The organism is Paenirhodobacter sp., from assembly GCF_047600745.1.
GTDB lineage: Bacteria > Pseudomonadota > Alphaproteobacteria > Rhodobacterales > Rhodobacteraceae > Rhodobacter.
Window position 1 is genome coordinate 228098 of the sequence record NZ_JASGKI010000003.1, and the last position, 115343, is coordinate 343440.

The following is a 115343-nucleotide window of genomic DNA, read 5'->3' on the forward strand; positions in this document are numbered from 1 at the left end:
TCGAAGCGGATCACCGGCAGATCGGCCATCGGCAGCAGGTTCCCGTCGTCGTCCAGTTCGGGCGTGCGGAAGAAGATCACCCCGTTCAGCAGTTCCCCCGCGCCTTCCCAGGGCGCCCGCTGGCCATCGCCATCCAGATCGAACCACAGATCCGAAAGGGCCAGCGTCACGGCGAAATCCGGCCCCTCGGCCAGGCCGGGAAGCGCCGCCTGCACCCGGGTCATCGCGGCCAGCGTGGCCTCGGTCTGTTCGGCCAGCGCGGCGGGCGGGAAGGGCTTCGCGCTGGTCTGGGAAAGATCGGCCACCATTCCGAACATCATGCCCCATTCCGCGCCGACCTGATTGACGATCCGCCAGCGATAGGCCCCCTCGACCGCCGACAGGAATTCGAGCCCGGCTGTGGCGAAGCGCTCCTCGGGGGTCGGCGCCGGCAGCGCCCGCAGCCGGGTCAGGACCGGCGTGATCCCCCGCGCCCCAATCTCCTGCGACAGGGTGAGATCCTGCGCGGACAGCGGCGCGGCGGCCAGAAGGGAGGTCAGCAGCAGGGCAGGGAAACGCATCGGAATACCGTCTTTCATCACAATCGCGCCGATACTACCGGCGGCGGGCGGGAATGCGAAGGCGGTTTTCGTTGGGGGTCCGATACGGTCGGGCCGGTTGCGCCGATCGCGCGATCCGCTTAATCAGGGGGTGTCCGGTGCCCTGCGGGGGTAATCGGGAACACGGTGCGATGCCGTGACGTGCCCAACGCTGTAAGGTGGACCGGGCGGCAAGGCCACTGGCTCCGGCTGGGAAGGCGCCGCTCCGGGGTGAAGCCAAGTCAGAAGACCGGCCGGACGACATGGGCCCCCTCGCGCGGACGGCGGCGGGGCCGCTGTCAGTGAGGGGACATCATGCCACCCGGATTGAAACCGGCCGGAGCCTTTTCCGCCGAAGAACGTGCCGCCGTTTACCGCGCCATTCACGAACGCCGCGATGTGCGCGGGCAGTTCCTGCCCGATCCGGTGGAGGATGCCGTGCTGGAGCGCATCCTCGCCGCCGCCCATGCCGCGCCTTCGGTGGGCCTGTCGCAGCCGTGGAAATTCATCGTCATCCGCGCCCCGGAGATCCGCGCCGAGATCCGCGCGGCTTTCGAGCGCGCCAATGACGAGGCCCGGCAGATGTTCGAGGGCGAACGGCGCGCGCTGTATTCCGCATTGAAACTCCAGGGGATTTCCGAGGCGCCGCTGAACATCTGCGTCACCTGCACGCGCGGCGGCGGGGTCGTTCTGGGCCGGACGCATGACATGGACACGGATCTGTATTCGGCCGCCTGCGCGGTGCAGAACCTGTGGCTGGCGGCGCGCAGCGAGGGGATCGGCGTCGGCTGGGTCAGCATCTTTCATCAGGCGGATCTGCGGCGGATCCTGCGCATCCCGGATCATGTCGTGCCGGTCGCCTATCTGTGCCTGGGCCATGTGCGGGAGCTGTTCGACGGCCCGGAACTGGAGGCGCGGGGCTGGGGGCGCCGCGCGCCGCTGACAGAGATGGTGTTCCGCGATCAGTGGCCCCCTGAGACCGATGGCTGAGCGGATTCAGGGGGAGGGCAGCCAGATCCGGAAACAGGTGCCCTGACCGATGTCGCTCGTGACCGTCAGCGTGCCGCCCTGCCGGGTCACGAGGTTGAGGCAGATCGGCAGGCCGAGCCCGGTTCCGCCCTCGGTGCCGCGGGTGGTGAAGAAGGCGTCGAACACATGGGGCAGGGTTTCGGCGTCGATCCCCGGCCCGGTGTCGCGCAGCGTGATCAGAACACCCGCCTGCCCGGTGTCCGATGTCTGCTCCGTGGCGGTCAGGCGGATCTCTCCGCCCCCGGGCATGGCCTGCACGGCATTCGCGATCAGGTTGATCAGAACCTGCTGAAATTCATGCAGATTCATCCGGATGCGGGTTTGCGCCGACAGATCCTCGACCAAACGCACATCGCTCCGGGCCAGCATCTGCTGCACCAGGGGCCGCAGCCCGGCGATGGCGTCGGTGACATCGGCGCCGGTGCTTTCGGTGAATTCCTCGGGCCGGGCGAATTGCAGAAGCTGCGTCACCAGACGGCTGATCCGGACGATCTGCTCGTCGATCAGGCGCAGTTCGGTTTCGGCTTCGGGCGCGCGTTCGGCCAGCACCATCCGCACCACTTCCAGATTGCCGGAGATCACGGCAAGGGGGTTGTTGATCTCATGCGCGACGCCGGCGGTGACCTCGCCGATGGTGGCGAGCTTCTCCGACAGGATCAATTGCCGGCTGGTGACCTCCAGCACCTGATTGGCGCGGGTCAGATCGGCGGTGCGGGCCTCCACCCGGGCATTCAGGTCGGCATTCAGGGCGCGCAATTCGCGTTCGCGGGTGTCGAGCCGCGCCAGCAGCCGGTCGAGGTGATCCGAAAGATGGGCGAGTTCGCGCGCCCCGCTGACGGGGCCGGTGCGGGCGCTCATGTCGCCACCCTCGACCCGGCGGATGGTGGCGCCCATCGCCTCCACCGGGCGGAAGATGCCGCGCACCGCCGCGAGCGCGAAGGGGATGAAAATCCCGCCGAGCAGCACGAAGGCCCCGCCGATCATCAGGAAGGTCACCCGCCGCGCCGCCGTATAGGGCGCCTGTGGGATCCCGGCGTAAAGCATGCCGATCCGGTTGCCGGTGCTGTCGGTCAGTGCCTCATAGGCCGAGATATACCAGCCGTTCACCACGAAGGCGGTGTCGTGCCAGGGGCGGCCTTCGCCCAGAACCTGCGCCGTCACCTCCGCCGAGGCACGGGTGCCGGTGGCGCGGGCCGCACCGTCCGGGCGCAGCGTGGTGGCGATCCGGATGTCATCCAGAAACAGCGTGATGATGCCCTGATCCGCCCCGGACGGATAGACCAGATCGCTGATCCGGTCGATGAAATCGTTGTTTCCGTTCAACAGGATGCCGCCCGCCAGCAGCCCCCCGGTTTCCGCCACCGGCACCGAGGCGACCACCACCAGCCCCCGGCCCGACCTAGCCAGACCGGGCGAGAGCCGGGCGAGGGTTTCCGGGGCCAGGACCGCCAGCCCGCCTTGCCCGGGGGGCGGGGCGCCGGGGATCGGCGTCGGGGTCAGGATCAGGAAATCGAACCCGGCGTCGCGCTGTGCCTGCGCCAGCAGCCGGGGCCTGTCGGTGGCATCGCGGAACGCGGCGGAGGCGGCGATGGCTTCGACCCGCCGCAGGGTGGTGCCCGTCATCTGCTCCAGCGAGAAGCCGCCCGATGGCAAGGTCGCTCGCCACCCGCGCGGCAAGGATGCCATCCGTGCGGATCAGCCAGCGCTGCATCGTGATCCCCAGAAGGATCGGCGTCAGCACGAGGATCGGCAAGAGCGCGATGATCAGCAACCGCCCCCGGACCGAGCGCCAGAACCGGAACTCAGCCATGGTCCGGGAACCGGCCAAGGATCAGCGTGCGCTCGATCAGGTTGCGCAATTCGCGCACATTCCCGGGCCAGGGCTGCGCCATCAGGGCGGCGGCGATGTCGGGCGTGATCGCCACCGGCGGCATCCCCAGCCGCTGCGACAGCACCGCCATGAAATGCCGTGCAAGTTCAATCACATCCTCCCCGCAGGCCGCGAGCGGCTGCATCCGCAGGTGGAGAACGTTGATCCGGTGCCAGAGGTCTTCGCGCAGCCGCCCGCTGGCCACCAGCGCCGCCGGATCGGCATTCGTCGCCGAGATCAGCCGCACATCCACCGGCAGTTCGCGTTCAGCCCCGATCGGCCGGATCCGTCGGTCGTCGAGCACGCGCAGCAACCGGGTCTGGATCGACAGCGGCAGTTCGGAGATTTCATCCAGGAACAGCGTGCCGCCCTGCGCATGCAGGAACAGCCCCCGGCGTGCGTCCTCGACCGCGCCGAACAGATCGGCCTCGGCGTTTTCCTCGGACAGGGCGGCGCTGTTGATCGCCACGAAGGCGTTGTCGCGGCGCTCCGACAGGGCATGGATCATCCGCGCGGCAACTTCCTTGCCGCTGCCCGAGGGGCCGGTCAGCAGCACCGAGGAGGAGAGCGGCGCCACCCGGGCGATCACCTCGCGGATTTCCCGAAGCGCGGTGGAGGAGCCGATCAGCCCTTCGGGTTCCGCGCTGCGGCGCAGTTCGTGTTTCAGGATCTGGTTTTCGCTTTGCAGCCGGGCCTGCTCGGCGACGCGCGCCACCGCGCTCAGCAACTGGTTCGAGCGGAAGGGCTTCAGGATCAGGTCGGCGACCCCCGCCTGCATCGCTTCGATGGCGATTTCCAGATCGGCGAAGGCGGAGATCAGGATCACCGGCGGCACGATCCCCCGCGCGCGCTGCGCCACAAGCCAGTCGAGCCCGCGCTGCTGGCCGAGGATATTGTCCAGCACGATCACGTCGAACGGCGCCACCGCGAGCCATTCCGTCGCCTCCGCCACGCTGGCGGCGAGTTCGATCCGGCGGCACTGCGGACCAAGGATGCGGGCCATGAAATTGCGCATCCCCGGTTCGTCATCAACCAGCAGCACCGAAACCCGGCCGATGCCGGCGCCGAATGGGGCTTTGCCTGTCACGTCGGATCCTCCTGCGCCTGTCTGGCATTGCCTTGCGCCGGGGACAAGGCGGCCAGCGCGTCTTCAAACCCGCGCACCATCGGGGTTTGCGGGCTGCGGGGGATCACCATGCCGCCGAGGGTATGGGGCGCGCCGCCGTCGGCGAGGGGGATCAGCCGGATGTCGTCGGTGTCGGAGAGCAGCGCGGCGAAGCTGTCGGGCACGAGGCTGCACCAGGCGCCGCTGCGCAGATGCGCCAGCACCGCATCGAGCCCCGAACACAGGATCGCGGCCTGCACCTTCACGGGCATGTCGGCGATCTGGCACAGGGGCTGCGTCATCGCATCGGCCATGGTCAGCGGCCCGCCCTCGGCAAAGGGATGGTCCGCGCGGCAGGCAAACCGCAGATGGGTGCGCCATAGCGGAGTCATCCCCTTGCCCTGGCCGGGCAGCCAGCCGATCCCGCCGTCGAGCGAGAAATCCTGTAGCCCCGCCTGAATCTCCGCCGCCGTCAGCAGGGTGATCTGCGTCCGGGTCAGCGGGTTGCGGCGCTCGAACCCGGCGCAGAATTCCGGCATCAGGGGCATCGCCGCCGCCGAAACCCCCAGCCGCAGCACCCCGGTGAGCCCGCCGACGCGCCGCCCGTTCAGATCGCTCTTCAGGTTGCGATAATCCGACAGGATCTGACGGCCCCAGACCAGCGCCTTTTCGCCCTCGGCGGTCAGCCCCTGAAACCGCTGGCCGCGCAGGATCAGCGGCGTGCCGAGGTCTTCCTCCAGCTTGCGGATCGCCAGCGACAACGCGGGCTGGCTGACACCGCACAGGTCGGCGGCGCGTCCGAAATGGCCCTCTTCGGCGAGAGTGACGAAGAATTCGAGGTGGCGGATCAGCATGGGCATGGTCCTCGCACGGTGCCGGGCCATGGACAAGGTGCGTTTCGTTATGTATATGTGGATATATCGAAGACGGATGCCTTCACGATGTCACGATATGCTGTGCATATTGCATAGTAAGCAACGCATATCATGAAAATATATGCGTTTCGCATCAGGCTCTTGCCAAGTCCATGAAAACGAAACAGTTCTTTCTGCGGCGAAATGCTGCACCCCGTCGTGCAGATGCGTCCTGCGCCCCGTGCCTTCCGTCTTGCTTTTCATCCGGTCGGGCCGCTACTGCTCCGGTTCAGCATTCGGTGTGCAATGGCACACAGCCAATCAGCAAGGGCAGGAGCGGTTGCCATGTATGGTACCAAACTCAACCTCGGACGACGCGGTTTTCTGAAAATCCTCGGGGCGGGCGCGGTGGCGCTGTCGGCGCAGGCCGTGGGGCTTTCGACGGCAGAGGCGCAGGTCTCGGCGGCGGTGCGTCCGTTCAAACTGCTCCGTGCGAAGGAGACGCGCAACAACTGTACCTATTGCTCGGTCGGATGCGGCATCCTGATGTATTCGCTGGGGGATGGGGCGCGGAACGCCAAGCCCCGGATTTTCCACATCGAGGGCGACCCGGATCATCCGGTCAGCCGCGGTTCGCTTTGCCCCAAGGGGGCGGGGCTGCTGGACATGATCCATTCGCACAACCGGCTGACGCATCCGGAATACCGCGCGCCGGGATCGAAGGAATGGGTGAAGATTTCGTGGGATGAGGCAACAAAGCGCATTGCCCGCCTGCTGAAAGACGACCGCGACGCGAATTTCATCGCCCGCGATGAACAGGGGCGGTTGGTGAACCGCTGGCTATCCTCGGGGATGCTGGCGTCTTCGGCGGCGTCGAATGAAACCGGGGTGCTGGATTACAAATTTGCCCGGGCGCTCGGGATGCTGGGAATCGACTGTCAGGCGCGGCTGTGCCATGCGCCGACGGTTTCGGCGCTGGCCCCGTCTTTTGGCCGTGGCGCGATGACGAACCATTGGGTCGACATCAAGAACGCCAATGTCGTCATGATCATGGGCGGCAATCCGGCGGAGGCGCATCCGGTCGGTTTCAAATGGGTGATCGAGGCGAAGATCCACAACAAGGCCAAGGTGATCGTGGTGGATCCGCGTTTCAACCGGACGGCAAGCGTGGCGGATATTTTTTCGCCGATCCGCGCCGGTTCGGATGCCGCCTTTCTGATGGGGGTGGTGCGTTATCTGCTGGATACGAACCAGATCCAGCATGATTATGTACGCGATTACACCAATGCCGCGCTGATCGTGCGCGAGGATTTCAATTTCGACGCCGGGGTGTTTTCCGGTTTCAACGCGGAAACCAACAGCTACGATAAAAGCTCCTGGACCTACGAGCGCGATGTCGATGGTCTTGCGCTGCGCGACGAAACGATGACGCATCCGCGTTCGGTGCTTCAGTTGCTGAAGAAGCATGTCGATCGCTATACACCGGAGATGGTCGAGGAAATCACCGGCGTCAAAAAGGCCGATTTTCTGCGAATTGCGGAAGTGATCGGGTCGTGTTCGGCACGAAACAAGACGCTGACCTGGCTTTATGCGCTTGGCTGGACGCACCATACCGGCGGTGCGCAGATCATTCGTGGCGCGGCGATGATTCAGCTGTTGCTGGGGAATATCGGGATGGCCGGGGGTGGCGTGAATGCGCTGCGCGGTCACTCGAATATCCAGGGCTATACCGACCTCGGCCTGCTGTCCCTGCGCGTTCCGGGCTACATGAACCTACCCTCGGACAAGCAGCAGACGCTGGCGCAATATCTTGCGGAAACCACGCCGAAGGATGTTCTGCCCGGGCAGGTCAATTATTGGAAGAATACGCCAAAGTTCTTCATTTCCTATCTGAAGAACCAATATGGCAAGCACGCGACGAAGGAGAATGACTTCGCCTTTGATCTTCTGCCGAAATGGGATCGCAGCTATGACATGCTGGCCTATTTCGACATGATGTATGACGGCAAGGTGAACGGCTATATCGCGCAGGGGTTCAACCCGCTGGCCGCGATGCCGGACAAGAACAAGACGTCGAAGGCACTGTCGAAGTTGAAGTTCCTGGTGATCATTGATCCGCTTGTGACTGAGACTTCGAATTTCTGGCGCAATGAGGGCCGGTTCAATGATGTCCCCACCGAGGAGATCATGACCGAGGTCTTCCGTCTGCCCTCGAACTGTTTCGCCGAGGAAGATGGAGCGATCGTCAATTCGGGTCGCTGGCTGCAATGGCACTTTGCCGGGCAGCAACCTCCGGGTGAGGCGCGACATGATCCGGCGATCCTGGGTGGGATCATGATGGAATTGCGCCGGCTTTACGAGGCCGAGGGTGGCGCATGTCCTGAACAGGTTCTGCATATGACCTGGGATCACGAAACCTATCACGACCCCTATTTCCCGCATCCCGAGGAAATGGCGAAAGAGGCGAACGGCTACGCACTAGAGGACGTATTCGACGAGAACGGCGTTCAGATCCTGCGCAAGGGTCAGCTTCTCGACAGTTTCGCGCAATTACGCGACGATGGCACCACGCAGAGCTTCTGCTGGGTTTTTTCCGGATCCTGGACGGAAAAGGGTAACCAGATGGCCAATCGGGACAATACCGATACTGGCCTTGGAAATACGCCGGGCTGGGCATGGGCTTGGCCCGCCAACCGGCGGCTACTCTATAACCGAGCGTCGATGGACATTGACGGAAACCCTTGGGATCCAGATCGTCAGATCCTGCACTGGAATGGTGAGAAATGGGTGGGGTCCGATATTCCGGATTTCCCCGCGACGATCCCACCCGGTGCTCCCGCCGCGCCGTTCATCATGTTGCCTGAGGGAGTGGGGCGGCTCTTCTCGGAAAAGGGTATGAATGACGGCCCGTTCCCGGAGCATTACGAGCCGGTGGAAAGCCCAATTGCGAAGAACCCGCTGCATGAAACGGTAACCCATAATCCAACAGCGCGCATTTTCCAGAATGACCGCGAACGTATGGGGAATCGGACACATTATCCTTATGTAGCGACGACTTACTCGGTGACGGAACTGTTTCGCCACTGGACCAAGCATAGCCGTCTGAATGCCCAGTTGCAGCCAGAGCAGTTCATTGAAATCGGTGAGAAACTCGCGGGCGACAAGGGTATCCGCCATGGCGACACGGTGAAGGTTTCCACGAAGCGTGGATATATTACCGCGAAGGCAGTGGTGACGAAACGAATGCGCACGTTGGTTGTGGCCGGTCAGGAAGTCGATCAGATCGGAATTCCCTGTCACTGGGGTTTCGAAGGGGAAACGAAGAAGGGGTATCTTGCCAATACACTTTCACCGGGTGTGGGGGACGCAAATTCGCAAACGCCTGAATTCAAAGCATTTCTTGTGAATGTCGAAAAGGTGGAAGGAGAACTGGCATGAATTCGCAAAATATCCTGCGCCGTTCGGCCACTTCCGGTCTGACCCCTGCTCCTGATGTGCGAAATCATCAGATGGAAGTTGCCAAGCTGATTGATGTGTCTATCTGCATTGGATGCAAGGCCTGTCAGGTTGCCTGCAATGAATGGAACGATCTGCGTGGCCCGGTAGAAGAAAACGTTGGGGTATACGATAATCCATCGGATCTGCATCCGGACAGTTGGACGGTGATGCGCTTTACCGAACACATCGACGAGAATGACAAGTTCGAATGGTTGATCCGCAAGGATGGTTGCATGCATTGCGAGGATCCAGGATGTCTGAAAGCGTGTCCGGTTCCCGGTGCCATCGTGCAATATGCCAATGGCGTGGTGGATTTCCAAAGCGATCTTTGCGTCGGTTGTGGTTATTGCGTCGCGGGCTGTCCTTTCAATGTTCCCAGGATTTCAAAGAAAGATAACAAGGCCTATAAATGCACGCTCTGTTCCGACCGGCTTGCGGTTGGTCAAGCGCCTGCCTGCGCGAAAACTTGTCCGACGGGTGCGATTGCCTTTGGATCCAAGGAGGAGATGAAGGATCTCGCCGCGACCCGTGTGGCGGAACTGAACGAACGCGGCTATGAAAATGCCGGTCTTTATGATCCTGAAGGTGTGGGCGGCACCCATGTGATGTATGTCCTGCAACATGCGGATGATCCGGAGCGTTATGCGGGTCTGCCGAAGGATCCGAAGATTTCGGGTATCGTCGAAGGCTGGAAGGATGTGCTTAAACCTGTCGCTGCGGTGGCGGGGACCGTAGCCGTGGGCGCGATGGCCGCGCATTTTATCGGCGTTGGTCCGAATAACACCGATGACAGCGATCATCCGGAAGACGGTACCGGAAACCGGGAAAATGTCAAAACATTCCCGCGTCACGCGGCAGAGTAAGGGGTGGGATATGTCCAGAAAAAATGATCAAATCCTGCGCACGAAATTTCCTGAACGGTTGTGTCATTGGACGATCGTGCTGTCTTTCTTTCTCGCGGCGACCTCCGGTTTGTCGTGGTTTTTCCCGACATTTTCGTGGTTGTCGTCGTTTCTTGGCACACCACAGATGGCGCGGATTCTGCATCCCTTCCTCGGCATCGCGGTATTCACCGGCCTGTGCTACATGTTCGTGCGATTCGTGAAATATAATCTGCCCGCAAAAACCGACGCGATCTGGTTTCGTAATGTGAGTAAGGTAATTCTGGCGGATCATAGCCAGAAGCTGCGGATCGGGAAATACAATGCCGGACAAAAGGTTCTGTTCTGGCTGATAATGACTTCCATCGTCCTGTTGCTGATCTCGGGCCTCATTATGTGGCGAGCCTATTTCGCGGAATATTTCCCGATCTGGGTCCTGCGTTGGGCAATTCTGGCACATTCGGCGGCAGGAATTGGCCTGATTCTGCTGATCATGGGGCATATCTACTTGGCAATCTGGGTGCGGGGCTCGATCACCGGAATGGTGACCGGATATGTATCCAAAGCCTGGGTGCGTCAGCACCATGACCGCTGGTCCGAAGAACTCAATGCCAAGGCCGCACATGGGAGAAAACGGTGAGCCTTCATCCGATCCCCGAAGCGCGCCATTTCGATCCGATTCTGCGCCCAGAATTGCGGTCGCTTTATACCGTTCGCGAAGCCCGGCTGCGCCAGTTGGCTGTAGGGCACGACCTGTCGGCTTTCTTATCGCTCGCGGCAGATATTACCGCCGCACAGCGGGCAGCACTTGCGCCTGTATCTGTGCAGGGACTCCCGGCCGAGATTGTTGCCTCCGGGGCATGGTGCGCGGGTCTGGATACCATGCTCCAGCATCTCGATCCGATCGCTGCCATTTCTCCGTATCTCGATCGTCTCGTGCAAATGAATCGGGAAAACCGGATCCGATCCGGGACGGCGCTCATTGAGGGTCGGTTCGATGCGGTGGATCCGGCCCTTGCGCCATTTCTTTGGGCCGCGGTTTCTTTGGCGGTGGCGCAATCGGTTCGGGGCACCGATTTTCCGCCGAAAAGCGATGAGGAAACCGCTTGGTGCCCCATTTGCGGTGGCCATCCTGTCGCGAGTTACATTCATTCTGGTGACCGCCAGGGGCTGCGCTATCTGCATTGCGCGCTTTGCGAATGCGAATGGCATATGGTGCGGGCAAAATGTTCCTGCTGCGGTGAATCCGGCCAATTGGATTACCTCAGTTTCGACACCGCCGAAGCCGTGGTCCGCGCCGAAGCCTGCAATGACTGTGGTGGCTATCTCAAGGTGATCAGTGCCGAGCGTGATCCGGAGGCGGAGGTGGTGGCGGATGATCTGGCGACCTTGCTTCTGGACGATGCCGCCGTGGCGGAAGGTTTCGGTCGTACAGGGTTCAATCCCTTCGCTTTGCCGGGGTAAACGCGAAACTGTCTATCTTTGCCCATGATGCCCAAAACCTATGTTCAACGATAAGAAGGCCGTTGGGTCGACGGGGAATAGTCGCAGTCCGACACAAAAACAGTCGTATGCCCGAGGTTTGGCGCGGCATTTCTGCCCGCGCTTAGCATTATGGCGATAAATGCCGCGACCCGATGAGATAGACCGGTGGCCGTGAAGCGAGCCGCCGGATACCCCGAACCGGCAATGGGGCATGATCATGAAACATAGTATCATAAGAGACCGGAAGTTCTCAGGGCTTTCCGCATGTCCAGTATCGGCAAGCGCTATCCGGGCACCGAAGTCCCTTTGGCATGGAGCAGCGACCGGATGGCGGTTACGTTCCGGTGGGAGAAATGTGGGAGACATATCCGCCAAGAATAGATTCAAGGCGTGGACCAAAGCCGATCTTCTCGCGATCACGATCAAGGGGCAGGTTGCCGCCATCACGGAAGTGGGCGGAGACCGAAGGCGTGAACTGTTTTGCGCAGGCCGCGACCGGGAATACCCTACTATGAGCGCGGTGAATCGTAAACGTTGGCCCGGTTCGCGTCGTGAGCGTCTTTAGGGTCCAGCCCCATTGAGTTTCACAGCCAGAACAAGACGGTTGCGGCTAGCATGATCGCAGAGAAGAAGGTTTCCGGGCAGCGGTCGTATCGGGTTGCGACACGGCGCCAGTCCTTCAGACGGCCGAACATGATCTCGATGCGATTGCGCCGTTTGTAGCGCCTCTTGTCGTATTTCACCGCCTTCTTGCGAGACTTCCGTCCCGGGATGCAGACCTTTATCCCCTTGTCTTTCAACGCCTCTCTGAACCAATCGGCGTCATAGCCCCTGTCGGCCAGCAGCCAACCCGCTTTCGGCAGGGTAACCAACAGCGCCGCCGCGCCGGTGTAATCGCTGACCTGGCCGGCCGACATGAAGAACCCGATCGGGCGCCCCTTGGCATCGGCGACGGCGTGCAGCTTGGTGTTCATGTCGCCTTTGGTGCGCCCGATCTGGCGCCCGCGCCCCCCTTTTTCACGCACAGGCTCGACGCCGTGCGATGTGCCTTGAGATAGGTCGCGTCGATCATGATCGTCTTGTGTTCGGCACTCTCGGCGGCCAAGCCGACCATGATCCGGGCGAAGACCCCGTTGTCGCTCCAGCGCTTCCAACGGTTGTAGAGCCTTTCGGGAGCTTACGCGGCCCCACTGGGGCCACGGTTTCCCTCAAGTCGCCGGGCCGTATTCCTTCGGCGCGTCACACCACCGCAAGCCATTGCGATTGAAGAAGATTCTCCCGCTCAGCATACGCTGGTCATCCACGCGCGGCTTGCCATGGCTCTTGGGAAAGAAGGGCCGTAGCCGCTTCATCTGCGCCTCGCTCAGCCAGAAAAGATTGCTCATCGATCAGCTCTCCTTGCGGAGCCTGAATCACCCCAAAGGCCTGAAATCAATGGGTCTGGAGCCTACAGGCTCAATCTGGACCGCAACCGCAACATTTCCCGGCGATCAAACTCTGATATGAAATCCTGCTTGTGCGTCCAGGATACCCCCTGCCTTATGACCTTCGCTGGCGCTCCGCCAACCGCGCAGGCCGGCGGAACGTCTTTGGATACCACGGCGCCGGTTGCGACAATGGAGCCCTCGCCGATCGTGACGTTCTTTGAAACCGTCGCGCTGCGGCCAAGCCAGACCCGCTTTTGCAGGGTAATGTGATGCGATCCGCTGTTGATGATTTCCATCGAACTGAGATCGACAATGCCGTGGCTGTCCGTCCCTTGCAGCAATATGCCGTCCGACCACAAACCGCAGGCGCCGATCTTTACCGTCGTGTCATTCGCCGCGATGCGGGCGCCGCCAATAAATACCGCCTCTCCAATGGCGATCCTTCCATTCTTTCTGGACATGCGCGCATATAGGTTCATTCGGCGATTTGAAAATGAAGCGCTGCTGTGGCCTTCGCCCAGAACCGACCAGACAAGTTTGGTGCCCGTGGCCGGAACCTTGAAGAAGATAAAGCAACAGCCGCTTATATCGCCCTTCACATCAAAGGTGATCATCGACTTCAGCTTCAGATGGCCACCAGCGGGAAAGATCACCCTGCAATTGGAAATCGAGAATTTTCCAGCGTTGACGACCTTGAATTTGGAGATATCCAATTCCCGGAACACCCCGTCCGGAGGACGGGTCCCGTCCATCAGAAGATGGTCCAGATCGCCTTGATTGATCCATGGGGTGAATTCATGGATGACCTCGTGAAATGTCCTGTCAATATATTTGGTGTTTGATGTTTGGTGTTTGGTCTCGCCCATTCCAGTGCACTCCGGGATTGTTGAAAGTGACCGAAGCTTCTCTGAAATTCCATACCACGTCAAGGCGCCCCTGTCTGTGGGGGCCAAGATTTTCAACGGCAGCCACTTCGGAAACTGTGGGTGGCGCAGTCGGGCCCATCCTTTCAGACCAGGCGAAGCGCTGTGGCGCCGGCCAGAACGGCAATTGTCACCCCGAACATCAGTTCGAACACCGCCAGGACCGGTCGCAGGGATCGGCCCTCGGGCAGGGCGAGAAACACGCCCCGGCGCATCAGGGCCGCGATCAGACCGGCCGAGACGGTAACCGCCGTCGTGCCCAGCCCCATGACGAAGGCCCCCAGGATGCCGAGAAGATCAAGGTCGAGCCGCGCAGTCAGGATCAGCAGGAAAAGCGCGCTGGTGCAGGGCCTTAGCGCGACCCCAAGGATCAGCGCTGCCGATGTGCGCCAATCCGCCGTCACCGCAGCAGGATCGGGCGCGTGGCTGTGACCGCAGCCGCAATCATGCCCGTGCTCGTGGGCATGATCGTGGCCGTGCGCCCGGCCCCCCGCCAGTCGCCGCGCGCCCCGCCAGGCCAGCATCAGCCCGAGGGCCGCGATCAGCACAAGGGACAGCGGTTCGATCACGCCAGCCAGCCCCTCGACACGCTCCCGCGCGCCATCGAACAGCCAGACGACGGCATAGACCAGCAGCACCGCGACCGCAGCCTGCGCGAGGCTCGACAGCGCGGCGAGGGCGCTCAGCCGACGCAGCGAGGCAGGTGAGGCGGCGGCATAGGCCGCGATCACCGCCTTGCCATGCCCGGGGCCAAGCGCGTGCACAAAGCCATGGGTAAAGCACAGTGCAAGGAAGCCGGTGACCGCGCCCGGCTGTCCAGCCCGCAGCGCGCGCAATGCGCCGGCCAATGCGTTCTGCGCCTCGCGTTGAAAGGCGATCACATCTCGCGCGAGCCAGTCTTGCATGCCCAGTGCAAAAGCCCCGGCCACTACCAGAGATACGATCAGCGCTGCGCGTCGCATTTCAACACAACCTGATCGGCAAAGGCGCCACCAACTTCGGGATATTTGCCTTGCTCCATCATCTCTTCCTCGGTCAATTGTCCCAACAGCTGGTCATAGAGCTTTTGCGCCGCACCGGTGTCGGCCTTGACGATGGACACCCGGCATCCGTCCCGGCCCCGGACCTCGGGAATGCCGGAAAGCTCGTAGTAGGCGTAATAGCTGGGATCGTAGGCCTGTAATATCACCGGGGTCTGATCGAGGGGAATTCGCTCGGGAAGGGCACGCAGATAGGTCAGAACCAGCTGCCCTTTCAGGTAATCTGCCTTCATGTCCAGCGGTCTACGCAGTTCGACGGAACTTCCGTCCCGGCTGAGATAAAGATCCCCGCCATAGCCTTCGGGCCATTGGCTGAACTTTGCGGCCAGGCGTTGCTTCTCCTCACCGGTCAATTCGCCATTGCCGTCGCTATCCATTCTCAGGTCTTCGATAATCAGCATCGACGTCAGGTCATCCCATACCCATACCACGTCGATCTCCCCAAGCCGTCCCTCGCCATCCGCGCGAAAGGTCAGCTGGGTGTCGATGAATTCATGCGGATGCGCCGCGGCCTGACAGGGGCACAGGCAGCACAACGCGAGAACGAAATGGAGAGGCGGGACGCGCAACATGGGGGCGAATTACTCCGCGCGCCCTGCCATAGCCAGCCCTGCGTGTGTTTGTGGCCGGATCCTCCCTGATTTTCGCTGTGCTGCTCCCTCCGCCCGGATGCGGGGGGATGCTCATCAGGCCGAAAGCTCGCGCCGCACGATATCGGCCCCCGCGCTCAACGCCGCCAGCTTCCCCTGTGCCACGGTGTGGGACAAGGGCGCCATGCCGCCCCTAGCAGGCTGCTGAAATAGTCGGGTGAGCGGAACGGTTTCCGCTGCGCTTGGGGGGCGGAAACCGTTCCGCTCACCCGACTATTTCAGCAGCCTGCTAGACGTGCCCGAAGGCGGACAACCGTCCGAAGGACAACAGCGCATCTACGCGACCTTCAATACCTATGCTGAACAATCGCCGCCTGGGCGCGGTCTGCATATCATCGCCAAAGGCAGGGTTGCCGACGGCGGCGTGCGGAACAGCACGTTGGGCGTGGAAGTCTATTCGCCGGGCCGGTTCTTCACGTTCACCGGCAATGTCGTGCGCGACGAAGCGATAGCCTATTGCCAGCCGCTTGTTGATATTCTTATCGAACAACTGCGACCGAACCGGAGCATCGCTGTAACCGAAATCGCTGATCCGTGCCCATCGCCACAGATTACCGACGAAACCTTGTGCGAACGTATCTGCCAGAGCGATGCGAACCGCGCATATTACGAAGGCCGCGTGGCGGATTGGTCCAGCGCATACTTCGCGCTGATCTGCGCAGCGTGCCTGTTTTCCAGCGATGAAGCGCAGGTGCGCCGCGTGGTGATGGCAAGCCCGCTGGTGCAGGACGCCCCGCCCAAAGGTCGGGAAACGCGGGCACAGAAGGCCGAACGCCTGTAGGCACGGGAATACGCCAGCGCAGCCCGCAGGGGCGCACAGGAACGGCAGGAGAGCGCCGACATGCAGAATGGCGTCAGCATCGACCTTTCGGGCCAGCTTGCCCGTGCCACGGCCCCGGCAATAGGCCAGGGCGATAGGCCGGGACAGTCCCTGCTACGTTCAGCCCGTGACCTTCAACGTCGGCACTTCCCCGCAATCCGTTGGGCCGTGCCGAATATTTTGCCCGAAGGTTTGACCATCTTTGCGGGCGCGCCCAAGATCGGGAAAAGTTGGTTTACCCTCGACGTTGCCCGCGCCAAAGCCGACGGTGATTGCGTAATTGGGCAGCAATGCGAGCGCGGTGACGTGCTGCTTCTGGCCCTTGAAGACAACGAACGTCGGTTGCACGACCGCTTTCGCCGGATCACGGGCGGCGACTTTCCCGATAACCTCGACTATGCTACCGAATGGCCGCGCCTTGACGAAGGCGGAGTAGACTACGTGGCGAACTGGATTGAAGGCGCGGCGAACCCTTCGCTTGTCATCATCGGCACGCTTGCCATGGTGAAGCCGATCCCCACAGGGCGTAACAAATCGGCATATGACCACGACGTGAGCGCATTGAAGCCGTTGCATCGCCTTGCCAGCGAAAAGCGCGTGGCAATCGTCGTGGTGACGCACACGCGAAAGGCGCAGGCCGACGAACCCGTAGAGCGCGTAAGTTCGACGCTTGGCCTAACCGGCGTCGCGGATACGATCATGCTTTTAGGGCGCGGTCCCCGCGAAGCAACCGGCATTCTCTATGCTCGTGGCCGGGACATTGCCGAATTTGAACTTGCGGTGAAGTTTGAAGATCATCGCTGGCAGGTCGAAGGCGACCCGAAGCTAGCCTTCGCAGGTGACACGCAGAAAATCCTAATCGACGCCATGACCAAGGGTGCAACAACGCCGAAGAAAATGGGGGAAGCGACCGGCCTTTCCGGCGAAAACGTGCGCCAAACCCTGCAACGCATGGTAAAGCAACAGCGCGTTTTCCGGCAAGGCTACGGGAAGTATGTCTTGCCCGCATGGACCGATACCCCGGCTTTCCTCCTAGATACCCCCCATCACACTAGTAACAGTCACAATGGGTAGCCCTGTCTAGATACCCCCCGTCACAGTAGTAACAGATAGATTGACTGTGGCGGCTGTGACTATGATCCCTTATAGGAAATCGCCTGCGGCTCCGCCCCTGTGGGCATATCATCGCAATGTAACGAGAAAAGGAACGTAGACATGGCAACTTTTATGGTATTCGATGAAATCGACCCGCAAGGATTTACGAAAGGCAAGTTCGTAATCAGTTCGGATGCTATCATCAGTATGAAAGAAGTTATCTTACCGAATGGTGCGGAGGCCGCGCGAATAACGACGACTGAAATTGATGTAGCGGAAGGCGACGGAAACGCCGCGTCGTATTCACGACATTACTTGGTATCCCCAAAAGTGCCTGATTTTCTTGCGCAGTTTCCGGCGGCTGACACCGGACAATCGGAAGTTGATATGCTCAAGCGGGCGCTTGAGTTGCGGGGTGCATTCAAGGGCGCACGCCAGACGCGCAGAGTAGGCGGCTAGCTCCCCCTGTGGGTATGGCAGAGGCACTATCTGCCATGTTACATTGAGTTTACGTCGTATTTTTGTAGATAACCAACCCTACTAACTTTCTATACATATTGACCGCGAAGTGTAATCCGAAGAGGGACCGATGTAGAAAGTTAGTTCCAGCCTTTTCCTTCGTTTTCATGTTGCCGAAATCGCCGTTGACCATGTGAATTAGAAGGGCCTGAGCTAGCCGTAACGGAATTCACGGTGCAGCTTCAATCCATGTCAGACCCTTGCAGCGAAAGCGAAATCGCGGATAGCCCCCGCCCCCTGCAAGTGCGGGTGAAGTTGAATACCGTGCAAGACGTGCAGCGCGAATTGTCGAAGTTGTATCGTCTCGCAAGGGCAAAGAAGCTGGACGTATCGAAGCATCAAAGCTGTCGAATATTCTAGTCACAATCGCCCGGATTATGGAAACTTCCGATCTTGAGCGCAGGCTTGATGCGTTGGAAGGCAAGCAATGATCCGCTTTCTTAAAAGCCGACTGGCGAAGTTAGAGGCTTTACGGAGAAATTGAATACAGCGCCGAACCGTCGCAGAATACTGCGCTGTTACAGGCCGCAACATCAGCGAGCTGCCCATAGGACCGCATATGCTTATGCCGAAGTGGTGTAGCGTTAACGAACTTGAGCGCGCTCTACACAAGCAACAGGCCGCATTGATCGCATCGGCCCGCAACTCTATCAAAAAGGGAACAGAACAATGACTATCAGCAACGTCACGCCGGGCGCGGGTCAGCGCATCGGAAGCTTGCTTGGCAACAATCAATTCCTTGTCGCGGGTATGGACGACGTTCGTAGCGTGCTTACGTCGCGCGTTCAGCTTTCGATCAAGCTTGGCGCAAGCAATAAGTCGATTGCTGATCGTGTCAACATGACGATTACGGCGCTGAACGACTATTCCAAGCATGCATACAGCCTCGCAGGCAATCTCACAATCACGCAGCACGCCAAGCACGTCGAAGCGAAGGCCGTCGCCGTGAAGGCCGCGAAGGTTGTAGATGATCTTTACAGCTATGCGGAGGCAAAGGCCAAGGAAGGCGGCGAGAAACCGAAGTCGTCACCGGGGGGCGACGCTTTCCAGTAGCGATACCGCCGTTGCCACGGTCGCAGCCGACGGCCTGATTACCGGCGTTTCCGCAGGAATGGCCACCATTACGGCCGCCTACAGCGGGCGTTCCGCAACCTTCGCGGTTCAGGTCGCCTAACCAATAGCCGTCCCGTTTGTTTCCCCTTCCGGGACGGTTAGCTCGGCGCGTTTGTCGGATGGCGCGCCGGGCAGACCCTGCGCCAAGCCGCATATTGACCCTCTGGCCGATAGGGGCCTGATCGGCCTGCCCGTGTGGGCATGGGCTGCTGACGACCGGGAAGGGCTTTTGGCACGGTTGCCAGTTCGATAGAGGATCGACGTCCCCGGTTGCGGGAACTTCCGGGGGGCGTTGATAGGGGGCGGCTGGCGTGTTCGGGGCGTCAGCCGCCTTTTTTATTCTTCAACCTCATATTTGTCTGCGCGAAGGATAATCGCTTCTATCACGTCATTGCGTCGAATCTTCGCATTAATCTGGAGCCTTACTGGTGCCTTGCTCCATTCAGCTTCTTGAATAATCTTTCTGTCATTTAGCGATGACATAACTTCTTGGACATTCGCTTGGAAAGTTTCGCCATCACCAACAGATTCCAGATGGACCTTAAATCCATCTGGCACAGTAGTATCAACCTTTAATATCTTGTAAACGCCATCGCGCCTCTCTTCTTCGGATGCCACGCGACTGGACTTCGTTAAACTATCTGCGGCGGCGGTTGGCAATGATATGCCGTTAACTTCGGCGTCGACATGCGCTGTATGCTTTATCAGATCCATGCGCGCGTCATCGGCTTCTTCTTTCAAATCGGAAAGAATTGGCTCTTTCTTCATGGCTTTCTCAAGAAGTTTCGTCTTTTCAGCGTCACCTGCGACCGCAACCTGAATTGTCTCAAGCGCCTTTATCATCGACTTTGAACTAGTTTCCGCAAGGCGTTCCTCCTTCCGGTTTTCGATCCAACTACGCCAGACAGATTGGCCTGCCCAAATGAGGGCAAGCGCAATAGTAACAATTGCTATTGTCTTGGCGTCCATCTTGTCGACTGCCCCGATAAGGACTTCCTTAATAATGTCCGTAAGTGCGGCTTCTTGATCCGAACTTCCACTTTGGACAGTTACAACGAGTTCCAGCTTCTCGCGTTCCGCTTCGGTCAATCTTCTGGCGTCGGCTTCGCCGTGTTCGACTAAGGCGTAGGACCGATAGATCGCGCGTTGGGTTTCTACCCAACCCTGCATCATGTAGGCGCTCAGCGCGGAATCGTAGCGCTTTCCCGGTATGTAAACGCTGGCTTTGACCCATTCGCCAAACTCGATTTTGTCGCTGTCGTCAACGACGATGCTGCCATCCATCAAGCCTTTGAGGGTTGCCCACGCTTCTTCTTCGGTCTCAATAGTGATCGTCATTTATCGCCGCTGTGCTGATAACATTTCCGCTACCGAAGCAGCTTTCGTCGCCAGCATCAAGGATTTGTGCAACTTGCAGCAGATCGCTTGCCATGGGTAGTCCGGGGGTAGCTTCGCGCAGCCGAAGTGCTTGCCGTCGCAGCTGCACCGAAGGCCAGTATCATGTTTTCGTGAGCGGTCGCGGCCTGCGCCGGGCCGGAAGCACCCCCTTCCGACTGTCGATTTTGTAGCAGTATGAGGTTAGTAGATTTCAGAGGATTGAAAATTATCCAATGAAATGTCAAATGAGCATAACAGTGCAATTTTCGGGCTGCAGTAAAACGAATCGCCTGTAACCTGCTGTACATAATTGCTTATTATCGGACTCTCGCGGGTCGGAAGCATATCCATGCACGCCGGAAGCATATCCGTGCAAATCCAGAAGCGCCACGTCGCGCATGAAAAAGGCCCGCAAAAGCGGGCCTGGAAAGCTTTGGATATCGGAGGTTTTGTGATGATCGCGGAGGGCCGGGATCAGGTCGCCGTTCAGGGCTGATGGTGTGAATCCCCGGCCAGTCGGGAAGGCAACCTATGCCACAGCCTTCGCCACAATATCGGGATGCTGACCAATAACACGGACATAAGCCACCGCGAAATCCGGGGCTGTCGCCCGAGCCTGTTCCCAGTCCCGCAGGGTGCCGACCGGAACGCGGAAGCGGCGGGCGAACTCGGTTTGCGACAAGCCCAGATCGGTGCGCGTCTTACGGATCAACCGGGCACGTTGGCCGCGCTCCATACCTTCAATGGACACATCCCGGTCCTCGGGCTCCGCCGGATCAGCAGGCAGAATGATATGCTCTTTCTTCACCTTGGTTGCTCCTTCTCACCGAAATGAAGCGGGGCAGATCGTCCCGCCATACGAACACGCCGGTAAACAGCTTCTCGCCCACAAGACCCACCACCTTGAAGCGATCCTCCTCATCCTCGGCACGGATGGTGGGAAGGATCAGGTGGTTGTCGTCCTCGAAGATCCGATCGCCGAAGGCCAGAGACAGCTTGTGCTTCTGTTGATTGGCGGCGTCTTTCGCGGGGTCGAACCTGTCTTTCATGGAATGAGTATACGGAAAGTCAGTAGAGTCTGTAAAGTGGAAAATACGGGAAGCCCGTATGATTGCGGTCACCAGAACTGTCCTTGCGGCCCTTTTGTGAGAGCGGGACCAGGCAGGCCCCTCTCGTTGCCCCAAAATGACAGAGTGCCACGAAGGCGAAGAACCATCGCCGATCAATCGATGGAGGTGAACCGTCCTGCTGGCGCGGCTGGTCATTTGGACACTCATTGCCGTCCTGCCAGTCCTTGGTTTTCCCAAAGATCGAACATCTTCTCCCCCTTGAACAACGGTTCGAAATTCTCGATCGAAAAGGGCGAATATCCCGGCGCGAGGCCGGTGCGCGCGGCAAACGCCCGGCAGAAATGCTCCGGTCGCAAGGTCGTCGTGGCGGAGCCCGTTGCCGCGACACAGGCGTCGATCAGCAACTCGATGGCCAGCCCCCAGCGGTTGGCACAGGCGCAGGTCAGGCGGCGAAAGAAGTCGAGCGAGCTCAGGTTCGAGAAGTCTACGCCGGCCTTGTCGGCGTAAGCGAAGCACAGGCTGTTCAACTCCTGCTGATCCTCGGACCGTTGCAGGCGAATTTCGTGGAACTGGACCGGGCGCAGCAGATAGGCCAGTTGCTCTTCGCTGGCGATGTGTCCGACCAGTTCATCGACCCCCGAAAGCACCAGCATCAGCGGCCAATCCGGGCCTTTCAGCAGCGATTTGAAGCTGTCGAGGATCATCGCCCGACCATCGGCGCTTTTCTTGGGGAAGATGTGCTGGCATTCGTCATAGTGAATGCCGTGCACGCCCTGCGCCCGTGCCTGAAACCCCACCATGTCCCAGATTTCCCGCTGGGTCATTTTGCCTCGCGTCGGCATGTGAAGCCCCTCCCGCAGGGTATGAACGCCAAGGTCTTTCCAGGTCATCGTGCCCGCCAGCATGACGCTGACAATTTTGGCAGGTCTGCCATCTGGCATCACGGTGCCGCCGTCGTTCAGCTTCGAAAGAAGATGCTCGATTTCCGCCGATTTCCCGGTCCGCGACGGGCCGGTCACCAGCAGGCCGCGTGCCTCAAACCGCCGACCGAGCGAAGCCTTGGACCAATAATCCGTCAGCATCCATTCAAACCCCTCGCGCAGCTTCTCTGCGCGGGGGAAGGCGTAATGGGCACCGCGCAGATCGGCGAAGGCCCGGGCAGTTGTGGTGTTCACGAAGGTCATTTCAGTTTGCCCTTCGTATCAGGGCGTCCGAACGGCACGGGCTGTCCTTCAGCTTCTTCAGTTTGCCCCTCGATCGCAGGTGACAGCCCTCCACCAATGTCCCAGGCCTCCGGCAACTCGCCGAGCTTCCCGATCATACCGGGCGCCACTGTCCCCGGCATATGTTCGGGGCGATGCGCATGCATACCGGTCGTTAGCCGATCGGCCTTCGCCTGAGCCTCCGAAAGGGTCATATAGCTGCACGGGATGTCGCGCTCGATCGCAACCCGCCGGAGCATTTCGAAACGTTCGTTGCGGATGCGCGCCAAGCGCAGATCAAAGTCCTTGGTATCCAGAGGGTCTTCAGCGCGAACCGCTTCTACGTGGGACAAATACTCTGCGAGCGTCATGTCCCGCATCGCGGACCAACTGAGATCAGCCATAATCTGATCTGGGCAGCCGCGGACCAGGATCGTCACCTCGTTGATACGGTCAGGATCGAGGTACACCGCGACCTTACGGCACTCGCTATCACGATGACGTTGCAACTCGGGGGAGTTGAACGGCAGCCCCAACACTTTGACGCCCTCATCGGTGATGGTCGCCTCGAAGCGCCACCCGAGATGAAGCCTCCGGTCCTGAGGCGAAATAGGCGGCACGGCCCAGCCTTCTTTTGCGAGGCGTTCTGCTACCTTGATGGGGCGTTGACCGAAAAAATCCGTACCATAGTGTCGTTCGGATGGGTATTCGTCGATCAAGTATTTGGTGATCATCGCATAGAGTTCTTCACGCACAAATGCGGCCGATTTCATCGCATCATATCCTTTGAGCGCACCGGCGCGATTGCCGGTAAAGCCATGAATCAAATTGTACAACCGGGCTTCCAGTCCGCCGAACATGCGCTCTATATAGGGTTTGTCTCCCGAATGATACGCGCGGACATCGACGACCTGAGAAGCCAGGCCCAGCAACGCTGTTTTAACTGCGCTATTGCGCAGCCCTGAGCCGTTGTCATTCCGGATGCAGGCAATCCCAATAGGTGGCATAGGATCGAGCTCGCACTCATAAATTATTTTTTCGCGATCCTTACTGCGGGTGGCCATCCGGAGAGCTTCAAGTGTTGCATCGCCACCCGGAGCATCCGTCAGCACCCAGCCCACAGGCATCCGCGTTGCGACATCCAGCGCGAGCACGAGCCAGAGTCTGGTTTTGACGTATTCGCTGAGTTCTTCGAGTGCGGCCTTTTCCTCGCTGCTAAGGCGCTGCCACATTCCAACCCGGCGAACGATTGCAATGAGCGAAATTTTGCATTCGTCAATTTCCACCAGATCACCAACCATCAGGGCTTGGGTGTCAGTGCGGCCTCGTGTGCAATTGTTGGTCGTCGCTCTCTCGCCATCCCTTGCAATTGTCAGAACCGCCACACCCAGAGATTTTATATGAGTGGAAACAGTTCTGGCCGAAACCGGTCTCAGCTTTTCAAGCCGGTTGGCCGCGCGCCGGACATTTTCCAGCTCAACCAGATCTTTGTGTCGACGATGTACTGAGGCCACATTTGGACATTTCAGGTCGAGGGCCACATCTTCGATTGACTGATCGAATAAGTTCTCGCACACGACGATGGACTCTGGGGCTTCTATTTCCGCGTAGCCACGTCTGATCTGCCAGAGCCATTTCATCATAACCAGATTTAACAAACCGCTCCCAGTATTCAAATAGTGTTCGTCCTTTTGGCATGGATGCAATGAGACGAATTGAGCCGCCACGCGGGGCAACGCTGATCGGTCGCGCAGCATAATGCTGACGTGCGACTTCCTGAACCTCTTTGCGAATTTCATGGGTATCGAGATAGCTTGCGCGAATGCGTTGCCCTCGTGCGGCAAGAGCCTCCACGCCGAAAACAAGAGCTTTTCGGAAGTCGATTTCATCGTTTCGTTCCCGCGAAAGCTGATCCCGATGGACGAGATTTCCTCGCCGCATGCGGGCCAAAGCGGCGTTGCACCGACCATATGCGGCCGATTGCGACGCTCCCGGGTGTTTGGCCCTGAGCAAATATTCCTGATATGTCCATATCTCCTGAAACCCGGTCTCCAGCTCTTCGGCCCGAACCATCGCATCAGCAGAAGGATGGAGAATATATGCTCGCCCATTTTGCACCAGTTTGGTGCCAGGCGCGATCATGGGGCGAAATTCGAAAGTCATGCTTCTGCCCTCCAAATCCGGGAGTGCTGACAAATGACAGCATCCATATCAGCCTGTAGAGCGCTCTTCGCGATCAGGCGCAGGCAGGCCTTGAAAACCCGCCCAGGCTGAAGATCAGCGCTGCCGAACAGATCACTGATACGCCATAGATTTTGGATATTTTCGGCGACCTTTGCTACCGCATCGTCGGCTTCCGGATCAGGCTCGAAAGCAACGACCTGATGCATGCGGCGGAGGTTGTCCCGCCGCGCGCGGTTATAGGCGTCGGCGTCGACAACTGCAAACTTGTGAGCTTCATGCACCGGTGCGGCCCGCCAGATGGCCCTGATTTCTTCCGCGACGCTCGGCTTCGCCAGGCTTGAGGCGTTGCGGACAAAAACGAGGCATCGAAGCCCAGACCGGTACGTAAAACGCAGGTCAATCGTATGCCAGCGGGGACCACCGCTGGGCCCGACATAAGAAAAAGTCAGAGGTTGAAATTCGACATCATAGATGTGGGGGTTGATCAACGCCTCGTGTGCCACCGCTAATTCTGCAAGGCTTTCAGCCAAGCCGACTTTTGGTTGCCAATTGTTCTTAGCCGTTTTGTATTTCATCGCCACCTTTTGGCTGATACTACTGGCGGTCAGCGGATTGCGCGTTCCGGTCCATGGCAAAACCCCTTGGATTGGTCCCAACTCGACCTTGCCTGCTGATTTTAGCTTGGGCTGACCATAGGCCCATTCGTCATGATCAATGATATATTGACTATGCATATTTCATACCACTGCAATTCGGCAGAACCGATTTCTTGTCAGATTTCGATAAGGCGTTCAGTTCGAGAACAGGCCGTGAAGCCGCGCTTCATCGACGAACAAGAGCCGTGCCAAACGCTCGCCACCTGGAAGGTAGGCGATGCGCTCTATGTCGGTGCGCTGGAAGATTTTCTGGCTGTCGCCGATCAATGGCAGCGGATAAATATTGTTCTCTTCGATGTAGCGCTGTGTCTCTTCGAAGTTTGCCTTCCTGGTTCCAGAAAGTGCACGAAGAACGATGTATTCATTCGCAAAAACTTCAATGTCTGCGTGTCGGAAAAGACGAACCGCGCGGTTTGCAAGGCGATGATCCATCATGATTCCGGTCAGGAATTCGCCCTCGGCAAGAGCATGAATAGTGCCCGGCTTAACGCCCATCAGCCTGGCGGCTGTTGCCGCCGTGACAAACTCGGGAGGAAACTCAGACAGTAGCAGGTTTAGGGTGGTTAAATTTACATAAAAGTCCGGTAATCTGAACGGCGCATCAAGCGGTGAGGTAAGGCGGAATTCACCGGAGAGGGCGCGTGCGAGTAATGCTGCAATCGTGCAGTGGCACCGCGCCGCTGCTTTTCGCAGCGGCACATGATCCGAGCCTTGCGTGATACCGCAATCCGCAGCATCGCGAAGGCGATGTACGAAACGAATCACTTCGTCCTCGTGAAAGACAGGCATGCCATCGTCATTGGGCGGGAAGTGCAAATTTATCACCCCATCTCCGCAGAGACGTTCCATCGTGTATCGATCCGCGCCGATTGTACTGCGCGTAACCGCGAAAGAGTTGAGTTTTTTAACCTCGGCGACGGCGGCGTCCATAGTTTCACGCGGGATAAGCGTGGCGCGATCGCTGATCGTATTATCGGATGTCTTTCCCTCAATTGCCCCAACCATACAGAGTTGTCGGTTCAGAAGGGAAATTGGGACATCTGATTCTTTTGCCGCAATTCCGATCGTTAATACTCGCGAGCAGTGGGACAATTCACCCAGAATGGAAGTGCCGTCGGGAATATGAAAATTGTCAAGGATGAATTCGCGCACCAGGTGGCGCAGTTCGTCGAAAGCTTCATCTTTACGTCGCTCGCGAAGACAGGTCAGGAGCGGCGTGTAAAGCTTACCGTAATCCGCCTGATCGGTACCCGCCATCTCCTGAATTTCTTTAAGGCATGCTATAATTCTGACCGGTCCCTCTCGAAATATCTGGAAGCCAACAGCCCCCGCCTCGATCAACTCTTGCACTGAGAGGTCCTGGGGGCGGCTATTGGGTCCAAATCGCAGAAGTACACCCAACGCCTCGCAAAACAGCGCAACTACGTGGAACTCGAAGTGGTCAATCCAACCCGGGCACCGGGCATTCATGATCCGATCGAACAGATAGTTTTCGAGCCCGCGTGAGCTTTCAGGAATGGATATAGGCTGCGATGGTGCCCATGATCTCAGGTGCGGGATGATATCGTGTGCTTCTCTTGTCGTACAATTGAGCCGATTTTGCTCAAGTACGACACCGTGTCGATGACAACTGCGAATGGCTGCAACCTGCCATATCCCACGTTGATAGATCCCGGCATCGCCATGGACGCTCCTATCCTCTTGCAAGCAGAGTGGACAAATCTGACCGCCCATGCGGCGGAATGCCGAAAACTTGATCCGCTCACGGCCGAGGACAAACCAGCCCGGCTTATACAGGCGGGGCGTGTGAAATCGGAGGAGGTCAGGATCAGCGCCCGTGAGCCGAGCGACCTGGCCAATTTCGTCTTTTCGCCCATTGGCGAGATCGCGGAACGATATCTGCTGATCGGTGCATGCGTCCTGGAGTCGCTCATAGCCGTTTGCCCGCGCCGCTCGGCCCAGCAGTGAAGCAGCGGTTTCGCCGTGGCCCGGCTGAATTTGGACGGGCAAAGAGCCCCTTGAGAGCGGAACAGGACTTCCTGCCCGACCGCGTGGGCAGGTGAGAGTTGGATCGATCATTGTTTAGCTGGCAATCCGAGCGCGTGTGGCAGCAAAGTCACCACAACGCACCCGACTGCATCTCCTTCATCAGGTTGAACTGTTCCGCCCGACGGCGGCCTGCCATCGGATGGTTGACTTTCGTGATGATTTCTGGGATGAAGGTCAGGTCGGGAGTTTCGCGGCTACTGACAGACCTTCGATTGAAGGATGAGGCCTTTTTGCGTTGGCGCGCGGAAGGCCTTTTTCTTATCGTTTCATGAAGTTTTCCTTTCTGTTACATACCGTTCGGGGAAAAGTTCCTGTGGCGTCGTGCCCAGGACGTCGGCGATGGCCTTTTGCACCGTCGCAGAGCGTCGGCGCCCGAATGAACAAGCGCTGATACTTGTGTGAGTCACCCCAAGGGCCCGCGCCAAATCCGCAAATGACGATCCCGCGATTCGCAGACGCATTTTTATAAGCTCATGTCGTTCACGATTTTGGTACACGGGGGCCTGCGGAGCTGTGAGGGTCAGTATGAACCTTTGGCCCAAAGTGATTCGTCGCGCAAGAGGATGATTCGTTTTTTTCGCCCGTGCGGGTTGCTCTTCGCCATAAATTACTAAAATAACTCAACGAATTAGCTGAGCAAAGCTCTGCAATATAGCTGAGTAAAGCGTACGGAGCGGATGACGAAACTACTGTCTCTGAAGGGTTTTTGTCCTGACGCCTCAGAGCGGGTAGCGGCGCAGCCTTCAAACTTTCACCGGGCAGGAGAAGGCTTCTGGCGCCAAGATCGGGATTTCACTTTTTTGTGAATACTCGCCTTGCTTCCGAAAATTTGCGGAGGTGGCGATATGTTCACCCTAATATTCCGCATACGTTCCAGCCCTCAGGCTCAATTCCGCGTGACGACAGATGGATATGGTGATGATGAAATGTCTAAGTGAAGAGGCCGAGAGCGCGATATATGCGATGCGTTTTGTAGATCCATGCATTTCTATGGAGGGTGATGCGCAGCGCCGGGGCCACGCCGACACCCCCGTTTGCTTTCTGCTGCGCAAACTTAAAGACGCTGAAAAGCGAATTTCTGCGACAATAGCTGCCGCAGAAATCCATCGAGCCAGATCGCGGGGAGGTAGACATGGGCGACCACATTCGATGACTCCGGAGCGGGCAGCCGTTGCAACCAGGATGCTCAAGGCCGGACAAGCCGGGCAGATCGTCTGGAAGACGCTCGCCGCGATGCAGGGGCCCCCGATCGGGCGCTCGGCCTATTATCTCTGGTTGAAATACCATCACCCAAATCTGGAGCGTAAATAAAAATTGGATATCTCATGCTGTCGCGGCCCGAAGTGCTCGCTTTCAGTGAACACGACTGCGGGGTCGGCCCTTGGTGTCTCGCGGTTAAGCATCGCGAACCATGACACCCGCTAGATACAGTGCGATGGGATAACGGTTCAGCCAAGCGATCGCTGACGGTGATAATATGGACAACGGACAATCCCCGACAGAATGCCGCGAGAGAGGCAACGGACTCGGTCAGCCCACAAAGCGATCATGGAATTCAAGTGCAAGACGTCCTGGAACCATGCCCGATGTCAACGAAACAGCATGGGGTTGCGCATAAAGGGTTCGTCACAGATTACGACTGCGAACCCGGAAGGACAAAACTTCCCAGATATTTTCTATGAATATTGCGCGGCACGTTTTTGGCGTCCCCAACCCCCACGCGGCCGGGTTCACAGAGACGTTCTCTCTGGTATTTTTCCGGCTGTTCTCCGTTTGTAATCACAAACTCCCACGAATCGGATATATCTTTCGCTCCATGCCTGTGGCGAGATTCGTCATTTGAATTCAATGTTTCAGGCGCAATCCCATAAAATCTTTGAACTTCAAGCAACGTCAGGGTGCCATTCAATGCCTTTTGTTCCAATTCTTGCGCGTGTAGTTGGAACATGAGCATCGAAGCCAATACCGCCCTCCACCCGTCCGATGATACCGCCTCCAGCCCGCGCGATGATGTTGTGAATACACCAGGTTTCACCAGTGCCAATCTGCTCACAAGCTGGTTCATATCCCGCAGAGTAAGCACGTGGACTTGTGCCGCCATCTCCAGATGGCATTTGAGTAGCCGGATGGCGTCGTTGCTAATTTCCATACTTTCAGCCACGCTCTCGAAATAGGATATAGCCAGTGGCTCGGCGTATTCGTCGTTCGTCCGATCCGGAAGACGCAAGGAAACCGAGATAAATTTGCGCAGATACCGCTCGGCGTCTATTCCGAACCCATATCGCGCTCGAACGCTGTGTCCGAGGGCTTCCAAACTCACGCCGAGCACGAAATGAACATTAGGCACTGAGAAGAAATGCTTGATGACCTCTAGAAGCGCCAGCGCGTAATCAGGTCTGCATCGGTCGAGTTCATCCACAACAACAACCAAGGGAACCGGATCATCATCGGCTTCGGCTTCTGTCATTGTCAACTCTATCAGGGCAGCACGAAGTTGCTGCATGGCGGCACGCTTGCCATCCTCGCGCTTCCAGAACGATTCCGCGGCAGCTTCGAACTCCTTGCTGGTGGCTTCGGCGGCAGCGCCCGCAATCGACCCGGCAAGTTCTGAAATCGCACTGATGGCGACCGCCCGCCCGATGCGGGCGAACGGCGCGGCTGCCATCTTGAACTTATTCCAAACCTTGCTCTCTTCCCTTTTTGGGAGTCGATCACCGATGACGCCGGTCAGGGCGATCAGCGGGTCGTCCATGAAGTCGTGGGCGAAGGCATCGAAATAGACTGTGGTCGCGCGGCCATCGTTCTCCAGTCTGTGCGCGCCCACCCAACGTTTCAAAAACCATGTCTTGCCAGAGCCCCATCCACCGTCGAGAGTAATGACGAGCGGATCCTCGATCCTTTCGACCAGATCGGAAAGAGACTTGCTCGTTTCGCGCCGATTGTAAGGATCGTCGTCGCCAAACCCGACCTCATACAGCGTGATTTCGGGATCGGGCGGATAGAGCTTCATATGGATTTCCATGGTCTTTCTGGTTCGGGCGGCAGTATGACCAGCACGTCAAGTAACGCAAGACCTACTGTTCCGAGTCTGACGCTTGTTACCTGTTTCCGCGGATATCATCGAGTGCCTTGAGGGCGCGGCGTTCGCGGCTGAGGATATCCTCGGCCGATTTGGTCCAGATGAAGGGCTTGGGCTTTGCATTGTGAAGGATCAGATAGTCGTAGATCGCCTGTTCGAGATCATCGACTCTGGAATAGCTTCCCCTGCGGATGCGGCATGTCGTGATCTCGGCGAAGAAGCGTTCGACCATGTTCTTCCATGAGGCGCTGGTGTGCGTGAAGTGCAGCCTGAAACGCGGATGTTTTTCGAGCCAGGCCACGACCTCGGGCGTCTTGTGGGTAGCGTAACTGTCGGGCACGAGGTGGATGTCGCGCGGCTTGCGGACCGCGCGGTCGATCCGGCGCAGGAAGGCGATAAACTCCCTGGCCCGGTGCCGGGGCATGCCATCGCCGATCACCATGCCCGATTTCACGTCGAGCGCGGCGAACAGGGTGGTCGTGATCATGGGTCATGGTGGCCGCGCGGCCCTCCTTGAGCGGCAGCACCGGCTGGATCCGGTCGAGTGCCTGGATCTGCGACTTTTCATCGACGCAGAGCACAACCGCCCGCGCTCGGGCGGGTCGAGGTAGAGACCGACGATCTCGGTCACCTTCTCCTCGAACAGCGGATCGTTCGAGACCTTGAAGCTGCGCGTAAGGTGCGGCTTGAGCCCCGCTTCAGCCCAGATACGGCCGGTCCCTGATGGCGAAATGCCCACCGCCTCGGCCATCAGCGCCCGGCTCCACTGCGTGGCATTGGGCGGAGCTTCCCGCACCGTCTTCGTGATCACCTTGAGGCGGATCCCGCGTGGCAGCGGCGGCACCCGCGAAGGCCGGGTCTTGTCCCGCCGCAGTCCGGCCACGCCTTCGTCGAGGTACCGTTCTTGCCAGCGCCAGACCGTGGGCTTGGAGGTCTGCGCGCGCCGCATGATCTCACTGGTCCCGCAGCAATCCGCCGTTGCCAGCCACACGATCTTTCGCGCAGTATTGCGGTCCGAGATCAGTGCTTCCAGCCGTGCGCGATCGGAAGGGCAAAGATAAAGGCAGATTTCATCACGTCCATCATGGCGATGGCAGCTTCGTGCTTCGCCGTATAATCTCGGAATTGGGGCCGCGTCACCTTCTTCCTAAACTTCAAGTGCCCGGCCACGCTGGCGTCGTGAAGCTGGAAGACGCTTCGCCAGATCCGCCCCGATCATTGTATCCTTCATTGGCCGTTCTCGCCTTTGCGTGGCGTTGAACACCACGACTTTGGCACATCGCGATGCCGTCTGGGGAGGGCGGCAACCGTCCCATCTTCTGCTGCTCGACGAAAAGGCGCAAACGACCAGCGGCCGCCGCATGATTGGCTGAAAGCTCAGTGGCAGGTCAAACGGCCCCTTCTGCCCGCGCCAGGGGACTTGGAGTCGCTACAATCGCGGGCTCTCTCCTGTTGCGCTCGCCGCCCCAAACTGGTCAATGTGGTGGAAAATATCGGGAATACCACATTGAACCAGCAAGCCTTGTCCGCCTTCCTCTGGTCGGTCGCCGATCTTCTTCGCGGCGACTACAAGCAGTCGGATTACGGCAAAGTGATCCTGCCCTTCACGGTGCTGCGTCGCATCGACTGTGTGCTGGCGCCGACGAAGGAGGCCGTGCTGGCCGAACGCGCCCTGCGCAAATCCCAGAACATGCCGCCCGCGCCCTTCCTGCGCAAGAAATCGGGCGTTTCCTTCTACAACGACAGCCCGCTCGACCTGAAGAAACTGGTGGGCGATCAGGACAATATCGCCCTCAACCTGCGCGGCTACATCCTCGGCTTCTCGCCTGAGGTGCGTGACATCTTCGAGCATTTCGAGTTCGACACCCAGATCGACCGGCTCGCCCGCGCGGGCCTGCTCTACCAGGTAGTCGAGAAATTCGCGGGCATCGACCTGCACCCCGATCAGGTCAGCAACCACCAGATGGGCCTTGTGTTCGAGGAACTGATCCGCCGCTTCTCGGAACTATCGAACGAGACCGCCGGCGAGCATTTCACCCCGCGCGAGGTCATCCGCCTGATGGTCAACCTGATCTTCACCGAGGATGACGACGCCCTGACCAAACCCGGCATCGTCCGCACCATCTACGACCCGACGGCGGGCACCGGCGGCATGTTGTCGGTGGCCGAGGAATACCTGACCGACCTGAACCCCTCGGCCTCGGTCTCGCTCTTCGGGCAGGAACTGAACCCGGAATCCTACGCCATCTGCAAGGCGGACATGCTGATCAAGGGCCAGGATGTCGGCAATATCCACTTCGGCAACACCCTGTCCGATGACGGCCACCCCGACCAGAAATTCGACTACATGCTGTCGAACCCGCCCTTCGGCGTCGAATGGAAGAAGGTCGAGAAGACCGTGCGGGCCGAGCATGAGCGCCGGGGCCATTACGGCCGCTTCGGGCCGGGCCTGCCGCGCGTCTCGGATGGGTCGCTGCTGTTCCTCATGCACCTGCTGTCCAAGATGCGCCCCGCGCAGCAGGGCGGCGCGCGCTTCGGGATCGTGCTGAACGGCTCGCCCTTGTTCACAGGCGGCGCGGGTTCGGGCGAAAGCGAAATCCGCCGCTACGTTCTGGAATCCGATCTGGTCGAGGCCATCGTCGCCCTGCCCACCGACATGTTCTACAACACCGGCATCGCCACCTATGTCTGGATCCTGTCGAACCGCAAGCCGGCGGCGCGCAAGGGCAAGGTGCAGCTGATCGACGGCTCGGGCTTCTGGCGGAAGATGCGCAAGTCGCTGGGATCGAAGCGCAAGGAACTGGGCGAGGAGGACATCGCCACCATCACCCGGCTGTTCGGCAGTTTTGCCGAGGCCGAGATCGCCCGGATCAGCGACGCAGAGGGCAAGGAGATCGGGCGGGAAATCGTTCTGGCGGGAGAAGCGCCGCCCGCCGCGCCTGCGGGCGGCAAGGTCAGGCTTGCGCCGCTGTCGCGCATCCTGCCGAACGAAAGCTTCGGGTTCCGCCAGATCACCGTCGAACGCCCGCTGCGGGATGAGGACGGGGCCATCACCCTTGGCCAGCGCGGCAAGGCGAAGGGCAAGCCGCAGCCCGACTCGCGCCTGCGCGATACCGAGACCGTGCCGCTGTCCGAGGATATCCACGCCTATTTCGCGCGCGAGGTGCTGCCCCATGCGCCCGACGCCTGGATCGACGAGGACAAGACGAAGATCGGCTATGAGATCCCCTTCAACCGGCATTTCTACGTCTTCGAGCCGCCCCGCCCGCTGGCCGAGATCGACGCCGACCTTGCGCAGGTGACGGCGCGGATTCAGGAAATGCTGAAGGGGCTGACGGCATGAAGCCCTATCCGGCGTATAAAGACAGCGGGGTTGAGTGGCTGGGGAAGGTGCCGGAGGGGTGGGAGGTCAAGCGCCTTCGGCACATAGTGCGATTGCAAACCGAAAAAGCGACGACAACACAGAACCCCATCGCACTTGAGAACATAGAGGGTTGGTCAGGGCGGATCGTTGAAACCGATACGGAGTTTGAGGGTAACGGCGTTGCATTCGACGTAGGCGATATTCTGTTCGGCAAGTTGCGCCCCTACCTCGCAAAGGTGGCCGTGGCAGAGGCCGGCGGTGAAGCCGTAGGCGATTTCCATGTTCTCCGGCCCTCTGGTGATGTGCTTTCCCGGTTCCTGCAACTCGAATTGCTCACACCCTCGGTGATTTCCACCATAGACAGCTCGACCTATGGATCAAAGATGCCCCGCGTTAGCTGGGAGTTCATGGCCGACCTGCGGTTTCCTCTCCCCCCACTCCCCGAACAACAGGCCATTGCCGCTTTCCTCGACCGGGAGACGGCGAAGATCGACGGGTTGATCGAGGAGCAGCGCCGCCTAATCGCGCTTCTGGCCGAGAAGCGTCAGACCACCATCAGCCACGCCGTCACCCGCGGCCTGAACCCCGATGCAAGCCTCAAACCCTCGGGCGTGGAGTGGTTGGGGGATATTCCCGAGGGGTGGGAGGTTCAGAAGTTAAAGTATCTAGGTGAAGCGATTACTGGATTGACCTATTCACCGGATGATGTCGATGATGCGGGGCTTCTTGTCTTGCGGTCTTCCAACGTTCAAGGTGGTCGGATCTGCTTGGAAGACAACGTGTATGTTGCCTCAGTTGTTCCAGAAAGGCTTTTGGCGCGGCAGGGGGATATCCTAATCTGCTCCAGAAACGGCAGTCGCGCTCTGATCGGGAAAAATGCAGTCATAGAGGGCGAGGCGGTTAATAAAACTTGGGGAGCGTTTATGACGATGTTTCGCGGGGATATGAATGATTTCCTGTATTTTGTCATGAATTCAGCAATATTTCAATACCAGAGCGCCTCATTTTTAACGTCAACGATCAATCAGCTTACCATCGGGAACCTCAACTCCATGGAGGTTCCAGTTCCGGCGCGAGAAGAACAGCGCGAAATTATTGATTATCTGCAAAAGGTAACCGCCCAACTCGACACCCTCACCGAAACCGCTGCCAGTGCCATCACCTTGCTGCAAGAACGCCGCTCCGCCCTGATTTCCGCCGCCGTCACCGGCAAGATCGACGTCCGGGGCCTCGCCCCCGCGAAAGCCGCCTGAAAGGATCCGCCATGGCCACGCATAGGGAAATCGGCTTCGAGGATGTGATCTGCGACCATCTTGCCGCGCATGGCTGGCTTCATGCCCCCGGCGACGCTGCCGGATATGACCGTGCCCGCGCGCTGTTCCCCGCCGATCTGGTGGCCTGGCTCGACGAAACCCAGCCCGATGCCTGGGCCGAGGCAAAGGCCCGGCATGGCGAGGCGGCGATCTTTGACCGCCTGCGCAAGCAGTTGAACACCCGCGGCACGCTCGACGTGCTGCGTCGGGGAATCGACCTGGTGGGCCTGCGCGCGCCGCTGACCCTGACCCAGTTCCGCCCCGCCATGGGCATGAACCCCGAGATCACCGCGCGCTATCAGGTCAACCGCCTGCGCGTCATCCGCCAGTTGCGCTATTCCGAGGCGAATGGGAACTGCCTCGATCTGGTGCTGTTCCTGAACGGCCTGCCCGTCGCGACGGTGGAGCTGAAGACCGATTTCACCCAGAGCGTTCAGGATGCCGTCGATCAATACCGCTTCGACCGCAACCCGCAGGAAAAGGGCAAGAAACCCGAGCCGCTGCTGTCCTTCCCCGGCGGCGCATTGGTGCATTTCGCGGTGTCCGACCGCGAGGTGATGATGACCACGCGGCTGGCCGGAGCGGACACACGCTTTCTGCCCTTCAACAAGGGCGACCATGGTGCTGCGGGCAATCCGGTCAATCCGAACGGCCACCGCACCGCCTATCTGTGGGAAGAAATCTGGGCGCGGGAAAGCTGGCTGGAGATTTTGGGCCGCTATATGGTCGGGGTGCGGGATGCGAAAAAGCACCTGACCGGCATGATTTTCCCGCGCTTCCACCAGCTGGACGCCACCCGCCGGTTGCGCGCGGCGGTGCTGGAGGAAGGGCCGGGCGGGAAATACCTGATCCAGCATTCGGCGGGGTCGGGCAAGACCAACTCCATCGCCTGGACGGCACATCTGCTGGCCGATCTGCATGACGCGCGGGACGAGAAGATTTTTTCGTCGGTCGTGGTGGTGTCGGATCGCAACGTGATTGACACCCAGTTGCAGGAGGCGATCTTTGCCTTCGAGCGCACGACCGGCGTTGTGGCGACGATAACGGGCGAGGCGGGGGCGAAGAGCGGACAACTGGCCGAGGCGCTGGCGGGTGGCAAGAAGATCGTCGTCTGCACCATCCAGACCTTTCCCTTTGCGCTGAAGGCGGTGCAGGATCTGGCGGCGACCAGCGGCAAGCGTTTCGCGGTGATCGCCGACGAGGCCCATTCCAGCCAGACCGGCGAGGCGGCCTCGAAGCTGAAGCAGGTGCTGTCGGCCGAGGAACTGGCCGAGATGCAGGACGGCGGTGAGATCAGCGCCGAGGACGTACTGGCCGCGAACATGGCGGCGAAGGCGGGATCGTCGGGGATCAGCTTCATCGCCTTTACCGCGACGCCCAAGGCCAAGACGCTGGAACTGTTCGGTCGTCGCCCCGACCCCGCCGCGCCCGCCGGACCGGGGAACCTGCCCGAACCGTTCCATGTCTATTCGATGCGGCAGGCCATCGAGGAGGGGTTTATCCTCGACGTGCTGAAGAACTACACGCCCTATGCGCTGGCCTTTCGGCTGGCGAATGGTGGCGAGGAGATGGACGACCGCGAGGTCGAGCGCGGCGCGGCGCAGAAGGCGCTGATGCAATGGGTGAAGCTGCATCCTTGGAACATCGCCCAGAAGGTCGCCATCGTGGTCGAGCATTACCGCGCCATGGTGATGCCGCTGCTGGACGGTCAGGCCAAGGCGATGGTGGTGGTCGAAAGCCGCAGGGAGGCGGTGCGCTGGCAGATCGCCATGCAGAAATACATCGCGGAAAAGGGCTATGGGCTGGGCACGCTGGTGGCTTTCTCGGGCGAGGTGGTCGACCCCGACAGCGGCCCCGATCCCTTCACCGAGACGTCGAAGGTGCTGAACCCCGGCCTGCGCGGCGACATTCGCGAGACATTCAAGGGGCCGGAGTTCCACGTGTTGATCGTGGCGAACAAGTTCCAGACCGGCTTCGACCAGCCGCTTTTGTGCGGCATGTATGTTGATCGGCGGCTGGCGGGCATCCAGGCGGTGCAGACGCTGTCGCGGCTGAACCGGGCGTATTCTGCGGGCGGGATCACCAAGGATACGACCTATATCCTCGATTTCGCCAACAGCGCCGAGGACATCCTGACTGCCTTCCGCACCTATTACGAGACGGCGGAACTGGAGGCGGTGACCGACCCGGATCAGGTGCTGGACCTGCGGGCAAAGCTGGATGCGCTTGGCTATTACGACGATTACGAGGTGGATCGCGTGGTCCGTGCTGAACTCAACCCCAAGGCCAGCCACGCCAGCCTCTCCGCCGCCATCGAGCCTGTGGCCGACCGGCTGCTGAAATCCTTCCGCACCGCGAAGGAGGCCGGGATCGCCGCCCGCGCCGCTGGCGACGACCGGGCGGCGTTGGTTGCCAAGCAGACCCAGGACGCGCTGACCCTGTTCAAGGCCAATATGGGGGCCTTCCTGCGGCTCTACAGTTTCCTGTCGCAGATCTTCGACTATGGCTCGACCGCCATCGAGGCGCGCAGCATCTTCTACCGCCGCCTGATCCCACTTCTGGATTTTGGCCGCGAGCGGGAGGGCGTGGACCTCAGCAAGGTGGAACTGACGCACCACAAGCTGACCGCCAAGGACAAGACGAACCTGACCCTGGGCAGCGCGGCTGAGAAGCTGAAGCCGATGACCGAGACCGGCTCTGGCGAGGTGCAGGACAAGGAAAAGGCGCTGCTGTCCGAGATCCTGTCGAAGATGAACGACCTGTTCACCGGGGTGACGGACAATGACCAGCTTTCCTATGCCATGGCGATCAAGGGCAAGCTGTTGGAGAACGAAACCCTCTCCCAGCAGGCCGGTAGCAACCAGAAGGAGCAGTTCGACAACTCGCCGGTACTGAAGACCGCGCTTCTGGACGCGATCATCGGCGCTCTCGACGCCCATTCGGCCATGAGTCGCCAGGCACTGGAGTCACAGGCGATCCAGGACGGGCTGAAAGCCGCGCTGATGGGGCCGGGGCGGCTGTATGAGGCGCTGAGGGAGCGGGTGGCGTGATAATAGGAGAGAAGAGGCCAGACCTCCTTTGTTGTCAGTCGGGGGGTAAGAAGAGAGGCCGCAGCCAGCCGCCTCGATCCCGCTTGGTAAGCTCAGAAGGCGGTTGGGTGGTGTTCTTCGGCGTCCACTGCATCGGGTCAGCCTTGAATTGAACGGAAATAGAGGCCATAGAGGCGTCCAGTTATAAACTCCATCAGTTGGAGCAAGGAACAATCATGTTCAAGCATCCCTCAGACCTACACTGTTTCGGATTTCATCGAATGGAATACCAAAAAGCAACTGGTTTTGTCTCCTGAGTTTCAAAGAGGCTCAGTCTGGAGTCCTTCAGCGAAAGTCTTTCTCATAGACACCATCTTGAATGACCTACCTATGCCTCAGATCTACTTCCGCACCAAACTAAACTCACAGGCGCAAACGACGGTGCGGGAAGTCGTTGAGGTCACGTCCGTCAAGGTGGTGTAAATTCCCGGATGGCCTGAGGGCATGATCAGGCGGCTTTCGTTGTGATGCTGAGAATGGGGTCGATCTCCTCCTTGTCGATCTGGGCGAAGGCCTCGACCATCATGTAGCGGCTTGCGGTCTGCCATTCGTCGTTCTGCTCGAACAGCACTGCGCCGATCAGACGCATGATGGAGGCCTCGTTAGGGAAGATGCCGACGACATCGGCGCGGCGCTTCACCTCCTTGTTCAGGCGCTCGATCGGGTTGGTCGAATGCAGCTTGGTGCGGTGCTGTCGCGGAAAGGACATGTATGCCAGGACGTCGTGCTCGCTGGCGTCCATGAGGTCTGCCAGCTTGGGCCTGCGCGGGCGCAACTGCTCTGAGACCTTCCGCCAAGTCTCACCGGCATGGGTGCGGTCGGGTTGGTCGAAAGCCTGGCGGATCGCCGCGGCGATGACGGTGTGCTGGCCGCGCGAGACATGGGCCAGAGCGTTGCGCATCCAGTGAACGCGGCACCGCTGCCACGTGGCCTCGAAGACCCGGGCAATGGCGGCCTTGAGGCCGGTATGGGCGTCGCTGATGACCAGCCGCACGCCTCCGATCCCGCGGGCCTTGAGCGACCGCAGGAACTCGGTCCAGAAGGTCTCGGCTTCGGACGGACCAATGCCCAGACCGATGATTTCCCTCCTGCCTTCGGTGTTGGCAGCGACGGCGATTATGGCCGCCACGGGCACGATGCGCCCACCCTGGCGCACCTTCAGATAGGTGGCATCCAGCCAGAGATAGGGCCAGTCGCCGGTCAGCGGGCGGTTGAGGAACTCGCCGACCCGCTCGTCGATATCCTTGCACAGCTTCGACACCGTGCTCTTGGAGATGCCCGACAGCCCCATGGCCTGCACCAGCTCGTCCACGCGGCGGGTCGAGACGCCACCGATCCAGGCTTCTTGAATGACGGCGACAAGCGCCTGCTCGGAGGTTTTGCGCGCCTCCAGGAAGCCGGGAAAGTAACTGCCCTGCCTGAGCTTCGGCACCCGCAGGTTCAAGGTGCCCAAACGGGTATCGAGAGCGCGCTCTCGATACCCGTTGCGCCAGGTCGTGCGCTCGCCGTTGCGCTCATGCCGGCCGGCGCCGATCAGGCCATCGACATCGCTCTCCATGATCAGTTGAAGGACGGCCTCGGCAATGCCGCGCAGGAAGTCGCCCTGATCGTGCTTGGCCAGAAGCTCGGACAGGTCCATGTTGGATTTGGTCATCGGGGTCTCCGTAAGGTTCGTGGTTGAAGCGTCGAAACTCCACCTCGACCATACACCTCGATGGCCACCCGGGATGACACCGGCGACGGCGCTGAAATTACACCACGTCCTCGGACGCTAACGTCGTTGACGGACAGCAGCGACTGCGTGCAATCCTTGAGTTTGCGTCGAGCAGTCTCAAGCTCACCTCAAAGTCGCCAAACTTTAAAGGCAATACATATCGTGATTTATCTGTCGAAGACCAAGAGAGATTCCTATCATATCGCATCCCGGTCGTTCAGCTAGTGAATGCTTCCGATGCCGAAGTTCTTGAGGTGTTCGCTCGTTTAAATTCCTACAGCGTAAAGGTCACACCCGCCGAGCTAAGGCACGCAGAGTTTTCTGAGCCGGTGAAATGGGCCATATACGAAGCGGCAAGAGAATGGTCGGTTCTCTGGAGTGAATTAAAGGTAGTCTCGACGCGCGACACTGTTCGGCTAAAGCACACCACACTGATTGCCGAAATGTTCATTGCATTGGACCGAGGTCTTGGCGATGGGGGAGAGACTCAGATCACACGCTATTATAAGGCAAAGAAGTCCGAAGGAGATGAATATTTTTTGACGCTGCGCGATCACTTGGATAGGACGATTTCTCAAATAATCGAACATACAAAGGATGACTTTTCCGAAACGACATTCTTCGATGCGCCGAATTTTCTGATACTGTTTTCTGCTGTGGCATTTCTGAACGGATACTTGCCAAATTCTAAGGTCACCGAAGGCGTCAACCAGTTCTCCGGGCGCGGGGTGGATTGGGATAGAGCTGCAGTTAATCTCGCAACCTTGGCGCAGGCGCTCGATGACGATTCCGAGGAACAAGGGCAGCATTCTCAATTTGTAGCAGCAACAAAGAGCACCACACACCGTATTTCTTCGCGGAAAGTCCGATTTGAGGCCGTTGTGAGGGCGATTTCACGTGATGTTGCTGGCGCGTAGGATACCCCGCTTCAATGCCCATCTGGATCATCTTGCCGACATCATATCGATGATCGACGCACCGATACCCAGAACTTCGGAACGCGTATTTTCGGCGGAAAAGGCGCTTATTCAGATACAAATTGAGTGGGAGAACTTTATTCGGGGTCTCATATTGGATAGCGCGACTGGAAATTTCGAAAATAGTTCAGGACCGATCACTTCAAGAAAATATCCCCGCTTGCGTTCCAGGGAGGCAGCTGCACATAAGTTGATTGAGACCTATCCCCGCCGGAAGTCTGAACCGGATTGGTATTTGCCGGATGAGGCTATTAACGCTGCTATTCGCCTTGATGTTTCGAATCAACATCAGATAGCGGCAGAGCTTGGGGTAACGCCTTGGCCTATTGGGGATCTCCGGCGTATGCGGAATTTTATCGCACACAAATCCAAAAAGTCTGCTCTTGAAATCCGAAAAACGGGCATTGCCCTCAGTTCCACCAGAATTGACGTGCTTGATGTCGCGTTTCAATACAGTTCCGGAGGTATAAAAAGATATGTTGACTGGATCAATTTTGCAAAAGGTTCCGCAGCGCGCCTGGTGGCATGAAGTTATAATAATGCATCGAAGTGGCGCTGGAAAAGCAAGCCTCCGCCGAGGGCCGTTGCTCTGAGCCCAGACCTTGGACCGCCGCGATCTGGAGTTTTGCGGCTCTGATCACGGGGGGCGGGCTGGTTGCGCCACCGGGAATATGCAGGTCGATCGGCACGTTGTAACCGATCGCGCTGTGAGCGCCGGATCTCGTTGTAGTCTCTGCGCCAAGCCTCCAACTTTTCGCGGGCGTCCGCAAGATCCATGAACCAGTGGGCGTTCAGGCATTCCGCCCGCAGCTTGCTGTTGAACGCCTCGATGAAGCAGTTGTCGGTGGGTTTCCCTGGTCGGGAGAAGTCCAATAGCGCAAGCGTGGAGCGTCGCCCGTTCAGGTTCTGTAATTCCATGGCATGAGGGCGCCGAGATGGGCGCTCGGCCATTGGTTTGCGATGCGGCTCAGGGTCTGGCTGAGCCAGGCGGTCGGATCGACGCTGTTCATCCGGCGGGTTTGCAGGAGGGGGGCGATGGTGGCCCATGTGCGGCAACCGCCATCTGACCCGGCGAACAGGCTGCTCTTCCGTGTGATCGTCTGGGGTCTGATGGCGCGCTCGACGATGTTGGAGTCCAACTCGACCAGACCATTGGTAAGGAACCGCTCGAAGATTTCGCGGCGGGAGATGGCATAGCGCATGGCCTCGGCCAGCTTCGATTTACCGGAGATGCGCGGCAAGGTCTGCTGCCAGAGCGTGAAGAGGCCGGTGACGATGGGGGCGGAGACGGACTGGCGCGCGGCGGCACGGGCCTCTCAGCATCGCCCAGATCTGACGCGCCATGCGGTTGGCCAGCGCGATGGCGATGAGTTTCAGCGGTTTTTCCCCAGCATGCACCCCAGCCAGTCCTCGCCCGGATCAGTCCGTTTGCGGGTGGAAATCACCCCCATGGCGCCAAGGCAGAGCAGCCGCCGAATGTAGCTTGCCCATCTTCGAGATCGCCCCCAGCCGCTCCTTGCCACCACTGGAATGCGGCTTCGGCGTCAGACCAAGCCAGACCGACAGGTCGCGGGCCGAGCGGAAGGCCGACATGTCCGGCAGCATGGCAGCAAGGACACTGGCCGTGATCGGGCCGAGGCCCGGCATCGTTTGCAGCCGCCGAGCGGTCTCATCCGCCTCGGCGGCACGGCGCAGGTCGGTGGTGATGGCGTCGATGCGCACCTTCGTGTCGGCGAATTGCCCGACCAGCAGATCGAGCGGCATGCGCGCCTCGGGCGGCAGATCCGCCGCCTCCGCCTCGGCGACGAGGCGGTTCATGTTGTGGATGCCCTTCGGCACCACGATGCCGAATTCCCCGAGATGGGCGCGGATCGCATTCGCAAGCTGGGTCAGTTGCCGGACGAGGAAATCCCGTGCCCGGTGGCTCATCAGTACCGCCTGCTGGACCTCACTCTTGATCGGCACGAAGCGCATCGTCGGTTGCAAGACGGCCGTGCAGATCGCCTCCGCGTCGTTCGTCGGCTTACGCGGCTGCACCGCAGCCACGGTCCTCCTCACCATCGGTCTTTTCTCGCTTGACGAAGGGTTTGACGTATGACGGCGGGATCAGCCGCACCTCATGGCCGAACTTCGTCAGCTCTCGCGCCCAGTAATGCGCTCCGGCACAGGCTTCCATGCCGATCAGGCAGGGGGCGAGACGCGAGAAGAACAGCAGCATCTGCGCCCGCCGGACCTGTCGCCTGATGGCGACCCTTCCGGCGGCATCAACGGCATGCACTTGGAACACGTTCTTGGCCAGATCGAGCCCGACCGTGGTAATCTCCTTCATGGATGGCTCCCTTCATGGGTTCGTGTGACAGCACCCAATGTGGCACAGTGCCATGCCGGGAGCGGGAGCAAGCCACAACAGCAAGGGCGCCGCGATGGCTCACCCACCAGACGATCCAGATCCTGCCCGCATGCTCGGTGCGGAACACATAGAGCGCCCAGCTGAACGGATCGCTGCCGCTGTCGCGCACCAGGGCGAGAAGGGAGTCCATCCCCTTCCGGAAGTCGATCGGCTGGCTCACAAGGAAGACCTTCGCCCGACGGGATCACGGCCCGAACGCACCGTCCGACGGATCTGGGTCAGGGCCGCTTCCCTGATCTCCGAACCCACCCGGATCGGGGCATAGCCAATCACCAGGTCAATCCGGCCAAGGTCCACGCCCTTCGTTTGAGCGAGGGGGCTGAGATGCCAACGGAAGGACTGTCGATGCGCTGGTTACGCGACGTGATTGAGATTGAAGCACGCCCAAGCCCGATGTTACTTTCGCGAGAACGTCGTTCTGTGCATCAAAAACATGTTGACAGGTGCTTTGCAAGCTTATGCTTCCGATTTGCACTGTTATGCTTCGCTTACAAATCAACGGAAAATGGTGGAGCTGAGGGGAATCGAACCCCTGACCTCATCATTGCGAACGATGCGCTCTCCCAACTGAGCTACAGCCCCGCTCCACTGAGGCTGCTTTTGGCCCATGATGTGGTCGGTGTCAATAGACCGGCGGAGACTTTTGTTGATCAGTGCTCATGCGAGTGGCCGCGACTCCTGTTGCACTCATACGGAGCGGAGGTCTTGCCGCAGCAGGGCCAGGGAGCGGAGGATGCCAAGCACCGCGGGGAACCTGTGGCGAGACGAACCGCGGGCATCAGATTGGGGCATGGTGGGCTTGCCCGCCCCAGAGGTGAGTCGTTCGGCCATCGCCGGTTTGCCCGCCAAATGCCGTTCAGGTTGGGCCGGGCGCGCGGCGGATCATGCGGCCTATCCCCCGAATCTCTGGCGTGGAGGATGGAGGTGGCAACCGGATCAGGGGAAATACGGCCCCCCCCGGACACAGGGGCATGTGCCTTACGCCTGCGGGGGGATCCCGTTATCACTGCGTTGCGCGCCGGGGCCTGTCCGCCGGTCGGGAATCATCGCGGAGCGTCCGGACGTCATGGGGCGCCGATCGCGATCCGAGGGCGACCGCATGGTGGACTTGTCCCACGGCCACCGTGCCGAACCGGCCACATGCCCGGGCCGAACGCCGGCTCAGAGCAATGACAGGCCGTTCTGCCGCCGGGCGCGGGCGATCTCGTCCATCAGCAGGAACTGTTCCTCCCAGTCGATATCCATCGACTCGGCTTCTTCCATCTCGAAGAAATAGGGCTTGTGGCCGATCCGGTCGCGGGTTTCGCGCATCAGCGCGAAAGGCATCGCGTAGATCGCATGGTTGATTTCATAGACCGGGGTAATATCCTGGCTGCGAGGCCAGCGTTCGACGGTGTTGTCGTAGTTGAAGGGCTTGCCGTCGCGCCACAGGAATTTCTGTAGCCTGGTTGCGCTGATCAGGCTGTCATAGCCCTCCGCACGGATCCGGTGATAGGCGTCCAGCGCGCGCTGATAGACGGCGGCGGTGGCGAAGGGATGGGTGACATGGGTCCAGAAAATATCGCCGTCCTCGCTCAGATGGGCGATGTAATCGGCGATGAAGGCGCCCATCGAGGTCGCCGAATTGCCCCATTCCTCGGGCCGGGGCAGGGGGGTGACGCGGGCGTCCTCTTCGGCGGCGAAACGCGCGGCATAGTCGAGCACCAGCGGATCGTTCGACGAGACGATGATCCGGTCCAGCCCGGTGACCTTCTGCATCTGCCGCAGTTTCAGTTCCAGCAGGCCGTTCTCATAGCCCGCGAAGGGGCGGGTGTTCTTGTGCTTCACGCGCTCGCTGCCCGCGCGGCAGGGGATGAACCCGATCATCTTCGTCATGCTGTCCCTTTCCGTCAGCCGGTCTTGCGGCGGTATTTGTGATGTTCCGAAGGCGCGATGGTCTTTTCCTCGGCGCCGACGAGGATTTCCGCCTCGCGGATCTTGCCGACATAATCGCGGAAGGAGGAGGTCGTCAGATCCAGCGCCACCGCATCGAAATGCGCCCAGTCGGTATTGCCCAGCTTGACGTGCTTTTCCACCATCCGCGCGCCCGCCGCCACCGCCATCGCGGAGCCGAACCAGCCGGGATCGTGGCTGGAATAGGCCGGGATGATGCGCGGATCGGCCTTCGACAGCCGGTCGTAATGCCGCACGACGCCGATGTTGCAATCGGCGGGCGGGGTCGGATAGGCCGAATTCGCCTGCATCAGATAAAGCTGCGGCGCCTGGGCAAAGGTCTCCAGCACCCATTTTTCATAGCGGTGATCGGTCATGCCGGTGGACAGAACCACACCCCGGTCACAGGTCTGCGCGACATGGGCGAGGTAATCGGTATGTTCCGAAATCGTCGAGGGCAGTTTCACCAGCGGCGGGTCGAACTGCATCACGAAGCGGTAGGAGGGTTCGTCCAGCAACGAGGCGAACTCTCCTGCATGCCGATGACGATTTCCCGGGTCTGGCTGTCGCCCGCCGCGAACTGGCGCCCGGGGAGGTGGGCATAGCCGAGGCCGGGGCGGAAATCGAAGCCGACCATATAGACCTTCTACGCCCGCCCGCGTTACCGCGCGACCTGAAGCGCGGACATGAACAGGATGTCCTCGATCAAGAATTCGCCCGACAGCGCAGCCCCGGCAGTTCGCGCCGCAGCAGCGCCGAGATTTCGTGTTCCAGAAACAGGTCGGCGGCGGTGACGGGGCTGCCGTCCGGTTTCCAGGTGATGTCGTAGCGCATCGCCTGCATCTGCGGCAGGGAGTCCAGAATGAGGGTCTGGACGCGGCGGAGGAGGGGCGAAACTGAGGTCACGGGCGGTTCCTGTTATGCTGGCGCACCATAGGAACCGCCCGCGCGGGATGCAAGCGCCGGCTCACCCCCGCAGGGCGGCGGCGGGCGGCTGGCGATAGGCGTGCCAGGCGGGCAGCACGGCCATCCCCGCCGCCACGGCCAGCACGATCAGCAGGCCGTTCAGGTCGGATCCGGCGAAGGCGACCGGCAGCGGAAAGCCGCGTTCCGCGCTGAACAGCCGCGACATTCCCTGTGCGGCGACGAACCCGACCGCGTAGCCGAGGAAGATGCCGATGCAGATCAACGCGAAGAGTTCGGTCCAGACGATGCCGAACACCGCCCCGCGCGGGGCGCCAAGGGCCCGAAGCGCCCCGATCTGCCGCCGCCGCTGGCCGACATGGATCACCGTCACCAAAAGCAGCGCCGCCGCCACCAGAGCCTGCGCCCCGGCGGCGATCGCCCCCAGAACCCGCTTCGCATCGCCAAGCGCCGCATACAGCGCGGTCAGCACTTCGCCCGGAAACACCGCCAGCGTGCCGTTCTGGCGGTAGTCCTGCCGCAGTTTGTAGGCATCGGCGATGGTCTTCGGCTTGACGAGGATCGCCGGAAGGCCGGGAAGGTCGCGCCCGGTCCAATCCTCGGCCAGAGGCGCATCGGGGTCGATTGCGCCGTGATGGTGGTCGTCATGCCCTTCATGGTCATGCTCATGACCGGTCTCAAGCCCATGCACATGCCAGACCGCCTGAATCGGCACCAGAATCGCGCGGTCCCAGGGCGTTCCGGTGGGCTGCATCCGGCCGGTGACGCGGTAGCCGGTGCCCTCATGCACCTCGCCGCCTTCCGATAGCTTGCCGTGCTCGGGGGTGATCATGTCGCCCGGGCGCAGGTCGATGGCGGCGCCCACGACGGCCTCGCCCTCGGCGGCGAAGATCCGTCCCTCGGTGAAGCCCGGCGAAAGGGCGGCGATCAGTGCTGTGGTGGTGCCGACGATCGGATCACCATGGTGAAAGTCGCCAAAGCCGATGGGCGCGGCCCAGGCCACGCGTGGATCCACCGAGAGCCGTTGCAGCACCTCGCCCGGCATCAGGGGTAGCGGCGCCGCCTGAAGAAAGACCGACGACAGCACCAACTGCGTTTCGCTCCCCGGCGCGCCCACGATCAGATCGAACTGATCCGAGGCCCGCGCGCTTCCCAGCCGCAGGGCGCGTTCCTGCAACGTTACCGCCACGCCAAGCGCCACCGCCAGCGCAACCAGCAGCACCACCACGACCGAGCCCGCCCAGAGGCGGCGCAGGTCCGACAGGACGAAGCGGATCATGTCGTGCTTCTCCTGAGTATCCGCGACGATCACGCCGCCTTCGAGGGAAATCCGCCGCGACAGCCGCCCGGTCAGGCGCGCATCATGCGACACCACGATCAGCGTCGCGCCCGTTTGTCCGGCCAGATCGCACAGCAGCGCGCCGATCGCCGCGCCGTTGAGCGGGTCGAGGCTGGCCGTCGGCTCATCGGCGACGATCACCCCGGGGTTGCGCAGGAGCGCACGGGCCACGGCCACGCGCTGCATCTCGCCGCGCGACATGGTTTCGACCGGCTGATCCGGCCGCATGAGGCCCACCTGCACCAGCAGCGCCCCGGCACGCGCGACCAGCGCCGCATCCGCCACCCGCGACAGCCGCGCGGGCAGCAGCACGTTTTCATGCGCCGACAGGCCGGGGAACAGGTGAAAATCCTGCATCACCAGCCCGACATTGGCGCCGCGCCAGCGATCCCGCCCGCCTTCGCTGAGGGTCGTGAGGTCGGTCTCCCCCCACAGCACGCGGCCCCGCGTGGGGCGCCCCAGCCCGGTGATAATGTTGACAAAGGTCGATTTTCCCGAACCCGACGGTCCGGTGACCGCCACATGCTCGCCCGCCGTGATGCGCAGCGCCTCTACCCGCAGCACGGGCGCGGCGAGGCCGGGGAAGGTGACGTCGATGTCTTGCAAATCCAGTGACGGCATCATGCAATCCTATACACCGCTTCGCGCAGGCGCAGCTGGCTGACGAAACCGGTTTCGGGGTCGGTCCAGGAACCACGCTCCAGCCGCCCCGTCACCTCGATCGTCTGGTTCGGCTGCACGAAGGTCTGCCGCCGGTCGAGGTAGACCACGACGATCGTGTCCGGCCAGTCGGAATCGCTCGAACAGAACGGGCAGAGCGCCATCGGGATTTTGGTCAGCACGAAGAACTGCGCCTCCGCCTTCAACGGCGGCGCCATGAAGCCCCGGATCTGCACCTGCTGCCCGGTCAGGAGCTTCACCTTCTCCGAGAATTGCAGCCCAAGCGCGCTGTAGGAGGCATAGAGTTCATCAAAGGTGATCTGCGGCACCTCGGCCCGCGCCGGGCGCGCAAGGGCCAGCATCGGCAGGGCGAGGCAGGTTCGGCGGGTGATCATCGGCATCTCCAGAGAGGAGGGGGGCCCGAAGGCCCCACGCTCATTTCGCCGCGCCAAGCGCGAAGGTTTCGGCCAGCACGCGATAGACGTCCGACTGCTCCATATAGCCCTTGAAGCCCTCGGCGCCGGGGCCGGTCGCCTGAAGCACCACGTCATCGACCGCATGAACCGCGGTGTCATTGTCCTTCGGCAGGTTGCCGATGCGCAGGGTCGCGCCGGGAACGTTATAGGCTTCGTTCGCGACATATTCGCCCGTTTCGGTCTTCACCGCCGGTTCAAACGGACCGTCCAGCTTCGGCCCCCAGGTTTCGTAATAATCCGGGAAGTTGCTGGCAAAGATCGCAAGGTGGCGGCTCACATCCACGCGGTCCGGGTATCCGTCGCCATCGGCATCGGTATAGTTCGGGAAGCCCGCCTCGTCATAGACGCCAACCTTGTCGCGGCCGGTGCCGGGACGGTCCTCGTCGATCGTGCCGATCAGCGAAATGCCATGGGTATGGTCGCCGGTCACCACGATCATCGTGTCCGGGTTCTTCGCGGCAAAGTCCCGCGCCACGGCCACCGCATGGTCGAACTCGATGGTTTCGAGCACGGCACGCTCCCAATCCATCGGATGGGACATCTTGTCGACCGATGCCGCCTCGACCATCAGGAAGAAGCCCTCGGGGTTCTTTGAAAGCTGATCCAGCGCCGCCTGCGTCATGTCCACCAGCCCGGGCTGATCGGGGAACTTCTCCGCCGTGCCCTTCTTCAGCTGGTTGCGGTCGAGCCAGGTGTCCATGTTGCCGGTGTGGAACAGGCCCAGCACCTTGCCCGAATTGCTGCCCGCCGTGGCGGCCAGTTCGGCCTTCGTCGTGGCGATGCTATAGCCCGCATCGCGGAACAGCTGGATATAATCCTTGTCGTCCTTGCGCTTCGAGCCGGGAATGTCGGACTTCAGGAAATAGGCCGAACCGCCGCCCAGCACGACATCGGGCTGCACGTCGTAGAACATGCCGACGATCTCGGCCTTGTCGGCGCGCTTGCGGGTATGCGCGACCAGCGCCGCCGGGGTGGCGTCTTCGAGTTCGGCGGTCGAGACGATGCCGATCGACTTCTTCCCGGTGCGGCGCAGCGCCTCGGCGATGGTTTCCACCTTCGGATCGTCAAGGCTCGCGGGCGTGCGGTCGGCATAGACGCCAAGCGCGTTCACCCGGCTTTTGTGCCCGGTCATATAGGCCGACATCGTGTTGGCCGAGTTGGTCGCGATCGAATGCGTCGAGGAGGTGCCGATGAAGGCCATATGGTCGAGGTCATCCATCGCCAGCCGGCCGTTCGCCTTGCCGTCCGCCATGCCCTTCGACATGATCCGCGCCGAGGTCCGGTGCGCGACCGAAAGCCCGTCGCCCAGCAGGAAGATGATGTTCTTCGCCTTCGGCGCCTCCGGCGTGCCGTAGACGGTCCAGGTGACGGTCTTCTCCGCGCCGCCCGCCGTCACGGTCACGGTATAGTCGCCGGGCGTGGCCAGCGCCAGATCGCGCAGGATCAGCGCCGACCCCAACACCTTGTCATCCTTGTCCTTTTCCTCGGCGACATACGCGGCGGGCTTGCCGAAGACCTCGGCGTAGGGCTTGCCGTTCACGGTGACGGCGATCTCGGATTCGGGGTGAACCTTGTCGAGCTCGACCTTGAAGTCGAAGGGCGCGTTCACAAGGATCGTCGCCCGGTCGAGCGGCATGATCATATGTGCCTGAGCGGTGCCGGTGAGGAGGGTGGTGGCCGCGAGTGCGGCGATCAGGGTGCGCATGGTGTCCTCTGTGCAGACGAAAGCGTTATACAGTTGCGTCAATTAACCACGTCAGATGACGGTTGCGTGACGCCGGGCGACTTTTCCGCCTGCGCGTTCGGGGGCCGGGCCGTCACCTTCCTGTCGCAAATCCGTGGTTGTGTCCGCGCTGAAATCGACCGGGGGCGGGCGCGCGCCTGCCCGATGCCGCGGCAAATGGTTGACAGCCGGGGATTTCGGTCGAAATCATGGGCCATTGCCGGTCCGCAAGGACGGGATGCGCCTTGCGGCTGTCGGGAGCGGCCGCGAAACCGGGGCGCGTCCCCATCTTGCCCCGAAGGGAGGAAGACAGATGAAACACACGTTCCTGTGGCTGGCGGCGCTGGCCGCGCTGCCTGCATCTGCGCAGGCCAAGACCGAGATTTCATGGTGGCATGCGATGGCCGGCGCGAATGGCGAGGTGGTCACCAAGATCGCCGCCGATTTCAACGCCAGCCAGTCCGACTATGAACTGAAGCCGGTGTTCAAGGGCACCTATCCCGAAACGCTGAACGCGGGCATCGCCGCCTTCCGCGCGGGGCAGGCGCCGGACATCATCCAGGTCTTCGACGTCGGCACCGGCGTGATGATGGGGGCGCGGGGCGCGATCAAGCCGGTGGCGGAGGTTCTGGAGGAGGCTGGCCATACCTTCGACAAGAGCCAGTACCTGCCGGGCATCGTCGGCTATTATTCGACGCCCGAGGGGCAGATGCTGTCCTTCCCCTACAATTCCTCCTCGCCGATCCTTTACTACAACAAGGACATCTTCGCGAAGGCGGGCCTGTCCGACGACACGCCGCTGAAAACCTGGGCCGATGTCTGGGCCGCCGCGCGCAAGATCAAGGCATCGGGGGCGGCAAGCTGCGGATATACCTCGACCTGGCTGACCTGGATCCATACCGAGAACTTCGCCGCCTGGAACGACACGCCCTGGGCCAGCAACGAAAACGGCCTTGGCGGCACGCCGGAGCTGAAGATCGACGGGTCGCTGTTCGTCAAGCATTTCGGCGAACTGGCGGAGCTGGCGAAGGAGGGGGTGTTCGTCTACGGCGGGCGGACCTCGGAGGCGAAGCAGAATTTCACCTCGGGCGAATGCGGCATCCTGACCGAAAGTTCGGGCGGGCTGGGCGACATCATCAAGTCGGGGATCAACTACGGCATCGGCCAGCTTCCCTATGACGAAACCGCCCCGGGCGCGCCGCAGAACACCACGCCGGGCGGCGCCTCGCTGTGGGTGATGGGGGGCAAGTCGGCCGAGACCTACAAGGGTGTCGCCGCCTTCTTCCAATATCTGTCGCAGACCGATGTGCAGCAGTATCTGCATGAAAAGTCGGGCTATCTACCGGTGACGATGGCTGCTTATGAGGCGACGAAGGCCTCGGACTTCTATGAGCAGAACCCCGGTCGCGAAACACCGCTGCTGCAAATGTCGGGCAAGGCGCCGACGGCCAATTCCAAGGGGGTGCGTGCGCCGAACCTGCCGCAGTTGCGCGACATCCAGAACGAGGAATACGAAAAGATGCTTGCCGGTCAGCAAAGCGCGGAACAGGCGCTGAAGAATGCGGTCGAGCGGGGCAATGCCGCGATCCGCGAGGCCTCCGGCGGCTGAGGGCGGCCACTTTGACAGGGTGACATGACATGAGGCGGACCGTCTTTCCGCACCGGATCCTGCCATGGCTGCTGCTGGCGCCGCAGCTTGCGATCACGGTGATCTTCTTCTACTGGCCCGCGGCGCAGGCGTTCCGGCAATCGGTCCTGCGCGAGGATCCGTTCGGCCTGACGACGACCTTCGTCGGCTTCGCCAATTTCCGCAGGGTTCTGTCGGATCCGAACTATGTGAACGCCTTGCAGGTGACGGTGGTGTTTTCCTGCCTGGTGGCGTTCGGGGCGCTGGCGATCGCGCTGTTCCTGGCGGTGCAGACGGAAAAGATCGTGCGGGGCAGGGGGATCTACCGCACGCTGATGATCTGGCCCTATGCGGTCGCCCCGGCCATCGCCGGGATGCTGTGGCTGTTCATGTTCAACCCGAATTTCGGCACGCTCTCGGTGCCGCTGAAGGCGATGGGGATCGACTGGAACCCGCTGCTCGATGGCCAACAGGCGATGGCGCTGGTCGTGGCGGCGGCGACGTGGAAGCAGATCAGCTACAATTTCCTGTTCTTCGTCGCGGGGTTGCAGGCGATTCCGCGCTCGCTGCTCGAAGCGGCGGCGATCGACGGGGCCTCCCGGCGGCGGGCGTTCTGGACCATCGTCTTCCCGCTGCTGACGCCGACGACCTTCTTTCTGCTGGTGGTGAACACGGTCTATGCGCTGTTCGACACCTTCGGCATCATCCATGCGGTCACCGGCGGCGGCCCCGGCAAGGCGACGGAAACGCTGGTGTACAAGGTCTACAACGACGGCTTCGTGAACCTGATCGTCGGGTCTTCGGCCGCGCAGTCGGTAATCCTGATGGTGATCGTCGTCGCGCTGACGGCGGTGCAGTTCCGGTTCATCGAACGGAGGGTGCATTATGGCTGACCCGACGGCGCCGCGCCCCGCTGACCGGATGCTGGCGCATTTCTGGATGGTTCTGGGCGTGATCGTGGTGGCCTTCCCGGTCTATTACGTCTTCATCGCCTCCACCCACACGACACAGACGATCCTGCGCCCGCCGCTGCCCCTGCTGCCGGGCGGCGCGGCGGGTGCGAATTATTCCGAAGCCTTCGCGGGCGGGGTCAGCCGGATCGGCGGGGTCAGCCTGTGGCGGCTTCTGGGCAATACGACGCTGGTCGCAATGGGCATCGCGCTCGGCAAGATCGCGATCTCGATGGCCTCGGCCTATGCGATCGTGTTCTTCCGCTTTCCGTTCCGGATGACCTGCTTCTGGCTGATCTTCATCACGCTGATGCTGCCGGTCGAGGTGCGGATCCAGCCGACCTACAAGGTGATGGTGGATCTCGGCCTGATCGACACCTATGCGGGGCTGATCCTGCCGCTGATCGCCTCGGCGACCGCGACGCTGCTGTTCCGGCAGTTCTTCATGACCATTCCGGACGAACTGCTTGAGGCCGCGCGGGTGGATGGCGCGGGTCCGTGGCGGTTCTTCCGCGATATTCTGTGGCCGCTGTCGCTGACCAATGTGGCGGCGATCTTCGTGATCCAGTTCATCTATGGCTGGACCCAATACCTGTGGCCGCTGCTGGTCACGAATTCCAATGACATGAACACCATCGTCATCGCGCTGAAGAAGATGATCTCCTTTGCCGATGCAGATACGCCCTGGAACCTGGTGATGGTGACCTCGGTCCTGGCCATCCTGCCGCCGATCCTGGTGGTCGTGCTGATGCAGCGCTGGTTCGTCAAGGGCCTCGTCGAGACGGAGAAGTGAATGGCCGAGATCAGGCTCAAGGATGTGCGCAAGGCTTACGCCGGAAACGAGGTGATCCACGGCATCAGCATGGATATTGCCGATGGCGAATTCGTGGTGATCGTCGGGCCTTCGGGCTGCGGGAAATCCACCCTGCTGCGGATGGTGGCGGGGCTGGAAGAGATCACCGCCGGAACGATCGAAATCGGCGGGCGGGTGGTCAATGCGCTGGAACCCCGCGCGCGCGACATCGCGATGGTGTTCCAGAACTACGCGCTTTATCCCCATATGAACGTGCGCGAGAACATGGCCTATGGGCTGAAGATCGCGCGTCTGCCTGCGGCGGAGATCGCGGCGCGGGTGGCGAAGGCCGCGAAGATGCTGGAGCTGGAACCCTATCTGGACCGCAAGCCCCGCGCGCTGTCGGGTGGGCAGCGGCAGCGGGTGGCGATGGGGCGCGCGCTGGTGCGCCAGCCCGCGGCGCTGCTGCTGGACGAACCGCTGTCCAATCTGGATGCCAAGCTGCGGGTGCAGATGCGGCTTCAGATCAAGGAGATGCACCTGAGCACCGGGCAGACCTCGCTTTACGTCACCCATGATCAGGTCGAGGCGATGACGCTCGCCGACCGGCTGATCGTGATGAACAAGGGCGTGGCCGAGCAGATCGCGACGCCGCTAGAGGTTTACGAACGCCCGGCCAGCGAATTCGTCGCCGGGTTCATCGGTTCTCCGGCGATGAACATCTTTCCGGTGCGCTGCGGCGGGGGGCAGGCGGAACTGCCGGGCGGGCACCGGGTGCCGCTCGCGCTGCCCGACGGGCCGCTGCACCTGGGGATCCGCCCCGAGGATCTGCATCCCGCTGCGGCGGGGATCCCGGTGTCGTTGCGCTCGGTCGAGCGGCTTGGCGCGGATGCCTTCGGTTACGGGACGATCGCGGGCAGCGACGTGCCGATGACGCTGCGCCTGCCCGGGGCGACGGACCTGGCGCGGGGCGATCTGGTCACGGTCGCGCCGGATCCGTCGCGCGTGCATCTGTTCGATCCGGCGACGGGGCGCAGGCTGTAACCCACCGGCGGCAGATATGACAAAAGGCAGCCCTCAGGGCTGCCTTCTGAACATGCGCTGTTCGGCGCCGTTATTCCGCGGCGAATTTCGTCGCGAATTCGCCGCACCAGTCGTTCGACTGGACAACCGGCCAATAGCCACGGCTGTCGGCATCCTTTTGGGTGACAGGCGGATTGGCGCGGCACAGGCCGGCATCGGAAAGCTGGCTGGCAGAGTTCCCGGCATGGTTTTCATAGAACGCGCAGGCGCTGCAATTATGGGCCATGATGATCTCCTGGCTTGCTGGTGTGGATCGCTCGCTGGCTTTCGGCTGGCTCGCTGTCTGTTGAGGGGGATATAGGAGCCCCGCCACACCGCGTCAAGTTTTTTCTTGTAAAATCATATAGTTGAGTGATTTCATCGGCCACTTTCACCTGAGAATTTCGGTAAGGTTCCGCGCGGCATCCCGGTTGTGGCACAGGGATTTGCGGTGACTGGAGGGAGCATCGAAACTGACTCTGCTCCAACGCGCAGATCAGCCCTTGCACGGCGGCACAGGGCCCGGATGACGCCAGCCCAGCCCTTGAACACGTATTTGGGGCAGCGGGAGACGATCACCCGGAACTTCGCCGGGATCACATCCAGCCGCTCGGAGACGTCTTCCCCGATCAGCACCTTCTGCTTGCCCGCGTACTCCGGCAAGTCCTCGGGCTCGATCACCACCTCGACCCGTTCGAGACGCGGCGGGAAGCCCTTGCGCGGCCGGGGCGGTCGCTTCTCATCCGAGGACCGGCCCTTGCCGATCTGCCCCCCTCAGGGCGGCGGTCTCGATCTCCTCGAAGACGAAAGCCTGCTGTGCCTCATCGTCCGCGCTCGGCTCGCCGGCGTCAAGCTTCTCCGAGCGGCGACCGGTCGAAGGCCTTCAGGATCTGCATCAGTCGCTTGATCCGCTCGTCGGCATCCGAGCCGCAGGCTTTCAAAGCCGCATTCTCGTCCTCCAGGGCCGCCGTCTTCTGCGCCATCGCGCGGACCATGGACTTCAGAAGGTCCTTGTCATCGGGAAGGGAGAGATCGTCGGCGCTCATGGCATTAAGGATAGTATATTCCGGCGAGGCATTCCGCAGGATATCGGCGTTCAAGGGGTAGATGATTTACTTTGCCGCAGCCGGGTTATCCAGCAAATACAGGGGCTTTTACTGCTACGGGACGAACCCTCTTCCAATCCAGACCATCCAGCAGCGCCATGAGCTGGGCATGGTTGAGCTGCACCCGGACATGCCCGATCCGCGGCCAGCAGAACGACGATTTCTCGAGCCGCTTGGCAAAGAGACACACACCGCTCTTGCGCCATGGCCGCTTGAACCATGTATGGATGGCCCCTTGGCAAGAGTTTTGTTTGATCCGGCATCTGGTCGGTCGCGGCCATGTATACGGCGTCCAGGATGCAGCGAGTTTACAGCTGCGCGCCTTGATGAAGTTAGCCGGCGGTCGGGTCCCGATCAATGGCACGCGCTCTGAGGCGCTCTGGTCCGAACTGGGTGTCCCGTTCCGCTGTATCACCGTCCCTGTGCCATCACCTCACACTGCGCCTCACCATCTCTGGGCCTACCGGTCAAGGATCGGCTCGGCTGATCTCGTCAATCTTGGGCTGGGGCGGCCCGGTAGCTGCTCCCACCGGCAATCAGTGCCCAGATCGTTCGCGCCATTCGGTTGAACGCCTCAGTTGGCGTGCACATTGCAAGCGCCTGATAAAAGACGGCGGTTGTTGTAGAAGCTGACCCAATCACCAATTGCCCGTGTTGCATGCTGGATGCTGTCAAAGTGTTGACGATCCGGCCCGCCCGGCGCTGGCGCGGGAAAATCCAGTCGCTTGTAAGTGAAGTGACCGTCGCGGGTAAGGTCAAGGCGGTCCAGCCTCATTTCCTATCTTCCACGGGGGCGAGACGGGCAAGGACTGTATCGCTGCCTTGTCGCAGCAGATTGCCTCAGACGGCTGCAAAACCCATATCGTCGTCGCCCAGCAGGTCGCGCAACTCGGACGGCAGATCCCGCGCCATGTCGGTGACGGCATTCGACAGGGCCAGATCTTGGCGCAGGATACGCAACAGTTCGTATGGAAGATTGCCCGCGCCATAGGCATCCACGCCGGACGGCGGCAGGTCGCATTTTCCAGCCGATCGATCCACAGCCCAGCCATGCCCGAGGGCGCGGGCTACGGCTTCGTCGGCCCCGAAATCAACGACACCGCCTATTTCGGCCCCGGCGTCGGCATTGGCGTGCGCAAGGAGGACACCGCATTGCAAGGTGAGGTCAACAAGGCGCTGGAAGGCATGTTCGCGGATGGCACCTTCAAGACCATCAACCTGAAATACTGGACGTTCCCGGTCCTGCCCGGCGCCTGGTCCGAATGACCGCCTGATCCGGAGAGGCTGCGATGGATCCCTTCTTGGGTTGGGGCGACGAGATCGCCCGGGGCGCCTGGATCACCATGCTGACGGCGGTGCTGTCGCTGGCGGTCGGGCTGGTGTGGGGCATGCTGGGCGCGCTGGCACAATTGTCGCCGAACCGCATTCTGGCGGCGTTCGGGCGCGGGTTCAGCCTGGTCATGCGCGGCACGCCCGAACTGCTGGTGATCCTGATCGTCTATTTCGGCGGCACCATGGCGCTGACCCGGGCGCTGAGCCTGTTCGTCGAGTTCGAAGGGCTTCGTCGAGGTGCCGCCGCTTCAGGCCGGGGTCTTCGCGCTGAGCCTCGTGTTCGGCGGCTATGCGGCGGAGATCATCCGGGGCGCGTGGCAGGCGGTGCCGGTGGGCGTGATCGAGGCCGCCCGCACCCTCGGCCTGCGGCCGTGGCTTGTGTTCTTGCATGTCCGCCTGCCCCTGATGCTGCGCTACGCCCTGCCGGGCCTGGGCAATCACTGGGTGTCGCTGATCAAGGACACTTCGCTGATCTCGGTCGTAGGGCTGCATGATCTGATGGGCTATTCGGCCATGGCCACCTCCGTCACGCGCGAGCCGTTCCGCTTCTACATGATCGCGGCGCTGGTCTATTTCGTGCTGACCATGGCGAACAGCCGCCTCGTCGGCTGGCTGGAGGCGCGCGCGCGGCGCGGGGAACGGCGGGTGACGGCATGAACTGGGACGTCATGATCCAGAACCTGCCCGCGCTTCTGGGCGCGGCGGTGACGACATTGCAACTGCTGTTCCTCACCTTGCTGATCGGGGGCGCGCTGGCGGTGCCGATCGGGATCGCGGCCGGGTCGCAAAGCCTCTGGCTGCGCTGGCCGATCGGCTTCTACATCTCGTTCTTCCGGGGCACGCCGCTGCTGGTGCAGGTGGCCATCGTCTATTACGGCCTCGCGCAGTTCCAGTTCGTGCGCGACAGCTTCCTCTGGCCGCTCCTGCGGCAGGCCTGGCCCTGCGCGCTGCTGACGCTCTCGCTGCATACCGCCGCCTATACCGCCAACATCCTGCGCGGGGGGATCGCCAATGTCGGCGCGGGCCAGATCGAGGCGGCGCGCGCCTGCGGCATGACCCGCGTGCAGCTGTACCGGCTGGTGATCCTGCCGCAGGCGGTGCGCACCGCGCTGCCCGCCTACGGCAACGAGGTCATCAGCATGATGAAGGGCACCTCGATCACCAGCACCATCACCATCATGGAGCTGACCGGCACGGCGAACACCATCGTTTCGCGCACCTTCGCGCCTTACGAAATCTTTATCGCGGCGGCGCTGATCTACCTCGCCATCGCCTGGAGCCTGACGCGCCTGCTGCGGCTGGTGGAATGGCGGCTCTCGGCACATATGCGCAGCGCGCCTGCGGCCCAGACATGACGGAAGGCCTATCATGGAAAGACTGACCCGTGACGAAGACCGGCTCGCCGGACAGGCGGGCTTCGCCGAAAGCCTCGCGGATGCGGCCCGCGCGATCATCGCCGAGGCCTTCCCCAGGGACCGGCGGCCCGACACGAAAGCGGACCTGAGCCCGGTGACGGAAACCGACCGCCGGATCGAAACCGCGCTGCGCGAACGCATCGGGGCGGCCTTTCCCGGCCACGGCATTCTTGGGGAGGAATTCGCCGCCACCGGGCTCGACCAGGAATATGTCTGGGTCATCGACCCGATCGACGGCACCAAGGCCTTCGTCGGCGGGCTTGCGGTTTTCGGCACGCTGATCGCGCTGACGCGGGGCGGGGCGCCGGTGCTGGGCCTGATCGACAATCCGCTGACCGGCGACCGCTGGCTGGGCATCAGCGGCCAGCCCACCACGCTCAACGGCCGCCCCATCCGCAGCCGCGCCTGTCCCGGCCTGGCGCAGGCGCTGATCAGCAACGGCGGCCCCGACAGTTTCGGCCCCGAGGCCATGCGCGGGTTCCAGCGGCTGCGCGCCGAGGTTGCCTGGTGCGTCTACGGCGGAAGCTGCATGGCCTATGGCCGGGTGGCGGACGGCAGTCTGGATGTCTGCGTCGACGCCGGGCTGGATCCGTTCGACTATTGCGCGCTGGTGCCGGTGCTGACCGGCGCGGGCGCGACGATCAGCGACTGGGAGGGGCGCCCGCTGACGCTCGCCTCGGGCCATACGCTTTGCGCGGCGACCGGCGATATCCGGCTGCATGAAACGGTGCTGGAGCGGTTGCGCGGCTCGCCACCCCGGCCTGGGGAGAAACGCGATGCATGAGATGATCCATGTCGGCGGATTGCACAAATCCTACGGGTCGACGCCGATCCTGAAGGGCATCAGCCTCTCGGTCCGCCCGGAGGAGAAGGTGCCGCCCGGAGGACACTCGGGGTCGGGCAAGTCGACGCGGATCCGCTGCATCAGCGGGCTGGAAACCCGTAGCGCGGGCCACGACCTGCGCCCCGATTGTCGCAACATGGATAGTTTCGGCGGCGAAGTCGGCATGGTGTTTCAGCAGTTCAACCTGTTCCGCACCTGACCGTGCTGCAAAAGATCGTGCGCGGGGAGGCGAAGGCCGCCACCCAGGCCCGCGCGATGGTGCTGCTGGAGCGGGTGCGCATCGCGGACCGGGCGGGGTATTACCCCGGCCAGCTTTCGGGCGGCCAGCAGCAGCGCATCGCCATCGCCCGCGCGCTGGCGATGTAACCCAAGGTCATGCTGTTCGGCGGGCCGACCTCGGCGCTGGACCCGGAAACGGTCAGGGAGGTGCTGGACGTGCTGGCCGATCTCGCCCGCGACGGCATGACCATGATCGTGGTGGCCCATGAGAAGGGCTTTGCCCGGCGGGTGGCGGTTCATGGACGGCGGCATTATTGAGGAGGGTGCCCCGGCCGCAGCACCTGCGTTTTCCTCAAGCGCATCGCACATGCCTGACACCCGGCACGGATGGGTCGCTACCGGCTCCGTGTCACCATCGCGAAGCCCTCGTCCCGGGGCGCAAGCTCCACTTCGATGCGGGCGATCCGGTCGAGGCCGGCGATATGCGTGCCGCCGCAGGGGATCGCGACTTCGGCTCCCAGCAGATGGGTGGACCAGATCCGCCGCCCGTCCAGCGGCCCTTCGCCCGGCGAAACGGTCACCGGGGCGGGGGCCTCCAGCATCCGGGCGAGGCAGGCGTTGATCTCTCGCGCCCGCTCCGGCAGGTCGGCAAGGAAGCCGTCACGGTCGAACCCCTTCTTGCGCAGCGATTTGCCAAGGCGGAACAGGTCGGTCGAACGGTCTTCGGTGATCTCCGACCCCGCCACCGCCGCCTTGTCGAGGTTCGGCGCGCCAAGGGCATCGCGGTCCGGATAGTCCCTGGTCCAGAACGGCGCCGCGCATTGGTTCAGCGCCAGCGCGGCCAGATGGACCCCGGTATGCTGCAACGACAGCGCATCGCGATACGCGCGGTCGACCTCAAGCCGGACGCGGTGGCCGACCTGCACCGGATCCGCCACCACATGCAGCACCACGGCATGGGTATCGGGCGTACCGCGCGGCAGGGCGGCGGCCTCCGCCCCGGTCAGCAGGGCGCCCGTCGCCGCATTCAGCAGGCCGGTCCGGCAGTCCAGAACCGCAACCCGCGTGCCATCCGCCCGCACCAGCACCCCCCGGTCCCCCGGCTGATCGGGCCAGGACAGGCTGAGCGGGTGAAACGGCGTGCGGTCCGTCACGACGATCCAGCCGTCATCGGCGCGCGCCGCGAACAGCGGCTCCGCCTCTTCCGACAGGCTGCCGCCGCCGAAGGTGACGGTGGTTCCGCTGCGCAATCCGGTCGCGAATTCCATGGCTTATCCCTCATCCGCAAAGCCTGCGCCCGTTTCCTTTGCGGCGCGCAGATAGTTGTAAACCGTCGCCCGCCCCATCCGGAGCACGCGGGAAATGTAGGCGGCCGCATGCCTGCCGCCGAAAGCGCCATCCTCGGCCAGTTCCAGCACCAATTGCCGCTTCTGCGCCCGGGTCAGGTCGGGGATGGCGATGCCGCGGCGCGCCGTCCAGCTGTGGATATAGGCGTTGATCCGTTCGTGCCAGTCCTCCTTGAACAGCACCGCGGGCTGGTCCGCGTCCGGCACTTTCGTCAAGGCGCTCAGGATGTCGATCGCCGTTTGCAGATGCGTCACATCAAGGTTGATGCACAGCACCCCCAGGGCGCGTCCCTCCGCGCCGCGCAGCACCGCGCTGATCGACTTGATGCGTCGGCCGTCGAAATTCAGCTTCTCATAGGGGCCGATCAGCCGATCGTCGGGGCGGAAGTCGATTTCGTGCAGCAGCGACGGCTCGCCCAGTTCGCGGCGGGAAAACGGGTTGGCGATATGGACGACGGTCTCGCTTTCCAGATCGTGCAGCACCACTTCGGCATGCGGTTGCAACAGCACGGCAATGGCATCGCAGACCGCGGGATAGGGCATGAGGCCGGGCGGGCATCGGGTGGGGTCAGGGGGCAATCGCTGTCATCCGCTCAGGTTGGTCGTGTTTTCAGTCTTATACTTCGTGATTTATTTTGGACATATGAATCCACCGCCGATCTGCAACACGCGGGTAGAAATGCGGCCCCTCGATGATACGGCGACCCGCGTGGCGAAGGGCCGCCGCCGGGAATGCCTGCCGAGACCATGAATAAACGTAATGGTTTCATATGGACAATATAGTATAATTCGGCAACGGTTCGGCTAGGCCGGCCCATAGGGGGCCGGGCTTCGGGAATCGGCCACATGCTCCAACTTTCGCGCAGTCAGATCGAACAGATCATCTCCACAGACAGCGGAGCGGCGGCGGCCGTGCGCGATGCCTATATCGCGATCTGTGACGGGCGGGCGAATGTGCCCCCGGTGGGGCATATCGCCTTTCCGGAGGCGCATGGCGACTGTCATATCAAATACGGCCATATCGCGGGCGACGATATTTTCGCGGTCAAGATCGCGGCGGGGTTTTACGACAACCCCGCGTGCGGGCTACCCTCCAGCACCGGCGTCGTTCTGGTCTTCTCGGCCCGGACCGGGCAGATGGAGGCGCTGTTGAACGACGAAGGGTATCTGACCGATCTGCGCACGGGTCTTGGCGGGGCCGTCGCGACCTTTGCCCTGTGTCGGCCGGAGGCGCGGCGTTTCCTGATCGTGGGCAGCGGAACGCAGGCCTATTGGCTCGCCCGCGCGCTCCGCCACCTGGCGCCGGGCGGGGTGGAACTTTCGCTCTGGGGGCGCAATGCCGGGCGGGCAGAGGCGCTGGCGGCGCGGCTGGGGGATGTGCGGGTCGCGCGCAATCTTGAAACCGCCTGCCGGGCGGCGGAGGTGATCATCACCGCCACGCCCGCCACGGTGCCGCTGATCCGCGCCGAATGGGTTCAGCCGGGATGCCATGTCACCGCGATCGGCGCCGACAGCCCGGGCAAGCAGGAACTGGAGAGCGCGCTGGTCGCCCGGGCCGACCAGCGCGTGGCCGACATGCTCTCGCAAAGCCTCGACCATGGCGAGTTCGCCACCGCGCGGGCAGAGGGGTTGATCACTGCGGCGGATTGCGTAGAGCTGGGCGCTGTGCTGGCGGGGTCCGCCGTGGGGCGCCGCAGGCCGGAGGACATCACCCTCGCCGATCTGACGGGTGTCGCGACGCAGGATATTGCCATGGCTCGCACCGTGATCGCACGGGCGAAGGCAGGCCGCTGATACCCCGCGTCGTCTCGGCGTTCCGTCTGTTTCGGAGCGGGCGGTTTCGTGAGGGCGCTGGATATGGCGGTGGTGTTCAACCCCACCCGCCGCAGGGATGGGGCGGTCGGGGCGAGATCGGCATGACATGTCCGCTGTTTCCCCTGCGCCCCGCGCCGACACAGAGCCGGGCGACGCTGAAACCGACAGAAGGAGAGCACCATGACCCAGACCATTCAGGAAACGGCCGCTGCATCGGTCCGCGCACGGCGGCGGATCAGGCCCCATATCTACGAAACCCCGTTGCTTCCGGCCCGGAGCCCCCACGGCGGAAATCTCCTGTTCAAGGCCGAGAACTTCCAGTTGACGGGCTCCTTCAAGATCCGCGGCGCGGCGTCGGTCATGACCGCGGTGCCCGCCGGTCAGCCGCTGATCACTGCGTCTTCGGGCAATCACGGCATCGGGGCCGCGCGGGCGGCGCAGTCCCTTGGCCGGCGGCTGACCGTTGTCCTGCCGGAAACCGTCGTTCCGGAAAAACTGGCGAAGATCCGGGCCTATGGCGTCGATGTGGTGCTGCATGGGGCGGAGACGGGTCTGGCGGAACAGCATGCGCAAGATCTGGCCCGGAGCATGGGCGCGCGCTACATCTCGCCCTACAACGACCCGGACGTCATCGCGGGTCAGGGAACGATCGGTCTTGAACTGCTGGATCAGGCGCAGAATATCGACAATATTTTCATTGCCATGGGTGGGGGCGGGCTGATCAGCGGTATTGGCGCTGTGCTCAGAGCCTTCAGCCCGGAGACACGGGTTTTTGGCGCGGCAGCCGTAAGCTCCCGGTCACTGGCGCTTTCAATGGAGGCCGGGCGGGTTGTCGAGAGCGAACATCTCGACACTTTGGCGGATGCGGTTTCAGGCGGCATAGATGCCGACACCCTGACATTGCCCTTGGCGCGCGCGGTTGTCGATGATGTCGTGTCCTGCACCGAGGACGAGATCACGGATGCTCTTCGGACGATCGCACAGGACGAAAACATGATTGTCGAGGGGGCCGCCGCTCTGGCGATGGCTGCCTATGTGAAGATGGCCGATGCCTGCGCGGGGAAAACCAACGTCGTTCTGCTGTGCGGTGGCAATTTCGATGGCAGAAAGATCCGCGCCCTCGCCTTGGGGTGACATCGGCATCCCCGGCGGATTTTTGGGAGCAGGCTGCGGTGTCGAGGCGGACGGGGACCGTCTAGCCGCTCGGCATCGTTTTCGCAATCAGCCCAGATCCAGTTGTGCAAGGCTGACGGCTCGGAAACCCTCTCTCAGGCCCTTGACCCGATGCCTCTTGCCCTCGCCGCCTGAAAAGCCGCGCCTTCACATATGCCGACAGGAATATCCGTGTGCCCGTGCGCGTTGAACAGCATCTCATGCGTCTGGAGCAGATATGCCCTGATCAGGAACGCGCGGCTGTGCGATAGCTTGATGTGGGCAACCTGTAGCCCGGTCCGCTCACCGCCGATGATCGCGTGATCTTCGCTCCAATCGAATTGGAATGCCTCACCCGGTTTGAACACCAGCGGCACGAATGTTCCCCGGTCCGTCGTGGTCTGCGCGCACCCGGTCCGTTCTCCAGGCGCGGACAAAGGCCGAAACCCGCTCATGGGAGTTGAGCGTGCATCTGCTCCGCCAGCAACCAGCCCGACAGCTTCTGCGCGTAAGGGGCGCCATGCCGCCCTTAGACCCCATGATCGCGTTGTGAGCTGACTGGGCCGGTGGCCTCTCCCGCGGCATTCTCCGTTCGAGGGTTGCGCCGGACGGGCCGGTGCCGAGCCTCAGGAATGGGGGAGAGACCACATGCAGGATAGCACGTTCATTGGGTTGGATGTCCACAAGGCAACGATATCTGTTGCGGTTGCGCAAGGCGAACGTGGCGGCGAGGTCCGCCACTGGGGGACGGTGCCGCACCGTCCCGATCATGTCCGCAAACTGGTCGAGAAGCTTTCGGCCAGTGGGGCACGGCTGCATCTCTGCTATGAAGCGGGTCCCTGCGGCTATGACCTCTACCGCCAGCTTGTCGAGATGGGGCACGACTGCATCGTGGTGGCGCCATCGCTGATCTCGGTGAAGACGGGCGACAGGGTGAAGACCGACCGCCGCGATGCTGTGATGCTGGCAAAGCTGCACCGGGTCGGCGAACTGACTGCGGTCTGGGTTCCGGATGCCGCGCATGAGGCGATGCGCGATCTGGTCCGGGCGCGGGCTACGGCGATGCGCGTGACGGGCAAGGCCCGCCAACACTTGCAGGGCTTTCTGCTGCGCCACGGCCGGATCCATCCCGGCAAGAAGGGCTGGACGGGTGCCTACCGGCGCTGGCTGGCGATGGTGCGGTTCACGCATCCGGCGCAACAGATCGTCCTTCAGGACTACATTGATGCCGTCGCCGATGCCGAGGCGCGGGTCGAGCGTCTGACAGGGCAGATCGCGGATCTTCTGCCAACCTGGAGCCTCGCCCCGGTCGTGGACGCGGTTCAGGCGATGCGCGGCGTCGGGTTCATCGTCGCGGTGACGGTGGTGGCCGAGGTCGGGGACTTCCAGCGCTTCGACAATCCACGGCAACTGATGGCCTATCTGGGGCTGACCCCATCGGAACATTCCAGCGGCGCCAGCGTGCGGCGGGGCGGCATCACCAAGGCGGGCAGTGGCCTTGCTCGCCGCGCTTTGATCGAAGGCGCATGGAGCTACCGGATGCAGGCCCGTGTCAGCCCGAAGCTCTACGCTCGTCTGGAGGCACTGCCCAAAAGCGCGCGTGATATCGCCCGGAAAGGCCAACTCAGGATGTGCCAGCGTTACCGCCATCTGGTTGCGGCCGGAAAGGCAAAGGTGGTGGTCATCACGGCGATCGCCCGCGAAATGGTCGGCTTCCTCTGGGCCATCGCAAAGGCAGTGGCCGTCCCTCCCGGGAACACAGAGGTCCGCGAAGGCTAAGAGACAGAACGCACCCGCATCAGGCTGATGCGCATGGTTGGGGGCGGAACACGGTGGGGAACCCTCGTCGCCTGTTATGGGCCGGCTACGCCGATGCCCGATCCTTAGAGCGATGCAGCCCAGGACGAAACCACGGTCATGCGGTAGCCAACCCGCGCATGAGAGCTTGCTCAACCGTCGTCTCTGTTCCGTCTCCTGCCCTGCGCATCTACACCAAACCACGCCCGGCCCCGCCAGGGTATTTGCTATGGAACAAGGGCTTGACAGCGGTCATGAAGCAGGCTGCTGAAATAGTCGGGCCTCGACGCCGATTGCAGAACATGGTTCACCCGCTGGGGATCAACGGCGGAGCCAGGCATGCGCGGTACAGACGAGACGAGCGGATCGCTGTTCAGTTATGTTGATCTCGAAGAGCGGATCCCCGCCCGGCATCCGCTGCGCACGATCCGGCGGGTCGTCCATGACGCCTTGGCGAGCCTCGACGGCGAGTTCGATCGGCTCTATGCCGATTTCGGTCGCCCCTCCATCGCGCCGGAACGGCTGATCCGTGCGAGCCTGCTGCAAATCCTGTTCTCGGTCCGCTCTGAGCGGCACCTGATGGAGCAGCTGGACTACAACCTGCTGTTCCGCTGGTTTGTGGGGCTTGGCGTCGACGACCAGGTCCGGGTCCCGACCGTGTTCAGCAAGAACCGCGACCGCCTTCTCACCACGGACATGTCGCGCAAGGTGATGGCCGCCATTCTCGCGCATCGCGAGGTCGCTGAACTCCTGTCGGACGACCACTTCTCGGTCGACGGCATATTGGTGAAGGCCTGGGCTTCCATGAAGAGCATCCGGCCAAAAGTGGACGGCGATCCCGGCGATCCCGGCGATCCTCCGGTACAGGATGCCGCCCCGCAAGCCCCATCTCCGCAGCCCGATCCGGAAACCCGCCCGATGTCCCGCCCCGCCAGCCGCAGCCGGAATGCCGAAGTGGATTTCAGGGGCCAGAAGCGCACGAACGCGACGCATGCCTCCACGACAGATGCCGATGCGCGGCTTTACCGGAAATCCCCGGGTACCGGCGCGATGCCATGCTTCATCGGGCACGCGGTCATGGAGAACCGCAGCGGGCTGGCCGTCCAGGGCGACTTGACCCGCGCGGACGGTCGTGCCGAGCGCAAAGCGGCGCTCGACATGATGCACCGGCATTCGCCGGGATCGACCAGGCGGCTGACCCTGGGCGCCGACAAGGCCTACGACGCTGCCGGGTTCGTGGCTGATTGCAGGCGAGCCTGCATCACCCCGCATGTCGCGCAGAAGCCGCGGTTCTCGGCGATCGACGGACGGACAACGCGGCACAAGGGTTATGCCCTGTCTCAGAAGCACCGGAAGCGAGTCGAGGAGCTCTTCGGCTAGTCCAAGACCGTCGGCGGCGCGGCGCAGACCCTCTATCGCGGCGTGGAGCGCGTGCGGTCCCGCTTCCTCCTCACGCTGGCGGCGGCAAACCTTGCCCGGCTGCCGAGGCTGCTGGCGATTTGAGGCCAGGAAACACCGCGCCACCCATGCCGAGAGGCCAGGAAAGGCCGGAAAATCAAGCCGCCCGCCAAGCGCAGCGGAAACCGTTCCGCTCACCAGACTATTTCGGCGGCCTGCTACCACTACTTTGGCAGAAGTGTATTTTCAGGATTCCCAAGAGTCACTTGCGGTGATTCATAGAGTGCCAGCTTGTGGAGGCTGGCGATGGCGGATGATTGGCGGGACGATCTGGCGGAGTGGCTTCGTCCCTTTGTGGCAACATTGGGCGATCGTCGCAGGGCGCGGATGTGTCCGGCTTACGTTGAGGGGCTGATTGGTCCTGGCGATCGCAAGAGCGTGCAGCCCATGGCGATGCGTTCGCCCGGGATTGGCTATGATCAACTTCATCATTTTATTGGTGCCGCGCTGTGGGACAGCGCGCCGCTGGAGAAGGAACTGTGCCGGCAGGCAGACGCCTTGGTTGGTGGCAGCGATGCCTGGCTGATTATTGATGATACCGCGTTGCCCAAGAAGGGGCGTGCCTCGGTTGGGGTCGCACCGCAATACGCGTCGGCGCTCGGCAAGAACGCCAACTGCCAGACCCTTGTGTCGGTGACGCTGGCATCAGGCGAAGTGCCCGTGATGATCGGGCTTCGGCTGTTTCTGCCCGAGAAGCTGGACCAGTGATACGGCGCGCATGGATCGGGCAAAGGTTCCTGACGAGGCGCGCACCTACCGTACCAAGCCGGAGATCGCATTGGCCGAGATCGACCGTGTGCGCAGCGCAGGTGCGCGCTTTGGCGGCATCCTGGCCGACGCCGGCTATGGCCTGTCTGGCCCGTTCCGGCAGGCGCTCACCGAGCGTGGACTGACCTGGGCCGTGGGCATCCCTCACAAGCAGAAGGTCTACCCGGCCAACGTTGCCCTGATCTTCCCGATCGCCGGTCGCGGGCGACCGCGTAAGAACCATGTCCCCGATGTCCCATCTCGTCCGGCGCAGGAGATACTTGAGAAGGCGAAGTGGCAGGCCGTGAGTTGGCGGCGCGGCACGAAAGGCAAGCTCTCAGCCCGGTTCGCTGCCATGCGTGTCCGCGTCGCCGACGGACCGCCGCAGCGCATTGGCAATCTTGGCCAGCAGCATCTGCCCGGCGAGGAGGTCTGGCTGGTCGGCGAGCACCGTTCCACCGGCGAGCGCAAATACTACCTCAGCAACCTGCCGGCCGACACACCGCTCAAGAAACTGGCCGGGGCCATCAAGGCCCGTTGGGTCTGTGAGCAAGCCCATCAGCAGCTCAAGGAAGAGTTGGGCCTTGACCACTTCGAGGGCCGATCATGGCAGGGCCTGCACCGACATGCGCTCATGACCATGATCGCGTTCTCCTTCCTGCAAGCCCGACGCCTGAAGGCAGCGGGTGGGAAAAAAAAGGGCCCCAGCTCCCCCGCCGCAACCGAGCCTACCAGCTATCAGGCAGACGATCTTGATCCAGCTCAGTCAGCCGCCGCCCAACTGTCCCCACTGCCGTAGGAAGTGGCGAAAAATACTCAACAAACTTCTGCCAAAGTAGTGCTAGGGGGTGCCGCTGGCCTTGCCGCCGTTCATTCGCTCTTATCCTTTTTCAGATGGCGACGCCTGGGGTCAGGCGCGCGCCTTGCCGTGCCGGACAAGAACCTCATCCACTCCGATCCGCTTGGATCGCGGCACCATGACGGCCGAGGCCGCGAATATGTCCATGCGGTCCAATCTGCTGATCGCTATCGACCAGCGTGTGCGGAGTTGGGCTGTCACCCAGGCTGAGGCGGCGTGGCGTCTCGGGATCACACAGCCGCGCCTCAATGATCTGCTGCGCGGTCGGATCACGAACTTCAGCCTCGATACGCTCATCAATCTGGCGAGCCAAGCAGGGCTTACTGTGCGGCTGGATATAGACGAAGCCGCTTGATGACTTCGGTTCCGCTTCGCGGCGTCAGCCCCCGGCCCGGAGGCGAACGCGCTTCCCTATAGCGCCGTAGAGAGCCGGAGGGCCGTCAGCATGAATCCCCGGTGCGTCAGCGCCGGGACCGCTTTTCCCATGTGGCCGGTTCGGGCAGGGAGGCGTTGAGCATGTCGTCCAGCTCAGCGCTCATTTCCTCACCCGAAATCCCCGGCCGTGGATCGTCGATCGCGGCCTGTATGGTGCGTTTGAACAGTTCCTGGCGCAGATCGGCATGGGGTTCCAGATCCTCATGTTCGCCCAGGATCACGAACACGGCTTCGGACGGGTCGAGGAACTGGCCCTGTTCGATCTTGTCGAGCAGCCACAGGGCCAGAGAGGGCGACAGATAGGCTTCAAACGTCAAGCCGCCTTCCGCGACCTGGTTGCGGAGTCGCTTGGCCTGTTCGATGGCATGGGCCTTGTCGGCGGGGTCGGGCCATTCAAAGGCTTCGGTGTCGGTCATGGTTTCATCCTTCTGCCTGAACGAACAGCCCTCGGAACGACCGCTGCCCCATCCTGTTCCTCTCTGCTTGCGCCCTGGATGCTATCGTTATCTATTGGTTTGAGTCCTGATTGTAGGATTGGAGAGTTCTGCGCGGCCTAATCTTCTTTTAACGCAACGGATTGACGTGGAAGCACGAGCCTGCCGCCTTCCCCGGATGGCTAAAATCCCAAATCGAAAAGTCGCGGCGTATATCGCTCCACGAGGCAAGCCTGGTCGCCGCTACAGGCGTCACGGGCCCGCTGATTGTCCAGAAAGGCGGTTTTCTTGGCGCTGTCAGCCGCGCGTTGGAAAACAAAAGAGGTTCGCAACCGCTCGGTCCATCGCCCACAGTCTTGAGAACTACAAATCGCAACCTCAGCCGGGGTTCCTGCCTTGCCGCAGTCAAAGCCGGGGCCAGTGCCTCCGGTTTCAATGCCGTCCTTTCTTGACGCAACCTCTGCCGAAAGGCAGCAACGGACAGTCCCGTCACGCTGCATCCCGGCCTTGTTGATTTCGAGAAACTCCGGAAGAAATGGAATGGATGTCTCACCACCGAAGAGATCACGGCCTTCTCGGAAGGTCTTTTCTGCTTGCGCGTGCCATTCCCCCTCATTTCCACCCAGCAGTTCAACACAATTTCTTGCAAGCACGGCAAGATCAGTCACCTGTCTGGCGATGCGCCTTGGATTTGGCCTGTCTGCGGGTGTGATAACCCGCTCACCGTCCTGGATATAACGTCAATGTCCACGCCTGAGCGATCTCCGGTGTGACCGGAAGGAGTTCCTCCCCTGGTCTTACTGTCGTGAAATGCTCGATGGCAACCCTGCTCAGACCAAGTTCATCAAGATACGTCCAGATTTTCGCATTTCGACACTTGATTCTGTCGAGTCCTCAACCCAATAAACGGCGTGAACCAGATGTTCGCTTCTGAGGACATGTAACGGCGCACGCCAGAAAACCAGATAACCGCACAGATAGAATGACAACCCTCTCCATCCAGAACCAGAGTCGTGAATCCTCTGATCGCGATCTGCGCGCCGATCAGAAACTCCGGCGTCCACGTCGCATCCCGGGGATGTCAAAAAAACGGATGCCCGCTCCGCACCCTCGGCCATCTGGCGAAAGCGATCGTCATCTCCGGATTCGATTGGCCCCAAGATCATGACCAACTTCTGCCCGGGGACAAATCCGTCGATGACATACATATTCACAGCGAAAGATCCATACGCGGTCAGGATAGCTATGGCGGAGGGCAAAAATTAATGATCGCGCCTCTCATCCAGCCATCCGATTTTGATCTTCTTTAAGCAGATCAACACACAGACGTAGTTGTTGTAATGGGTTTTGTATATAGAATAAATCTTCGATCATCGCGGTTATGTTTCTGCGTCTGCATTGTGGGCGGCGATGGAGCTCAGGGACGTCAGGGCACCACTGGTTTTCCCGGCGCTGCCTTTCGGGGAATAGAAGGAAACGATCATTGGTTCCTCGGTGTTTTGCGTTTGTGAGGTCTGTTCCTTATTGTCGTTCATTGTGCATCAGGCTCAAGGGAGGTAAAATTCTCTATTAATTAATGGGCATTTTAGTTCTCGTGAAGCCTTTTAACGCGTCATCATTGGCAGGTTCAATTTTGAGAAAACTTTGTGGATAAATCTGGATTAGCGCCGCACTTTTTCATGGAGTGTGCCATACTCTGCCATACTCTGCCATGAAGTGTGGCACTTCATGGCACAGTGCCACACTTTGCCACTTGATCCTGGGTAGTGAGCTTGCGCCGAGAGGCGGGGCGCTTCGGGGGCGGATGGTCGGATGCTGGCGCCAGCCGCGAGCGATGGCCTAGAAGGTTCGCTATCTCGCCCTAGTCGCCCTCTGCGTCATCACCCACATCGATGTGGAAGACCTACATTCACCCTCGGCCCCACCTGAAGCATGCCGCAGGAGCCACGGAGAAGGCCGCGGAGTGCCCATCTTTGATTTTTAGGTGGGTAGGGTGTCGCTCAACAAAGGTGGCTCATAGGTGACGCTCTCCGTGGCTCCTGCGTCATGGCGGCTCGTGAGGGGTGCCCCGGGGGTGCGCCTTCCGGCTGACAGCTCGCCGTCCTGGCCGGGTTTGGAGGTGGCGTTTTTGGCGCGTCGATCGTGCCGGGTTTGACCCTACCGAAAATCGGCGAAAAGCAAAGCGAAATCCGGGGGGTGTCAAACGCCTCTGTGTCAAAACAGGGGGGGGTCAAACGCCTCTACATGTTGGGTTTGCCAGGGGGGGTGCCAACCTAAGCGTTTTTTTGGGGGTTCGAGCACTAACCAGAGGACAGGGTTTGGCCCCCTCGATTTTCACCATATGTTCTCTATGTCGAAGAGCGTAATTTCCACAGCCCTATGAGGCGAAAACACAGATCTGACAGGACGCTCTGCACCGTAACGTGAGAACCAGGTGGCGATCACGCATCATATTGTAAACAATGAAGAAAATATACTAGCGAAGGATCTTTGCTCGAAATGCTATCGGCAGATCCAGGACAAGGGTCTGCGGACGGTCTTCTGGCGCGGCACGATCAAGCGGTTGAAGGCGCAGCTGGCCGAGGGCGGGGAGGCATGATGAAGGGTATTCTCGCGCGGTTTTTGGAGGGTGGGAGCGAGGCGTCGGCCCCCGTTTCGACGTCGAAAACACACATCGAAACGGGGCATCTGACCGGTGCAGGAGAGGCCGTTCCGGGGCACAAATCCGTCCCCGGAGAGAACACACAACGACGATCTTCTCTGTCTTCTTTCCACATTGACGAGGCCATTTCGTCGGCCAGACCGCGAGAAGAACGGGCCTTCTCCGTGGAAGATTTTTGGCAAAAGAGACTGGCGGCATGGCCCCTTCAGGCCTGCCGCATCCTTATAAGGGAGGTCTTGAAATCGTCACTTCGGCGGAATTGATGGAGGCAAAATCGGCAGTTCATTGGGCGGGTTCTGGATGCGTTCCGGCATAAGAAATATATCTCCGACTTCGATACACGCGCCGTGGAATTCATACGGAGATGGGGCCTCTACCGGCATCGAATGCCTGTCACCATCTTGGTCGCGGGAATTTGTGCGCTGTGGATGCGGTGTGGTTGTATTCTTGGTGGCGGGTAAATTCTGTTGCTGAAGGAGTGCCTCTGATCTACCGTTCTTCTGCCCCTGATGCGTTCGCGGGTATATGTCGCAGAATGATGCGAACGTCCTTGAGGGCGTCGATGGAAATCTTTCCACCGGATTGCGCTCAAGGTCACGTCCGTCAAGGAGGTGTAATTTCCCGGATGGCCTGAGGGCATGATCAGGCGGCCTTTGTGGTGATGATGAGAATGGGGTCGATCGGGGATCTGGCTGGTGGTCAGATGCGGGGTACTGTCGCGCGTTTTCGCAAAAATGCCCCGGCGACTGCCTTAGGAAGTCTTCAGAAGATGGAAAGAGATCTGAGCCTTCGCCAATTCCAGGATCAGATCGGTCGGGATCGAGTAATTGGTCATTTCCGCTTCGGGAAAGAACCGGTGGTCGCGCGCATCGGCATCCTTGCTCCAGGCGACGGGCGCCAATTCGGTATAAGGCCCGATCAGAAGATCCAGGTTCGCATATTTGTCGCGGTTGATCTCATACAGCGCGTTTGACGAATAAATCAGCCCCGGCTTGGAATACATCACCGAAGGCACGACCGTGCCCGACCCCAAGGGCCCGATGAAATAGTCGATCTCGTCGCAGATGATGCGGCATTTTTCGTTCAACGTCTTCTCCGCCATGGAATGGAAGGAGAAGGTCGGGATCTTCTTGCGGATTCGCGCTTCGATGTCCGTGACGATCTTCTCTTCTTGAACGAAGGTCTTGTAAACCGGCAGGCCCATGCGATACGGCTGGCGATAACTGGTCATGCCATTGATATGGATCCGGATCGAAGGATCGCGTTGCGCGCACCATATAGCCAGTTTCTCGATGAAGTCTTCCTGTTCGAGCCAGCGGCGTTTTTCCAGGTCGAGCGTGAAGAAAATACCGAAAGGCCGGGAGTTCTCGCGTTTGACGGCGGGACGCCCGGGAGGGAGGTCAAGCCGCTGGCCGTTGAATTCGGGGATCATCACCCGCTGCCAGCCTCGGCCATAGGTCCGGCCACGGTTCTGGAACTGAAAACGGTTTTCCCGCGCCAGACCGAGATTGCCGTTCAAAAGGCTGCTCAACCCGTCGACATAGCCCTGATCGAAACGAACCCGTTTCATCGCGGCATCGCCCAGAAGTTTTCGCATATGCGGCTCTGCGGCCGCCGTTTCGGGCTCAAAGCCGAGCGATTCATCTTCCGAGCGGAGAATTTCGATCGAATGGCCAAGATCCGCCATTTGCCGAATGGATGTCAGCGCAAAGGAGCAATCCCCCAGCCTCCAGTTCCCGTAGCTGAGCGCCAGCCCCTTTGTGCTGCGGGTCGGGGCGGCATCGGCAAAAAGCACCTTGGCGATTTCATAAAAGAACCGGCTTTCCGAAACCTTCCGGCCCGGTTCCAGCAGATGTTCAAGATAGGGTTTGAGATGCCCGCGGAACCGCCCGGCATCGCCGAGGATGAAATTCTCCCCGATCAGCAGGACAACGCCAAACCCTTCAAAAGCAAAGACATCTTCCCCGAAATTCGTCAGTTGCAACTGATAGAGGGTCACATAGCTGCTGACCGTGATGCTGGAAACGGCTTTGAACGGCTCCCGGCACAGCGCCAGAAAATCGAAATCCTTGGGATGCGACGGGCCGTATTTCCCCATCGTGCGCACCAGATCGGCAATCCGCAGATCCCGCGAGAGTTTCCAATCGGGATGGGTGGCCAGTGCCAGAAGGACAGGGGGATAAAACCGTTTTCCGCCGCGCCCGCGCCCATGTTGAACATGAACGGCGTGATAATTGTCGCTGCCCTCCGGAACGACCGGTTCATGCGCCGGCCATTTCGACAGATCCTTCGCCGCAATGGCGCTGCGGGCGGCCCTGAGCGCCTCCGCCGAAGGGCCGGAGAGGAAACAATGCAGCACCAGCGGATCGCCCAGGAAATTCGCGATCAGAAGCCTGTCACGCCCTGCGGAAACGGAAAACAGCCCCCGCGACGTCGGATTGCCCCCGGCGTCGTTCACGGTCACCGCGCCATCGGCCAGGCTAAAGCGGCTTTCCTTCGGCGATTCCCCCTTCATGCTCCACATCGTCAGGCGGCCATCATCCTCGACCGCCATCCCTTTCAGGAAGGTGGTCCAGCGATACATCAGCACATTGCCCTGCGGCAGATCCGCCCCCTGCGCCGGGCGCGGTTGACCGGCCAGCCGCGCCAGAGCGTGGGATGCCCGTTCAAAGGCCGCCACGAAACGGCCGCGATCCTCGGCGCAAAACTGCGTCAGCGTGTGAAGAAAGCTCTGCGACACCTCGGGCAGTTCGGACTGAAGCTCCGTTCAGACACGCGCCTGCCCGGCAAATTTATCACCCAGCGTGGCGATATAGCTGCGGGTGTCCATGGTGATTTCGTGCTTCTGGTAACTGCCGTGACGTTATTCCGGCTTGGCGGGCGCCGCGCGCACGACCCGTTGCGGGATGGATGGAGGTCGGCCGAGCGTCGTTCGTTCATAGGCGTGGATCGCCTCCTCCACATCCTTGTAGAGGGTCAGCTTTCCACGCTCAAGAACCGCGCCCATGGTGCAGGTCTTGCGGATGAAGGGCATCGAATGGCTGACGACGACGGAGCTCGCATTGCGCGTCCGGTCGCTGAACACCGTTTGCGATTTCGCCCGGAATGCGGCATCGCCGACACTGGTCACTTCGTCGACCAGATAGGTGTCGAAGTCGATGCCCATGCTCGCGCCCATCGCCAGCCGCGAGCGCATGCCCGAAGAATAGGTTCCGAAAGGCTTGTGGTAGTTCACGCCCAGTTCGGCGAAATCGGCGACGTAATCGACCAGCTCATCGGTATCGACGCCATAGATCCGCGCCACGAAACGCACATTCTGCGCGCCGGTCAGATCCCTGTGGAAGCTGCCCGCGAACCCCACTGGCCAGGAGACCGTGCCATCGCTCAGCACCCGGCCCGAGGTCGGCAGCATCGTCCCCGCGATCATGCGCAGCAGGCTGGATTTCCCCGCCCCGTTCCGGCCCAGCAACGCCACGGATTCACCCGTCGGGAAGACGGCGTTGATGCCGTCGGCAATGACCGTCTGGATCCCCTTGCGGCGATAGACCTTCGTCAGGTTCTCAAGGACGATCATTTCAGCGCCGGTCGCGGATACTGTAATAGATCAGCAGAAGGATGGACCAGATCAGCAGCATGACCCCGAAGGCGCCCGCCAGCAGCCCGATCCGGTTCGGCTTCGTGGAAATCTCCGCCAGGCGCGGCTCGACATGCGCCGCGAGATAGCGCGACTGGCGCTGCGCCTCCGCGATGGCCGCGTCATAGGAGGCCTGCGCCGAACGGAACGCGGTTTCAGCGAATTCCTTGTTGGCGGCCAGTCGTTCATATTCCGCGACGAGCAGCGCATAGCTCTCCTCGCTTTCGCCGGTGTGGGCGGAGCCGAACTTGGCCCGTTCCTCGGCGATCCGGGTGCGGATGGCGGTGATCTTCTGCTCGGTCTGGACGATGCGCTGATCGCGCGGCTGCGCCTTGTCGCGCAGGGTGTCGAGCGAGATCAGCGCCTCTGCCAGCTGCGACTGGAGCGAGTTCAGCACCCCCATCTGTCCCGCCAGATCGGCCATCGGGTCGACGATCTGCGTGCGCATCCGGAACGCGGTCAGATCCTGGCGCGCGGCGGTCAGGCGGTCCTGCGTCTTGGCCAGTTCGTTGCGCGCGAACCGCGTGGCATCCTCGCGCGCGATGTCGGACAGCCGGTTGATGGTGCGGCTGCTTTCGTCGAAGGTCGCGCGGGCGATGGCCAGCGCATCCTCCGGGGTGAAGGCGGCCACTTCGATGGTGATCAGCCGCGTCGAGGTGTCGTAAAGCACATGCACCTGCCGCCGCCAGTAGCGCGCCAGCCGCTCGATCGGCTCGCCGGGCGCCAGCGCAAAGACCGGATCGCCCGGCCAGGCCTTGGTGAACCGGCTCCGCAGGTCGATTTCCCGGTCGATGCGCGCCACGATTTCCTCGCTGCGCAGGAAATCATAGAGAATATCGGTATCGGTCGTACCCGCCGATCCGGTCAGCTGCGTGATCCCGCCCAGCAGGTCGATCGAGGGCGACGATTCTTCCTTGCGGACGGAAAAGGCCACGGACGAGACATATTGATCCTCGGCATGGACCCACAGATACCAGGCGCTGATCAGAACGGGCAGGATGACGACGACCAGAAACGACAGCGCGATCAGCTTGTGCCGCTTCTGCAACCGGGCATGCGGCACCGGAGGGCGTGGCGCATCGGCCGGCGGCACGGCGGGGGTCGGCGGGCGGGCGCCCTTTGCTTCGGCGGGTTGACCATTGTCCACGGGGATGGTCTGGTTCACGTCGAATTGCTTTCAGTTGTTCCGATCTTTCAGGCTTGTTACATGCGGGACGCCAACAAGGCCAGATCTTCGTTTATCACATGACCGATATACCGCAGCCCGAGCAGAACCGCACAAACCTGCATGACGTCCGCAAGCGCCCGAGCTTCCAGATGGGAAGGACGGTGGTCGCGCTGATGCTGCGCGAGATGGCGACGACCTATGGCCGGTCCGCGGGCGGTTACCTGTGGGCGATTCTCGAACCCATCCTGGGGATCGCGCTGCTTTCGGTGCTGTTTTCCATGACGCTGCGTCAACCGCCGGTCGGGGACAGTTTCGCGCTGTTCTATGCCACGGGCTTCCTGCCGTTTTCGATGTTCAATTCGCTGACCAACAAGCTCGCGCGCTCGGTCCAGTTCTCGCGCCCGTTCATGGCCTATCCTTGCGTGACCTTCATGGATACGCTGGTGGCGCGGCTTTTGCTCAATGCGCTCACGGATATCGTGGTGCTGCTTGTGGTCGTGTGCGGGATCATGCTGATCTTCGGGCTGCCGTTCTGGCTTGATCTTGGCCGGCTTGGGCTGATGCTGGGGCTGGTCGTGCTGCTGTCGGCGGGGGTGGGTACGCTGAATTGTTTCCTGATGACATCGTTTCCGATCTACGAGCGGATCTGGTCGATTGCCACGCGGCCGCTGTTTCTGGTTTCGGGGGTGTTCTTCACCTATTCCTCGATGCCGCCGCAGGTGCAGGACCTGCTGTGGTTCAATCCGTTGATCCATATCGTGGGGCTGGCGCGGATGAGCATCTACCCGACCTATAATGGGGAATATGTCAGCCCGGCCTATGTCGCGCTGATCGGGGCGGTGACGCTGTTCTTCGGCCTGATGCTGCTGGTGCGGCATTTCAAGCGGCTGATGGAAGCCTGAAGGTCCGGGGTGGAAACGCAACCTCGAAAATCCGGAAATTTTGCTGGAAAAGCCATTTTTCCGCCACACCGGATTTCTGCCCTGTAAGGGGTTCCGCCTGCATCCTTACCCTGAACAGGCCGGGATCCGGTCGCGGCGGATGTCAGGGGTGCGGGTCCGGTCTGGGCGCGAGGTCTTCGCGGCCTCCGTCCTGACACCTCCATGCCCCGGCGGACAAGGGGCAGCGTCATGCGTGACTTGACATTTCTGGGCATGTTCGGGGCCAACCTCGACGCTTTGGCGGTCGATCTGCGGTCGCTGGCCGTGTTCGACAGCAGGTCCGGCCCGGTCCTCATCGCGGCGGGCGGGCAGAACGGGGGGATCTTCTCGCTGTCGCTCAACACCGGGAAAGTCCTCGACAAGGTTGCCTATTCCGCCTCGATGGTGTCGATGAGCACCGGCGCGCTGACGCTGCTGCCATCTTCGGGCGGGACGATCGCCGTCATCGGCGCCAATGCGCAGGGCAAGCTGGTCGGCTACTGGCTGGAAAGCGCGGGCACCATCGGCGCGCCGGTGGTGCTGTCCACGCAGGCAAGCGCGCCGCTCTCCCCCACCGTGCTTTCCGCCACGCAGGACGGTGACGTCGTAACCCGGCTCGCCAACGGCGCCTATGCCACGCTGACCGAAACCTCCGCCGCCAGCCTGAAACAGGTCGCGGCGAGCGATGCCATCCTGTCCGCCGGGCTCACCACGGTGCTCGATACCGTCCGGATCGGTTCGGCCGACTATCTGCTCACCCTGCGCCCCGATACCGCCGGCGTCAGCAGCTACAGGATCGCGTCCAGCGGCGCCATCTCCGCCGTCGGCTCGATCGGCATGAGCGACGGCCTCGGCCTGCTGCGGACGGCGGTCGCGCTCGATACCGTGACGATCGGGGGAACCACCTTCGTGATCTCGGGGACGGCCTCCGGCGGAAGCGGGGCGCTGACGGTGATGCGGATGGACGCGGGCGGCGCGCTGTCGCTCACGGACCATATCCTCGACTCGCTCGCCACGCGGTTCGGCTCCATGACCGCGATGGATGTGGTGACGGCCGGAGACCGCGCCTTCGTCGTTGCCGGGGGCGGAGATGGCGGTGTGTCGGTGTTTCTGCTGCTGCCCACCGGTCAGTTGCTGCACCTGACCACCATCGAAGACACCGCCGAGATGGGGCTTGAGGCGATCTCGGCCATCACCGCGACGCAGGTCGGCGATACGCTGCGCATTCTGGTGGCCTCGCAGGCGGCGCCGGGGGTCACGCAGCTTTCGCTCTCGCTCGCCGATATGGGAAAGGTCATCACCGCGTCGGGGGGAAAGGCCAACGGGACCAAAGGCGATGACGTGCTGCTGGGAAGCGTGGCGGCGGACAGGCTGTCGGGCGGGGCCGGAGACGACATTCTGGTCGACAGCAAGGGGGCCGACACCCTGACCGGCGGGACCGGAGACGACCTTTTCGTGCTGCTCGCGGATGGCGCGGAGGATGTGATCACGGATTTCACCTATGGCGCCGACCGGCTCGACCTGTCCGCGGTCCCGATGCTTTACAGCGCGGCGCAACTGCGCGTGACGAAAACGGACACGGGCGCCATCCTGACCTTCCCCTCCGGCGAGCGGACCCGGATCTATTCCGCCGACGGCAAACCCCTGACGGCGGCGCAGATCCTCGCCTCGATCGAATGGAAGACCGACAGGCCGCCGATGATGCTGACGACCGAAATCACGGGGACCGCAGGCACGGACAAGCTGCTCGGCAGCTTCACGGCGGATTCGATCTCGGGCCTCGACGGAAACGACTGGCTGGACGGCGGCGGCGGGGACGATACCCTGATCGGTGGGAGCGGGAACGACACCGTTCTCGGGGGCAACGGCGACGACCTTCTTTATGGCGATGCGGGCAACGACATCATCAAGGGCCATGAGGGTGACGATTGGCTGGAGGGCGGCGATGGCAATGACGCACTGTATGGCGGCGATGGCGACGACACGATGTATGGCGGCACGGGCAACGACTCGCTTTACGGTCAGGCCGGCAATGACCGGCTTTATGGCGACGCGGGCAACGACCGGCTGTATGGCGGCACGGGCAACGATACCCTGCGCGGCGGCGATGACAACGATGTGCTGAACGGCGAAGACGGCAATGACTGGCTGTTTGGCGAAAACGGCAACGATTATCTGCGCGGCGACGCGGGCCATGACCGGATGAGTGGCGGCAGCGGCAACGATACTCTGCGCGGCGGCACCGGCAACGATACGCAGTATGGCGGCACTGGCAACGACTGGCTGTTTGGCGAGGCGGGCAACGACACGCTTTATGGCGATGCGGGCAACGACCGGCTCTCCGGCGGCGCGGGCCGGGATCGGCTGGACGGCGGATCGGGGAACGACACGCTTTATGGTGGCGATGACAACGATGTGCTGATGGGTGGCACCGGCGACGACAGGCTTTATGGCGATGCGGGCAACGATTACCTGCGCGGGAATACCGGGGAGGACTGGCTCAATGGCGGGTCGGGCAACGATACCCTGCGTGCAGGCGATGGCAACGATACGCTGTATGGCGCCACCGGCAACGACTGGCTGTTAGGCGAGGCGGGCAATGACCGGCTTTATGGCGACGCGGGCAACGACCGGCTGTATGGCGGCACGGGCAACGATACCCTGCGCGGCGGCGATAATAACGATGTGCTGAACGGCGAAGACGGCAATGACTGGCTGTTTGGCGAAGACGGCAACGATTATCTGCGCGGCGGCGCGGGCCATGACCGGATGAGTGGCGGCACCGGCAACGATACCCTGCGCGGCGGCACCGGCAACGATACGCAGTATGGCGGCACCGGCGACGACCGGCTTTATGGCGATGCAGGGCAGGATACGCTTTACGGCGGCACCGGGAATGACATCCTGACGGGTGGCGCGGGTGCGGATGTGTTCGTGTTCGCCACCGGCACCGGCGCGGATGTCGTCACCGATTTCGCCCCGGCGGAGGATGTTCTGCGGATGCAGATCGGCGCGGCCTCGATCTCCGATATCGCCCATCAGCAGACCTCCGGCGGCCTGCTGCTCAGCTGGTCCGGGGGTGAAGTGTTGTTGACCGATCTGCATTGGTCGGATCTGACGCCCGCCAACTTCGACCTGATCTGACCTTCGTCGATTGCCAATCCCTGCGGCTGATGCCACAACGATGCGGCTGAGGACAAAAGGTAGGGCAATGAATATTCTGTGCGTCGGAGCGGGGCTGTCGGGGGCTGTGATCGGGCGGAGCCTCGCGGAAGCGGGCCATAGCGTCACGGTCGTGGATGCGCGCAGCCATGTCGGCGGCAATTGCCATACCGAGCGGGATGCTGCGACCGGCGTCATGGTCCATGTCTACGGCCCGCATATCTTCCACACCGACGATGCCGAGGTCTGGGACTATGTGAACCGCTTCGCGGCCTTCCGGCCCTACCGGAACCGGGTCAAGACCACCTCGCGCGGCGAGGTGTTTTCCCTGCCGATCAACCTGCACACGATCAACCAGTTCTACCGCAAGACCCTGCGCCCGGACGAGGCCCGCGCCTTCATCGACGAACAGGCGGACAAGAGCATCGCCGATCCGCAGACGTTTGAGGAACAGGCCCTGCGCTTCGTCGGGCCGGACCTCTACGAGGCGTTCTTCAAGGGCTATACGATCAAGCAATGGGGGGTGCAGCCGTCGGAACTTCCGGCCTCGATCCTGAAGCGGCTGCCGGTGCGGTTCAACTACGACGACAACTATTTCTTCCATAAATTCCAAGGGATGCCCGAAGACGGCTACACCGCGATGATCGCCGCGATCCTCGACCATCCGGGCATCACGCTGAGCCTTGGCACCGTGTTCGACCGGGCGCAGGCGGCGGAGTTCGACCATGTGTTCTACTCCGGGCCGCTCGACGGCTGGTTCGGGTTCGAGCTGGGCCGGCTGGGCTATCGCACGCTGGATTTCGAGCGCTTCACCTATGAGGGCGACTATCAGGGCTGCGCCGTGATGAACTACGGCGAGGAAAGCGTGCCCTACACCCGGATCACCGAGCACAAGCATTTCGCGCCCTGGGAGAGCCATGCGGGTTCCGTCTGCTACCGCGAATTCTCGCGCTTCTGCGGGCCGGAGGACATCCCCTATTACCCGATCCGGCAGGTGCGGGAAAAGGCGCTGCTTTCGGACTATGTGGCGCTGGCGGAACAGGCGCAGGGTGTGACCTTCGTCGGGCGGCTGGGTACCTATCGCTATCTGGATATGGATGTGACGATCCGCGAAGCCCTTGATACCGCAGCGCATTTCCTTTCCAAAGGGACCGCCCCGGCCTTCGTGAACGCGCCGCTCTGAGCCGATGAAGCGTCTTGTCGCCGTCGTCGTCACCTACAACCGCCTTGCGCAGCTGAAGGTCACCATCGCGCGCCTGCTCGACAGCCCGGAGGGTGATCTGGCGGGTGTCGTCGTCGTGGACAATGCCTCGACCGACGGCACCGGCGCGTGGCTCGCCACGCTGAGCGAACCGCGCCTGCATCTGCTGCGCGAGGCCGAGAATATCGGCGGCGCGGGCGGGTTCGACCGTGGCATGCGGGCGGCGGTGGCGCGTTTCGATCCCGATTGGATCGTGGTGATGGACGATGACGGGCGACCGGAGCCGGGGGCGCTGGCCGCGTTTCAAGCGCTCGACACCTCGGAGTGGGACGGGATCGCCGCGGCCGTCTACCTGCCCGATGGCCGGATCTGCGACATGAACCGGCCCTCGCGCAATCCGTTCTGGAACCTGCGGCTGTTCTTTCAGACCCTGCGGCAGGGGCGTTCGGGCTTTCACCTCGACCCGCTGGCCTATGACGAGCCGCACCCGCATCCGATCGACGTCACCTCTTTCGTCGGGTTTTTCGTGTCACGCCAAGGGGTTGCGCGGGCGGGATTCCCGGATCCCGAACTGTTCATCTATGGCGACGACGGGCTTTATACCCTCGGCCTTGCGGCGCGTGGCGGGCGGATGTGTTTTGAACCCCGGATCCGGTTCGAGCATGACCTGACCACCTTCGCCGGAGAGGATCGCCGCTTTCGCCCGCTGTGGAAGGCCTATTACTACCACCGCAACCTGCTGCTGCTGTATCGGCAGGCGGCGGGCTGGTTGTTCTGGCCCGCGCTGCTGGTCATCATCCCGAAATGGCTGGCAAAAACCCGCGCTCACCGGGGGGAGACGCGGGTTTTTGCCGGGCTGATGCTGCGCGCGATCCGCGATGGCCTGCTGCGCCGCACCGGGGTGCGCCATGCGCAGATCGTGGCCTGGGGGCGCCGGGACGCCCCCTGATCTTATTGGTCGAGGAAGCTGCGCAGCTTGCGCGACCGGCTCGGGTGCTTCAGCTTGCGCAGCGCCTTGGCCTCGATCTGCCGAATCCGTTCGCGCGTCACGCTGAACTGCTGCCCGACTTCTTCCAGCGTGTGGTCGGTGTTCATGCCGATGCCAAAGCGCATCCGCAGCACCCGTTCCTCGCGCGGGGTCAGGCTGGCCAGAACCCGCGTCGTCGTTTCCTTCAGGTTCTCCTGAATCGCGCTGTCCAGCGGCAGGACCGCATTCTTGTCCTCGATGAAATCGCCAAGCTGGCTGTCCTCCTCGTCCCCGATCGGGGTTTCGAGCGAGATCGGCTCCTTGGCGATCTTCATCACCTTGCGGACCTTTTCCAGCGGCATCTGGAGCTTTTCGGCCAGTTCCTCGGGCGTCGGCTCCCGGCCGATTTCATGCAGCATCTGCCGCCCGGTGCGCACCAGCTTGTTGATCGTTTCGATCATATGGACCGGAATCCGGATCGTGCGCGCCTGATCGGCGATCGAGCGCGTGATCGCCTGCCGGATCCACCACGTCGCGTAGGTCGAGAATTTATACCCCCGGCGATACTCGAACTTGTCGACCGCCTTCATCAGGCCGATGTTGCCTTCCTGAATGAGATCAAGGAATTGCAGCCCGCGGTTCGTGTATTTCTTGGCGATAGAGATCACCAGGCGCAGGTTCGCCTCGACCATTTCCTTCTTCGCCTGCCGGGCTTCCTTCTCGCCCTTCTGGACCTGGTTCACGATGCGGCGGAATTCGGAAATATCGACGCCAACATACTGCCCGACCTGCGCCATTTCAGAGCGCAGTTCGTCCACCTTGTCGCCCGCCTTCTCGAACAGCGCGTTCCAGGTGCGGTTGCCCTTCGCGCCCATCCGCTCGGACCAGGTGGGATCCAGTTCGTAGCCGCGGTATTCCTCGATGAACTCGCGCCGGTTGATGCGGGCGTTGTCGGCCAGCTTCACCATCGCCGAGTCGATCGACATGATCTTCCGGTTGATGCCATACAACTGGTCGATCAGCGCCTCGATCCGGTTGTTGTGCAGGTGCAGTTCGTTCACCAGCCCGACGATTTCCGACCGCAGCTTCTGATAGGCGGCCTCCTCGGCCACGGTGAAGGTGCCGTCCTCGTTCAGCGTGGCCGACATCCGCAGATCCTGCATCTCGGCCAACATCGCATAGTCGCGCGCGATGACTTCCAGCGTTTCCAGAACCTTCGGCTTCAGCGCGGTTTCCATCGCGGCGAGCGACAGGCTCTGGCCGTCGTAATCGTCCTCGTCTTCTTCGGCCGGCAGCGGGTTGCCATCCGCGTCAACGCCGCGCGGTTTCGCCTGCCAGTCCTCGCCCTGCTGCTCCGCCGGGGCCTCGCCTGCGGGCAGTTCCTCTTCGAGCAATTCCTCCTCGCCATCCTCATCGACCGAGCGCCCGAAGGTCGCTTCAAGGTCGATGACGTCGCGCAGCAGGATCTCTTCGTTCAGCAGTTCGTCGCGCCAGATCGTGATGGCCTGGAAGGTCAGCGGGCTTTCGCACAGCCCGGCGATCATCGTGTTGCGCCCCGCCTCGATGCGCTTCGCGATCGCGATTTCCCCTTCGCGCGACAGCAGTTCGACCGAGCCCATTTCGCGCAGATACATCCGCACCGGATCGTCGGTGCGGTCGAGGTTTTCCGTCGTGGACGTCGCCACTGCGATCTCGCGCGAGCCCGATCCGACCGGCGCGACCTCCCCCGCCTCCGGCTCCTCGCCCTCCTCGGCCTCGACCACGTTGATGCCCATTTCGGACAGCATCGACATCACATCCTCGATCTGGTCGCCCGAGACCTGATCGGGCGGCATGACCGTGTTGAGCTGGTCATAGGTGATGTAACCGCGCTCCTTCGCCTCCGCGATCATCCGCTTCACAGCGGCTTTCGACATGTCGAACGACGCATCATCGTCCGAGGAGGTTTCCGGTTTGCTGTCGTCGAGATCCTTGGCGGCCATGGGCGCTCCTGAAGGGGTTTGGCGGATGGCGTCGCGCCGGAGGGCGGCACGACAGAATCGAATCGTTGCGGGTGGTTCTACCGAATCGCGGGGTCGAATCACAGGGCGGAATCAGGGCGAATCAGGCATCTGCCTAGTTTCTCCGCGATCCGCGTCCGCCGCGGCTGAAATCTATCGAATCATAGAAAGCCCGGCTCTGTTCGAGCTCCTCCTTGTCGAGTTCCACTCCGTTTTCCGCGCGCACGGTGGCACGGTCGTCGTTCTCGGTCGGTTTCAGCGCCTGTTCAAACGCCTTTGCCGCCTGGGCCAGGCGCCAGGTGACGCCCTCATCGGCCAGCCCCTCGATATCCTCGCGGGCTTCGGCGATTTCCTGCTCCAACGCGCGGCGCGCGGTCAGCTTCGCCAGATCGGCGGCCAGACAATGAGAGGCATAATCGGCGTCTTCGCGGATGCTCGTGACCAGAACGGTCCGCACATGGGGTTGCGCGAGCAGGTTTTCAAGGTCGCCCCCCGCCGCCTGCGGCAACCGCGCCGCAACCTCCGGGTCATGCGCGAGGCTCAGCATCAGCCGGCACAGCCGTTCATGCGCCGGATCGGCAAAGCGCACCCCCTCCAGCCGCGCCTCGTATTCCGCGATCAGCCGGGGATGGGTCGCCAGAATCGCCAGCACCACCGCCTCGCGCAGATGGTCCGTCACCTCCGGCCCCTGCGCCGCGACCAGCAGCGTCGAGCGCGTCGTCGGCAGTGGCTGCACCGGCGGCCTGGCCCCCTTCACGAACGGCTTCCACGCGGGCCGCGAAAAGCCGAACAGCGCCTCGCGCAGCCGCTTCACCTCGGCGCCGTAATGGGTCTTGATCGACGGATCCCGGATGCGTTCGATCGCGGCGCGCAGCTTCTTGTCGAGCGCGGCGCGGCGTTCGGGGCTGTCGAAGACCTGCCCCTCGGTCTCGCGCTGCCACAGCAGATCGACCATCGGGCGCGCGCCATCCAGCACCTTCTGCATCGCCTGCGGCCCGGCGGCCTTGATCACCTCGTCCGGATCCTGCCCCTGCGGCAGCATGGCGAAGCGCAGCCCCTTCCCCGCCTCCAAGAGCGGCAGCGCCAGGTCGATCACCCGCAGCGCCGCCTTCACCCCCGCCGCATCGCCATCAAGCGCGATCACCGGCTCGTCATGGATCCGCCACATCAGATGCAGCTGCTCTTCGGTAACCGCCGTGCCAAGCGGCGCCACCGCCCCGCCGAACCCGGCCTGCACCAGCGCGATCACATCCATATAGCCTTCGCAGACGATCAGCCGCGCGCCCTTCCCCGCCGCCTCCCGCGCCGGGCCGTGGTTGAACAGCGTCCGCCCCTTATCGAACAGCGCGGTTTCCGGCGAGTTCAGGTATTTCGCATTGTCCTTCGGGTCCATCGCCCGGCCGCCAAAGGCGATGCAGCGCCCGCGCGGGTCGCGGATCGGGAACATGATCCGGTTGCGGAAGACGTCATAGGGTTTGCCGCCCTTCGTGCTGGGCTTCGCCAGCCCCGCGCCCAGAATCAGATCGTCCGCGATTCCCTTCGCCTTCAGCGCATCCCACAGCCCCTGCCAGCCGTCGGGCGCGAAGCCGATTTCGAATCGCGCGATGGTTTCCGGGCTCAGCCCACGCCGTTGCAGATAGGTCCGCGCCTCGGCCCCCGCCTGCATCGACAGGCTCAGGCGGAAATGCTTCACCGCCTCCTCCATCACCCGGGTGAGTTCGGTGCGGTGGTCGGCGCGTTCGGCCTCGCGCGCATCGCGCGCCGGCATCTGCATCCCGGCCTCGCGCGCCAGAATCTCGACCGCCTCCATGAAGGAAACGTTCTCCGTCTCCTGCACGAATTTCAGCGCATCGCCCGAGGCATGGCAGCCGAAGCAGTGATAGAACCCCTTGCGGTCATCCACATGGAAAGACGCGGATTTTTCCTGATGGAACGGACAGGGCGCCCACATGTCGCCCTTGGCCTGATTCGACTTGCGCGAATCCCACACCACCTTGCGCCCGACCACCTGAGAGATCGAGACGCGGTTGCGCAGTTCATCAAGGAAACCCGGGGGCAAACTCATGCGCGCTATATTGGTCCGGACAGCGCCAGAGTCAAAGGGGCGGCCGAAGCCGCCCCCCTATCCTCAGCGGATCGGGTTGCGATAAACGACGCGCCGGACCGAGCCGGTCTTCGAGCGCATCAGGATCGTTTCGGTCTCGATGAAGGTCGGGCTGCGCTTCACGCCGCGCACGATCGAACCGTTGGTCACGCCGGTCGCCGCAAACACCACGTCCGAACGGACCAGATCGTCCCGGGTATAGATCCGGTCGAGGTCGGTGATCCCGGCCTTTGCCGCGCGGCCGCGTTCATCGTCGTTGCGGAACAGCAGCTTGCCCCACATCTGCCCACCGATGCACTTCAGCGCCGAGGCCGCCAGAACGCCTTCCGGTGCGCCACCCGAGCCCATGTAGATGTCGATCCCGGTGATTTCCGGTTCGGCGCAGTGGATCACGCCCGCCACGTCGCCATCGGTGATCAGGCGGATCGCGGCGCCGGTTTCCCGGACTTCGCGGATCAGGTCTTCGTGGCGCGGACGTTCGAGGATGCAGCAGGTGATGTCATGCGGTTTGACGCCGCGCGCCTTGGCCACCGCCAGAATCCGCTCGGTCGGCGTCATGTCGAGGCTGACGACATCCTTTTCATAGCCCGGCCCGACGGCCAGCTTTTCCATATACACGTCCGGCGCGTGCAGCAGCGTGCCAGCGGGCGCCATCGCGATCACGGTCAGCGCGTTGGGCATGTCCTTCGCGGTCAGCGTCGTGCCTTCGAGCGGGTCGAGCGCGATATCCACCGCCGGGCCTTTGCCGGTGCCGACCTTTTCGCCGATATACAGCATCGGCGCTTCGTCACGCTCGCCTTCGCCGATGACGACGGTGCCGTCGATGTCCAGCATGTTCAGCTGGTCGCGCATCGCGTTCACCGCAGCCTGGTCCGCCGCCTTTTCATCGCCGCGCCCGATCAGGAGCGCGGAAGCATGGGCGGCAGCTTCGGACACGCGGGCGAGGCCCAGCGAAAGCATGCGGTCGTTGAAATCAATGGGGGGAGTCATTTTCTATTCCTGTCTGCCAAAGCGAAGGGCCGCGGACAGGTAAGCCCGCAGCCCGGTGATAGGCAAGAGTGAGAACGCTAACAGATGCCGGGATGGCACGCTCAAACCTCTTCAATCCGCAGCGCGACGGTCTCTCCGGCAACCACGCCGGTCGCCGCGAAGGCCGCGACCGCCGCGTCGATCGCATCGCGCGTGGTCTTGTGCGTGACGATCAGCACCGGCGCCGTGGCATCGGCATGGCCATATTGCCGCAGCCGGGAAATCGACACCCCCGCCTCGCCCAGCACCGCCGCCACTTTGGCGAGCGCGCCGGGTTTGTCGAGCAGTTCCAGCCGCAGGTAATAGGGCGCGGGGGCCGACACCACCGCCGCCACCGGATCGGCCAGCGTCGCCGCGGGCTGGCCAAAGGTCGGCATCCGGAACCCGCGCGCGAGATCGACCACATCGCCCATCACCGCCGAGGCCGTCGGCCCCTCGCCCGCGCCCGCGCCGCGCAGCACGATCTGCCCGACCGAATCGCCCTCCAGCACCACCATGTTCGTGCCGCCCTGCAACTGCCCCAGGGGCGAGGTCGAGGGCACGAGACAGGGCGTCATCCGCTGTTCCAGCCCGCGCCCGGTCACCTGCGCGACCCCCAACAGCTTGATTTTATAGCCCATATCGTCGGCGCGGCGAATATCGTCGATCGAAATCCGCTCGATCCCTTCGAGCACGACATCGGCAAAGCTGATCCGCGTGCCGAAGGCGATGGCCGAGAGGATCGACAGCTTGTGCCCCGCGTCGATCCCGCCCACGTCGAGCGTCGGATCGGCCTCAAGATAGCCCAGCTGCCGCGCTTCCTCGAACACCGTGTCATAGGGCAGGCCCGCCGTCTCCATCCGGGTCAGGATGTAGTTGCAGGTGCCGTTCATCACCCCCATCACCCGGCGGATGCGGTTGCCGGCCAGCCCCTCGGTCAGCGCCTTGATCACCGGGATACCGCCGGCGACGGCGGCCTCGAACCGGATCACCCGGCCCTGCGCTTCGGCGAGTTCGGCCAGCGCCTGCCCGTGATGCGCGAGCAGCGCCTTGTTCGCCGTGACCACATCCTTGCCCGTGCGCAACGCGGCCTCGGTCGCGGCCTTCGCCGCGCCTTCGTGGCCGCCCATCACCTCGACGAAGACATCCACGTCATCGCGGGTCGCCAGCGCGACGGGATCGGTTTCCCAGGCATAGGCCGAAAGGTCGGCATCGCGCGCCTTCGCCCGGTCGCGCGCGGAAACGGCGGTAATCTGGACCGCCCGGCCCGAACGTGCGGCCAGCAGATCGGCATGGCGCTGCACGATCTTGACGACACCAATCCCCACGGTGCCAAGCCCCGCGATGCCAAGACGAAGCGGAGAAGCGGGCGCGGACATGGGAACCTCATGGATCGGGGTCAGGGTTGCGCCCTGTTAGCCTGTCGGGCGCGTCCTTGCAACGGATCAGGGTTGCGCGCGGCGCAGCGCTTCGGCCCGGGCTTCCAGCGCATCGCCCCGCGCGCGCAATTCATCCGTGGGCGCGGGCGCGTCCGGCGCATCGCTCAGCAGCGTGCCAACGGGCACCAGCGCGGGATAGTCCCCATCGGATCCACATCCGGCAAGGGCGCCCAGCAGGGCAAGAAGGGTCAGGCGGATCATCGTCGGGCTCCGGTTTCGGGCCAGCATAGGGCGGCGCGGCGCGGCTGACCAGAGCCGGGGTTTGCTGCTGAACGCGCGTTCAGTTATGCTGCGCCCATGGCACGCAAAACCGGCTCGCATTCCGAAATCACCGGCCCCCGCATCCGCGCGGCGGCGCTCACGCTGTTCGTCAAACACGGGTTTGCCGCCGTCTCGATGCGGCAGATCGCGGCGGAGGTGGGGGTGCAGGCCGGGGCGCTGTATCTTTATACGCCCGACAAGGAAACGCTGCTGTTCGACCTGCTGCGCGCGCATATGGAGGAACTGCTCGCCGCATGGGAGGCCGAGCCGAAGCCCCCTGCCCCCGCCGCGCGGCTGGAATGGTTCGTGCGCTTTCACATCCGCCATTCGTTGCAGCGGCCCGAGGCGGTGTTCCTGAGCTATATGGAGCTGCGCAACCTCTCGCCCGGGAATTTCGCCGCGATCGAGGGGCTGCGGAAACGGTATGAGACCGCGCTGGAGGACATCCTGCGCGCCGGTCAGGCCGGGGGCGATTTCGCGGTGCCGGATACCAAGCTCGCGACGCTCGCCATCATCGCGATGTTGACAGGCGTCAACACCTGGTATCGCGAGGGTGGGCGGCTCAGCCGCGACCGGGTGGAGGCGATCTACTGGGACATGGTGCGCAAGGCGGTGGCGGCGGAACCGCCTTTGGGCTAAGCACGCCGCATGACCGCTTTCCTGAACGTAGACCCCTCGCTGACCGGGCGGCGCTGGATCGGCCCTTCGGCCGAGGCCGACCGTCTGGCCGAGGCGATGGCCCGCGATACCCGCCTGCCCCTGCCCCTCGCCCGCGTCCTGGTGGCGCGCGGCGTGGCGCCGGAAGAGGCCGTTGGCTTTCTGGAACCCACGCTGCGCGACCTGCTGCCCGATCCGCGCCGGCTGAAGGACATGGAAAAGGCCGCCGCGCGGTTCCTCCGCGCGGTGAAGGGACGCGAAAAGATCGCCGTTTTCGCGGATTACGACGTGGATGGCGGCTCGTCGGCGGCGCTTCTGCTGACCTGGCTGCGGGCGATGGGGCGTCCGGCGACGCTCTATATCCCCGACCGGATCGACGAGGGCTATGGCCCGAACGTCCCCGCGATGCAGGCGCTGGCGCGGGACCATTCGCTGATCGTCTGCGTCGATTGCGGCACGCTGAGCCATGAGCCGGTGGCCGCCGCGAAGGGCGCCGATGTGGTGATTCTGGACCACCACCTGGGCGGCGAGACCCTGCCCGAGGCGCTGGCCGTGGTGAACCCGAACCGGCAGGACGAAGACGGCGAGCTGGGCTTTCTGTGCGCCGCGTCCGTGGTGTTCCTGATGCTGGTCGAGGCGAACCGGCAGTTGCGCGCCGAGGGCGTGCAGGGGCCGGACCTGATGGGGCTCCTTGATCTGGTCGCGCTGGCCACGGTGGCGGATGTGGCACCGCTGGTGGGGGTGAACCGGGCGCTGGTGCGGCAGGGGCTGAAGGTGATGGCGCGGCGCGAGCGGCCCGGACTGGTGGCGCTGTCGGATGTGGCGCGGCTCGATTCGGCGCCCTCGGCCTATCATCTGGGCTTTGTGCTGGGGCCGCGGGTCAATGCGGGCGGGCGGATCGGCGCGGCGGACCTTGGCGCGCGGCTGCTGGCGACGGCGGACGCGGCCGAGGCCGGAGCGCTGGCCGAACGGCTGGACCGGCTGAACACCGAGCGGCGGGAGATCGAGAACCGCGTCCGCGAAGCCGCGCTTGCGCAGGCCGAGGCGCGCGGACTGGACGCGCCCCTCGTCTGGGCGGCGGGCGAGGGCTGGCACCCCGGCGTCGTCGGCATCGTCGCCGCGCGGCTGAAGGAGGCGACGCACCGCCCCGCCGTGGTGATCGGGCTGGAAAACGGCATCGGCAAGGGATCGGCCCGGTCGGTCGCGGGGGTGGATCTGGGCGCTGCGGTGCATCGCGTCGCCGCCGAGGGGCTGTTGCTCAAGGGTGGCGGCCACCGGATGGCGGCGGGCCTGACGGTCGAGGAAAGCAAGCTGGAACCGGCGATGGCGCGGCTGGCCGAATTGCTGGCGCGGCAGGGCGCGGGGCTGGGCGGGGTCGAAGACCTGCGCATCGACGGCCTGCTGATGCCCGGCGCGGTCACCCCCGAACTGATCGAAGACATCGAGCGCGCCGGCCCCTTCGGCCAGGGCGCGCCCGCCCCGCGCTTCGCCCTGCCGTCAATGCAGGTCTCCGGCGCGCGGCGGATCGGCGAAACCCACCTGCGGGTGCAACTGAGCGACGGCACCGGCCCCCGGATCGAAGCAGTCTGCTTCGGCGCCTTCGACGGCCCCCTCGGCCCCGCGCTGAGCCTGGGCGGCGCCGAACGGTTCCATTGCGCCGGACGGCTGGAGATCAACACCTGGGGCGGACGGCGCAAGGCGCAGCTCCGCCTCGAAGACGCAGCCCGCGCCTGAACCACCTGATCCGCAACGGTTATCCTGCCCGCAAAGAAAGTTTGCGAAAACGTCAAAAACCCCCTTGCGCCCCGCCCCGCCCTGGCCTAAACACCGCCTCACACGACGCCGAGCAGCACAAAACGCCGCTCACCAGCGAAAGTGGCCCGTTCGTCTATCGGTTAGGACGTCAGGTTTTCAACCTGAAAAGAGGGGTTCGACTCCCCTACGGGCTGCCACGTTTTCATGTAATATGATGATCTTCATAGGGTTTTCCCTCTGATTTGTTCAACTGCTCTGTAGTGTTGGACAATTTCCTCATTTTTTCGAAGCCACTGTCAGCCAGTCGCGCTCGGTTCGCCTTGCGCGTATAGATGCGGGCTTGGGTCGTATCAGCATACGCAAGATACGAGGCGATTTCCCACTCGGACGCCCCAGCATCTGCGAGCCGCGTTGCGCCGGCCTTCCGCAACCCGTGAATAGATCCAAGCACCCCCGCCTCCCGGCACCGTTTCCTGAACCAGTTGCCGAACGATGTCACCTGATATGGAAGAAGCGAGCCCTCTTGCGTGATGAACAGATCCTGGTCGGCTGGCAGGCGGGCAATCTCTTCCGCTAGCTCGGGGAGGATGGGCAGGTCGGCCGCCACGGATGTCTTGCCTCTCGCATAGGCTATCCGTTGCCTGCCGTCCCGAATCGAGATCATGTGGCGGCCAGCACCGCACAAGTCCTAGCGCGCCATGCCCGTGTTCAGCGCGACCAGGAGTGCCATCCGCGCCTTTGTTCCGGGGCCGTGCCGCTCCAGGAAGCGCGCCACCTCGGCTTCGGTCCAAGTGTGGTAGCCAGAACTGTTCTCTTTTAGGCGCTCCGCGAACTTCGCCGGGTCGGGGCCGTCACAGGCTCCAGACCCATTGATTTCAGGCCTTTGGGGTGATTCAGGCTCCGCAAGGAGAGCTGATCGAATGAGCAATCTTTTCTGGCTGAGCGAGGCGCAGATGAAGCGGCTACGGCCCTTCTTTCCCAAGAGCCATGGCAAGCCGCGCGTGGATGACCAGCGTATGCTGAGCGGGAGAATCTTCGTCAATCGCAATGGCTTGCGGTGGTGTGACGCGCCGAAGGAATACGGCCCGGCGACTTGAGGGAAACCGTGGCCCCAGTGGGGCCGCGTAAGCTCCCGAAAGGCTCTACAACCGTTGGAAGCGCTGGAGCGACAACGGGGTCTTCGCCCGGATCATGGTCGGCTTGGCCGCCGAGAGTGCCGAACACAAGACGATCATGATCGACGCGACCTATCTCAAGGCACATCGCACGGCGTCGAGCCTGTGCGTGAAAAAGGGGGGCGCGGGCGCCAGATCGGGCGCACCAAAGGCGACATGAACACCAAGCTGCACGCCGTCGCCGATGCCAAGGGGCGCCCGATCGGGTTCTTCATGTCGGCCGGCCAGGTCAGCGATTACACCGGCGCGGCGGCGCTGTTGGTTACCCTGCCGAAAGCGGGTTGGCTGCTGGCCGACAGGGGCTATGACGCCGATTGGTTCAGAGAGGCGTTGAAAGACAAGGGGATAAAGGTCTGCATCCCGGGACGGAAGTCTCGCAAGAAGGCGGTGAAATACGACAAGAGGCGCTACAAACGGCGCAATCGCATCGAGATCATGTTCGGCCGTCTGAAGGACTGGCGCCGTGTCGCAACCCGATACGACCGCTGCCCGGAAACCTTCTTCTCTGCGATCATGCTAGCCGCAACCGTCTTGTTCTGGCTGTGAAACTCAATGGGGCTGGACCCTAGCAGGCCGCCGAAATAGTCTGGTGAGCGGAACGGTTTCCGCTGCGCTTGGCGGGCGGCTTGATTTTCCGGCCTTTCCTGGCCTCTCGGCATGGGTGGCGCGGTGTTTCCTGGCCTCAAATCGCCAGCAGCCTCGGCAGCCGGGCAAGGTTTGCCGCCGCCAGCGTGAGGAGGAAGCGGGACCGCACGCGCTCCACGCCGCGATAGAGGGTCTGCGCCGCGCCGCCGACGGTCTTGGACTAGCCGAAGAGCTCCTCGACTCGCTTCCGGTGCTTCTGAGACAGGGCATAACCCTTGTGCCGCGTTGTCCGTCCGTCGATCGCCGAGAACCGCGGCTTCTGCGCGACATGCGGGGTGATGCAGGCTCGCCTGCAATCAGCCACGAACCCGGCAGCGTCGTAGGCCTTGTCGGCGCCCAGGGTCAGCCGCCTGGTCGATCCCGGCGAATGCCGGTGCATCATGTCGAGCGCCGCTTTGCGCTCGGCACGACCGTCCGCGCGGGTCAAGTCGCCCTGGACGGCCAGCCCGCTGCGGTTCTCCATGACCGCGTGCCCGATGAAGCATGGCATCGCGCCGGTACCCGGGGATTTCCGGTAAAGCCGCGCATCGGCATCTGTCGTGGAGGCATGCGTCGCGTTCGTGCGCTTCTGGCCCCTGAAATCCACTTCGGCATTCCGGCTGCGGCTGGCGGGGCGGGACATCGGGCGGGTTTCCGGATCGGGCTGCGGAGATGGGGCTTGCGGGGCGGCATCCTGTACCGGAGGATCGCCGGGATCGCCGGGATCGCCGTCCACTTTTGGCCGGATGCTCTTCATGGAAGCCCAGGCCTTCACCAATATGCCGTCGACCGAGAAGTGGTCGTCCGACAGGAGTTCAGCGACCTCGCGATGCGCGAGAATGGCGGCCATCACCTTGCGCGACATGTCCGTGGTGAGAAGGCGGTCGCGGTTCTTGCTGAACACGGTCGGGACCCGGACCTGGTCGTCGACGCCAAGCCCCACAAACCAGCGGAACAGCAGGTTGTAGTCCAGCTGCTCCATCAGGTGCCGCTCAGAGCGGACCGAGAACAGGATTTGCAGCAGGCTCGCACGGATCAGCCGTTCCGGCGCGATGGAGGGGCGACCGAAATCGGCATAGAGCCGATCGAACTCGCCGTCGAGGCTCGCCAAGGCGTCATGGACGACCCGCCGGATCGTGCGCAGCGGATGCCGGGCGGGGATCCGCTCTTCGAGATCAACATAACTGAACAGCGATCCGCTCGTCTCGTCTGTACCGCGCATGCCTGGCTCCGCCGTTGATCCCCAGCGGGTGAACCATGTTCTGCAATCGGCGTCGAGGCCCGACTATTTCAGCAGCCTGCTAAGTCTCGTTTGGCCGTTTGCTGTGTCTTCTTCTGGAAGGCGTGCAGCACATAGACCGTATCTTCTATCTTGGCGATGTAGAGCACCCGGAAGATTCCAGCCTCGTCGCGGATACGGATTTCCCGCACCCCCTGCCCCACGCTCGTCATCGGCTTCCAGTCGCTCGGTTCAAGCCCTTGCTGAACCTTGTGCAACTGAACGCCGACCTCTTTCCGCGCCGCCTCGGGAAAATCCCGCAACTGCTCAAGGGAATCCTCGAGAAATTCGACCCGCTTCATATCAGCCATTGGCCACTTTATATCAAAATTTGTATAGCTTTGCAAGCCAAGCCGTTCACCCGCTCCCTTCGCCAAGTGCGCTCATGGCCCGCTCAATCGTCTCGGCAAGCGTGATCTCGTGCCGGTCGGCATAGGCGTAGATCGCTTCGAGCGTTTCGGCCCGCAGCCTGGTCGCAAACTGCTCTGTGCGGCCTGTCTTGCGGCGCGCGCGGCGGGCTGGCCGCCCCGGCGAGGACGGAGACGGCTCCGGCGCTTTGGGTGTTTCACGAAAGCCAGCCGCGCGTGTCGCCGCCTTCACCGCGTTCGGATCGACGGGCGGGGCTGGCGGTGTGTTCAGGTCGTCGCCAAAGTCGAGCGTGGCGCGCTTCTTGTCGTCGCCAGTCATGCTGCCCCTCCCCTGATCGTATTAATGACGGCTTGCGCATACTCACGTGCGTTGTCCTTGGTGGTTACCAGCCCGGACACATCGGACGTTTCCAGCTCGTGCAGCGTGCCACCTAGAGAAAATAGCGCCCGATAGGCCGCCCGGTCGATCAAAGTCGCTGGCAGCACCGGGACCGCCGCGCCGGAAAACTGGCGTTCTATATCGCGCGCCGTGCGCTCCCGGATTGCGGGCGGAACACGGGTGAAGAACACCCGATACGGGATTTTGCGGCTCCCGAAAGGCTCTACAACCGCTGGAAGCGGTGGAGCGACAAGGGGGTTTTTGCCCGGATGATGGATGGTCTGGCCGCCGAGGCGGAGGTTCCGAAGACCGTGATGATCGATGCGACCTACCTGAAGGCGCACCGCACGGCGACCAGCCTGCGGTCGAAAAGGGGGACGCGGCGACCACAGAGGCCGTCTGATCGGTCGCACAAAGGGCGGTATGAACACCAAGTTGCATGCCGTCACTGATGCAGAAGGTCGCCCGATCCGGTTCTTCATGACCGCAGGCCAGGTGAGTGATTACACGGGTGCTGCGGCACTACTGGGGATCTCGGACGCCCACGAAGGCATCAAGGCTGCCGTCTCAAAGGTCCTCTGCGCCAGTTGGCAGCGCTGCCGCGTCCATTTCCAGCGCAACGCCCTCGCCCATGTCGGCAAAAGCGGGCGCAGGGTCGTCTCCGCCTTCATCGCCACCGCCTTTGCCCAGGACACCGCAGAAGCCGCCAGCACCCAATGGCGCGCCGTGGCCGACCAGATCCGGCCCAAAGTGCCCAAGCTGGCCACGCTCATGGACGAAGCCGAGCATGACGTTCTGGCCTACATGTCCTTCCCGAAGGAACACCGGGCCAAGCTGCATTCCACAAACCCCATCGAGCGCCTGAACGGCGAGATCAAGCGCCGCACCGAGGTCGTCGGCATCTTCCCCAATGATGAAGCCATCGTTCGCCTGGTTGGCGCGCTGCTGCTGGGGCAGAATGATGAATGGGCGGTTCAGCGCGCCCGATACATGACGCTGGAAACCATCGCGCCGATGGGCTGATGATCCCGTCATCAGCCTGCCCGCCGTGGCATCCTGATCAAGCAGGCCCGCGCCAACCATCACGGTGACGATCAGTGCCAGCTACACCACTCCATGGGACAGCATCCGCGGCAAGCCCATCAAGTATGACAAGCGTCGCTACAAACGCCACAACAGGATCGAAATCATGTTCGGCCGTCTGAAGGATTGGCGAAGGGTCGCCACCCGCTACGACCGGTCACCGAAGGTCTTTCTGTCCGCTGTCGCCCTCGCCGCTACCGTCATGTTCTGGCTATAACCCGAGAACGAGATGCTGTAACGGGGCCTGCGCTGCGACCCGCCCGTTGCTGTTGTAAGATTGAGGGTAAGCTGGCGCCATTCCCGTATCAAATCCAGAAGGAGGGCTACGGGATGAAGCTATTTGTCGGGTTGGATGTATCACTGGAGAAGACCGCGATCTGCGTGATCAGCGAGCATGGGAAAATCGTGAAGGATGCGCAGGTGGTCAGCGAGCCCGAAGCGCTGTCGCGCTGGATCGGCGATCAGGGTGGTGCAATTGCTGCCATCGGGCTCGAGGCTGGCCCTTTGTCGCAGTGGCTGCATCGTGGGCTGACCGAAGCTGGTTTCGATACCGTGCTGATGGAAACCCGGCAGGTGAAGGGTGCCCTGAAAGCCATGCCGATCAAGACGGACCGGCGGGATGCCGAGGGTATCGCACGCTTGCTTCACCTCGGTTGGTTCCGGCCGGTTCACTGCAAATCCGTCTCGGCCCAAGAGGTTCGTGCCGTGCTCGGTGCCCGCAAGGCCGTGCAACAGGGAATGATTGCCCTGGAGATGTCGTTGCGTGGATTGCTGCGGAACTTCGGATTGAAGGTCGGGGCAATCTCCCGCGGCAAGTTCGGACATCGCATTCGCGAACTGGCTGCCGGCAACTCCATGCTGGAAGTGGCGACCGTGCCGATGCTCAGGGCCCGCACGGCACTTCGGAATGAGTTGGCAGGGCTGGAACGGCGGGTTCGTCAGCTCGCCCAGGAGGATCCCGTCTGTCACCGCCTGATGTCAATGCCCGGGGTTGGCGCGGTCGTGGCGCTGACTTATCGGTCAGCCATCGACGATCCCAGCCGTTTCTCTTCATCGAAGAAGGTCGGGCCATGGGTCGGCCTGACGCCTTCACGCGGGCCAGTCCGGTGAACGCGACGTATCGGGCGGAATTACAAAGGCCGGCGACATCAATCTGCGGCGCGCGCTGTGGCCCGGGCCGCGACAGTCATGCTGCACCGTGGGCGTTCGACAGGGCTGAGAACCTGGGCCGCACAGCTCGCCCGCCGCCGTGGCGCAAAATGTGCGATGGTCGCGCTGGCGCGGCGCATCAGTGTCATCGTGCACCGGATGTGGGTCGACGACGCCGACTTCCGCTTCGACACTCCGGCACCACATGCAGCCTGAAAACCAGCATTCCCAGCCGTTGCCTGCCTGACCGCAGGCCTTCGAGGTCCCCCAGGGACGCGGTTCCGATGATGCCGTGGTCAGGACTGTTGCCGATCCATATCGAGCACGCTTGTGAGATGGGCGCATCGGAACTGCATTGAACCAGCATCATGTTGGCGGACGCAGCGGCCTCTCACGGACCGAAGCATGCACCCGGGTCGATCTTAGGCGAAGGCGAGCAAGAGCAGAGCGGCGACGAAAAGCAATCAGATCATCGAACCCGCCTCGGCGCGGCCGACACATCGTGACGGAAAAGGCTTGACTGGAACTGCCCCGTTACCGAAGGCCTGACCCTTCGATCCCGAGCGCATCGAGATAGTCGAGTTCGTCCTTGGTCAGCCGCCACGGCGCCGGAGCCGCGCCGACGACTGGCGAATCGTTGTAGAAACCCGCCGTCCGCGCATCGAGAGTTTCCCCGCAAAACTCCTTGGCCAGAGGTGCCATGGTTGAGATGCCGAGTTCCTTGTTGTCCTTCGCCAGAGAAGAGCATCCGGCACCGAGCAAGAATGCGATGTTCATGGCCTCGGAAATGGCCTTGCGGGCGCTCTCGATCCCCTTGTTCCAGTCAAGTTCCGATGGATCGGCATCGCCGTTCCGCAGAAACTGGAATTTCCGCTCGTCTCCGACTTCGCCCATATACCCTCGATCCCCCAAGCTTCTTATTTGGCCGCGCTGTTCGTGCGCGCAGCTATATCAGCGCACCGCGCCATACGCACGCCGGATCGTCGGCTGGCGGGCAAGCCAAACAGCGCATGCAGGCTTCGTCCTCGATGCTTCTCGAACAGGCCGTCCACGATCGCCGCCCGGTCAAGGGTGCGGGGCTCGTCCACCATTCGGATCGCGCCGCCCAAGGCGGATTCAACCGGTCGTCGCAACACCTCCAGTTATATTCTGTGTGAGCAGCTGGTTGAAAGCCTCTGCCGGTGTTTGCCAACTCAGCGTTTTGCGGGGGCGCGTGTTCAGCGCATGGGCAACGGCGCTTAGCTCTTCGGTGCCGTGTTGGCTGAGATCTGTGCCCTTTGGGAAATACTGGCGGAGCAGACCGTTGGTATTCTCGTTGCTGCCACGTTGCCACGGGCTCTGTGGGTTGCAGAAGTAAATCTCGAGACCGGTATCGGTTCTCAGCTGCGCGTGTTGCGCCATCTCGGCGCCCTGGTCCCAAGTCAACGAGCGACGCAGGTGGGCAGGCAGGCTGCTGATAGTTTCTGCGATGGCATCCCGGACGGCCTCGGCACCATGACCGGCAAGGGCTGGTCCATTCTTCATGGCTTTGCCCGCCCCATGCCCCTCCATGCGCGGCAAGTGCAGGAGCATGGTGAAGCGGGTCGTGCGCTCGACCAGCGTGCCGATCGCCGAACTGCCCAGACCGAGAATAAGGTCTCCCTCCCAATGACCCGGGACTGCCCTATCGTCGATTTCTGCTGGGCGGTCGCTTATCATCAGCGCATCGGTGAGGAAGGACTTGCCGCGATTGCGTGCGCGTTCGCGCGGCAATCTGAGCGCTCGGCCGGATCGCAGACAGGCGGAGAGCTCTCGCTTCAGCGCGCCGCGTCCCTGTATGTAGAGAGCCTGGTAAATGGCTTCGTGGCTGACGCGCATCGTTGGCTCCTCGGGGAAGTCCACCTTCAGGCGCTGTGCGATCTGCTCCGGGCTCCAGGCCGAGGACCAGCGTCGGCTTTGCCGGCGAACAGCGCGCCGCCCTTTCCATATCACGGTCGGCCCGTCGAAGGCGATGCCGTCTGGTGTGCCAATGAGGCCGGAGAGCCGTTCCTGCACGTAGTCGTGCAAGGCGGGATTGAGCGTGAGCTTGCTGGTCTTTGGACGCTTGGCCGCACGATCCGCATGCCACTGCGCGGCAATGGCCCGATAGTCGAACTCGCCGCCGCGTGTCGCCGCGTTGCGCCTGATCTCGCGAGAGATTGTGCTGGGGCATCGGCCCAGCTTGCGCGCGATCGCCCGCACGCCGGTGCCCCGAGCGCGTTCGAGGGCTATCTCCTCGCGTTCTGCGAACGAAAGGTTGCGACTCTTCGGCCCAGGCGCCGATGGCGCGAGATGTGTGGGAGGCATTCCGCCAGAACTCCGAAACCACCTGGTTCCGACTGGAGCGGACACTCCTGCTGCAACGGCAGCTTCCTCGCTGGACAGCCCCGCTGCCATCTCCCGCCAGAACCGGCACAGATGCTCACGCTGCCAGACTGGCGGCCGACCTGGCGAGAATAATTTGCGTCGCGTCGAGCGCTCCGACTTCCGTCTTCCTGTCGTCATCAACACCTCCAACATTAGGGTGTTGCGACGACCGGTTGAATCCGCCTTGCGATCCACGGTCGGAATGGTGAACCAGCCCCGGCGCGGGGTTGCGAGCCACGAGGGCACGGCGCAGGGCGTCGACGGCCAGGCCGCGCTTCAAGCGGTCGCTCACGGCCCAGCCGACGACGCGCCGCGAGAAGAGATCCAGCACGATGGCGAGGTAGAGCCAGCCCTCTGCCGTCCAGATGTAGGAGATGTCCGCCCCCCACTTCCTGTCCGGGCCGTCCGCCGTGAAGTCCTGTGCGACCAGATTGGGCGCGACGAGGCGACAGGCCGTGTGGCGCTCAAGCTCGGGTTCGGCTTGGCCAAGACCGGCACCCACAACCAGGCGAATGCGGCACAGCCTGCCGCGACCGAAAAGAGCTCTGTCGTGGCGATTCCACCGAAGCTTTCGATGGCAGCTTTGCTTCAGCTCCTTTGGCACGAGGCCGACCTGACGAGGTGGACAGCGAATTGGGCGGGCAAGCGATACTGGTGGACGGTCAGATCGCATCTTATCGCGGCAGCGCGCACCATGACGGTACGAAACGACGTTTTGGCCAACCTGCTCTTCATCCCGGAAACGTTCCGCCTGGAGGACAAATCCGCCATCGACCAGCGCAGGACGGCGAGCCTGCTTCCCCTTCAGCCAGCTGCCGGCGGCCAGCGCCGGCTCATGCTGATCCTCGGAGAGGTGAAATCCATCGATGCAGGACGGCTGAGGCGAAGGATCACGATCCGCCATCTCCCGGATTTCCCGCTGCTGATCGACGAGCGATCATGGTCCAGGGTTCAGACGCTCTTCGCGAGCGAGCTTTCCCTGTGGGAGGCGGATGACAGCACCCATCTCGTCTTGTTCGCGACATTCGGCCTCAACCCGGCCGGCCTCGCCGGTATCGAGGAGATCGTCCTGATGGTGACAACGACGAACTGGATCCCCTTCACCAATGTCTATGAATACCGCCTGCTGACCGCCCTTGCCAGACTGAGGGACGAAAGCGTTCGAAAGCTGAACTTCGGACAACCGCCGCAGGATTTCGAGATGGTCGCGCTGCTGCCGCGTCGGCAGCCGAAGCCGTTGGCGCTCTATATCATTCCGCCGCGGGATGAAGCCGCGACCAGAGCCGAGCTTGAGGCTCTGATCGCCTCCCGTCCGGACCTTGGAGCCTGGATCTGGGATGTCGCCTCCGAGGAGATGCCGTCCTTCGGGCCCGGCTGACATTTCTGGCGTTGCCCGATACGACGGTTCCGATGCGCGGTCCAGGCTATCTTCGTCTTGTCGTGCCAGCGGCCGTGCCAATAAAATCTCTAGCGGGTTACCCCGACATGCGTGCCATACCCTTCGAAGGCATAGGGATTGAGGATCTGGCGCCCTTCAAAATACCGGCGCTCCGCATTGCTCATCCTTGCCTCATCGGCAACCTCGCCCCAGTTTTTCCGGATCACGTCAGCCTGGCGATCAATGATGTCTCTGGCAGCCGTCTCTTCCAACTGGAAGGCAGGGGCAGCATGCAGCGCCACCTCCAGGCGGGAGCGGCGATCCCCTTCCGCCACGATCAAGGCCTGATTGGCCTGCGCTCCGCCACGGCGCTGCGGCGCGATGTCGTAGGCGGGCGTGAGCCTCAGAACCCTTCCGTCCCAGAACGCCGCATGGTTGCGAGCGTGATCATCGGTATTGCCGATCAGGATATTGAAACTCAGGCGCGCAAAAAGCTCTCGCAGCGTCTGTTTCGGCGCGTCGAATTTCTTGCGGATGATCTCCGCCAGCATCGGATAGGAAATGTGATGTGCGGCCATCTCGTGTTCCTGTGTCCAGGTCAGCGCCGAGACCATCGCGCGGCGCCCCCACGCGCCATCCGCCAAGGCAAATCTGTCGAAACGCTGAACAAGCAGTACATCCCTGTCGAGGACGCGTTCGATGGCGACTGGAGCCACATCAATCCCCGCAAGGGCAGCCAGCTTCATCGTCGCGTACTCGCCCTTGACCATGGCGAAGCTGTCATTGGCCGCAGAAAACTTGGCGATCAGTTTTCTGCCCGCGGCAACATCCGTGATCAGCGCCTTGGGGCGGGCGCCTCCGATCGAACTGCCATGCAGGATCGTTCGATCCAATGCCGGAGGCACAGGCTCTCCGGCCTCGATGCGATCAGCGAACTCCATCAGATCTTCCAGCGAGGCCTGATCCGATTCCCGGGGGATATAGTCGACGGCAGATACCTGAAAATCCAATGCCCCGATCCGATCCGATCCGGATCGCAACATGAAGGTCATCTCGCCGAAGGCATCCTCGTTGATGTCGCCTCCCCGATGCCCGAGAATCTCATGCACGATCACCCTGCGCCCCCAGCGATCCGGCAAGGCGTCGCGGAGACTCGGAGCAAGGTCCTGCCCGGCCGGCGGCTCGATCAATCCTACGCGCAGCGGCAGGTCGAGGTCAAAAATCGAAATTGCCTCCCGACGCTCAAGATAGCTACGGCCGTAATTGAAGAATATCGTGGTTCCTTGCCGGACGACCCGCCCGGCAACGACTGGCCGCTTCGCGCCCGGCAGCCATATCCAGACAAAGAGTTCCTGTGGCTCAGAAGTCATCCTTCACCTCCGGGCGTTGCGAGTGGATCCGCTGTGGCAGGAGGTCGAGCCGGCTCCGTGCTGTGGCCAGCCTGTCCGCGATCGCCGTCGATCCTCCAAACAGGTCGATCCCGACGAGATATGCAGCTTCGAGCACATAGCCGATGGCGACGCTTGCCTTGCCCTCCTCTATGGCCCTGACCGTCTTGCGAGCACAACCAAGGCGATCCGCCAGGTCCTGCTCGCTCCAGTGCAGCTGCTTGCGGCGCGCACGGATTTCCGTGGCCAGAAGCTGCAAGCCCTGGCGGGAAACCAGTGACAGGCCTGAATACCTCTCGGGCATCATGTATCCTTATGGTACCAATAAGTGCATTACCGCTCCCTCAAGGGAACAACATCCTGCTTCGCCGAACTTGTGCCCGAAAATGATGTGACTTGCAACTCAGATGCACCCTCAAGGGAACACTACGTAGATTTGTGATCCCTTAGAGGAACAATATTAAGCGCCCTAACTCGCCTGGAAGTCGTAGCGGCCATTCGCCTGCATCGGCCTTCGGCCGTGCTTCGGGCAGGCGATGCGCACGGATGATGATGCCAAAATTCCGACCGGCCGCCTCGTTGGTCGCGACCAAGGCGACGCCGGCAATGAAACGGCTGAGATGTTCGACCGCAGCAGATTTAGTCCTTCAGGCATCCAATTCCATCGAGGATCAGCCTTTGCCGTTTCAGCCACCATTCGCGGGGGGAGCCGCGCATGACAGCGATCATTCCCCGGATCTGGCTGGCGTGCTCCCCATCGGAAAGGGCCGCCTTCTCCCAGTGAACGGCCATTGCGTCGGCAAGGCTCTCTCCGTCAAATCCCGGCCGGGCGAAGCGCTGCCAGCCGATGAAGCAATCGGTCAGCGCATTGACAAGCGTGTCCACGGCCAGGATCGCATCTTCCAGCCGAAACCCCTCGGTTTGCAGTTGCGCCACGGCTTCGGCAAAGCCCCGGATGCCGGCGGGCGGCATCACCTCCATCTCGCGGAGCGCGACTGCAAGGCCGGGGTGCCGCTCGTAGAGCGACCAGAGCGCATCGGAAAGCCTTTCCAGCCGCGCCTGCCAGTCCCCTTCAGGCGCCCGCCAGTCGAGATCCGCCACCGCCAGATCGGCCGCCGCCGCGATGATCTCGTCACGGCTTTTCACATGGCGATAGAGCGACGAGTGATCCATCCCGAGATGCGCCGCCACCCCCTTGATCGTCACAGCGTCGAGGCCGATGTCCAGAGCCGCGCGCGCGATATCCTCGCGCTTCACCCGCGGGCTCGGGCCTGGTTTCCTGCGATTCTGCGGCGAGGGGGGCGGGCGATCTGCTGGCATGGCCCGAGCTTAACCAACCGCTCCGGTTCGGGCCAGCGTCACCGGCCAATCCTCCAGCCAGCCGCCTTCGCACGGTGAGCCCAAAGCCTGGAATAGAGTCCCCCCTCTGCCTGAGCAGGTCCTCGTGGCGGCCCCGCTCGACGATGCGCCCCCTGTCCAGCGCGAGAATTCGGTCTGCCGCCTGGATGGTGGACAGCTTGTGCGCCACCACGATCAGCGTCCTTCCCGCGACCAGCCGCGCCAGTGCCATCTGGAGCGCGCGCTCGTTCGTCGGGTCGATCGCGGCGGTGGCCTCATCGAGGAGGACGATCGGCGCATCCTTGAGAATGGCGCGGGCGATGGCGACACGCTGGCGCTCACCGCCGGAAAGCGCCGCACCGCCCTCGCCGACCTGCGTGTCATATCCGTCGGGCAGCGCGACGATGAAATCATGCGCCTGTGCGTCCCGGGCGGCCCGTTCGATGTCTTCCGGCGTGGCATCCGGCCTCCCGATGGCGATATTCTTGCGGATGGAGCCGTTGAACAGGTAGACATCCTGGAACATCACAGTCACGAGATCGGACAGTCCCGCCTCGCCGATCCGGGTCACATCGGCGCCCCCGATGGCGATGCGGCCGGAGGAGGCATCCCAGAAACGCGGGATCAGGTTCAGGATGGTGCTTTTGCCAGACCCCGAAGGCCCGACGATGGCGGTCATCGAACGCTCCGGCACGGTGAAGCTCAGGTCGTGCAGCACGGTCTCGCCCGGTCGATAGGCGAAGGAAACATCGTCGAACCGCAACTCGAACCCCTGCGGGACCTCCGACGCGATTGCCGCGGGCAAGACCGGCGCGGTCAGCACCCGGTCCATCCGGGTCAGCGAGGCATCGGCCATGCGCACGGATTCCATCACGCCGAGCAGCGCCATCAGCGGGCCATACATCGAGAGGACCAGCACCAGGACCATGATCGCCGTGGCCGGCGCCATCAATCCGGCCTCCATCCGCGTGCCGGTCAGCCAGATCACCAGCGGCACGCCCAGCATCACCACCATGCCGAAAACCGCCATCGGCGCGGTCAGCTGCACCACCATCTTCACCGAGATGTCGCGGAAATCGTCGATGGCGCGGCGAAAGCTCTCCTGCCCCGTCGCGACCTGATTGAATGCGCGGATCACGCCCATGCCCTGGACATATTCGATCATCCGGGCACCAGCCTCGGCCTGCATGTCCTGCCGCCGGATTCCGAGCCGGGAAAGATGCCGCGAGGTCCCGAAGAACACCGGCAGCGCCAGCGCGACAGACACCGCCGCGGCAAGTCCCACCCGCCAGTCCTGCACCAGAAGCACGGCGAACACGGCCAGCGGCAGCCCAAGCGCCTGCGCGATCCGTGGCAACCCGTCGGAGAAGAAGCTTTCCAGCATCTGCATGTCCGAGGTCAGCACCGTGACCGTATCGCCCCGATGCCGCGCCTGATGGAAGCCCATCGGCAGATGGCGCAGATGATCGAGGATGCGCAGGCGCAGATCCCCGGCCATCTCGTAGGACGACATCCAGCTGTCGCGCACCGAAAGCCATCCGAACAGCAACTGCCCGGCCAGCGACAGCGCCATCAGCCCCGTCACCTGCCAGATCCATGTGCCGGTCAGCGCCTTCCCCTGCGCCAGCCCGGTGACGACCCAGACCACGGCGCCGAAGCTCAGCCCCAGCATCATGCTTTGCAGGAAGCGGAAGACGACGCCGCGCGCCACCCGGCCCTTCAAGGGTCCCGTCAGTGCCCAGGCCCGCCGGAGGCTGTCGAGGTCGGAACGGATGTCGCTCATTGCGCGGCCTCCTGTTGCGACGGGCGCAATGCAATCGCCTGCGTCGCCGTGTAGTCGGCCCAGAGCCGGGCATAGAGGCCGTCAGCCGCCACCAGATCCTCATGCCGCCCGATCTCGGCGACACGACCGCGATCCAGGACGACGATCCGGTCGGCACCCATGATCGTGTGGAGCCGATGCGCAACCATGATCAGCGTCCGCGCCTTCGCCAGTTCGGTCAGCGCCTCCTGGATCGCGGCCTCGCTGTCGGGGTCGGCAAAGGCGGTGGCCTCATCGAGCACGATCACCGGCGCGTCCTTGAGGATCGCGCGCGCGATAGCGATTCGCTGGCGCTCCCCGCCCGAAAGGTTGGCGCCGCCCTCTCCCAACCTTGTCTCATAGCCCTCGGGCAGCGCCATGATGAAATCATGCGCGCGGGCGGCACGGGAAGCGGCGTGCAACTCGGCTTCGGTAGCGTCGTGTTTGCCGAAGCGGATATTCTCGCCTATCGTGCCCGAGAAGAGGAAGGTCTGCTGGAAGACGAAGGCCACCTGCTCCATCAGTTGATCGAGGTCGATGTCGCGCAGGTCCACGCCGCCCAACGTGACGCGACCCGCCTGCGGATCGTAAAGCCGCGGGATCAGGCTGGCCACGGTGCTTTTCCCGGAACCGGAAGGTCCGACCAGCGCGGTGATCCCGCCCGCCGGAGCGGTGAAGCTGATGCCATGCAGAACCTCATGCGCACCGTAGCCGAAGCTGACATCCTCGAAGGCAATCGCATGATCGACCAGCGCCACGCGGGCACCGGTGTCGGGCTGCGGCGGCGTCTCCAGCACCTCGGCGATCAGGGTCGAGGCCATCGAGATATGCGCCATGTTGTGGAACAGGTTGAACAGTTTCAACAGCGGCTGGCTGTAGTTCGCGCCCAGGATCACGAAGAAGCACAGCGTCGGCAGGTCGATCCAGCCCGCCTTCATCATCAGCATTCCCGCCGGCAGGATCACGCAGATATTGGCCGCGACCAGCGTGTAGAAAGCGGCGCCGAGGGGGAGGAACCGGCGGCCCATCTCGGTCTCGACCCCGGCATAATCGCGCACAGCCCCGGCGGTCTCCGACAGCGCGGCGCCAGTCCGGTTGAAGATCTTGATCACCGGCATCCCGGCCAGGTATTCGACGATCGCGCCGTTCATCCGCTCGGATTGACGCTGGTATTCGGCGGCCAGCGCGGCCTGCTGTCCCATCGCCACGACGACCAGCGAGAAGGACAGCGGCGTCAACAAGATCGCCGCCAAGGCCATCCGCCAGTCCACAGCGAAAAGCCAGGCGGTGACAGCCAGCCAGGTGGCAATCGAGGAAACACCCTCGGGCAGGCCATGGGCGACGATCAGCTCCAGCCGTTCCGGCTCATCCACGATCAGCTTTTTCGCTCCGCCCGAGCGACGGCCGAGAAACCAGCCCATCGGCAGCCGCGCCAGGTGGCGGGCCAGTGCCAGCCGCAGGGCATGGATCAGGCGGAAGGCCGCGAGATGCGACAGCCCCATCGCCAATCCCATCAGCGCCGCCCCCGCAACCACCGCCAGGAGCGCAATCATTGCCAGCCGCAGGAAGGGCGCCTCAGCCCCCGCCGCCAGATCGGAAACCGCCCGCCAGACCGCCCAGATCGGCACCAGTTCCAATCCCACCGCCACCGTGGCGAGAACGGCCGAAAGCGCCAACACCGGTCCGCTTCCACGCCCATGATGCGACAGAACCTTCAGGCTGGCGAAGAAGTCAGGCCGGGCGTCTTCGACCGGCGTCGGCGCTGCATCTGTGACATTCTCCGCTCGGGACATGACGCCCCCTTTCCTCACCAAATGAGTTGGTTTGCAGGCTAACCGCGACCCACTATATCTGCAACATCATGTTGCAGATATAGTGGTCGGGATCTCCGGCCCAGCCATCCGCCGCACCAGCATCGGCAGGAGCGGGCGCGAGAACAGGATCGGCGCCAGCAATGATTGCAGCCACATGCCCGTCCGGCTCACCGGAACATATTGCCCGCCGATCCGCCGTGATCCTGCCTGAAGCCGCGTTACCATCGGGCGCAACCGGGCTTCCCATGCCTCGATTGCCGCAACCGGATCGCGGTTCTGCAGGGCATCGGCAAGCAGCATCGCCCCTGCCGTGGCAAGAGTGGTGCCCTGCCCCGAAAGAAAGGCCAGGTTCCAGGCCGCATCGCCCAGAAGCACGACGCGGCCCCGCGACCAGAACGGCATTTCGATCTGCGCCACGGAATCGAGGAAGACCTGATCCCAGTCGGCCGCTGCGATGGCTCCGGCCACCGGATCGGGCCATCCATCGAACTGTGCAAGAACGGCGGCTCGGCGATCCTCGGCACCGAGCCGCGTCATGTCGGCTTCGCGCCAACAGAACAGTGTCGCAGCCCCGCCATCCGGCAAGGCATAGAGCGTCGCCTGACGGTCGATATCGGCAAGACCGATCACCGAGGCCGCGAGGGGTGAGGCCGGGCGGAACTTCCAGGACACCACGCGGTAGCCGAGAGGACGAACCGGATCGGGCAGATCTGCAAACACCAGTCGCCTCAACCCCGAACGATAGCCATCGGCGCCCACAACCAGGTCATGCCGTGACTGGCTGCCATCCCCGAGCTTCACATTGATGCCAGAGGCGTCTTGCGCGAGATCGACGACGCTGGTCTGCCAGCGCAGTGAGATCCCCTCTGCCGCCGCGATCAACACATCCTGCAGATCGTCGCGCATGATCGCCATGATCCGCCCGCCCATGGCCGCGCCGATGCGGCGGTAATCATAGGCGATATGGGGCCGCAGGTCCGACCGAAGATAGCGCGCCTCGGCAAGCGGCATCTGGCGCGCCTTCAGCGCCGGGATCAGATCCAGCCGCTCCATCGCGCGCCAGCCACTGGCATGCAGACCCACTGCGAAGCCGTCACGCCTGTCCGGCGTGGCGCGGTCGACAACCTGAACCTCGTGCCCGGCCCGCTGCAATGCGATGGCAAGGACCAGCCCGGCCGGTCCCGCACCCTGGATCAGTACTTTCACGGCTCAGAAGCTTTTCGTGAAACGGATGCCGATCTCACGCCCGCGGCCAAGCTGATAGACATTCCCCAGGCCGTAGGCGCTGGCGTCGAACCCGTAGGAGGCATAGGTCTTGTCGGTCAGGTTGGTGGCATAAAAATCCAGAACCGCGCCGTTCTCCATCTTCCAGGCAATGCCCGCATCAAGCAGCGTATAGCTGTCCTGCCCGATGGTGTTGCCCTCGTCGAACCAGATTTTGCCCTGGTGGGTCACACCGATGCGCGGCACGAGCTGTCCCTTGCCCGGCCCGAGATCGAAGGTGTAGTCGACCGCGAGCCGGGCCGTCGCCTTGGGCGCATAGGGAACCCGGTTGCCCTCATAGCTCGCAGCCGGATTCGTCGGATCGGCATAGCCGGTGAATTTCGAGTCGGTCAGAGAGACACCGCCGCTGATCCCCCAGCCACCCGAGGCATAGCGCAGCGAGGCATTGATCCCCTTGGCCGTCACCTCGCCGACGTTCTGGAGGTATTGCGCCGGGGCGGTGTCCACGAACATCTGGTAGTCGTCGGTCCGGCTCCAGTAGGCCGCGACCTGCGCCTGCAACGCACCATCGGCCGACTGGTATTTCAGGCCCACCTCGGCATTCCAGGTCTTCGACGGGTCGTAGGTATAGGCGATGTTCGCCGCGGTCAGCGTCCTCGTGAAGCCACCGGCCTTGAACCCCGAGGAAATCAGCCCATAGCCCTGCCATTCCGGGGAAATCTCATAGGAGAAACCCAGCTTGGGCGAGACAGCGCTCCAGTCGTCCTTCGCGTTCAGCGTGACGAGACCGCTGGCGGAGGCCTCGGTCTCCTCATAGTCGAAGCGCAGACCCGGGGTGATGGAGAAACGGTCGCTCACATGCCAGGTCAGGTCCGCGAAAGCGGCGAAGCTCCTGGTGCGCTGGTCGGTCGCGCTGCCATAGGCCTCGCGCCGGAAGTCCGACCGCGAGAAGAAAAGACCGGCGACATAGTCGACCGGTCCCTCACCGGTCGAGGACAGGCGGAACTCCTGTGTCAGGGTTTCCTGCCATTCCGGCGTGTAGGATCCAAAGATCGTGCGGTCGAGGAAGCGATCCTGCCAGCCGGTAACGGAGGTCAGTTCCCCCCAGCCGAGATCATAGCTTGCAGTCAGTCCGAGGCTGGTGGTGTCGTGGTCGTAGAAGGACGGGAACGGCACCGCCTGCCGCGCGTCCAGAGCGGTACCCATGACGAACTGCTCCTCGGTCGAGGACACTTCGTTTCGGGCGGCGGTGAACATCACATCCCAGGGGCTGCCCTCGGGCGCATAGCGCAGGCGGAGTTGCGCGCGGCTTTCGGTCGTGCCGCCAAGGGGGGCGCCCGACATCATCCCGGTCAGATCGTCATCCTGACGGTTCCGTCCCAGCGACAGGTCGGCCCAGAGGCCCTCGCCCAGTTTTGCCTCTCCTTTGAGTCCGAAGCTGTAGCCGCCGTTCCCGCCCGCAGCCCCGACGAAGAACGGCGTGCCCTCGCCCGGCTTCACGGTGGTGACATTGACCACGCCCCCGACCGCACCGCGCCCGTAAAGCGTGCCCTGCGGGCCGTAAAGCATCTCAACCGTCTCCAGTCCGACCGGGAACATCTGGCCGAGGGTTGCGGCATCCTGCGGCAGACCGTCGACATAGAGCTGCACCGAGGGATTGTAGAAGTCGAGCGAGGCCTGGCCGCGCACCGTGAAGTTGGCATAGACCCGCGAGGAACGGGCATCCACCGCCACGCCCGGGAAAAGCCGGTCGATGCCGTCCACGCCGGTAACACCGGCACTCGCGGCCTCCTCGCCTCCAATCTGCGCCACCGTGCCCGGAAAGCTCAGCTGATCCTGCACACGTTTCGCGCCGGTGATATAGATCGTCCCGAGCATGATCGTCCCCGCCTCTTCCTGAGCGTGAAGCGGCAGAGCCGAGACGGAGAGGAGAAGTGCCGCGAGGGTCAGGCCGCGCGATGCGGGCCTTTGGCGAGAGAGCGTCATGTCGGGGATTCCGTTGCAGGGAGAGGAGGAAGCGGCGCTGCGATGGCCTTGCGGTCAAGGCGCGCGCGGGTGAAGGGAAGGGCAAGGAGCAAGAAGACCCCAGCCAGGGCAAAGACCGGTGCATAGCCCCAAGCCTCGGCCATCTGACCGGCGAGGATGCCGGTCACAACAGCAATCGCCGCGTCGAGGCTCTGGAGCAGCGCGAAATCGGTCGCTGCCTGATCCGGGGCGCACCAGTCCATCATCGCCGCGTAGAGCGCGACGAAAGAGATCGCGGTCGCACTCATCAACGCGATCTGCAGAGCGGCGAGCACCGGCACCGGACCGGGCCGCAGGCTCCACCAGACAAGGCCCGCCAACGACGCCAGCGCCAGTGCACCGGCGAGCACGAGCACCGCCACCTTGCCGAAGCGGCGCACGGCGAAGGTGCCAACGACCGCTGCGGCCAGGCCCACGACCATGCCGCCCGCACCGCGGAGCCATGCGATCGCTTCGAGATCCAGCCCGGCGTCGACCAGCATCGGACCCGCCATCGCGCCGCCCAGGCGAATGCCCGCCTGCCACAGGATCAGGAAGCCGATCCCGGCCAGAAGGGTACGGTTTCCGAGACTGCGGAGCAGCGAGGCTTCGCCACGGCGCGCGGGAACGGCCGGCAGGTTCAGCTGCGCCACCGGCAGTGCGAGCAGCAGCATGACCAGTGCCAACACCATCATCGACGGCACCCAGCCATACTGCGCATAGGTCCAGAGCCAGATCCCGCCACCAATCAGGAACCCGAGATACCCGCCCACCGTGCTGGCACCGCTCGCCAGGACGCGATTTTCCGGGCCGGTCGCATGGATCCCGGCGGCATCGGTCGCAATGTCCTGGGTCGCGGCGATCGCCGCCATCGCGAAGAGAACAGGCGTCAGGGAAGCGAGGCCGTCCACAGGTGAGAATGCCGCAGCCAACAGGAAGCACAGGCAGAGGAGGCCCTGGCAGCTCAGGATCCAGATGCGGGGAGATGCGAAACGATCCACCAGCGGAGCCCAGAGCATCTTGAACACCCAGGGCAGGAACAGGAGCGACAGAAAGCCGATCCGGTCGAGTGGTACCCCGGCATCGCGCAACACAACCGGCAGCGCGGTCTGCACCATGCTGCCGGTAACCGATTGTGCTGCGTAGAGACCCAGCAATATTGTCGCCAGACCGGCGTTTCCCCGCATTCCCACTCCCATGGAAGAACCGAACTCGCGCGGATCCTAGTCGCGGGCATAATTCTTGACTAATGTGATAAGGTATTATCTTGTCGGGATCGGTTCCTTATTTTCGGAGTGACGGGATGTCTCTCAACATCGAGATGCGTTGCCTCGCCCATGCCGAACCGCACGAACCCGTCGTCCTGGGACCGGATCCTCTGGTGCCCAACAGCACCGCCGCAGGGCTTCAGGGCGACTACAGCATTCGCGGAGCGCGCCGTGGAATGACCATTTCGGCTTTCGACTTCACTCCCGAAGAGGTCGCGCAGGTACCCATGCGCTCGGCACCCTGCGTAGCACTGAACATCCTGTTCGAGGGCGCCGGTCATAGCTGGCTGGAGGACGAGACCGGAAAAAGCGGCGAGATCCCTTTTCGCCCGGCCTTCTACTGCATGATCGCACCGGAAGGCGCCCGAGGCTTCGACGCGATCCGGCCCGGCACCAGGTTCCGGGGCATCGATATTCGCATGACACCCGACCTCTGGCTCAACCTCGGCGGCCCGACTACTGAATCGCTTGGAAGCGGTACGAACCCCCATCATGTCGCCTCGACCAAAGCCGTCTGGACCGGGATGCTGCCTCTTTCGCCCGAAGTCCGGTCCATGGCGCGCAGCCTGTCAACCTCGATCAGTTCCGGTGGCTCGGACCTGACAAGCGAGGCACGCGCGCTCGATATCATCAACGCAGCAATCAGCTTGTTGACGGCCCCCGGCGAAGGGAGCGAGACGCATCTGTTGCTTCGCGACCTGCGGGCGGTCCGAACGGTCATCGGCATGATGGAAGGCGACCTCGCCCGGCCCTGGCAGCTCGGTGAACTGGCGCTGGCAGCGGGGATAGGGCTGAAACGCCTCAAGCAGCAGTTCCCGAAAGAGACCGGCTTGCCTGTCTATGCCTGGCTGCAAGAAACCCGCCTTCAGAAGGCCCGCCAAATGCTGACCTCCGAAGAGGGTTCGGTGACGCAAATCTCCCTCGCAGTCGGCTATTCGAGCCTGAGTCACTTCTCGGCCCTCTTCCGGCGGCGCTTCGGGGTTTCCCCCTCCTCGCTGCAAGGGAAACGTCCCGGCAGAGTCCCAGGCCCTGCCGGGACGAAGCAAGGCCATCAGTCCCGATAGGCTGCGATCACCTCATCCATGAGGATCTCCAGCGGCGTGATGCTGGCTGCCGTCACATACCAGGCTTCCGGATCGACGAAGATCAGCTTTCCGTCCTTCCAGGCATTGGTTTCGCGCAGGAGCGGGTTCTCGATGGTCGCGGCATCGAGAACGGGCCTGCGCTCCATCACCACCGTCCGGTCGATCACGAAGATGATGTCGGGATTGGTGGCCTGAATGAACTCGCTGGTCACAGGCTGGCCATGCAACCCGGTATCGCCCGCCTCGTTCGCCGGTTTCATCCCGAAAGCGTCGAAGACGAAACCATAGCGCGAGCGGGTGCCCAAGGCGCTGAAAGCACCATTGTTGTACAGGATGATCAGCGCGCGCTCCGGCCGGTCCCGGGTCGCAGCCAGCACCTCCGCGAGCTTCGCGTCGAAGCCTGCAAGCACCTCCTGCGCCACGTCCTCCTTGCCGAAGATCTTCGCCAGCGTCAGAAAATGCGCGCGCACGATGGCAATGTGATCCGCGCTGCTGTCGCGGTAGTCCACGTCGAAATGGATCACCGGCGCGATGCGCGACATTTCGGTGTAGTGCTCTGCCTGAAGCGAGGTGATCAGGATCAGATCCGGCCGCAGCGCATGGACCTTCTCCAGATTTGGCTTCACGATGAAGCCCAGATCCATGATCGCCTTGAAGAGCGTCGACTTCCCTGACCCGTTCACGCCCACAAGGGCCGTCACTGTGCCTTTCGGGATCTCAAAACTTGCATCACGCAGCGCCGTATGGCCGTTGCGATAAGTGACCGTGACCTCGCGGGCGGTGATGCCGCCACCGGGATCGCCTTCGGCCCCGGATCGGATCGAGCTGTCGTGCATCATGTCCTGTC

Annotated in this window: 92 protein-coding genes, 2 tRNA genes, 21 pseudogenes and 1 riboswitch (1 of these 116 cut by a window edge); of the genes and pseudogenes, 49 read left to right on the top strand and 66 right to left on the bottom strand. The window is 62.5% G+C overall.

Features of this window, described 5'->3' with window-relative positions; genetic code table 11:
• Positions 1–560: the 5' portion of a hypothetical protein gene (locus QM789_RS07655; RefSeq protein ID WP_420351351.1), read on the bottom strand. It extends 655 nt beyond the left edge of the window; 560 of the gene's 1215 nt are visible here — the first part of the coding sequence; its start codon is at positions 558–560; its stop codon lies off the left edge, out of view.
• A gap of 118 nt (positions 561–678) precedes the next feature.
• Positions 679–852, top strand: a riboswitch (cobalamin riboswitch).
• A gap of 41 nt (positions 853–893) precedes the next feature.
• Between QM789_RS07655 and bluB the strand changes: the two genes are divergently transcribed.
• Complete coding sequence (bluB, locus tag QM789_RS07660) at positions 894–1568, top strand: 5,6-dimethylbenzimidazole synthase (RefSeq protein ID WP_420351352.1); 675 nt, start codon at positions 894–896, stop codon at positions 1566–1568.
• A gap of 6 nt (positions 1569–1574) precedes the next feature.
• Here bluB and QM789_RS07665 read toward each other — a convergent pair whose 3' ends face one another.
• The 3 genes from QM789_RS07665 to QM789_RS07675 all read right to left on the bottom strand — a co-directional run bounded on the left by QM789_RS07665 (position 1575) and on the right by QM789_RS07675 (position 5436).
• Positions 1575–3284, bottom strand: a complete 1710-nt coding sequence (locus tag QM789_RS07665) for a sensor histidine kinase (protein WP_420351353.1) — start codon at positions 3282–3284, stop codon at positions 1575–1577.
• 125 nt (positions 3285–3409) lie between these two features.
• Entirely contained in the window at positions 3410–4564 is a 1155-nt protein-coding gene (locus QM789_RS07670; RefSeq protein WP_420351354.1) for a sigma-54-dependent transcriptional regulator, read from the bottom strand.
• Positions 4561–5436: a LysR family transcriptional regulator gene (locus tag QM789_RS07675; RefSeq protein ID WP_420351355.1), complete on the bottom strand. Its 876-nt coding sequence runs from the start codon at positions 5434–5436 to the stop codon at positions 4561–4563. Before QM789_RS07675 ends, QM789_RS07670 begins: the two co-directional genes overlap by 4 nt.
• Before the next feature lie 345 nt (positions 5437–5781).
• On the opposite strand from QM789_RS07675, the gene fdnG reads away from it, so the two are divergent.
• Genes fdnG through fdhE form a run of 4 tightly spaced genes read left to right on the top strand, consistent with a single transcriptional unit; the run spans position 5782 to position 11279 of the window.
• Entirely contained in the window at positions 5782–8874 is a 3093-nt protein-coding gene (gene fdnG, locus QM789_RS07680; RefSeq protein ID WP_420351356.1) for a formate dehydrogenase-N subunit alpha, read from the top strand.
• Positions 8871–9797 carry a formate dehydrogenase subunit beta gene (gene fdxH, locus QM789_RS07685; RefSeq protein ID WP_420351357.1) on the top strand — a complete coding sequence of 309 codons (927 nt, stop codon included), beginning with the start codon at positions 8871–8873 and terminating at the stop codon, positions 9795–9797. Before fdnG ends, fdxH begins: the two co-directional genes overlap by 4 nt.
• 10 nt (positions 9798–9807) lie before the next feature.
• Complete coding sequence (locus tag QM789_RS07690) at positions 9808–10455, top strand: formate dehydrogenase subunit gamma (protein WP_420351358.1); 648 nt, start codon at positions 9808–9810, stop codon at positions 10453–10455.
• Positions 10452–11279 carry a formate dehydrogenase accessory protein FdhE gene (fdhE, locus tag QM789_RS07695; protein WP_420351359.1) on the top strand — a complete coding sequence of 276 codons (828 nt, stop codon included), beginning with the start codon at positions 10452–10454 and terminating at the stop codon, positions 11277–11279. The genes QM789_RS07690 and fdhE overlap by 4 nt, the downstream gene beginning before the upstream one ends.
• Positions 11280–11884: 605 nt before the next feature.
• On the opposite strand, the pseudogene QM789_RS07700 reads toward fdhE, so the two are convergent.
• The 4 genes and pseudogenes from QM789_RS07700 to QM789_RS07715 form a co-directional block, all read right to left on the bottom strand.
• Positions 11885–12685, bottom strand: a pseudogene (locus QM789_RS07700) (IS5 family transposase).
• Positions 12686–12747: 62 nt separating this feature from the next.
• Positions 12748–13593 carry an acyltransferase gene (locus QM789_RS07705; protein ID WP_420351360.1) on the bottom strand — a complete coding sequence of 282 codons (846 nt, stop codon included), beginning with the start codon at positions 13591–13593 and terminating at the stop codon, positions 12748–12750.
• A 143-nt stretch (positions 13594–13736) separates the two neighbouring features.
• On the bottom strand, positions 13737–14612 hold the full coding sequence (locus QM789_RS07710) for a nickel/cobalt transporter (protein WP_420351361.1): 876 nt from the start codon (positions 14610–14612) through the stop codon (positions 13737–13739).
• On the bottom strand, positions 14594–15262 hold the full coding sequence (locus tag QM789_RS07715; RefSeq protein ID WP_420351362.1) for a DUF1007 family protein: 669 nt from the start codon (positions 15260–15262) through the stop codon (positions 14594–14596). The genes QM789_RS07710 and QM789_RS07715 overlap by 19 nt, the downstream gene beginning before the upstream one ends.
• Before the next feature lie 235 nt (positions 15263–15497).
• On the opposite strand from QM789_RS07715, the gene QM789_RS07720 reads away from it, so the two are divergent.
• The 5 genes from QM789_RS07720 to QM789_RS07740 all read left to right on the top strand — a co-directional run bounded on the left by QM789_RS07720 (position 15498) and on the right by QM789_RS07740 (position 18948).
• Positions 15498–16121, top strand: coding sequence for a hypothetical protein (locus QM789_RS07720; protein WP_420351363.1), 624 nt, complete (start codon positions 15498–15500; stop codon positions 16119–16121).
• A gap of 60 nt (positions 16122–16181) precedes the next feature.
• Positions 16182–17234, top strand: coding sequence for an AAA family ATPase (locus tag QM789_RS07725; protein WP_420351364.1), 1053 nt, complete (start codon positions 16182–16184; stop codon positions 17232–17234).
• 141 nt (positions 17235–17375) lie between these two features.
• Complete coding sequence (locus QM789_RS07730; protein ID WP_420351365.1) at positions 17376–17714, top strand: hypothetical protein; 339 nt, start codon at positions 17376–17378, stop codon at positions 17712–17714.
• Positions 17715–18443: 729 nt separating this feature from the next.
• On the top strand, positions 18444–18827 hold the full coding sequence (locus QM789_RS07735) for a hypothetical protein (protein ID WP_420351509.1): 384 nt from the start codon (positions 18444–18446) through the stop codon (positions 18825–18827).
• On the top strand, positions 18757–18948 hold the full coding sequence (locus QM789_RS07740) for an Ig-like domain-containing protein (protein ID WP_420351501.1): 192 nt from the start codon (positions 18757–18759) through the stop codon (positions 18946–18948). Before QM789_RS07735 ends, QM789_RS07740 begins: the two co-directional genes overlap by 71 nt.
• A 275-nt stretch (positions 18949–19223) precedes the next feature.
• On the opposite strand, the gene QM789_RS07745 is transcribed toward QM789_RS07740, so the two are convergent.
• Positions 19224–20225: a hypothetical protein gene (locus tag QM789_RS07745; protein WP_420351366.1), complete on the bottom strand. Its 1002-nt coding sequence runs from the start codon at positions 20223–20225 to the stop codon at positions 19224–19226.
• A 409-nt stretch (positions 20226–20634) separates the two neighbouring features.
• Between QM789_RS07745 and QM789_RS07750 the strand changes: the two genes are divergently transcribed.
• Positions 20635–20760, top strand: a complete 126-nt coding sequence (locus tag QM789_RS07750; protein ID WP_420351367.1) for a hypothetical protein — start codon at positions 20635–20637, stop codon at positions 20758–20760.
• Between the two features lie 33 nt (positions 20761–20793).
• Here QM789_RS07750 and QM789_RS07755 read toward each other — a convergent pair whose 3' ends face one another.
• The 8 genes and pseudogenes from QM789_RS07755 to QM789_RS07790 all read right to left on the bottom strand — a co-directional run bounded on the left by QM789_RS07755 (position 20794) and on the right by QM789_RS07790 (position 27886).
• Positions 20794–21072, bottom strand: coding sequence for a helix-turn-helix domain-containing protein (locus tag QM789_RS07755; protein WP_420351368.1), 279 nt, complete (start codon positions 21070–21072; stop codon positions 20794–20796).
• Entirely contained in the window at positions 21041–21313 is a 273-nt protein-coding gene (locus tag QM789_RS07760) for a BrnT family toxin (protein WP_420351369.1), read from the bottom strand. The genes QM789_RS07755 and QM789_RS07760 overlap by 32 nt, the downstream gene beginning before the upstream one ends.
• A 224-nt stretch (positions 21314–21537) precedes the next feature.
• Entirely contained in the window at positions 21538–22518 is a 981-nt protein-coding gene (locus tag QM789_RS07765; protein ID WP_420351370.1) for an ATP-binding protein, read from the bottom strand.
• Entirely contained in the window at positions 22515–24425 is a 1911-nt protein-coding gene (locus tag QM789_RS07770) for a hypothetical protein (protein ID WP_420351371.1), read from the bottom strand. Before QM789_RS07770 ends, QM789_RS07765 begins: the two co-directional genes overlap by 4 nt.
• Positions 24426–24695: 270 nt before the next feature.
• Positions 24696–25454: a hypothetical protein gene (locus QM789_RS07775; RefSeq protein ID WP_420351372.1), complete on the bottom strand. Its 759-nt coding sequence runs from the start codon at positions 25452–25454 to the stop codon at positions 24696–24698.
• Between the two features lie 57 nt (positions 25455–25511).
• Complete coding sequence (locus tag QM789_RS07780; protein WP_420351510.1) at positions 25512–26726, bottom strand: hypothetical protein; 1215 nt, start codon at positions 26724–26726, stop codon at positions 25512–25514.
• A 315-nt stretch (positions 26727–27041) separates the two neighbouring features.
• Positions 27042–27455: pseudogene (locus tag QM789_RS07785) on the bottom strand (TniQ family protein); the annotation flags it as partial.
• 236 nt (positions 27456–27691) lie between these two features.
• The gene (locus tag QM789_RS07790; RefSeq protein WP_420351373.1) at positions 27692–27886 is read right to left on the bottom strand and encodes a helix-turn-helix domain-containing protein; all 195 of its coding nucleotides are present in this window, start codon (positions 27884–27886) and stop codon (positions 27692–27694) included.
• A gap of 445 nt (positions 27887–28331) precedes the next feature.
• On the opposite strand from QM789_RS07790, the gene QM789_RS07795 reads away from it, so the two are divergent.
• Entirely contained in the window at positions 28332–28736 is a 405-nt protein-coding gene (locus QM789_RS07795) for a hypothetical protein (RefSeq protein ID WP_420351374.1), read from the top strand.
• A gap of 322 nt (positions 28737–29058) precedes the next feature.
• Here the strand turns inward: QM789_RS07795 and QM789_RS07800 are convergent, their stop codons facing one another.
• Both QM789_RS07800 and QM789_RS07805 read right to left on the bottom strand, forming a co-directional pair.
• The gene (locus tag QM789_RS07800; RefSeq protein ID WP_420351375.1) at positions 29059–30435 is read right to left on the bottom strand and encodes a KAP family P-loop NTPase fold protein; all 1377 of its coding nucleotides are present in this window, start codon (positions 30433–30435) and stop codon (positions 29059–29061) included.
• Between the two features lie 88 nt (positions 30436–30523).
• Positions 30524–31573: pseudogene (locus tag QM789_RS07805) on the bottom strand (IS630 family transposase).
• A 438-nt stretch (positions 31574–32011) separates the two neighbouring features.
• Between QM789_RS07805 and QM789_RS07810 the strand changes: the two are divergent.
• From QM789_RS07810 to QM789_RS07820, 3 genes are read left to right on the top strand one after another with little or no spacing between them, the layout of a single operon-like run.
• Entirely contained in the window at positions 32012–33847 is a 1836-nt protein-coding gene (locus QM789_RS07810; protein ID WP_420351376.1) for a type I restriction-modification system subunit M, read from the top strand.
• A complete protein-coding gene (locus tag QM789_RS07815) occupies positions 33844–35121 on the top strand; it encodes a restriction endonuclease subunit S (protein ID WP_420351377.1) in 1278 nt (425 codons plus the stop codon). The genes QM789_RS07810 and QM789_RS07815 overlap by 4 nt, the downstream gene beginning before the upstream one ends.
• Positions 35122–35132: 11 nt before the next feature.
• Positions 35133–38231, top strand: a complete 3099-nt coding sequence (locus QM789_RS07820) for a type I restriction endonuclease subunit R (RefSeq protein ID WP_420351378.1) — start codon at positions 35133–35135, stop codon at positions 38229–38231.
• Between the two features lie 487 nt (positions 38232–38718).
• On the opposite strand, the gene QM789_RS07825 is transcribed toward QM789_RS07820, so the two are convergent.
• Positions 38719–39924, bottom strand: a complete 1206-nt coding sequence (locus QM789_RS07825) for an IS256 family transposase (RefSeq protein WP_420351379.1) — start codon at positions 39922–39924, stop codon at positions 38719–38721.
• 119 nt (positions 39925–40043) lie between these two features.
• Here QM789_RS07825 and QM789_RS07830 point away from each other — a divergent pair.
• Positions 40044–40901, top strand: a pseudogene (locus QM789_RS07830) (GmrSD restriction endonuclease domain-containing protein); the annotation flags it as partial.
• On the top strand, positions 40882–41490 hold the full coding sequence (locus QM789_RS07835) for a hypothetical protein (protein ID WP_420351380.1): 609 nt from the start codon (positions 40882–40884) through the stop codon (positions 41488–41490). The pseudogene QM789_RS07830 and the gene QM789_RS07835, both read left to right, overlap by 20 nt.
• Before the next feature lie 185 nt (positions 41491–41675).
• On the opposite strand, the pseudogene QM789_RS07840 reads toward QM789_RS07835, so the two are convergent.
• The 12 genes and pseudogenes from QM789_RS07840 to QM789_RS07895 form a co-directional block, all read right to left on the bottom strand.
• Positions 41676–41834, bottom strand: a pseudogene (locus QM789_RS07840) (integrase core domain-containing protein); the annotation flags it as partial.
• A 26-nt stretch (positions 41835–41860) separates the two neighbouring features.
• A pseudogene (locus tag QM789_RS07845) lies at positions 41861–42277 on the bottom strand (IS66 family transposase); the annotation flags it as partial.
• Positions 42183–43290, bottom strand: a pseudogene (locus QM789_RS07850) (IS110 family transposase). The pseudogenes QM789_RS07850 and QM789_RS07845, both read right to left, overlap by 95 nt.
• Complete coding sequence (tnpB, locus tag QM789_RS07855; protein ID WP_420351381.1) at positions 43226–43531, bottom strand: IS66 family insertion sequence element accessory protein TnpB; 306 nt, start codon at positions 43529–43531, stop codon at positions 43226–43228. Before tnpB (QM789_RS07855) ends, QM789_RS07850 begins: the two are co-directional and overlap by 65 nt.
• A 346-nt stretch (positions 43532–43877) precedes the next feature.
• A tRNA-Ala gene (locus QM789_RS07860) sits at positions 43878–43953 on the bottom strand.
• 579 nt (positions 43954–44532) lie between these two features.
• Positions 44533–45246 (bottom strand): cytidylyltransferase domain-containing protein, encoded by a 714-nt coding sequence (locus QM789_RS07865; RefSeq protein ID WP_420351382.1) that lies wholly within the window; start codon positions 45244–45246, stop codon positions 44533–44535.
• A gap of 14 nt (positions 45247–45260) precedes the next feature.
• Positions 45261–45821: an N-acetylneuraminate synthase family protein gene (locus QM789_RS07870; protein WP_420351383.1), complete on the bottom strand. Its 561-nt coding sequence runs from the start codon at positions 45819–45821 to the stop codon at positions 45261–45263.
• On the bottom strand, positions 45791–45940 hold the full coding sequence (locus tag QM789_RS07875; protein ID WP_420351384.1) for a hypothetical protein: 150 nt from the start codon (positions 45938–45940) through the stop codon (positions 45791–45793). Before QM789_RS07875 ends, QM789_RS07870 begins: the two co-directional genes overlap by 31 nt.
• Positions 45941–46008: 68 nt before the next feature.
• Positions 46009–46209 (bottom strand): hypothetical protein, encoded by a 201-nt coding sequence (locus QM789_RS07880; RefSeq protein ID WP_420351385.1) that lies wholly within the window; start codon positions 46207–46209, stop codon positions 46009–46011.
• A gap of 61 nt (positions 46210–46270) precedes the next feature.
• Positions 46271–48187 carry an ATP-binding cassette domain-containing protein gene (locus tag QM789_RS07885; protein ID WP_420351386.1) on the bottom strand — a complete coding sequence of 639 codons (1917 nt, stop codon included), beginning with the start codon at positions 48185–48187 and terminating at the stop codon, positions 46271–46273.
• The gene (locus QM789_RS07890; RefSeq protein WP_420351387.1) at positions 48187–48621 is read right to left on the bottom strand and encodes a hypothetical protein; all 435 of its coding nucleotides are present in this window, start codon (positions 48619–48621) and stop codon (positions 48187–48189) included. The genes QM789_RS07885 and QM789_RS07890 overlap by 1 nt, the downstream gene beginning before the upstream one ends.
• A gap of 40 nt (positions 48622–48661) precedes the next feature.
• Complete coding sequence (locus tag QM789_RS07895; RefSeq protein WP_420351388.1) at positions 48662–50407, bottom strand: alkaline phosphatase; 1746 nt, start codon at positions 50405–50407, stop codon at positions 48662–48664.
• A gap of 331 nt (positions 50408–50738) precedes the next feature.
• On the opposite strand from QM789_RS07895, the gene ugpB reads away from it, so the two are divergent.
• From ugpB to QM789_RS07915, 4 genes are read left to right on the top strand one after another with little or no spacing between them, the layout of a single operon-like run.
• Positions 50739–52034, top strand: coding sequence for a sn-glycerol-3-phosphate ABC transporter substrate-binding protein UgpB (gene ugpB / locus QM789_RS07900; protein WP_420351389.1), 1296 nt, complete (start codon positions 50739–50741; stop codon positions 52032–52034).
• A 29-nt stretch (positions 52035–52063) separates the two neighbouring features.
• Positions 52064–52945, top strand: a complete 882-nt coding sequence (gene ugpA / locus QM789_RS07905; RefSeq protein ID WP_420351390.1) for a sn-glycerol-3-phosphate ABC transporter permease UgpA — start codon at positions 52064–52066, stop codon at positions 52943–52945.
• On the top strand, positions 52938–53795 hold the full coding sequence (gene ugpE / locus QM789_RS07910) for a sn-glycerol-3-phosphate ABC transporter permease UgpE (protein WP_420351391.1): 858 nt from the start codon (positions 52938–52940) through the stop codon (positions 53793–53795). The genes ugpA and ugpE overlap by 8 nt, the downstream gene beginning before the upstream one ends.
• The gene (locus QM789_RS07915) at positions 53796–54839 is read left to right on the top strand and encodes a sn-glycerol-3-phosphate import ATP-binding protein UgpC (protein WP_420351392.1); all 1044 of its coding nucleotides are present in this window, start codon (positions 53796–53798) and stop codon (positions 54837–54839) included.
• 70 nt (positions 54840–54909) lie between these two features.
• Here QM789_RS07915 and QM789_RS07920 read toward each other — a convergent pair whose 3' ends face one another.
• The 4 genes and pseudogenes from QM789_RS07920 to QM789_RS07935 form a co-directional block, all read right to left on the bottom strand.
• On the bottom strand, positions 54910–55104 hold the full coding sequence (locus tag QM789_RS07920) for a hypothetical protein (protein ID WP_420351393.1): 195 nt from the start codon (positions 55102–55104) through the stop codon (positions 54910–54912).
• A 272-nt stretch (positions 55105–55376) separates the two neighbouring features.
• Positions 55377–55903, bottom strand: a pseudogene (locus QM789_RS07925) (IS66 family transposase zinc-finger binding domain-containing protein); the annotation flags it as partial.
• Positions 55904–55988: 85 nt separating this feature from the next.
• Positions 55989–56378, bottom strand: coding sequence for an IS66 family insertion sequence element accessory protein TnpB (tnpB, locus tag QM789_RS07930; RefSeq protein ID WP_420351394.1), 390 nt, complete (start codon positions 56376–56378; stop codon positions 55989–55991).
• Between the two features lie 159 nt (positions 56379–56537).
• Entirely contained in the window at positions 56538–56738 is a 201-nt protein-coding gene (locus QM789_RS07935; RefSeq protein ID WP_420351395.1) for a hypothetical protein, read from the bottom strand.
• Between the two features lie 47 nt (positions 56739–56785).
• Between QM789_RS07935 and QM789_RS07940 the strand changes: the two genes are divergently transcribed.
• From QM789_RS07940 to QM789_RS07965, 6 genes and pseudogenes are all read left to right on the top strand, one after another.
• Positions 56786–57229, top strand: coding sequence for a hypothetical protein (locus QM789_RS07940; protein ID WP_420351396.1), 444 nt, complete (start codon positions 56786–56788; stop codon positions 57227–57229).
• Positions 57230–57252: 23 nt separating this feature from the next.
• A pseudogene (locus QM789_RS07945) lies at positions 57253–57471 on the top strand (ABC transporter permease subunit); the annotation flags it as partial.
• 61 nt (positions 57472–57532) lie between these two features.
• Positions 57533–57952, top strand: a complete 420-nt coding sequence (locus QM789_RS07950) for an ABC transporter permease subunit (protein WP_420351397.1) — start codon at positions 57533–57535, stop codon at positions 57950–57952.
• Positions 57949–58650, top strand: a complete 702-nt coding sequence (locus QM789_RS07955; RefSeq protein ID WP_420350134.1) for an ABC transporter permease — start codon at positions 57949–57951, stop codon at positions 58648–58650. The genes QM789_RS07950 and QM789_RS07955 overlap by 4 nt, the downstream gene beginning before the upstream one ends.
• A 13-nt stretch (positions 58651–58663) precedes the next feature.
• Positions 58664–59494, top strand: a complete 831-nt coding sequence (locus QM789_RS07960; RefSeq protein ID WP_420350133.1) for an inositol monophosphatase family protein — start codon at positions 58664–58666, stop codon at positions 59492–59494.
• Between the two features lies 1 nt (position 59495).
• Positions 59496–60067: pseudogene (locus QM789_RS07965) on the top strand (amino acid ABC transporter ATP-binding protein); the annotation flags it as partial.
• A 101-nt stretch (positions 60068–60168) separates the two neighbouring features.
• On the opposite strand, the gene QM789_RS07970 reads toward QM789_RS07965, so the two are convergent.
• Both QM789_RS07970 and QM789_RS07975 read right to left on the bottom strand, forming a co-directional pair.
• A complete protein-coding gene (locus QM789_RS07970; RefSeq protein WP_420351398.1) occupies positions 60169–61041 on the bottom strand; it encodes a hypothetical protein in 873 nt (290 codons plus the stop codon).
• A gap of 3 nt (positions 61042–61044) precedes the next feature.
• Positions 61045–61662, bottom strand: coding sequence for a helix-turn-helix transcriptional regulator (locus QM789_RS07975; protein WP_420351399.1), 618 nt, complete (start codon positions 61660–61662; stop codon positions 61045–61047).
• A 303-nt stretch (positions 61663–61965) separates the two neighbouring features.
• Between QM789_RS07975 and QM789_RS07980 the strand changes: the two genes are divergently transcribed.
• Positions 61966–62913 carry an ornithine cyclodeaminase family protein gene (locus tag QM789_RS07980; RefSeq protein ID WP_420351400.1) on the top strand — a complete coding sequence of 316 codons (948 nt, stop codon included), beginning with the start codon at positions 61966–61968 and terminating at the stop codon, positions 62911–62913.
• 201 nt (positions 62914–63114) lie between these two features.
• Complete coding sequence (locus QM789_RS07985) at positions 63115–64068, top strand: pyridoxal-phosphate dependent enzyme (RefSeq protein WP_420351401.1); 954 nt, start codon at positions 63115–63117, stop codon at positions 64066–64068.
• A 221-nt stretch (positions 64069–64289) separates the two neighbouring features.
• Here the strand turns inward: QM789_RS07985 and QM789_RS07990 are convergent.
• Positions 64290–64545: pseudogene (locus QM789_RS07990) on the bottom strand (IS21 family transposase); the annotation flags it as partial.
• Positions 64546–64734: 189 nt separating this feature from the next.
• On the opposite strand from QM789_RS07990, the gene QM789_RS07995 reads away from it, so the two are divergent.
• The 4 genes and pseudogenes from QM789_RS07995 to QM789_RS08010 all read left to right on the top strand — a co-directional run bounded on the left by QM789_RS07995 (position 64735) and on the right by QM789_RS08010 (position 69302).
• Positions 64735–65865: an IS110 family transposase gene (locus QM789_RS07995; RefSeq protein WP_420350244.1), complete on the top strand. Its 1131-nt coding sequence runs from the start codon at positions 64735–64737 to the stop codon at positions 65863–65865.
• Positions 65866–66222: 357 nt separating this feature from the next.
• Positions 66223–67386: pseudogene (locus tag QM789_RS08000) on the top strand (IS5 family transposase).
• Between the two features lie 201 nt (positions 67387–67587).
• Positions 67588–68887, top strand: a pseudogene (locus tag QM789_RS08005) (IS701 family transposase).
• Between the two features lie 178 nt (positions 68888–69065).
• Positions 69066–69302 carry a helix-turn-helix domain-containing protein gene (locus QM789_RS08010; protein WP_420351402.1) on the top strand — a complete coding sequence of 79 codons (237 nt, stop codon included), beginning with the start codon at positions 69066–69068 and terminating at the stop codon, positions 69300–69302.
• Between the two features lie 106 nt (positions 69303–69408).
• Here the strand turns inward: QM789_RS08010 and QM789_RS08015 are convergent, their stop codons facing one another.
• Both QM789_RS08015 and QM789_RS08020 read right to left on the bottom strand, forming a co-directional pair.
• Positions 69409–69798, bottom strand: a complete 390-nt coding sequence (locus tag QM789_RS08015; RefSeq protein ID WP_420351403.1) for a hypothetical protein — start codon at positions 69796–69798, stop codon at positions 69409–69411.
• Between the two features lie 200 nt (positions 69799–69998).
• Positions 69999–70484, bottom strand: a complete 486-nt coding sequence (locus QM789_RS08020) for a hypothetical protein (protein WP_420351404.1) — start codon at positions 70482–70484, stop codon at positions 69999–70001.
• 1766 nt (positions 70485–72250) lie between these two features.
• Between QM789_RS08020 and QM789_RS08025 the strand changes: the two genes are divergently transcribed.
• Positions 72251–72415, top strand: coding sequence for a hypothetical protein (locus tag QM789_RS08025; protein WP_420351405.1), 165 nt, complete (start codon positions 72251–72253; stop codon positions 72413–72415).
• 814 nt (positions 72416–73229) lie between these two features.
• Here the strand turns inward: QM789_RS08025 and QM789_RS08030 are convergent.
• The 3 genes from QM789_RS08030 to QM789_RS08040 form a co-directional block, all read right to left on the bottom strand.
• Positions 73230–75218, bottom strand: a complete 1989-nt coding sequence (locus tag QM789_RS08030; protein ID WP_420351406.1) for a hypothetical protein — start codon at positions 75216–75218, stop codon at positions 73230–73232.
• A 123-nt stretch (positions 75219–75341) separates the two neighbouring features.
• On the bottom strand, positions 75342–76052 hold the full coding sequence (locus QM789_RS08035; RefSeq protein ID WP_420351407.1) for an ABC transporter ATP-binding protein: 711 nt from the start codon (positions 76050–76052) through the stop codon (positions 75342–75344).
• A gap of 1 nt (position 76053) precedes the next feature.
• Complete coding sequence (locus tag QM789_RS08040) at positions 76054–77277, bottom strand: capsule biosynthesis protein (RefSeq protein ID WP_420351408.1); 1224 nt, start codon at positions 77275–77277, stop codon at positions 76054–76056.
• Positions 77278–77357: 80 nt separating this feature from the next.
• On the opposite strand from QM789_RS08040, the gene QM789_RS08045 reads away from it, so the two are divergent.
• From QM789_RS08045 to QM789_RS08060, 4 genes are all read left to right on the top strand, one after another.
• Positions 77358–78182, top strand: a complete 825-nt coding sequence (locus QM789_RS08045) for an ABC transporter permease (RefSeq protein WP_420351409.1) — start codon at positions 77358–77360, stop codon at positions 78180–78182.
• A 228-nt stretch (positions 78183–78410) separates the two neighbouring features.
• On the top strand, positions 78411–81344 hold the full coding sequence (locus tag QM789_RS08050; protein ID WP_420351410.1) for a calcium-binding protein: 2934 nt from the start codon (positions 78411–78413) through the stop codon (positions 81342–81344).
• Positions 81345–81411: 67 nt separating this feature from the next.
• Positions 81412–82545, top strand: a complete 1134-nt coding sequence (gene glf, locus QM789_RS08055; protein ID WP_420351411.1) for a UDP-galactopyranose mutase — start codon at positions 81412–81414, stop codon at positions 82543–82545.
• A gap of 4 nt (positions 82546–82549) precedes the next feature.
• Positions 82550–83512 carry a glycosyltransferase gene (locus tag QM789_RS08060; protein ID WP_420351412.1) on the top strand — a complete coding sequence of 321 codons (963 nt, stop codon included), beginning with the start codon at positions 82550–82552 and terminating at the stop codon, positions 83510–83512.
• A gap of 2 nt (positions 83513–83514) precedes the next feature.
• Here QM789_RS08060 and rpoD read toward each other — a convergent pair whose 3' ends face one another.
• The 5 genes from rpoD to QM789_RS08085 form a co-directional block, all read right to left on the bottom strand.
• Complete coding sequence (gene rpoD, locus QM789_RS08065) at positions 83515–85512, bottom strand: RNA polymerase sigma factor RpoD (protein WP_420351413.1); 1998 nt, start codon at positions 85510–85512, stop codon at positions 83515–83517.
• 133 nt (positions 85513–85645) lie between these two features.
• On the bottom strand, positions 85646–87595 hold the full coding sequence (gene dnaG, locus QM789_RS08070) for a DNA primase (protein WP_420351414.1): 1950 nt from the start codon (positions 87593–87595) through the stop codon (positions 85646–85648).
• Positions 87596–87658: 63 nt separating this feature from the next.
• The gene (glpX, locus tag QM789_RS08075; RefSeq protein WP_420351415.1) at positions 87659–88624 is read right to left on the bottom strand and encodes a class II fructose-bisphosphatase; all 966 of its coding nucleotides are present in this window, start codon (positions 88622–88624) and stop codon (positions 87659–87661) included.
• Between the two features lie 101 nt (positions 88625–88725).
• Positions 88726–90021, bottom strand: a complete 1296-nt coding sequence (locus QM789_RS08080; protein ID WP_420351416.1) for a homoserine dehydrogenase — start codon at positions 90019–90021, stop codon at positions 88726–88728.
• A 66-nt stretch (positions 90022–90087) separates the two neighbouring features.
• The gene (locus tag QM789_RS08085) at positions 90088–90282 is read right to left on the bottom strand and encodes a hypothetical protein (protein WP_420351417.1); all 195 of its coding nucleotides are present in this window, start codon (positions 90280–90282) and stop codon (positions 90088–90090) included.
• A 96-nt stretch (positions 90283–90378) separates the two neighbouring features.
• Between QM789_RS08085 and QM789_RS08090 the strand changes: the two genes are divergently transcribed.
• The 3 genes from QM789_RS08090 (at position 90379) to QM789_RS08100 (ending at position 92951) form a co-directional block, all read left to right on the top strand.
• Entirely contained in the window at positions 90379–90981 is a 603-nt protein-coding gene (locus QM789_RS08090; protein ID WP_420351418.1) for a TetR/AcrR family transcriptional regulator, read from the top strand.
• A 9-nt stretch (positions 90982–90990) separates the two neighbouring features.
• Positions 90991–92733 (top strand): single-stranded-DNA-specific exonuclease RecJ, encoded by a 1743-nt coding sequence (recJ, locus tag QM789_RS08095; protein WP_420351419.1) that lies wholly within the window; start codon positions 90991–90993, stop codon positions 92731–92733.
• A 143-nt stretch (positions 92734–92876) separates the two neighbouring features.
• Positions 92877–92951 (top strand) — tRNA-Glu (locus QM789_RS08100).
• Between the two features lie 5 nt (positions 92952–92956).
• On the opposite strand, the gene QM789_RS08105 is transcribed toward QM789_RS08100, so the two are convergent.
• The gene (locus QM789_RS08105; protein ID WP_420351420.1) at positions 92957–93418 is read right to left on the bottom strand and encodes a tyrosine-type recombinase/integrase; all 462 of its coding nucleotides are present in this window, start codon (positions 93416–93418) and stop codon (positions 92957–92959) included.
• A 256-nt stretch (positions 93419–93674) separates the two neighbouring features.
• Between QM789_RS08105 and QM789_RS08110 the strand changes: the two are divergent.
• Positions 93675–94475 (top strand): annotated as a pseudogene (locus QM789_RS08110) (IS5 family transposase).
• A gap of 136 nt (positions 94476–94611) precedes the next feature.
• Here the strand turns inward: QM789_RS08110 and QM789_RS08115 are convergent.
• The 4 genes and pseudogenes from QM789_RS08115 to QM789_RS08130 all read right to left on the bottom strand — a co-directional run bounded on the left by QM789_RS08115 (position 94612) and on the right by QM789_RS08130 (position 96770).
• Positions 94612–95775: pseudogene (locus QM789_RS08115) on the bottom strand (IS5 family transposase).
• 68 nt (positions 95776–95843) lie between these two features.
• Positions 95844–96143 (bottom strand): type II toxin-antitoxin system RelE/ParE family toxin, encoded by a 300-nt coding sequence (locus QM789_RS08120; RefSeq protein WP_420351421.1) that lies wholly within the window; start codon positions 96141–96143, stop codon positions 95844–95846.
• Between the two features lie 46 nt (positions 96144–96189).
• Entirely contained in the window at positions 96190–96519 is a 330-nt protein-coding gene (locus tag QM789_RS08125; RefSeq protein ID WP_420351422.1) for a hypothetical protein, read from the bottom strand.
• Positions 96516–96770 (bottom strand): hypothetical protein, encoded by a 255-nt coding sequence (locus QM789_RS08130; protein ID WP_420351423.1) that lies wholly within the window; start codon positions 96768–96770, stop codon positions 96516–96518. Before QM789_RS08130 ends, QM789_RS08125 begins: the two co-directional genes overlap by 4 nt.
• Positions 96771–96797: 27 nt before the next feature.
• On the opposite strand from QM789_RS08130, the pseudogene QM789_RS08135 reads away from it, so the two are divergent.
• From QM789_RS08135 to QM789_RS08150, 4 pseudogenes are all read left to right on the top strand, one after another.
• Positions 96798–97107: pseudogene (locus QM789_RS08135) on the top strand (IS5/IS1182 family transposase); the annotation flags it as partial.
• Positions 97105–97639: pseudogene (locus QM789_RS08140) on the top strand (transposase); the annotation flags it as partial. The pseudogenes QM789_RS08135 and QM789_RS08140, both read left to right, overlap by 3 nt.
• Positions 97640–97708: 69 nt before the next feature.
• Positions 97709–97879 (top strand): annotated as a pseudogene (locus QM789_RS08145) (transposase); the annotation flags it as partial.
• 113 nt (positions 97880–97992) lie between these two features.
• Positions 97993–99027 (top strand): annotated as a pseudogene (locus QM789_RS08150) (IS110 family transposase).
• 318 nt (positions 99028–99345) lie between these two features.
• Here QM789_RS08150 and QM789_RS08155 read toward each other — a convergent pair.
• Positions 99346–99705 carry a hypothetical protein gene (locus tag QM789_RS08155; RefSeq protein ID WP_420351511.1) on the bottom strand — a complete coding sequence of 120 codons (360 nt, stop codon included), beginning with the start codon at positions 99703–99705 and terminating at the stop codon, positions 99346–99348.
• A gap of 73 nt (positions 99706–99778) precedes the next feature.
• Between QM789_RS08155 and QM789_RS08160 the strand changes: the two are divergent.
• Positions 99779–99920: pseudogene (locus QM789_RS08160) on the top strand (IS3 family transposase); the annotation flags it as partial.
• A 7-nt stretch (positions 99921–99927) separates the two neighbouring features.
• Here QM789_RS08160 and QM789_RS08165 read toward each other — a convergent pair.
• Entirely contained in the window at positions 99928–101334 is a 1407-nt protein-coding gene (locus QM789_RS08165) for an IS30 family transposase (protein WP_420351424.1), read from the bottom strand.
• Positions 101335–101380: 46 nt separating this feature from the next.
• A pseudogene (locus QM789_RS08170) lies at positions 101381–101638 on the bottom strand (DDE-type integrase/transposase/recombinase); the annotation flags it as partial.
• 15 nt (positions 101639–101653) lie between these two features.
• Between QM789_RS08170 and QM789_RS08175 the strand changes: the two are divergent.
• Positions 101654–102574, top strand: coding sequence for a DUF1173 family protein (locus QM789_RS08175; RefSeq protein ID WP_420351425.1), 921 nt, complete (start codon positions 101654–101656; stop codon positions 102572–102574).
• An 89-nt stretch (positions 102575–102663) separates the two neighbouring features.
• On the opposite strand, the gene QM789_RS08180 is transcribed toward QM789_RS08175, so the two are convergent.
• From QM789_RS08180 to QM789_RS08215, 8 genes are all read right to left on the bottom strand, one after another.
• On the bottom strand, positions 102664–103944 hold the full coding sequence (locus tag QM789_RS08180) for a type II toxin-antitoxin system HipA family toxin (protein ID WP_420351426.1): 1281 nt from the start codon (positions 103942–103944) through the stop codon (positions 102664–102666).
• Positions 103934–104266, bottom strand: coding sequence for a helix-turn-helix domain-containing protein (locus QM789_RS08185; RefSeq protein ID WP_420351427.1), 333 nt, complete (start codon positions 104264–104266; stop codon positions 103934–103936). The genes QM789_RS08180 and QM789_RS08185 overlap by 11 nt, the downstream gene beginning before the upstream one ends.
• A 335-nt stretch (positions 104267–104601) precedes the next feature.
• Entirely contained in the window at positions 104602–105153 is a 552-nt protein-coding gene (locus QM789_RS08190; protein ID WP_420351428.1) for a TetR/AcrR family transcriptional regulator C-terminal domain-containing protein, read from the bottom strand.
• Complete coding sequence (locus QM789_RS08195; protein WP_420351429.1) at positions 105095–107083, bottom strand: ABC transporter ATP-binding protein; 1989 nt, start codon at positions 107081–107083, stop codon at positions 105095–105097. The genes QM789_RS08190 and QM789_RS08195 overlap by 59 nt, the downstream gene beginning before the upstream one ends.
• Positions 107080–108894, bottom strand: coding sequence for an ABC transporter ATP-binding protein (locus QM789_RS08200; protein WP_420351430.1), 1815 nt, complete (start codon positions 108892–108894; stop codon positions 107080–107082). Before QM789_RS08200 ends, QM789_RS08195 begins: the two co-directional genes overlap by 4 nt.
• Before the next feature lie 66 nt (positions 108895–108960).
• Entirely contained in the window at positions 108961–110121 is a 1161-nt protein-coding gene (locus QM789_RS08205; protein WP_420351431.1) for an FAD-dependent monooxygenase, read from the bottom strand.
• Between the two features lie 3 nt (positions 110122–110124).
• Positions 110125–112125 carry a TonB-dependent receptor gene (locus tag QM789_RS08210; RefSeq protein ID WP_420351432.1) on the bottom strand — a complete coding sequence of 667 codons (2001 nt, stop codon included), beginning with the start codon at positions 112123–112125 and terminating at the stop codon, positions 110125–110127.
• Positions 112122–113330 carry an MFS transporter gene (locus QM789_RS08215; protein ID WP_420351433.1) on the bottom strand — a complete coding sequence of 403 codons (1209 nt, stop codon included), beginning with the start codon at positions 113328–113330 and terminating at the stop codon, positions 112122–112124. The genes QM789_RS08210 and QM789_RS08215 overlap by 4 nt, the downstream gene beginning before the upstream one ends.
• A gap of 116 nt (positions 113331–113446) precedes the next feature.
• Here QM789_RS08215 and QM789_RS08220 point away from each other — a divergent pair, with 116 nt between their 5' ends.
• Positions 113447–114475 carry a helix-turn-helix transcriptional regulator gene (locus tag QM789_RS08220; RefSeq protein WP_420351434.1) on the top strand — a complete coding sequence of 343 codons (1029 nt, stop codon included), beginning with the start codon at positions 113447–113449 and terminating at the stop codon, positions 114473–114475.
• On the opposite strand, the gene QM789_RS08225 is transcribed toward QM789_RS08220, so the two are convergent.
• The gene (locus QM789_RS08225; protein ID WP_420351502.1) at positions 114463–115332 is read right to left on the bottom strand and encodes an ABC transporter substrate-binding protein; all 870 of its coding nucleotides are present in this window, start codon (positions 115330–115332) and stop codon (positions 114463–114465) included. The genes QM789_RS08220 and QM789_RS08225 overlap by 13 nt on opposite strands.
• Between the last annotated feature and the right edge of the window lie 11 nt (positions 115333–115343).

Coding starts and splice junctions, on each gene's coding strand:
- bluB (WP_420351352.1), top strand. CDS start 894: ATGCCACCCGGATTGAAACCGGCCGGAGCCTTTTCCGCCGAAGAACGT.
- QM789_RS08225 (WP_420351502.1), bottom strand. CDS start 115,332: ATGCACGACAGCTCGATCCGATCCGGGGCCGAAGGCGATCCCGGTGGC.
- recJ (WP_420351419.1), top strand. CDS start 90,991: ATGACCGCTTTCCTGAACGTAGACCCCTCGCTGACCGGGCGGCGCTGG.
- QM789_RS07705 (WP_420351360.1), bottom strand. CDS start 13,593: ATGGGCGAGACCAAACACCAAACATCAAACACCAAATATATTGACAGG.
- QM789_RS08010 (WP_420351402.1), top strand. CDS start 69,066: ATGACGGCCGAGGCCGCGAATATGTCCATGCGGTCCAATCTGCTGATC.
- QM789_RS07765 (WP_420351370.1), bottom strand. CDS start 22,518: ATGACCTTCGTGAACACCACAACTGCCCGGGCCTTCGCCGATCTGCGC.
- QM789_RS07730 (WP_420351365.1), top strand. CDS start 17,376: ATGGCAACTTTTATGGTATTCGATGAAATCGACCCGCAAGGATTTACG.
- QM789_RS07865 (WP_420351382.1), bottom strand. CDS start 45,246: ATGACGAAGATGATCGGGTTCATCCCCTGCCGCGCGGGCAGCGAGCGC.
- QM789_RS07975 (WP_420351399.1), bottom strand. CDS start 61,662: ATGCCCTATCCCGCGGTCTGCGATGCCATTGCCGTGCTGTTGCAACCG.
- QM789_RS07895 (WP_420351388.1), bottom strand. CDS start 50,407: ATGCGCACCCTGATCGCCGCACTCGCGGCCACCACCCTCCTCACCGGC.
- QM789_RS07955 (WP_420350134.1), top strand. CDS start 57,949: ATGAACTGGGACGTCATGATCCAGAACCTGCCCGCGCTTCTGGGCGCG.
- glpX (WP_420351415.1), bottom strand. CDS start 88,624: ATGACTCCCCCCATTGATTTCAACGACCGCATGCTTTCGCTGGGCCTC.
- dnaG (WP_420351414.1), bottom strand. CDS start 87,595: ATGAGTTTGCCCCCGGGTTTCCTTGATGAACTGCGCAACCGCGTCTCG.
- QM789_RS07725 (WP_420351364.1), top strand. CDS start 16,182: ATGCAGAATGGCGTCAGCATCGACCTTTCGGGCCAGCTTGCCCGTGCC.
- QM789_RS07960 (WP_420350133.1), top strand. CDS start 58,664: ATGGAAAGACTGACCCGTGACGAAGACCGGCTCGCCGGACAGGCGGGC.
- glf (WP_420351411.1), top strand. CDS start 81,412: ATGAATATTCTGTGCGTCGGAGCGGGGCTGTCGGGGGCTGTGATCGGG.
- QM789_RS08200 (WP_420351430.1), bottom strand. CDS start 108,894: ATGTCCCGAGCGGAGAATGTCACAGATGCAGCGCCGACGCCGGTCGAA.
- QM789_RS08105 (WP_420351420.1), bottom strand. CDS start 93,418: ATGATCTCGATTCGGGACGGCAGGCAACGGATAGCCTATGCGAGAGGC.
- QM789_RS07675 (WP_420351355.1), bottom strand. CDS start 5,436: ATGCTGATCCGCCACCTCGAATTCTTCGTCACTCTCGCCGAAGAGGGC.
- QM789_RS08035 (WP_420351407.1), bottom strand. CDS start 76,052: ATGATCGTCCTTGAGAACCTGACGAAGGTCTATCGCCGCAAGGGGATC.
- fdnG (WP_420351356.1), top strand. CDS start 5,782: ATGTATGGTACCAAACTCAACCTCGGACGACGCGGTTTTCTGAAAATC.
- QM789_RS07995 (WP_420350244.1), top strand. CDS start 64,735: ATGCAGGATAGCACGTTCATTGGGTTGGATGTCCACAAGGCAACGATA.
- ugpB (WP_420351389.1), top strand. CDS start 50,739: ATGAAACACACGTTCCTGTGGCTGGCGGCGCTGGCCGCGCTGCCTGCA.
- QM789_RS08220 (WP_420351434.1), top strand. CDS start 113,447: ATGTCTCTCAACATCGAGATGCGTTGCCTCGCCCATGCCGAACCGCAC.
- QM789_RS07745 (WP_420351366.1), bottom strand. CDS start 20,225: ATGACGATCACTATTGAGACCGAAGAAGAAGCGTGGGCAACCCTCAAA.
- QM789_RS08125 (WP_420351422.1), bottom strand. CDS start 96,519: ATGACTGGCGACGACAAGAAGCGCGCCACGCTCGACTTTGGCGACGAC.
- QM789_RS07915 (WP_420351392.1), top strand. CDS start 53,796: ATGGCCGAGATCAGGCTCAAGGATGTGCGCAAGGCTTACGCCGGAAAC.
- QM789_RS07760 (WP_420351369.1), bottom strand. CDS start 21,313: ATGAAAGACAGGTTCGACCCCGCGAAAGACGCCGCCAATCAACAGAAG.
- QM789_RS08120 (WP_420351421.1), bottom strand. CDS start 96,143: ATGGCTGATATGAAGCGGGTCGAATTTCTCGAGGATTCCCTTGAGCAG.
- QM789_RS08195 (WP_420351429.1), bottom strand. CDS start 107,083: ATGAGCGACATCCGTTCCGACCTCGACAGCCTCCGGCGGGCCTGGGCA.
- QM789_RS07735 (WP_420351509.1), top strand. CDS start 18,444: ATGACTATCAGCAACGTCACGCCGGGCGCGGGTCAGCGCATCGGAAGC.
- QM789_RS07740 (WP_420351501.1), top strand. CDS start 18,757: ATGCGGAGGCAAAGGCCAAGGAAGGCGGCGAGAAACCGAAGTCGTCAC.
- QM789_RS07980 (WP_420351400.1), top strand. CDS start 61,966: ATGCTCCAACTTTCGCGCAGTCAGATCGAACAGATCATCTCCACAGAC.
- QM789_RS07970 (WP_420351398.1), bottom strand. CDS start 61,041: ATGGAATTCGCGACCGGATTGCGCAGCGGAACCACCGTCACCTTCGGC.
- QM789_RS07890 (WP_420351387.1), bottom strand. CDS start 48,621: ATGATCACCCGCCGAACCTGCCTCGCCCTGCCGATGCTGGCCCTTGCG.
- QM789_RS08085 (WP_420351417.1), bottom strand. CDS start 90,282: ATGATCCGCCTGACCCTTCTTGCCCTGCTGGGCGCCCTTGCCGGATGT.
- QM789_RS07825 (WP_420351379.1), bottom strand. CDS start 39,924: ATGACCAAATCCAACATGGACCTGTCCGAGCTTCTGGCCAAGCACGAT.
- QM789_RS07715 (WP_420351362.1), bottom strand. CDS start 15,262: ATGTTGCGCGTCCCGCCTCTCCATTTCGTTCTCGCGTTGTGCTGCCTG.
- ugpA (WP_420351390.1), top strand. CDS start 52,064: ATGAGGCGGACCGTCTTTCCGCACCGGATCCTGCCATGGCTGCTGCTG.
- QM789_RS07935 (WP_420351395.1), bottom strand. CDS start 56,738: ATGAGGCTGGACCGCCTTGACCTTACCCGCGACGGTCACTTCACTTAC.
- QM789_RS07775 (WP_420351372.1), bottom strand. CDS start 25,454: ATGCATAGTCAATATATCATTGATCATGACGAATGGGCCTATGGTCAG.
- QM789_RS08080 (WP_420351416.1), bottom strand. CDS start 90,021: ATGTCCGCGCCCGCTTCTCCGCTTCGTCTTGGCATCGCGGGGCTTGGC.
- QM789_RS07690 (WP_420351358.1), top strand. CDS start 9,808: ATGTCCAGAAAAAATGATCAAATCCTGCGCACGAAATTTCCTGAACGG.
- QM789_RS07815 (WP_420351377.1), top strand. CDS start 33,844: ATGAAGCCCTATCCGGCGTATAAAGACAGCGGGGTTGAGTGGCTGGGG.
- QM789_RS08180 (WP_420351426.1), bottom strand. CDS start 103,944: ATGACTTCTGAGCCACAGGAACTCTTTGTCTGGATATGGCTGCCGGGC.
- QM789_RS08185 (WP_420351427.1), bottom strand. CDS start 104,266: ATGCCCGAGAGGTATTCAGGCCTGTCACTGGTTTCCCGCCAGGGCTTG.
- QM789_RS08090 (WP_420351418.1), top strand. CDS start 90,379: ATGGCACGCAAAACCGGCTCGCATTCCGAAATCACCGGCCCCCGCATC.
- QM789_RS08060 (WP_420351412.1), top strand. CDS start 82,550: ATGAAGCGTCTTGTCGCCGTCGTCGTCACCTACAACCGCCTTGCGCAG.
- QM789_RS07800 (WP_420351375.1), bottom strand. CDS start 30,435: ATGAAGCTCTATCCGCCCGATCCCGAAATCACGCTGTATGAGGTCGGG.
- QM789_RS07710 (WP_420351361.1), bottom strand. CDS start 14,612: ATGCGACGCGCAGCGCTGATCGTATCTCTGGTAGTGGCCGGGGCTTTT.
- QM789_RS08045 (WP_420351409.1), top strand. CDS start 77,358: ATGACCGATATACCGCAGCCCGAGCAGAACCGCACAAACCTGCATGAC.
- QM789_RS07770 (WP_420351371.1), bottom strand. CDS start 24,425: ATGAAATCGACTTCCGAAAAGCTCTTGTTTTCGGCGTGGAGGCTCTTG.
- rpoD (WP_420351413.1), bottom strand. CDS start 85,512: ATGGCCGCCAAGGATCTCGACGACAGCAAACCGGAAACCTCCTCGGAC.
- QM789_RS07790 (WP_420351373.1), bottom strand. CDS start 27,886: ATGCGTCTGCGAATCGCGGGATCGTCATTTGCGGATTTGGCGCGGGCC.
- QM789_RS07985 (WP_420351401.1), top strand. CDS start 63,115: ATGACCCAGACCATTCAGGAAACGGCCGCTGCATCGGTCCGCGCACGG.
- QM789_RS07885 (WP_420351386.1), bottom strand. CDS start 48,187: ATGCCGTCACTGGATTTGCAAGACATCGACGTCACCTTCCCCGGCCTC.
- QM789_RS08210 (WP_420351432.1), bottom strand. CDS start 112,125: ATGACGCTCTCTCGCCAAAGGCCCGCATCGCGCGGCCTGACCCTCGCG.
- QM789_RS08050 (WP_420351410.1), top strand. CDS start 78,411: ATGCGTGACTTGACATTTCTGGGCATGTTCGGGGCCAACCTCGACGCT.
- ugpE (WP_420351391.1), top strand. CDS start 52,938: ATGGCTGACCCGACGGCGCCGCGCCCCGCTGACCGGATGCTGGCGCAT.
- QM789_RS07820 (WP_420351378.1), top strand. CDS start 35,133: ATGGCCACGCATAGGGAAATCGGCTTCGAGGATGTGATCTGCGACCAT.
- QM789_RS08215 (WP_420351433.1), bottom strand. CDS start 113,330: ATGCGGGGAAACGCCGGTCTGGCGACAATATTGCTGGGTCTCTACGCA.
- QM789_RS07795 (WP_420351374.1), top strand. CDS start 28,332: ATGGATATGGTGATGATGAAATGTCTAAGTGAAGAGGCCGAGAGCGCG.
- QM789_RS08165 (WP_420351424.1), bottom strand. CDS start 101,334: ATGACGACAGGAAGACGGAAGTCGGAGCGCTCGACGCGACGCAAATTA.
- QM789_RS08155 (WP_420351511.1), bottom strand. CDS start 99,705: ATGGGCGAAGTCGGAGACGAGCGGAAATTCCAGTTTCTGCGGAACGGC.
- QM789_RS07920 (WP_420351393.1), bottom strand. CDS start 55,104: ATGGCCCATAATTGCAGCGCCTGCGCGTTCTATGAAAACCATGCCGGG.
- QM789_RS08015 (WP_420351403.1), bottom strand. CDS start 69,798: ATGACCGACACCGAAGCCTTTGAATGGCCCGACCCCGCCGACAAGGCC.
- QM789_RS07875 (WP_420351384.1), bottom strand. CDS start 45,940: ATGGTCGGCTTCGATTTCCGCCCCGGCCTCGGCTATGCCCACCTCCCC.
- fdxH (WP_420351357.1), top strand. CDS start 8,871: ATGAATTCGCAAAATATCCTGCGCCGTTCGGCCACTTCCGGTCTGACC.